This window comes from Curtobacterium sp. ME26, from assembly GCF_903970945.1.
GTDB lineage: Bacteria > Actinomycetota > Actinomycetes > Actinomycetales > Microbacteriaceae > Curtobacterium > Curtobacterium citri.
On sequence record NZ_CAJCKG010000007.1, the window covers coordinates 1 to 113383 of the forward strand.

Annotated in this window: 109 protein-coding genes, 6 tRNA genes and 1 other RNA gene; 81 read left to right on the top strand and 35 right to left on the bottom strand. The window is 72.4% G+C overall.

Going from position 1 to position 113383, the window contains the following annotated elements; translation table 11 throughout:
• Positions 1 to 14: 14 nt before the first annotated feature.
• From H7A69_RS04210 to H7A69_RS04225, 4 genes are all read left to right on the top strand, one after another.
• A complete protein-coding gene (locus tag H7A69_RS04210) occupies positions 15 to 1106 on the top strand; it encodes a LacI family DNA-binding transcriptional regulator (protein ID WP_259346084.1) in 1092 nt (363 codons plus the stop codon).
• Between the two features lie 202 nt (positions 1107 to 1308).
• A complete protein-coding gene (locus H7A69_RS04215; RefSeq protein ID WP_182045940.1) occupies positions 1309 to 2832 on the top strand; it encodes an MFS transporter in 1524 nt (507 codons plus the stop codon).
• 222 nt (positions 2833 to 3054) lie between these two features.
• Positions 3055 to 3564: a flavin reductase family protein gene (locus H7A69_RS04220; protein WP_182045941.1), complete on the top strand. Its 510-nt coding sequence runs from the start codon at positions 3055 to 3057 to the stop codon at positions 3562 to 3564.
• A gap of 47 nt (positions 3565 to 3611) precedes the next feature.
• The gene (locus H7A69_RS04225; RefSeq protein ID WP_182045942.1) at positions 3612 to 4226 is read left to right on the top strand and encodes a superoxide dismutase; all 615 of its coding nucleotides are present in this window, start codon (positions 3612 to 3614) and stop codon (positions 4224 to 4226) included.
• Between the two features lie 93 nt (positions 4227 to 4319).
• Here the strand turns inward: H7A69_RS04225 and H7A69_RS04230 are convergent, their stop codons facing one another.
• Entirely contained in the window at positions 4320 to 4892 is a 573-nt protein-coding gene (locus H7A69_RS04230) for a hypothetical protein (protein ID WP_182045943.1), read from the bottom strand.
• A 121-nt stretch (positions 4893 to 5013) separates the two neighbouring features.
• On the opposite strand from H7A69_RS04230, the gene H7A69_RS04235 reads away from it, so the two are divergent.
• Positions 5014 to 5985, top strand: coding sequence for a carbohydrate kinase family protein (locus H7A69_RS04235; protein ID WP_182045944.1), 972 nt, complete (start codon positions 5014 to 5016; stop codon positions 5983 to 5985).
• Between the two features lie 57 nt (positions 5986 to 6042).
• On the opposite strand, the gene H7A69_RS04240 is transcribed toward H7A69_RS04235, so the two are convergent.
• From H7A69_RS04240 to upp, 5 genes are all read right to left on the bottom strand, one after another.
• Entirely contained in the window at positions 6043 to 7524 is a 1482-nt protein-coding gene (locus H7A69_RS04240; RefSeq protein WP_182045945.1) for a serine hydrolase domain-containing protein, read from the bottom strand.
• Positions 7521 to 8870 carry a cryptochrome/photolyase family protein gene (locus tag H7A69_RS04245; RefSeq protein ID WP_182045946.1) on the bottom strand — a complete coding sequence of 450 codons (1350 nt, stop codon included), beginning with the start codon at positions 8868 to 8870 and terminating at the stop codon, positions 7521 to 7523. The genes H7A69_RS04240 and H7A69_RS04245 overlap by 4 nt, the downstream gene beginning before the upstream one ends.
• Complete coding sequence (locus H7A69_RS04250; RefSeq protein ID WP_182045947.1) at positions 8867 to 9367, bottom strand: MarR family winged helix-turn-helix transcriptional regulator; 501 nt, start codon at positions 9365 to 9367, stop codon at positions 8867 to 8869. The genes H7A69_RS04245 and H7A69_RS04250 overlap by 4 nt, the downstream gene beginning before the upstream one ends.
• A 295-nt stretch (positions 9368 to 9662) precedes the next feature.
• Positions 9663 to 10433 (bottom strand): winged helix-turn-helix domain-containing protein, encoded by a 771-nt coding sequence (locus H7A69_RS04255; RefSeq protein ID WP_069712104.1) that lies wholly within the window; start codon positions 10431 to 10433, stop codon positions 9663 to 9665.
• 486 nt (positions 10434 to 10919) lie between these two features.
• Positions 10920 to 11555 (bottom strand): uracil phosphoribosyltransferase, encoded by a 636-nt coding sequence (upp, locus tag H7A69_RS04260; RefSeq protein WP_069712105.1) that lies wholly within the window; start codon positions 11553 to 11555, stop codon positions 10920 to 10922.
• Between the two features lie 75 nt (positions 11556 to 11630).
• On the opposite strand from upp, the gene H7A69_RS04265 reads away from it, so the two are divergent.
• Positions 11631 to 12062 (top strand): nucleoside deaminase, encoded by a 432-nt coding sequence (locus H7A69_RS04265; RefSeq protein WP_069712106.1) that lies wholly within the window; start codon positions 11631 to 11633, stop codon positions 12060 to 12062.
• A gap of 48 nt (positions 12063 to 12110) precedes the next feature.
• On the opposite strand, the gene H7A69_RS04270 is transcribed toward H7A69_RS04265, so the two are convergent.
• Positions 12111 to 13067 (bottom strand): cation diffusion facilitator family transporter, encoded by a 957-nt coding sequence (locus H7A69_RS04270; protein ID WP_182045948.1) that lies wholly within the window; start codon positions 13065 to 13067, stop codon positions 12111 to 12113.
• Positions 13068 to 13108: 41 nt separating this feature from the next.
• Here H7A69_RS04270 and proC point away from each other — a divergent pair, with 41 nt between their 5' ends.
• On the top strand, positions 13109 to 13939 hold the full coding sequence (gene proC, locus H7A69_RS04275; protein ID WP_182045949.1) for a pyrroline-5-carboxylate reductase: 831 nt from the start codon (positions 13109 to 13111) through the stop codon (positions 13937 to 13939).
• An 82-nt stretch (positions 13940 to 14021) separates the two neighbouring features.
• Here proC and H7A69_RS04280 read toward each other — a convergent pair whose 3' ends face one another.
• Together H7A69_RS04280 and H7A69_RS04285 are read right to left on the bottom strand one after the other, a co-directional pair.
• On the bottom strand, positions 14022 to 14678 hold the full coding sequence (locus tag H7A69_RS04280; RefSeq protein WP_141718877.1) for a potassium channel family protein: 657 nt from the start codon (positions 14676 to 14678) through the stop codon (positions 14022 to 14024).
• Positions 14679 to 14718: 40 nt separating this feature from the next.
• Entirely contained in the window at positions 14719 to 16152 is a 1434-nt protein-coding gene (locus H7A69_RS04285) for a TrkH family potassium uptake protein (protein ID WP_182045950.1), read from the bottom strand.
• Positions 16153 to 16225: 73 nt separating this feature from the next.
• Here H7A69_RS04285 and H7A69_RS04290 point away from each other — a divergent pair, with 73 nt between their 5' ends.
• The 5 genes from H7A69_RS04290 to H7A69_RS04310 all read left to right on the top strand — a co-directional run bounded on the left by H7A69_RS04290 (position 16226) and on the right by H7A69_RS04310 (position 17904).
• Positions 16226 to 16741 carry an ArsR/SmtB family transcription factor gene (locus tag H7A69_RS04290; protein WP_069712110.1) on the top strand — a complete coding sequence of 172 codons (516 nt, stop codon included), beginning with the start codon at positions 16226 to 16228 and terminating at the stop codon, positions 16739 to 16741.
• 134 nt (positions 16742 to 16875) lie between these two features.
• Positions 16876 to 17070, top strand: coding sequence for a helix-turn-helix domain-containing protein (locus tag H7A69_RS04295; RefSeq protein WP_058729786.1), 195 nt, complete (start codon positions 16876 to 16878; stop codon positions 17068 to 17070).
• 112 nt (positions 17071 to 17182) lie between these two features.
• Positions 17183 to 17281 (top strand): 30S ribosomal protein bS22, encoded by a 99-nt coding sequence (locus tag H7A69_RS04300; protein WP_003792170.1) that lies wholly within the window; start codon positions 17183 to 17185, stop codon positions 17279 to 17281.
• Positions 17282 to 17359: 78 nt separating this feature from the next.
• Positions 17360 to 17614, top strand: a complete 255-nt coding sequence (locus H7A69_RS04305) for a glutaredoxin family protein (RefSeq protein ID WP_069712111.1) — start codon at positions 17360 to 17362, stop codon at positions 17612 to 17614.
• The gene (locus H7A69_RS04310) at positions 17611 to 17904 is read left to right on the top strand and encodes a Dabb family protein (protein ID WP_182045951.1); all 294 of its coding nucleotides are present in this window, start codon (positions 17611 to 17613) and stop codon (positions 17902 to 17904) included. The genes H7A69_RS04305 and H7A69_RS04310 overlap by 4 nt, the downstream gene beginning before the upstream one ends.
• A 156-nt stretch (positions 17905 to 18060) precedes the next feature.
• Here the strand turns inward: H7A69_RS04310 and aspS are convergent, their stop codons facing one another.
• Positions 18061 to 19401: an aspartate--tRNA(Asn) ligase gene (gene aspS, locus H7A69_RS04315; protein WP_182045952.1), complete on the bottom strand. Its 1341-nt coding sequence runs from the start codon at positions 19399 to 19401 to the stop codon at positions 18061 to 18063.
• Positions 19402 to 19864: 463 nt separating this feature from the next.
• On the opposite strand from aspS, the gene H7A69_RS04320 reads away from it, so the two are divergent.
• Both H7A69_RS04320 and H7A69_RS04325 read left to right on the top strand, forming a co-directional pair.
• Positions 19865 to 20152 carry a hypothetical protein gene (locus tag H7A69_RS04320; RefSeq protein WP_182045953.1) on the top strand — a complete coding sequence of 96 codons (288 nt, stop codon included), beginning with the start codon at positions 19865 to 19867 and terminating at the stop codon, positions 20150 to 20152.
• Entirely contained in the window at positions 20142 to 20360 is a 219-nt protein-coding gene (locus H7A69_RS04325; RefSeq protein ID WP_182045954.1) for a hypothetical protein, read from the top strand. The genes H7A69_RS04320 and H7A69_RS04325 overlap by 11 nt, the downstream gene beginning before the upstream one ends.
• Here H7A69_RS04325 and H7A69_RS04330 read toward each other — a convergent pair.
• The gene (locus tag H7A69_RS04330) at positions 20357 to 20785 is read right to left on the bottom strand and encodes a MerR family transcriptional regulator (protein ID WP_182045955.1); all 429 of its coding nucleotides are present in this window, start codon (positions 20783 to 20785) and stop codon (positions 20357 to 20359) included. The two genes, H7A69_RS04325 and H7A69_RS04330, sit on opposite strands and share 4 nt — an antisense overlap.
• A gap of 77 nt (positions 20786 to 20862) precedes the next feature.
• Between H7A69_RS04330 and H7A69_RS04335 the strand changes: the two genes are divergently transcribed.
• The 6 genes from H7A69_RS04335 (at position 20863) to ccsB (ending at position 27175) form a co-directional block, all read left to right on the top strand.
• On the top strand, positions 20863 to 22353 hold the full coding sequence (locus H7A69_RS04335) for a SulP family inorganic anion transporter (RefSeq protein WP_182045956.1): 1491 nt from the start codon (positions 20863 to 20865) through the stop codon (positions 22351 to 22353).
• A gap of 80 nt (positions 22354 to 22433) precedes the next feature.
• Positions 22434 to 23090: a histidine phosphatase family protein gene (locus H7A69_RS04340; protein WP_182045957.1), complete on the top strand. Its 657-nt coding sequence runs from the start codon at positions 22434 to 22436 to the stop codon at positions 23088 to 23090.
• Positions 23090 to 23701 carry a TlpA family protein disulfide reductase gene (locus H7A69_RS04345; protein ID WP_182045958.1) on the top strand — a complete coding sequence of 204 codons (612 nt, stop codon included), beginning with the start codon at positions 23090 to 23092 and terminating at the stop codon, positions 23699 to 23701. The genes H7A69_RS04340 and H7A69_RS04345 overlap by 1 nt, the downstream gene beginning before the upstream one ends.
• A 45-nt stretch (positions 23702 to 23746) precedes the next feature.
• Entirely contained in the window at positions 23747 to 24445 is a 699-nt protein-coding gene (locus H7A69_RS04350; protein WP_182046021.1) for a cytochrome c biogenesis CcdA family protein, read from the top strand.
• A gap of 73 nt (positions 24446 to 24518) precedes the next feature.
• Complete coding sequence (locus H7A69_RS04355; RefSeq protein ID WP_182046022.1) at positions 24519 to 26192, top strand: cytochrome c biogenesis protein ResB; 1674 nt, start codon at positions 24519 to 24521, stop codon at positions 26190 to 26192.
• A 5-nt stretch (positions 26193 to 26197) separates the two neighbouring features.
• A complete protein-coding gene (gene ccsB / locus H7A69_RS04360) occupies positions 26198 to 27175 on the top strand; it encodes a c-type cytochrome biogenesis protein CcsB (protein ID WP_182046023.1) in 978 nt (325 codons plus the stop codon).
• Positions 27176 to 27241: 66 nt separating this feature from the next.
• Here the strand turns inward: ccsB and H7A69_RS04365 are convergent, their stop codons facing one another.
• Positions 27242 to 28222: an o-succinylbenzoate synthase gene (locus H7A69_RS04365; protein WP_182045959.1), complete on the bottom strand. Its 981-nt coding sequence runs from the start codon at positions 28220 to 28222 to the stop codon at positions 27242 to 27244.
• Between the two features lie 485 nt (positions 28223 to 28707).
• Between H7A69_RS04365 and H7A69_RS04370 the strand changes: the two genes are divergently transcribed.
• Genes H7A69_RS04370 through H7A69_RS04385 form a run of 4 tightly spaced genes read left to right on the top strand, consistent with a single transcriptional unit; the run spans position 28708 to position 32208 of the window.
• Positions 28708 to 29034, top strand: a complete 327-nt coding sequence (locus tag H7A69_RS04370) for a hypothetical protein (protein ID WP_182045960.1) — start codon at positions 28708 to 28710, stop codon at positions 29032 to 29034.
• A gap of 56 nt (positions 29035 to 29090) precedes the next feature.
• Positions 29091 to 30020 (top strand): 1,4-dihydroxy-2-naphthoyl-CoA synthase, encoded by a 930-nt coding sequence (locus tag H7A69_RS04375; protein WP_182045961.1) that lies wholly within the window; start codon positions 29091 to 29093, stop codon positions 30018 to 30020.
• A 16-nt stretch (positions 30021 to 30036) separates the two neighbouring features.
• The gene (locus H7A69_RS04380) at positions 30037 to 31188 is read left to right on the top strand and encodes an AMP-binding protein (RefSeq protein ID WP_182045962.1); all 1152 of its coding nucleotides are present in this window, start codon (positions 30037 to 30039) and stop codon (positions 31186 to 31188) included.
• A 24-nt stretch (positions 31189 to 31212) separates the two neighbouring features.
• Positions 31213 to 32208, top strand: a complete 996-nt coding sequence (locus tag H7A69_RS04385; protein WP_259346078.1) for a 1,4-dihydroxy-2-naphthoate polyprenyltransferase — start codon at positions 31213 to 31215, stop codon at positions 32206 to 32208.
• Between the two features lie 28 nt (positions 32209 to 32236).
• Here H7A69_RS04385 and H7A69_RS04390 read toward each other — a convergent pair whose 3' ends face one another.
• A complete protein-coding gene (locus H7A69_RS04390) occupies positions 32237 to 32590 on the bottom strand; it encodes a DUF4229 domain-containing protein (RefSeq protein WP_182045963.1) in 354 nt (117 codons plus the stop codon).
• A 79-nt stretch (positions 32591 to 32669) separates the two neighbouring features.
• On the opposite strand from H7A69_RS04390, the gene H7A69_RS04395 reads away from it, so the two are divergent.
• The gene (locus H7A69_RS04395) at positions 32670 to 33035 is read left to right on the top strand and encodes a PLD nuclease N-terminal domain-containing protein (RefSeq protein WP_182045964.1); all 366 of its coding nucleotides are present in this window, start codon (positions 32670 to 32672) and stop codon (positions 33033 to 33035) included.
• Positions 33028 to 34767: a 2-succinyl-5-enolpyruvyl-6-hydroxy-3-cyclohexene-1-carboxylic-acid synthase gene (gene menD / locus H7A69_RS04400; RefSeq protein ID WP_182046025.1), complete on the top strand. Its 1740-nt coding sequence runs from the start codon at positions 33028 to 33030 to the stop codon at positions 34765 to 34767. Before H7A69_RS04395 ends, menD begins: the two co-directional genes overlap by 8 nt.
• A gap of 65 nt (positions 34768 to 34832) precedes the next feature.
• On the opposite strand, the gene H7A69_RS04405 is transcribed toward menD, so the two are convergent.
• The gene (locus H7A69_RS04405) at positions 34833 to 36092 is read right to left on the bottom strand and encodes an isochorismate synthase MenF (RefSeq protein WP_182045965.1); all 1260 of its coding nucleotides are present in this window, start codon (positions 36090 to 36092) and stop codon (positions 34833 to 34835) included.
• Between the two features lie 84 nt (positions 36093 to 36176).
• On the opposite strand from H7A69_RS04405, the gene H7A69_RS04410 reads away from it, so the two are divergent.
• From H7A69_RS04410 to H7A69_RS04425, 4 genes are read left to right on the top strand one after another with little or no spacing between them, the layout of a single operon-like run.
• Positions 36177 to 36968 carry a demethylmenaquinone methyltransferase gene (locus H7A69_RS04410; RefSeq protein ID WP_069712126.1) on the top strand — a complete coding sequence of 264 codons (792 nt, stop codon included), beginning with the start codon at positions 36177 to 36179 and terminating at the stop codon, positions 36966 to 36968.
• Positions 36969 to 36999: 31 nt separating this feature from the next.
• A complete protein-coding gene (locus H7A69_RS04415) occupies positions 37000 to 38076 on the top strand; it encodes a polyprenyl synthetase family protein (RefSeq protein ID WP_069712326.1) in 1077 nt (358 codons plus the stop codon).
• A 40-nt stretch (positions 38077 to 38116) separates the two neighbouring features.
• On the top strand, positions 38117 to 39487 hold the full coding sequence (locus tag H7A69_RS04420) for an FAD-dependent oxidoreductase (protein WP_182045966.1): 1371 nt from the start codon (positions 38117 to 38119) through the stop codon (positions 39485 to 39487).
• A gap of 10 nt (positions 39488 to 39497) precedes the next feature.
• The gene (locus H7A69_RS04425; RefSeq protein ID WP_182045967.1) at positions 39498 to 40616 is read left to right on the top strand and encodes a heparan-alpha-glucosaminide N-acetyltransferase domain-containing protein; all 1119 of its coding nucleotides are present in this window, start codon (positions 39498 to 39500) and stop codon (positions 40614 to 40616) included.
• A 115-nt stretch (positions 40617 to 40731) separates the two neighbouring features.
• On the opposite strand, the gene cls is transcribed toward H7A69_RS04425, so the two are convergent.
• Complete coding sequence (gene cls, locus H7A69_RS04430) at positions 40732 to 42192, bottom strand: cardiolipin synthase (RefSeq protein ID WP_069712129.1); 1461 nt, start codon at positions 42190 to 42192, stop codon at positions 40732 to 40734.
• A gap of 7 nt (positions 42193 to 42199) precedes the next feature.
• Positions 42200 to 42688 carry a YajQ family cyclic di-GMP-binding protein gene (locus H7A69_RS04435; RefSeq protein ID WP_069712130.1) on the bottom strand — a complete coding sequence of 163 codons (489 nt, stop codon included), beginning with the start codon at positions 42686 to 42688 and terminating at the stop codon, positions 42200 to 42202.
• A gap of 162 nt (positions 42689 to 42850) precedes the next feature.
• Between H7A69_RS04435 and H7A69_RS04440 the strand changes: the two genes are divergently transcribed.
• From H7A69_RS04440 to H7A69_RS04460, 5 genes are all read left to right on the top strand, one after another.
• Positions 42851 to 42932: transfer RNA gene (locus H7A69_RS04440), tRNA-Tyr, on the top strand.
• Positions 42933 to 43046: 114 nt separating this feature from the next.
• A complete protein-coding gene (locus H7A69_RS04445) occupies positions 43047 to 43859 on the top strand; it encodes an inositol monophosphatase family protein (RefSeq protein WP_411469348.1) in 813 nt (270 codons plus the stop codon).
• 144 nt (positions 43860 to 44003) lie between these two features.
• Positions 44004 to 45179: a M23 family metallopeptidase gene (locus H7A69_RS17600; protein ID WP_182045969.1), complete on the top strand. Its 1176-nt coding sequence runs from the start codon at positions 44004 to 44006 to the stop codon at positions 45177 to 45179.
• A 92-nt stretch (positions 45180 to 45271) separates the two neighbouring features.
• Positions 45272 to 45343 (top strand) — tRNA-Thr (locus H7A69_RS04455).
• Between the two features lie 32 nt (positions 45344 to 45375).
• A tRNA-Met gene (locus H7A69_RS04460) sits at positions 45376 to 45452 on the top strand.
• Positions 45453 to 45856: 404 nt separating this feature from the next.
• Here the strand turns inward: H7A69_RS04460 and H7A69_RS04465 are convergent.
• The gene (locus tag H7A69_RS04465; protein ID WP_182045970.1) at positions 45857 to 46234 is read right to left on the bottom strand and encodes a hypothetical protein; all 378 of its coding nucleotides are present in this window, start codon (positions 46232 to 46234) and stop codon (positions 45857 to 45859) included.
• Positions 46235 to 46352: 118 nt separating this feature from the next.
• Here H7A69_RS04465 and H7A69_RS04470 point away from each other — a divergent pair, with 118 nt between their 5' ends.
• From H7A69_RS04470 to H7A69_RS04480, 3 genes are read left to right on the top strand one after another with little or no spacing between them, the layout of a single operon-like run.
• Positions 46353 to 46802, top strand: coding sequence for a MaoC family dehydratase N-terminal domain-containing protein (locus H7A69_RS04470; RefSeq protein WP_083263847.1), 450 nt, complete (start codon positions 46353 to 46355; stop codon positions 46800 to 46802).
• Entirely contained in the window at positions 46799 to 47224 is a 426-nt protein-coding gene (locus H7A69_RS04475) for a MaoC/PaaZ C-terminal domain-containing protein (protein ID WP_182045971.1), read from the top strand. The genes H7A69_RS04470 and H7A69_RS04475 overlap by 4 nt, the downstream gene beginning before the upstream one ends.
• A 14-nt stretch (positions 47225 to 47238) precedes the next feature.
• A complete protein-coding gene (locus H7A69_RS04480) occupies positions 47239 to 48258 on the top strand; it encodes a UDP-N-acetylmuramate dehydrogenase (protein WP_259346079.1) in 1020 nt (339 codons plus the stop codon).
• Between the two features lie 85 nt (positions 48259 to 48343).
• Here the strand turns inward: H7A69_RS04480 and H7A69_RS04485 are convergent, their stop codons facing one another.
• A complete protein-coding gene (locus H7A69_RS04485) occupies positions 48344 to 49594 on the bottom strand; it encodes a pyridoxal phosphate-dependent aminotransferase (protein WP_182045972.1) in 1251 nt (416 codons plus the stop codon).
• A gap of 129 nt (positions 49595 to 49723) precedes the next feature.
• Between H7A69_RS04485 and H7A69_RS04490 the strand changes: the two genes are divergently transcribed.
• The 6 genes from H7A69_RS04490 to H7A69_RS04515 all read left to right on the top strand — a co-directional run bounded on the left by H7A69_RS04490 (position 49724) and on the right by H7A69_RS04515 (position 53361).
• Positions 49724 to 49796: transfer RNA gene (locus H7A69_RS04490), tRNA-Trp, on the top strand.
• 36 nt (positions 49797 to 49832) lie between these two features.
• Entirely contained in the window at positions 49833 to 50096 is a 264-nt protein-coding gene (gene secE / locus H7A69_RS04495) for a preprotein translocase subunit SecE (RefSeq protein ID WP_411266605.1), read from the top strand.
• 149 nt (positions 50097 to 50245) lie between these two features.
• Positions 50246 to 51298, top strand: coding sequence for a transcription termination/antitermination protein NusG (nusG, locus tag H7A69_RS04500; RefSeq protein ID WP_182045973.1), 1053 nt, complete (start codon positions 50246 to 50248; stop codon positions 51296 to 51298).
• A gap of 158 nt (positions 51299 to 51456) precedes the next feature.
• The gene (gene rplK, locus H7A69_RS04505) at positions 51457 to 51888 is read left to right on the top strand and encodes a 50S ribosomal protein L11 (RefSeq protein ID WP_017888638.1); all 432 of its coding nucleotides are present in this window, start codon (positions 51457 to 51459) and stop codon (positions 51886 to 51888) included.
• An 89-nt stretch (positions 51889 to 51977) separates the two neighbouring features.
• Entirely contained in the window at positions 51978 to 52667 is a 690-nt protein-coding gene (rplA, locus tag H7A69_RS04510) for a 50S ribosomal protein L1 (RefSeq protein WP_069712137.1), read from the top strand.
• An 85-nt stretch (positions 52668 to 52752) separates the two neighbouring features.
• Positions 52753 to 53361 (top strand): Pr6Pr family membrane protein, encoded by a 609-nt coding sequence (locus tag H7A69_RS04515; protein ID WP_182045974.1) that lies wholly within the window; start codon positions 52753 to 52755, stop codon positions 53359 to 53361.
• On the opposite strand, the gene H7A69_RS04520 is transcribed toward H7A69_RS04515, so the two are convergent.
• Positions 53358 to 54059, bottom strand: coding sequence for a YqaJ viral recombinase family protein (locus tag H7A69_RS04520; RefSeq protein WP_182045975.1), 702 nt, complete (start codon positions 54057 to 54059; stop codon positions 53358 to 53360). The genes H7A69_RS04515 and H7A69_RS04520 overlap by 4 nt on opposite strands.
• 59 nt (positions 54060 to 54118) lie before the next feature.
• Positions 54119 to 55330, bottom strand: a complete 1212-nt coding sequence (locus tag H7A69_RS04525; RefSeq protein WP_182045976.1) for an ROK family transcriptional regulator — start codon at positions 55328 to 55330, stop codon at positions 54119 to 54121.
• A gap of 143 nt (positions 55331 to 55473) precedes the next feature.
• Here H7A69_RS04525 and H7A69_RS04530 point away from each other — a divergent pair, with 143 nt between their 5' ends.
• From H7A69_RS04530 to H7A69_RS04555, 6 genes are all read left to right on the top strand, one after another.
• Positions 55474 to 56220 (top strand): sugar phosphate isomerase/epimerase family protein, encoded by a 747-nt coding sequence (locus H7A69_RS04530; protein WP_182045977.1) that lies wholly within the window; start codon positions 55474 to 55476, stop codon positions 56218 to 56220.
• Positions 56217 to 57365 carry a Gfo/Idh/MocA family protein gene (locus tag H7A69_RS04535; protein ID WP_182045978.1) on the top strand — a complete coding sequence of 383 codons (1149 nt, stop codon included), beginning with the start codon at positions 56217 to 56219 and terminating at the stop codon, positions 57363 to 57365. Before H7A69_RS04530 ends, H7A69_RS04535 begins: the two co-directional genes overlap by 4 nt.
• Positions 57366 to 57476: 111 nt before the next feature.
• A complete protein-coding gene (locus H7A69_RS04540) occupies positions 57477 to 58778 on the top strand; it encodes an extracellular solute-binding protein (protein ID WP_182045979.1) in 1302 nt (433 codons plus the stop codon).
• Between the two features lie 173 nt (positions 58779 to 58951).
• Complete coding sequence (locus H7A69_RS04545; RefSeq protein ID WP_182045980.1) at positions 58952 to 59947, top strand: carbohydrate ABC transporter permease; 996 nt, start codon at positions 58952 to 58954, stop codon at positions 59945 to 59947.
• The gene (locus H7A69_RS04550) at positions 59940 to 60779 is read left to right on the top strand and encodes a carbohydrate ABC transporter permease (protein WP_182045981.1); all 840 of its coding nucleotides are present in this window, start codon (positions 59940 to 59942) and stop codon (positions 60777 to 60779) included. The genes H7A69_RS04545 and H7A69_RS04550 overlap by 8 nt, the downstream gene beginning before the upstream one ends.
• Before the next feature lie 112 nt (positions 60780 to 60891).
• On the top strand, positions 60892 to 61842 hold the full coding sequence (locus H7A69_RS04555; protein ID WP_182045982.1) for a TolB family protein: 951 nt from the start codon (positions 60892 to 60894) through the stop codon (positions 61840 to 61842).
• Positions 61843 to 61888: 46 nt separating this feature from the next.
• Here H7A69_RS04555 and H7A69_RS04560 read toward each other — a convergent pair whose 3' ends face one another.
• The 3 genes from H7A69_RS04560 to H7A69_RS04570 are packed head-to-tail and all read right to left on the bottom strand — an operon-like array spanning position 61889 to position 65018.
• Positions 61889 to 62620 carry a glycosyltransferase gene (locus H7A69_RS04560; protein WP_259346080.1) on the bottom strand — a complete coding sequence of 244 codons (732 nt, stop codon included), beginning with the start codon at positions 62618 to 62620 and terminating at the stop codon, positions 61889 to 61891.
• Positions 62617 to 63966: a bifunctional PIG-L family deacetylase/class I SAM-dependent methyltransferase gene (locus tag H7A69_RS04565; RefSeq protein ID WP_259346081.1), complete on the bottom strand. Its 1350-nt coding sequence runs from the start codon at positions 63964 to 63966 to the stop codon at positions 62617 to 62619. Before H7A69_RS04565 ends, H7A69_RS04560 begins: the two co-directional genes overlap by 4 nt.
• A complete protein-coding gene (locus H7A69_RS04570) occupies positions 63963 to 65018 on the bottom strand; it encodes an acyl-CoA dehydrogenase (RefSeq protein ID WP_182045985.1) in 1056 nt (351 codons plus the stop codon). The genes H7A69_RS04565 and H7A69_RS04570 overlap by 4 nt, the downstream gene beginning before the upstream one ends.
• Before the next feature lie 126 nt (positions 65019 to 65144).
• Between H7A69_RS04570 and H7A69_RS04575 the strand changes: the two genes are divergently transcribed.
• The 4 genes from H7A69_RS04575 to rplL all read left to right on the top strand — a co-directional run bounded on the left by H7A69_RS04575 (position 65145) and on the right by rplL (position 68599).
• On the top strand, positions 65145 to 65885 hold the full coding sequence (locus H7A69_RS04575) for a response regulator transcription factor (protein ID WP_182045986.1): 741 nt from the start codon (positions 65145 to 65147) through the stop codon (positions 65883 to 65885).
• Between the two features lie 11 nt (positions 65886 to 65896).
• Entirely contained in the window at positions 65897 to 67357 is a 1461-nt protein-coding gene (locus H7A69_RS04580) for a sensor histidine kinase (protein ID WP_182045987.1), read from the top strand.
• A 291-nt stretch (positions 67358 to 67648) separates the two neighbouring features.
• Entirely contained in the window at positions 67649 to 68164 is a 516-nt protein-coding gene (gene rplJ / locus H7A69_RS04585) for a 50S ribosomal protein L10 (RefSeq protein WP_069712148.1), read from the top strand.
• Positions 68165 to 68215: 51 nt separating this feature from the next.
• Positions 68216 to 68599, top strand: coding sequence for a 50S ribosomal protein L7/L12 (gene rplL, locus H7A69_RS04590; RefSeq protein WP_069712149.1), 384 nt, complete (start codon positions 68216 to 68218; stop codon positions 68597 to 68599).
• A 147-nt stretch (positions 68600 to 68746) separates the two neighbouring features.
• On the opposite strand, the gene H7A69_RS04595 is transcribed toward rplL, so the two are convergent.
• Entirely contained in the window at positions 68747 to 69556 is an 810-nt protein-coding gene (locus H7A69_RS04595) for a hypothetical protein (RefSeq protein WP_182045988.1), read from the bottom strand.
• Positions 69557 to 69855: 299 nt separating this feature from the next.
• Positions 69856 to 71280: an APC family permease gene (locus H7A69_RS04600; RefSeq protein WP_182045989.1), complete on the bottom strand. Its 1425-nt coding sequence runs from the start codon at positions 71278 to 71280 to the stop codon at positions 69856 to 69858.
• Positions 71281 to 71396: 116 nt separating this feature from the next.
• On the opposite strand from H7A69_RS04600, the gene H7A69_RS04605 reads away from it, so the two are divergent.
• From H7A69_RS04605 to H7A69_RS04625, 5 genes are all read left to right on the top strand, one after another.
• Positions 71397 to 73292 (top strand): ABC transporter ATP-binding protein, encoded by a 1896-nt coding sequence (locus tag H7A69_RS04605; RefSeq protein WP_182046027.1) that lies wholly within the window; start codon positions 71397 to 71399, stop codon positions 73290 to 73292.
• An 86-nt stretch (positions 73293 to 73378) separates the two neighbouring features.
• Positions 73379 to 74743: a cystathionine beta-synthase gene (locus H7A69_RS04610; protein ID WP_182045990.1), complete on the top strand. Its 1365-nt coding sequence runs from the start codon at positions 73379 to 73381 to the stop codon at positions 74741 to 74743.
• A gap of 63 nt (positions 74744 to 74806) precedes the next feature.
• On the top strand, positions 74807 to 75952 hold the full coding sequence (locus H7A69_RS04615; RefSeq protein WP_182045991.1) for a cystathionine gamma-synthase: 1146 nt from the start codon (positions 74807 to 74809) through the stop codon (positions 75950 to 75952).
• A 122-nt stretch (positions 75953 to 76074) separates the two neighbouring features.
• On the top strand, positions 76075 to 77463 hold the full coding sequence (locus H7A69_RS04620; RefSeq protein WP_182045992.1) for an MFS transporter: 1389 nt from the start codon (positions 76075 to 76077) through the stop codon (positions 77461 to 77463).
• 44 nt (positions 77464 to 77507) lie between these two features.
• Positions 77508 to 78041, top strand: coding sequence for a substrate-binding domain-containing protein (locus H7A69_RS04625; protein ID WP_182045993.1), 534 nt, complete (start codon positions 77508 to 77510; stop codon positions 78039 to 78041).
• Between the two features lie 60 nt (positions 78042 to 78101).
• On the opposite strand, the gene H7A69_RS04630 is transcribed toward H7A69_RS04625, so the two are convergent.
• The gene (locus tag H7A69_RS04630) at positions 78102 to 78683 is read right to left on the bottom strand and encodes a TetR/AcrR family transcriptional regulator (RefSeq protein WP_069712156.1); all 582 of its coding nucleotides are present in this window, start codon (positions 78681 to 78683) and stop codon (positions 78102 to 78104) included.
• Between the two features lie 266 nt (positions 78684 to 78949).
• Between H7A69_RS04630 and H7A69_RS04635 the strand changes: the two genes are divergently transcribed.
• Positions 78950 to 80206, top strand: a complete 1257-nt coding sequence (locus H7A69_RS04635; protein ID WP_182045994.1) for a multidrug effflux MFS transporter — start codon at positions 78950 to 78952, stop codon at positions 80204 to 80206.
• Between the two features lie 74 nt (positions 80207 to 80280).
• Entirely contained in the window at positions 80281 to 82257 is a 1977-nt protein-coding gene (locus tag H7A69_RS04640) for a helicase HerA-like domain-containing protein (protein ID WP_182045995.1), read from the top strand.
• Positions 82258 to 82266: 9 nt separating this feature from the next.
• Here the strand turns inward: H7A69_RS04640 and H7A69_RS04645 are convergent, their stop codons facing one another.
• Together H7A69_RS04645 and H7A69_RS04650 are read right to left on the bottom strand one after the other, a co-directional pair.
• Positions 82267 to 82911, bottom strand: coding sequence for a hypothetical protein (locus H7A69_RS04645; protein WP_182045996.1), 645 nt, complete (start codon positions 82909 to 82911; stop codon positions 82267 to 82269).
• Between the two features lie 276 nt (positions 82912 to 83187).
• Positions 83188 to 83272 (bottom strand) — tRNA-Ser (locus tag H7A69_RS04650).
• Between the two features lie 117 nt (positions 83273 to 83389).
• Here H7A69_RS04650 and pta point away from each other — a divergent pair.
• Positions 83390 to 85498 (top strand): phosphate acetyltransferase, encoded by a 2109-nt coding sequence (pta, locus tag H7A69_RS04655; protein ID WP_182045997.1) that lies wholly within the window; start codon positions 83390 to 83392, stop codon positions 85496 to 85498.
• Positions 85499 to 85550: 52 nt separating this feature from the next.
• Positions 85551 to 86747, top strand: a complete 1197-nt coding sequence (locus tag H7A69_RS04660; protein WP_182046028.1) for an acetate/propionate family kinase — start codon at positions 85551 to 85553, stop codon at positions 86745 to 86747.
• Between the two features lie 126 nt (positions 86748 to 86873).
• On the opposite strand, the gene H7A69_RS04665 is transcribed toward H7A69_RS04660, so the two are convergent.
• Entirely contained in the window at positions 86874 to 87548 is a 675-nt protein-coding gene (locus H7A69_RS04665; RefSeq protein ID WP_182045998.1) for an SDR family oxidoreductase, read from the bottom strand.
• A 36-nt stretch (positions 87549 to 87584) separates the two neighbouring features.
• Between H7A69_RS04665 and ffs the strand changes: the two genes are divergently transcribed.
• The 12 genes from ffs to H7A69_RS04725 all read left to right on the top strand — a co-directional run bounded on the left by ffs (position 87585) and on the right by H7A69_RS04725 (position 101590).
• Positions 87585 to 87681: signal recognition particle sRNA small type (gene ffs / locus H7A69_RS04670), an RNA gene on the top strand.
• Positions 87682 to 87787: 106 nt separating this feature from the next.
• Positions 87788 to 90610: a DNA polymerase III subunit gamma and tau gene (locus H7A69_RS04675; RefSeq protein WP_182045999.1), complete on the top strand. Its 2823-nt coding sequence runs from the start codon at positions 87788 to 87790 to the stop codon at positions 90608 to 90610.
• Complete coding sequence (gene recR, locus H7A69_RS04680) at positions 90610 to 91209, top strand: recombination mediator RecR (RefSeq protein WP_069712162.1); 600 nt, start codon at positions 90610 to 90612, stop codon at positions 91207 to 91209. The genes H7A69_RS04675 and recR overlap by 1 nt, the downstream gene beginning before the upstream one ends.
• A gap of 121 nt (positions 91210 to 91330) precedes the next feature.
• Positions 91331 to 92596 (top strand): aspartate kinase, encoded by a 1266-nt coding sequence (locus H7A69_RS04685; protein WP_069712163.1) that lies wholly within the window; start codon positions 91331 to 91333, stop codon positions 92594 to 92596.
• Between the two features lie 70 nt (positions 92597 to 92666).
• Positions 92667 to 93716: an aspartate-semialdehyde dehydrogenase gene (locus H7A69_RS04690; protein ID WP_182046000.1), complete on the top strand. Its 1050-nt coding sequence runs from the start codon at positions 92667 to 92669 to the stop codon at positions 93714 to 93716.
• 117 nt (positions 93717 to 93833) lie between these two features.
• Entirely contained in the window at positions 93834 to 95321 is a 1488-nt protein-coding gene (locus tag H7A69_RS04695) for a malate:quinone oxidoreductase (protein WP_182046001.1), read from the top strand.
• A gap of 45 nt (positions 95322 to 95366) precedes the next feature.
• Positions 95367 to 96563, top strand: coding sequence for an Rv2578c family radical SAM protein (locus H7A69_RS04700; protein ID WP_182046002.1), 1197 nt, complete (start codon positions 95367 to 95369; stop codon positions 96561 to 96563).
• Between the two features lie 158 nt (positions 96564 to 96721).
• On the top strand, positions 96722 to 97960 hold the full coding sequence (locus tag H7A69_RS04705; protein WP_182046003.1) for a sensor histidine kinase: 1239 nt from the start codon (positions 96722 to 96724) through the stop codon (positions 97958 to 97960).
• Positions 97957 to 99135, top strand: a complete 1179-nt coding sequence (locus tag H7A69_RS04710; protein ID WP_182046004.1) for a hypothetical protein — start codon at positions 97957 to 97959, stop codon at positions 99133 to 99135. The genes H7A69_RS04705 and H7A69_RS04710 overlap by 4 nt, the downstream gene beginning before the upstream one ends.
• Positions 99122 to 99823 (top strand): response regulator transcription factor, encoded by a 702-nt coding sequence (locus H7A69_RS04715; protein WP_259346082.1) that lies wholly within the window; start codon positions 99122 to 99124, stop codon positions 99821 to 99823. Before H7A69_RS04710 ends, H7A69_RS04715 begins: the two co-directional genes overlap by 14 nt.
• Positions 99823 to 100458, top strand: coding sequence for a thymidine kinase (locus H7A69_RS04720; RefSeq protein WP_182046005.1), 636 nt, complete (start codon positions 99823 to 99825; stop codon positions 100456 to 100458). Before H7A69_RS04715 ends, H7A69_RS04720 begins: the two co-directional genes overlap by 1 nt.
• Positions 100459 to 100552: 94 nt before the next feature.
• Complete coding sequence (locus tag H7A69_RS04725; protein ID WP_069712169.1) at positions 100553 to 101590, top strand: LLM class flavin-dependent oxidoreductase; 1038 nt, start codon at positions 100553 to 100555, stop codon at positions 101588 to 101590.
• 21 nt (positions 101591 to 101611) lie between these two features.
• On the opposite strand, the gene H7A69_RS04730 is transcribed toward H7A69_RS04725, so the two are convergent.
• From H7A69_RS04730 to H7A69_RS04750, 5 genes are all read right to left on the bottom strand, one after another.
• The gene (locus tag H7A69_RS04730) at positions 101612 to 102232 is read right to left on the bottom strand and encodes a response regulator transcription factor (protein WP_182046006.1); all 621 of its coding nucleotides are present in this window, start codon (positions 102230 to 102232) and stop codon (positions 101612 to 101614) included.
• Entirely contained in the window at positions 102229 to 103257 is a 1029-nt protein-coding gene (locus H7A69_RS04735) for a sensor histidine kinase (RefSeq protein WP_182046007.1), read from the bottom strand. Before H7A69_RS04735 ends, H7A69_RS04730 begins: the two co-directional genes overlap by 4 nt.
• Positions 103258 to 103421: 164 nt before the next feature.
• Positions 103422 to 103495, bottom strand: a tRNA-Pro gene (locus tag H7A69_RS04740).
• 109 nt (positions 103496 to 103604) lie between these two features.
• Complete coding sequence (locus H7A69_RS04745) at positions 103605 to 104561, bottom strand: metallophosphoesterase (protein WP_182046008.1); 957 nt, start codon at positions 104559 to 104561, stop codon at positions 103605 to 103607.
• Positions 104558 to 107119 carry a transglycosylase domain-containing protein gene (locus tag H7A69_RS04750; protein ID WP_182046009.1) on the bottom strand — a complete coding sequence of 854 codons (2562 nt, stop codon included), beginning with the start codon at positions 107117 to 107119 and terminating at the stop codon, positions 104558 to 104560. Before H7A69_RS04750 ends, H7A69_RS04745 begins: the two co-directional genes overlap by 4 nt.
• Before the next feature lie 50 nt (positions 107120 to 107169).
• On the opposite strand from H7A69_RS04750, the gene H7A69_RS04755 reads away from it, so the two are divergent.
• Together H7A69_RS04755 and H7A69_RS04760 are read left to right on the top strand one after the other, a co-directional pair.
• Positions 107170 to 107328, top strand: a complete 159-nt coding sequence (locus H7A69_RS04755) for a hypothetical protein (RefSeq protein ID WP_182046010.1) — start codon at positions 107170 to 107172, stop codon at positions 107326 to 107328.
• Positions 107325 to 107786, top strand: coding sequence for a RidA family protein (locus tag H7A69_RS04760; RefSeq protein WP_182046011.1), 462 nt, complete (start codon positions 107325 to 107327; stop codon positions 107784 to 107786). Before H7A69_RS04755 ends, H7A69_RS04760 begins: the two co-directional genes overlap by 4 nt.
• A gap of 79 nt (positions 107787 to 107865) precedes the next feature.
• Here H7A69_RS04760 and acs read toward each other — a convergent pair whose 3' ends face one another.
• A complete protein-coding gene (gene acs / locus H7A69_RS04765) occupies positions 107866 to 109818 on the bottom strand; it encodes an acetate--CoA ligase (protein ID WP_182046012.1) in 1953 nt (650 codons plus the stop codon).
• A 553-nt stretch (positions 109819 to 110371) separates the two neighbouring features.
• On the opposite strand from acs, the gene H7A69_RS04770 reads away from it, so the two are divergent.
• The 4 genes from H7A69_RS04770 to H7A69_RS04785 all read left to right on the top strand — a co-directional run bounded on the left by H7A69_RS04770 (position 110372) and on the right by H7A69_RS04785 (position 113060).
• Positions 110372 to 111505 carry a CpaF family protein gene (locus tag H7A69_RS04770; protein WP_182046013.1) on the top strand — a complete coding sequence of 378 codons (1134 nt, stop codon included), beginning with the start codon at positions 110372 to 110374 and terminating at the stop codon, positions 111503 to 111505.
• Complete coding sequence (locus H7A69_RS04775; RefSeq protein WP_182046014.1) at positions 111502 to 112365, top strand: type II secretion system F family protein; 864 nt, start codon at positions 111502 to 111504, stop codon at positions 112363 to 112365. Before H7A69_RS04770 ends, H7A69_RS04775 begins: the two co-directional genes overlap by 4 nt.
• Before the next feature lie 84 nt (positions 112366 to 112449).
• Positions 112450 to 112719 (top strand): DUF4244 domain-containing protein, encoded by a 270-nt coding sequence (locus H7A69_RS17390; protein WP_259346083.1) that lies wholly within the window; start codon positions 112450 to 112452, stop codon positions 112717 to 112719.
• Positions 112716 to 113060 carry a TadE family type IV pilus minor pilin gene (locus tag H7A69_RS04785; protein WP_182046015.1) on the top strand — a complete coding sequence of 115 codons (345 nt, stop codon included), beginning with the start codon at positions 112716 to 112718 and terminating at the stop codon, positions 113058 to 113060. Before H7A69_RS17390 ends, H7A69_RS04785 begins: the two co-directional genes overlap by 4 nt.
• Positions 113061 to 113383: the final 323 nt, after the last annotated feature.

The window sequence follows — 113383 nt, forward strand, 5'->3', positions numbered from 1 at the left end:
CCGGAGCAGGTCGCGTGGCCGGACCTGCGCGGCTGAGCGGGAGCGCCGACGTCGGCGACGCGGGCGGGGCCGTCACGGCCGCGCCCGCGTCGCTCCGGCGTGCGCCGGACACCGTCGGGCCGCCGGCCGTCCGTGCCACGATCCACGACGTCGCCGCGGCGGCCGGGGTGTCCCGGCAGACGGTGACGCGCGCGATGAACGGCCTGTACGGCATCAGCGCGGCGACGAAGGAACGGGTGCTCGCGGCGGCCGCTGCCCTGGACTACCGCCCCTCGCGCTTCGGCCGCGGGCTCGTGACGGGCGGTGACCGGCAGCTCGGGCTCGTCGTGAACGACCTCCGCAACCCCTACTCGCCGGAACTCGCCGCCGCCGTGCTCGGCCTCGCGGCGGGGCGGGGGTGGAACGTCATGCTCGCGGACGTCGGGCTCGCCGGCGACTCGGACCGGGCGGTGCAGGCGCTCGGCGTGCAGACGGACGTGGTGGTCGGCTACCTCGGCGCGAGCGCTCCGGAGTGGATCGAGCGACTCGGCTCGGTGCCCGTCGTGGAGCTCGACCCCGCCGGCGAGGTCCTCCGTGCCGCGGTCCGCATCGACCCCACCGCGGCGATCGAGGAGCTCGCCGACCACCTGGTGCGCACCGGTGTCCGGCACCCCGTGATCGTCGACGCGTCGGAGAGCGGCCGCCCGAGCAGCCGTGGGCGCCTCATGCTCGACGCGCTCCGCCGCCGCGGGTACCTGCCCGAGGTGGCGATCGCGGACGCCCCGACCGCGGAGCTCGGTGCCGCCATGACCGCCCGCGCGCTCGACCGATTCCGTCGACTCGACGCCGTCATCGCCTTCAACGACGTGATGGCGCTCGGTGTGCTCGCGGCCTGCCGACGCGCCGGTGTCGACGTCCCGGGGACGGTCCGGGTCGTCGGGGTGGACGGGCTCGCGACGGGCACGCTCGTTTCGCCGACCCTGACGACGCTGGGCGTCGACCTCGACGTGGTCGCCGGTGAGGCGCTCGACCTCGCCCTCGGCATGCTCGCCGGTGAGCTGCCGCGCTCCGGTGCGGCGGTGCAGCGCACGGTCCGGCACCGGCTGCTCCTGCGCGAGTCCGCCTGACGGCTCCCGGGTGGGCGGACGGCGGACGGGAGGCGCGTGACGGGCCCGCCACGGGCCTCCCGACCGGCGGTGGTTGCACTTGCAACCATGACCGTCCAGACGGTACACTGACGGAGTCCTGACGGGGCGCGTGTCGACTTCCGCGTCCCGTCTCGTCTGCTCCGCCGTCGACCTGGTCCGGCTCGTTCCCCAGGGAGTCACCGTGTCCGCTCTGCTCACCAGCCCCGTCGCCACCGCCGTCACCGGCAGCCGCGCCCGACGGTTCGCGGCCCTCGCCGTGCTCATGCTGCCGGTGCTGCTCATCTCCGTGGACAACACGGTGCTGAGCTTCGCGCTGCCGACCATCGCGCGCGCCCTCGACCCGAGCGCGACGACCCAGCTCTGGATCGTCGACGCCTACCCGCTCGTGCTCGCCGGCCTGCTCGTGGTGATGGGCAGCATCGGCGACCGCATCGGGCGCCGCCGGATCCTCGTCGTCGGTGCCACCGGGTTCGCGCTGCTCTCGGTCGCCGCGGCCTTCGCGACCGAGGCCTGGATGCTCGTCGCCGCGCGCGCCGTGATGGGCGTCTTCGGCGCCATGCTCATGCCGGCGACGCTCTCGATCATCCGGAACGTCTTCGTCGACGCGGGGGAGCGGCGCATGGCGCTCGCCGTCTGGTCGACGATGTTCGCCGCCGGCAACGCCCTCGGCCCGCTCGTCGGCGGTACCCTGCTCGCGCACTTCCACTGGGGTGCGGTGTTCCTCGTCGCCGTCCCGATCCTCGTGCTCATGCTCGTCGGTGTGCCCTTCTTCGTGCCGGAGTCCCGCGACCCCGCGCCCGGCCCGGTGGACGTGCCGAGCATGCTCCTGTCGCTCGGTGCCCTCGCGCCGACGGCGTGGGCGATCAAGTCCGTCGTGCACCCCGACGAGCGCGGGCTCGCGATCGCGATGCTCGCGGTCGGCGTCCTCTGCGGCACCGCGTTCGTCCGCCGGCAGCTGCGCTCGCGCACGCCGATGCTCGACCTCCGGCTGTTCCGGAGCACCGCGTTCACCGGCAGCGTGCTCATGAACATGGCGGCGATGTTCTCGCTCACCGGCTTCCTGTTCTTCGTCGCCCAGCACCTGCAGCTCGTCGCCGGGCTCGACCCGTTCACCTCCGGCCTGGTGCTCGTGCCGGGCTCCGTCCTGACCGTCGTCGCCGGCCTGGTGGTCGTGCCGATCGTGGCCCGGGTCGCTCCGCGCTGGGTGGTCGCGGTCTCCCTGACGTTCTCGGCCGCCGCGTACGCGATGGTGTCCCTGCTCGGACACGACGCGACGATCGTCGCGTTGGCCGTCGCGTTCGTGCTGCTCGGCATCGGCATCGGTGCGTCCGAGACGGTGACGAACGACCTGATCATCTCGACGGCCCCAGCGGACAAGGCGGGAGCGGCGTCGGCGGTGTCCGAGACGGCCTACGAGATCGGCGCGGTGCTCGGCACGGCCGTGCTCGGGACGATCCTCGCGACGGCGTACCGGACGCACGTGGTGGTCCCGGACGGTCTCAGCGGCTCGGCGCGGACCGCCGCCCAGGAGACCCTCGGCGGTGCAGTCTCCGCGGCGACCGACCTCGGCGGTGCAGCGGGGCAGGCGCTCCTGGAGAGCGCCCGGGCGGCGTTCGACTCCGGCGTCACGATCACGGCCGGTGTCGCAGCGGTGCTCATGCTCGTCGCCGCGGCGGCCTCGGTGGTCATGCTGCGGCGGGACTGACGGGACCGGTCCGACCGAGGCAGGCTCGGTCCGACCGAGGCGGCGCGGTCGGGTCTCGCGGCGCGCCAGGCCCGGTCGCGCGGCGCGGTCGGCCCGGTCGCGCGGCGCGCCCGGGATCGGACGAACCTGGGAATCGCTGACGCGGACCCCCGTCGAGGTCCTACGTTGGGAGGTGGCCGCGCAGCCGCGGCCGACCCCACCCGGAGGATCCCCACGACTGCCATGCCCGACGAAGCACCCGCGACGACCGCCGACGCCTACAAGGCCGCCTTCCGCGGCCACCCCGCCGGCGTCGCCGTCATCACCGCCGAAGGGCCCGACGGACCCACCGGCCTGACCGCCTCCAGCGTCGCGAGCGTCGCGGTGGACCCGCCCGTCCTCGTGTTCTCGCTGTCGACGAAGTCCGGGTCCGCCGGGGTCGTCCTGGGCGCCGACGTCTTCGTCGTGCACCTCGTCGACTCGCTGAGCGTCGGGCTCGCGAAGCGCTTCGCCGCCACGGGCAGCCCGGCAGCCGACGACCCGATGTGGGGCACCCTGCCGTCCGGCGAGCGGTACCTCCTCGGCGCCGCGACGGCCCTGCGCTGCCGCCCCCGGTCGACGACCGAGATCGGCTCGTCCACCGTCGTCGTCGCCGAGGTCCTCGACATCGTCGTCGGCCAGGCCCACGGCGAGCCGCTCGTCTACCACAACCGGGAGTTCCACTCCCTCTCCGAACGTTCCCGGCTCTCCTGAGCGCCGCGGGACCACGTCAGACCACCACCGATCGAAAGGACCTCGCCATGGCCGAGTACACCCTGCCCGAGCTGCCGTACGACTACGCCGCGCTCGAGCCGCACATCAGCGGCAAGATCATGCAGCTGCACCACGACAAGCACCACCAGGCCTACGTGACCGGCGCGAACACCGCGCTCGAGCAGCTCGGCGAGGCGCGCGAGTCCGGCAACTTCGGTGCGGTCAACAAGCTCGAGAAGGACCTGGCGTTCCACCTCGGTGGCCACGTCAACCACTCGATCTTCTGGACCAACCTCGGCCCGGACACCAAGGTCCCCGAGGGCGAGCTCGCCGCGGCGATCGACGAGTTCTTCGGCTCGTTCTCGACGTTCCAGGCACAGTTCGCCGCCGTCGCCAACGGCATCCAGGGCTCCGGTTGGTCCGTCCTCGCATGGGACCAGGTCGGTCAGAAGCTCGTCACCTTCCAGCTCTTCGACCAGCAGGCGAACGTGCCGCTCGGCGTCGTCCCGATCTTCATGCTCGACATGTGGGAGCACGCCTTCTACCTCGACTACCTCAACGTCAAGGCGGACTACGTCAAGGCCGTGTGGAACATCGTCGACTGGGAGAACGTCGCGGCCCGCTTCGCGAACGCCAAGTCGCAGTCGTTCGTCACCCTGTGACGCGACGTCGGTCACCGCGGTGACCGACCGACGGACGGGAGGCGCGGTGCCGGTCGGTACCGCGCCTCCCGTCCGTCGTCCGTGCCGTCCCGGTCAGGCGGCCGCCAGTCGGACGTCGGCGGCGAGCCCCCGGGCGACGGCGAGCAGGGCGGTGTCGACGTCCGCGTGCTCGGGGTCGACCAGCGCCGACCACTGCGCGCCGCGTGCGGCGTCGACCGCAGCCCGCGCGGCGCGGTCCGCCTCGGCGTCGCAGTACCCGTGGGTACGACACCACGCGGTCAGTTCGGCGACCCGGTGGCGGTGGAGCCGACGCTGGCGGTCACGGCCGTCGAGCCCCTCGACGCAGCCGAGCTCGAAGGTCAGCCGGACCGCGAGCAGGCGTTCCGGGGTGCCGAGCCGGCCGTAGACGGCGAGGAGGTGCTCGGCGAGCGCGTCGGGGTCGGCGTCCGGTGCCAGCAGCCGGTCCTCGTCGGCACACAGGTGGTCCACGACGGCGTCGACCAGGGCGTCGCGCGAGCCGAAGTGGTAGACGATCGGGTAGGCGCTCGTGCCCAGGACACGGCCGAGGCTCCGCACCGAGGCGTCCTCGACCTTGGTGTCCTGCAGGTGACGCGCGACCTTCGCGATGATCGCGGGCTTGAGCGTGGGGTCGGGCCTCCTGGGCATGGTCCCTCCGGGCGGTCTCGAGTGGCGGCGGCGTGTCCGCCGAGGTGATCTCCTGAAATGTTAGCGGATCAGTGTGGTGCGTGTTTCGGAGCTTTGCTCATGTTCGTGTACCGTGTCGGACGTGTCACCGTCTCCCGAGCGCGTCCCGGTGCCGTCACGGCCCGCGGTGGGCGCCGACGGACGACGGGTGGCGGGACGGCGTCGCGGCCGCGGCAAGCGCTTCCTGGTGGTCGGCGACGTGCTCGACGGGGTCCTCGTCGAGACCACCGTCACCACGGTGGGTGCTCACGACCCGGCCGCGCTGATCCGGCACCAGCCGGCCGGTGCCGGTGGGGGCGCCGCGAGCTGGCTGGGGTGGCTCGGCGCGGAGGTCGACCTCGTCGCCCGGGTCGGGGTCGACGACGTGGTGCGGCACGGGCGGGCCCTGACCGACGCCGGCGTCCGGCCGCACCTGCGGTACGACGCCTGCGTCCCCACCGGAGCGCTCGTGTCGGTCCGGAGCACCGCGGGACGGACCAGCATGTCGGACCCGGCGGCGAGCGGCGACCTCCGGGCCGACGACGTCGGCGACGACCTGGTGTCCCGCGCGGACATCGTCCACCTCACCGGCGCGGCCCTGCTCGGTGGCGGTCCGGCGCGCATCGCCGGACTCGTCGCACGCGCGCGATCGGGAGGGGCACGCGTCTCGCTGGACCCGTCCTCGACGGCCGTCGTGCGCGCGGTCGGCGCCGAGGACGTGCTGTCCGCGCTGACGGGTGTGGACGTCCTGTTCCCGAATGCCGCCGAGGCGCGCGCCCTGGGCGGGGCCGAGGACCTGCCGGAGGCCCTGCGCCGGCTCACCGAGGCGGTGCCGCTCGTGGTCGTGACGACCGGGGCCGACGGCGCACTGGTCGGCCGACGGGGTCGGGCTCCGCTGCGCGTCACCGCGCCGGCCACGACGGTCGTCGACACCACGGGGGCGGGGGACGCCTTCGCCGCGGGGTTCCTCCGCGCCTGGGCGACGGACCGCGTCCGCGTGGCGTCCGCCGCCCGCGAGGGCGTCCGCGTCGCGTCCCTCGCGCTCGGGGTGGTCGGGGCGCGCCCGCCGGTCTAGCGGCGCTCGCCGTCCGGTGTCACCGCTCGTCGTCGGGTGTCACTGCTCGTCCTGCGGCTACCGTTCGGTGGGTTCGGCCGTCACCAGCAGGGTCTGCACGCGCCCGGCGGCGAGCGGGGCGAGGCGGATGTCGACCCGGAGTCGTCCCGCGGTGCCGGGGAGCCACCACCGGAGCTGCGACGGGACCGTCGAGCGCTCCTCGAGCGGCGCGGCGTCGAGGTCGGCCCCGACGGTCCGCACGGCCTCGAGCAGCGCACGACGGCGAGCCGCCCACGGGCGGTCCATCGGGACGTTCGGGGTGCAGACCGCGGCACCGAGGGCGGCGACCGTCGCGTCGTCCACGTCGTCGGCGGCCCACCCGCGCAGCAGCGCCGAGACCGCCTCGCGAGCCGCCCGCACGGCGTCGACCGTGCGGCGCACCCCCGGGACCGCTGCCGCCCGCTGCACCCTCGCGGTGTCGACGTCGACGTCCATCGGCAGGTCCGCGAGGAGCTCGTCGAGCGCCTGCTCCGCGGGTGCGGACACCTTCGCCTGCGTCGCGTTCTCGAACGCCACGACGCCGAGACCGTGCTCGACCGACCACCGCATGTGCGCGGAGAAGCCGGGGTAGCCGCCGGAGTGCGACACGATCTCGCCGTACCGCGGGTCCTGCTCGACGAACAGCCCGAAGCCGTACGCGGTCGCTCGGCGCGCGGCGGGGACGACCGACGGCGGGACGACCCGCAGGGCCTGCTGCGCCGCGCGGCGGTCCGCCGGTGTCACCGGGCCGGGTTCGGGGTCGGCACCGGACGCGGACGCCAGGTGCCGGGCCCAGCGGGCGAGGTCTCGGACCGTCGAGAACAGGCCGCCGATCGCCGAGAACGCGCCCGGGCCGGTCATCGGCTGCGGGGTCCAGGAACCGTCATCGTCCCGCTGGCCCGTCACGACGTACCCGTGTGCCTCGGCGGCGCTGAACACGGTGGCGTCGAGCCCGAGCGGCGTCAGCACCCGCTCGGTCACCGCCCGCGCGTACGGGACGCCGACGGCGTGGGCGATCGCTCGCCCGATCAGCGCGTAGCCCGTGTTCGAGTAGGCGAAGCGCGTGCCCGGGACGGAGTCGAAGAGCAACCCGCCGCGGAGCACCGCGTCGAGGTCGTCGTCCGTGATCGACTCCTGCCGGTCCGCCCAGGGGTCGTCCGTCGGCAGGCCGCCGGACATCGTCAGCAGCATCCGCAGGGTCGGGACGGGCGCGTCGGGGGAGGGCAGCGTGACGGCCGCGAACGCCGGGACCGCGTCGGTCACGGGGCTGTCGAGGTCGACCCGTCCCTCGGCGACGAGCGTCAGCAGGGTGGCCGCGGTGAAGCTCTTCGTGCACGAGGCGATGCGGTAGACCGTGTCCGCGTCCGGCGCCCGACCGTCGCCGCGGTCGCCGTGGCCTCCGGACGCGATCAGGCCGCTCCGGTCGAGGACACCCCACACGCTGCTCGGCGTGGTGCCGTCCTCGACCCGGGAACGGAACCGCGCGTCGATGACCGCGAGGACCGCGGGGGAGACCGTCACGTCCGGCGCATCTCGGCGTAGGCGTCGAGGGCGCGCTGCCGGGTGGCCTTCAGGTCGACCATGGGCTCCGGTCGGTCCTCGTCCGCCGGCACCCATCGCCGCACGTACTCGCGGTGCGGGTCGAAGCGCTCGAGCTGGCGGTCGGGGTTGAACACGCGGAAGTACGGTGCGGCGTCGAAGCCCGATCCGGCCACCCACTGCCAGTTGCCGGCGTTGTTCGCGGGGTCCGCGTCCACCAGGGTGTCCCAGAACCACTGCTCGCCGATGCGCCAGTCCACGAGCAGGTTCTTGACGAGGAAGCTCGCCGCGGCCAGCCGGACGCGGTTGTGCATCGCGCCGGAGGACCACAGCTCGCGCATGCCCGCGTCCACCAGGTCGAAGCCGGTGCGGCCGTGCCGCCAGCGGTCGAGCTCGTCCTCGTCCACGTCGCGCCAGGGGAAGGCGTCGAACTCGCGGCGCACGTTGACCGTCGCGATGTCGTCACAGTGGAAGTACTCGTTCCAGTTGAACTCGCGCCACGCGAGCTGCCGGAGGAACGCCGGGGCCTGCCGCCGCTGGGCGGGCTCGAGCTCGCCGTGCAGGCGGTGCCACACCTGGTACGGACTGACCTCGCCCCACCGGAGGTGCGGGGAGAGGTCGCTCGTCGCCGCCATGGCGGGTTCGTCGCGCTGGTCGTAGTCCTCGAGCGCGTCGTGGACGAACTGCTCGAGCTTCCGGTGCGCGCCGGCCTCGCCGGGCTCCCAGGCGTCGCGCAGCCCGCCGGCCCAGTCCGGCTTCGTCGGCAGGAGCGCCCAGTCGTCGAGGTCGTCGGACGCGACATCGGCCGGGGCGGGCAGGTCGCGCGGCTTCGGCAGCGGGTGCCGCGGTTCGGGCATCGCCTGCGCGGCCCGCCAGAACGGCGAGAAGACCTTGAAGGGTTCGCCCTGGCCCGTCATGACCGTCCACGGCTCCCAGAGCAGGTTCGCCGCGAAGCTGTGGGCCTCGGTGCCGTCGTCGGTCAGGGCGCTCTTGATGCCCGCGTCGAGGTCGCGCTCGACCTTGCCGTAGCGCCGGTTCCAGTACACGGCGTCGGCGCCGGCCTGGGCGACGAGCTCGGGGATGACCCGCGCGGCCGGACCTCGGCGCAGTACGAGCCGGGAGTGTCGGTCGCGCAGCTCCGCGTCCAGCGCGGCGAGGGAGTGGTGCAGCCACCACCGGCTGGCGCCACCGACCGGCCGGATGCCCGGAGACTCCTCGTCGAGCACGACGACGACGGTCACGGGGCCGCCGTGGTCGATCGCGGCTCGGAGTGCCGGGTTGTCGGCGAGACGGAGGTCCTCGCGGAGCCAGACGATCGCGCCGGTCATGCCGACACTGCCTCGACGGCGCGCGGACGGCGGTCGCGGTCGGGACCCCCGGCCGCCACGCGGAGCTTGGTGCAGAGCTCGGTGAGCGTGCGGAGCTCGTCGTCGTCGAGTCCGGCACCGACCTGGTCCGCGATGGTCCGGGCGTGCTGCACCGCTACCGAGCGGTAGACGTCGAAGCCGTGGGCCGTGAGGGCGACCACGACGCCGCGTGCGTCGTTCGGGTCGGGCTGCTTCTCGACGATCCCGCGCGAGGCGAGTCGCTCGACCAGACGGCTCACGCTCGGCTGGGTGAGCAGCAGGTGACCGGTGAGGTCGCGCATCCGGCAGCGTCGGCCGGGCTGCGTCGACAGGTTGAAGCACACGTCGTACTCGTTGAAGGAGATCTCACCGCCCGGGAAGTCGGCGTTGAGTGCGCGCATCACGGTCACCTGCGCGCGGAAGAGTGCCTCCCAGGCCGCGACGGCGGTCGCCTTGTCGCTGCGGCGTGCGTCGTCCACGGTCGTCGTCCCTCTCGGTCGTGCGGTCCAGCCACACTACCGACGGGCGGGGACACCGCGCGGAGCGTGGACCGCCCGTGGGGGACACGAGGGCGCGGTCGGGAACGACAGAGGCCGGTCGCCTTCTGGGCGACCGGCCTCTTCCCTTGCACCAAGAGTGTCCTGCAATCACATTCCGCAGGCGGTGCCACAGCAAACACTGCCTGCAGGGACGACTGTATAACGACGCGGTAACGGTGCGCCAGCGTGTCCTCGATCCGGTCGCTGCGAGTTCGCTGACCGTCTGCTCAGCGGGTCAGAAGAGGTCGGGCGACGGGGTGGACGCGTACCGCACGGCGACGTCCGCGTGGCGGTCGAAGCGGTACCCGACGCCCCGGACCGTGCGCACGATCTCCTCGAACGCACCGAGCTTCGACCGCAGCCGTCGCACGTGCACGTCGATGGTGCGCTCGTTCGGGGTCTCGTCCTCGTCGTCGGACCACAGGCCGTCGATGATGGCGGCACGGTCGACCGTCTGCCCCTCGCGCAGCACGAGGAACTGCAGCAGCTCGAACTCCTTGTACGTCAGGGGAGCGGCCTCACCGTCGAGGGTCACGCGCTTGCGCGAGATGTCGATCACGACACCGGTCTCCTCGGGCTCGGGCTTCTCCGCCTGCTTCCGAGCGGCGACCGCGGACCGGTCCTGCAGGGCGAGGCGGACGACGTCGACGTCACGGCCCCCGGAGCCCTCGGCGGCGACCGCGACGGCCGCGTACGTCTCCGACGAGGGGACGAGCTGTGCCGTCAGTGCCTTGAGCTGCTCGACCACGGCCGCGAGGGTCGTGCCGGCGGCCGCGGCCGCTGCCTCGTCGATGCCCACGTAGAGCGCGAAGCCGCGGGCCTCGGTGCCCTCGGGCAGCGCGCGGTTCCGCTGCGGCGCGACGACCGGGCTGGTCGGGACCCCGGTCGGCACCGGCGGGGCCACCGGCTGCCGTCGTGCCCGGATCGGCGTCACCGTGCCGAGGTCGGTCGGCGCAGCGGGGGCGGTGCGGAGCGTGGTGCGGGGCTGGGCGATGGTGAGCGACATGGTGGTTCTCCGGGCGGGTGGTCGCGGTGCGGTGCAACGCGGCGGTGTCGAATGCGTCGGTCCGGGTACGGCTGATCGCCGTGTCGCCCTGCGGTCCTGCGGTGGACCGGGGCCTCCGGGAGGGTGACCGGCACGTCGGACGCGATGCCTGCGCGTCGACGAGGTGGCGTCACCCGGGGATCACACGCTCGCGACCGGGGTGGTGTCGCGGGGGATCCGGCTGGAACGGGTACCGATCAGGCACACATTCGACAACGCATGACCGCCGTCGCCGGCATCATCGTGCCGGCGGTCCCCAGGGCCTCGCAGAGGACTCGGGTGGGCACGGTTGCAGTCATGCGACGAGTATCGGCGGTATACCAACGCGGTGTCAACCGTCCGACCGGACGGTGGCGGCGGAGTGGACAGGCCGCGCGCGACGACGCCGTCGTCTCGGCGCGGGCGAGCGCGGGACCACGGCGTCGAGGGGAGCGATGGGGAGCGTTGCTACTCGGCCAGGCCGTAGAGGCGGTCGCCGGCGTCGCCGAGACCGGGGACGATGTAGCCGTTCTCGTCGAGCTTCTCGTCGAGCGCGCCGAGGACGATCGACACGTTGCGGTCGCCGACGGCCTGCTCCACCATCGCGAGGCCCTCGGGGGCGCCCAGGATGCACACGCACGTGACCTCCTCGGCACCGCGGTCGAACAGGAAGTCGATCGCCGCGGCGAGCGTGCCGCCGGTCGCGAGCATCGGGTCGAGGACGAAGCACTGGCGGCCGGACAGGTCGTCGGGCAGCCGCTCCGCGTACGTCTGCGGCTCGAGCGTCTCCTCGTTGCGCGCCATGCCGAGGAACCCGACCTCGGCGGTCGGGACGAGCTTGACCATGCCCTCGAGCATGCCGAGGCCGGCGCGGAGGATCGGGACGACGAGCGGGCGGGGCTTCGCGATCGAGACGCCCATCGTGTGCGCGACCGGGGTGTCGATCGGCGTGGCCGTCACCCGGACGTTCCGCGTCGCCTCGTACGCGAGGAGCGTGACGAGCTCCTCGGTGAGGGCCCGGAAGGTCGGGGAGGGTGTGGTCCGGTCGCGGAGCACCGAGAGCTTGTGGGTGATGAGCGGGTGGTCGGCGACGTGGACTCGCATGGAGTCGAGCGTACCGTGCCGATGGGGCAGGATCGACGCGTGGAACACCCAGCCGCCCGCCCCTGGACCGCCGCGATGGACCGCGCGCTCGACGAGGCCCGCGCGTGCCTGGTGACCGGTGACGTGCCGGTCGGTGCCGTCGTCGTCGACGCCTCGGGTGCGGTCGTCGCCGTGGGGCGGAACGAGCGCGAAGCTCGCCAGGATCCAACCGCGCACGCCGAGGTGCTCGCGCTCCGCGCCGCTGCGGCGGTCACGGGGGACCGGCACCTGGCGGAGCACACCCTGGTCGTCACGCTCGAGCCGTGCCTGATGTGCGCGGGCGCCGCCCTGGCCGCACGGGTCCCGCGGATCGTCTTCGGTGCCTGGGACCCGAAGGCGGGCGCCAGCGGCAGCCTGTACGACATCGCGCGGGACCGCCGCCTGCCCCACCGCGCCGAGGTCGTGGCGGGGGTCCGGGAGCAGGCGTGCGCCGACCTGCTCGACGCGTTCTTCCGCGAGCGCCGCTGACGCGAGCGGCGCCGGCGCGAGCGGCGCCGACAGACCGGCGCCGAGCCCTCAGTCGGCCGCGCGGATGACGATCGCCTCGGTCGGTGGCCGGGGCCCGGTCCGGAGCACGTCGGGCTCGATGTAGATGACGCGGGCGATCGGCACCGCCTCCCGGACCCGCTGCTCCACGGTGTCGATCCCGGCCGCCACGTCGCCGAGCCGCCGGTCGCCGTCGACGGCCACCTTCATGCCCACCATCAGCTCGTCGGGTCCGAGGTACAGGGTCTTCAGGTGCACGATCGAGTCGACCTCGGGCCCGTCGAGCACGGCGGCCTTGATCCGCTCGACGTCGGCCGCGGTCGCACCCTCGCCGACGAGCAGGCTCTTCGTCTCGATGCCGAGCACGACGGCCACGGCGATGAGCAGCAGGGCGATGAGGATCGTGCCGATCGCGTCGAACACGCCGTCGCCGGTGACGACGGTCAGGCCGACGCCGAGCAGCGCGAACACCAGGCCGGTCAGCGCAGCGGTGTCCTCGAGCATGACGACGGGGAGCTCGGGAGCCTTCGCGCGACGCACGAACTGCACCCACGACTGGGAGCCCTTCTGCGGTCGCGCCTCGCGCAGGGCGGTGCGGAGCGAGAAGCCCTCGAGCCCGATCGCGATCACGAGCACGGCGACCGGGAGCCACCAGTTCGTCAGCGGGTGCGGCTCGCGGAGCTTCTCGATGCCCTCGTACAGCGAGAAGACCCCACCGATGCTGAACAGGATGATCGAGACGACGAAGGCGTACACGTAGCGCTCGCGACCGTGGCCGAACGGGTGCTCCTCGTCCGCGGCACGGCGCGCACGGCGCCCGCCGAGCAGGAGCAGGAGCTGGTTCACCGAGTCGGCGAGGGAGTGCACGCCCTCGGCCAGCATCGCCGCCGACCCGCTGATCGCCGCCGCGACGAACTTCACGATCGCGATGCCGATGTTCGCGGCCAGTGCGGCGAAGATCGCCCGCGTGCCTCCTGATGCGCTCACGGCACCGATCCTAGGCGCGGGCGGTGGATAGGGTCGGGAGCATGACGATCGAACTGCCCCGCACCGCCATGCTCGGCGTCGGGTCGATGTCCGGCAGTGTCCTCGACGGTCTCCTCGCGGCCGGCCTCGACCCCGCGACCGTGACGCTCACCACCCGGTCCGAGGGCTCCGCGGCGGCCTGGCGCGGTCGTGGGCTGGACGCCGCGGCCACGGAGACCGACCCCGATGCGAACCGGGCGGCGGTCCGCGACGCCGGACTCGTCGTGCTCGGCGTCAAGCCGTACCTGGTCGGCGAGGTCCTCGACGAGGTCGCCGCGTCCCTGCACCCGGGCGCCGTGGTGGTCAGCGTCGCGGTCGGCACCACCACCGCGTCGATGGAGGCCCGCCTGCCCGCCGGCGTGCGCGTGGTCCGGGCCCTGCCGAACACCCCGATCGGCGTCGGGCACGGCGTCACCGGCATCAGCGCGGGCTCGACCGCCGACGCCGGAGCGGTCGCCCTCGCCTCGTCCGTCTTCACCGCCTCAGGACGGGTCATCGAGGTGCCCGAGGCGCGACTGGACGCCCTCTCCGCCGTGTCGGGTTCCGGCCCGGCCTACGTCTTCCTGCTCGTCGAGCAGTGGCAGCAGGCCGCCGAGGGCCTCGGCTTCACGCCGGAGCAGGCGGCGGTCATGGTCCAGGGCACGCTGCGGGGCGCGGTCGAGCTCCTCGCCGCGTCGGGACGCGAGCCCGCCGACCTCCGACGCGCGGTGACCAGCCCGAAGGGCACCACCGAGCGGGCGATCGCCGTCCTGCAGGACGCCGACCTGGCCGGCACCTTCACGCGCGCGTCGCACGCGGCGATCGCGCGTGCCGAGGAGATCGCCGCGTCCTGACGGCCGCGGTGACCGACCGACGGGAGGCGCGGTGCGGGCCCGCACCGCGCCTCCCGTCCGTCCGCCCGTGCGTTCGCGGTCGCTACTCGAGCGCCGCGAACCGCTCGAGGTCCGTCTCGGTCCCCGAGACGATGATGACGTCGTCCTCGCCGATGACGCTCTCCGGCGTCGCCGGCACGAAGGCGCGACCCGGTGACTTGATGCCGAGCACGGTGAGCCCGTGCCGCGTGCGGATGACGGTCGTGGCGAGGTCCTTCCCGCGCACGGCGCGCGGCGGGAACATCTTCACCACGGCGAAGTCGTCGTCGAACTCGATGAAGTCGAGCATCCGACCGGACACGAGGTGCGCGGTCCGCTCGCCGGCCTCGCGCTCGGGGTAGACGACGTGGTTCGCCCCGATCCGCGACAGGATCGTGCCGTGCGAGCGGCTGACGGCCTTCGCCCAGATCTGCGGGATGCCGAGGTCGACGAGGTTCGACGTGATGAGAACGCTCGACTCGAGGTGCGAGCCGACCGCGACGACGGCGATGGCGAAGTCCTGCGCGCCGATCTGCCGGAGGGCGTCGATGTCGGTCGCGTCCGCCTGCACCGCGTGGGTGACCCGGTCCGACCACTTCTGCACGAGCCCCGCGTCGGTGTCGACGACGAGCACCTCGCGGTGCTGGCGCTCGAGCTGCCCGGCGGTCGCGGCGCCGAACCGGCCGAGGCCGAGGACGAGCACGGGCGCGTCGTGGCTCACGGCTCCGGTGGCGGGGTGGGGTGCACTGCGGGGACGGCGGTCAGCCAACGATCGGCCTCTCCTCGGGACGACGGAACAACTGCCGGCTCTGACTGGCGGCGAGCGCGGCGGCGATCGTCACTGTACCGACCCGGCCCAGGAACATCGTGGCCGCGAGCACGTACTTGCCGGCCTCCGGCAGCTCGGCGGAGATGCCGGAGCTCAGTCCGCAGGTGGCGAAGGCCGAGATGACCTCGAAGAGCACCTGGTCGAGCGAGTCGCCCGTGATCTGCAGCAGCACGATCGTCATGACGGCGACGATGGTCGCGCCCCAGAGCACGACGGCCACGGCCACGCGGAGCACGTCGCTCGGGATCCGGCGCCCGAACGCCTCCATGCTCCGGCGTCCGCGGGCCTCGGCGACGGCGGCGAGGAACAGCACGGCGAGGGTCGTCACCTTGATGCCGCCCGCCGTCGACGCCGATCCGCCGCCGATGAACATGAGCATGTCGGTCACGAGCAGGCTCGCGCCGTGCATCTGCTCGACGTCGATCGTCGCGAAGCCGCCCGACCGGGTCATCATCGAGAAGAAGAGCGCCTGGAACGCCGTGTGCCCCGCTCCCGCGTCGCCGAGGGTCCGGGGGTTCGACGCCTCGAGCGCGGTGTAGACCACGGCGCCGAGGGCGAGCAGCACGGCGCTCGTGGTGAGCGTCAGCTTGACGTGGATGGGCCAGCGTCGCGGGGTGCGGAACTGCTTGGTCAGCGCCCGGATCACCGGGAACCCGATGGACCCGGCGAAGACCGCCACCATGAGCAGGGTGAGGAACCAGTAGTCGTTCGCGAACGGGGCCAGCCCCTCGGCGTTCGGCGAGAAGCCCGTGTTCGTGAACGCCATCGCGGCGTAGTAGAAGGAGTCGCCGACCGCCGTCCAGAATGGGTAGCCCGCGACGAGCACCGACGGCAGGAGGAGCAGGCCGACGGCGGCCTCGATGGTCAGGGTGCTCACGGCGACGGTCAGGAGCAGGGTGCCGACCTCGCCGAGGCGGACGGCCTGTCCCTCGGGCACCGCGCCGCTGTGCGTGCGGAGCGGGTTCGAGTCGCCCGCGGCGATGAGCTTCGCGCGCAGGCCGAGCCGCCGCGTGACGACGAGCCCGAGGATGGACGCGAAGGTCAGCACGCCGACCGCGCCGATCTGCGTCCCGACCACGATGAGGACCTTGCCGAACACGGACCAGTGCGTGGCCATGTCGACCGTCGCGAGTCCGGTGACGCACACGACCGACGCCGCGGTGAAGAGGGCGTCCGCGAAGTGCGTCGTGGTGCCGTCCGCCGAGGCCAGCGGGGTCATGAACAGCACGGTGAAGACGAGGATCAGCGCGACGAAGACCAGGATCGCGAGCCGCGACGGCGACGACCGGAGGACGGCGGCGATCCGGCCTGCCTGCCGCCGGGAGTCGCTCACCTGCGGCGGGAGCGCCTCGGTGCGGTCGAGCATCGTATGCCTCCGGGGACATGGGCGTCGGACAGCGGTCATGGTACATCCGTGACGGCGCGGCTAGCCTTGCCGCATGGCCGACATCTTCACCGTCGTGGCGGACCCGACCCGGCGGGAGCTGCTCGGCGCCCTGCTCACGGCGTACGGGTCGGACGCGACGGGCGGGGAGCTCAGCGTCGGCCAGCTCGTGGCGAAGATCGGCGTCAGCCAGCCGACCGTGTCCAAGCACCTCCGGGTCCTGCGCGACCACGGGTTGGTGTCGAGTCGCGAGGAGGGGCAGCACCGCTTCTACCGCCTCGACCCGGAACCGCTCGTGCGGCTCGAGGAGTGGGTCGTGCCGTTCACCGGCGCCGTCGACGCCGACGGCACCCCGGCGACGACGTCCTGGACGCTCGACGGCCAGCCGGTGTCGTTCCGCCGGACGGGCACGCCGAGCCGGTCCGGGGTCGAGGTCGGGACCGAGCTCGGACGGGTGATGGCCGAGGCGTCGCACCGCGCGACCGCGGCGTTCACGGGCGCGCAGCAGGGCTGGGAGCGTGTCGTCGACCGGAGCCGCAAGCGCTTCACGCGCAAGGGCGAGGACGACTGACGCACCCGGTCGTGCGTCCGCTCGGAGTCTCCTGGACACGCGGTCCCACGCGCCCCTACAGTTACCCCTGACCACACAGGTCACACCGATCCGTGCGCCCACCCCGTGCGCGCACGGCCACCCGAAGGCGGACCATGACCGGCAGTTTCGACGACGTGCGCTTCCTCACCGTCGCTGAGGTCGCCGAGATGATGCGCGTCTCGAAGATGACGGTCTACCGCATGGTCCACGCCGGCGAGCTCCCCGCGATCCGGTTCGGCCGCTCGTTCCGCGTGCCCGAGTCGGCGGTCGCCGAGCTCCTGCGCGGCGGCATTGCCGACGTCGGCTGAGCGGCTCGTTCGACAGGACCGCTGCGCTCCGCTAGACTCGGCCGGGTTGATTTTCCGCGGTCTCTTCGGGCCCGGTGTCCACACATCAGCATCGTTCCGAGCGAGGTCCACTATGGGTTCTGTCATCAAGAAGCGTCGCAAGCGCATGGCGAAGAAGAAGCACCGCAAGCTCCTTCGCAAGACGCGTCACCAGCGTCGCAACAAGAAGTAAGCGCCAAGTCCAGTACTTGCACCCGAAGCCCCGGTCCGCCGGGGCTTTCGTGTTCCCCGGAGTGGTCATAATGGAGCCATGCCCGCCGTGACGTTCCTGACGAAGCCCGGCTGCCACCTCTGCGACGACGCCCGACCGGTCGTCGAGCAGGTCGTGGCGGCGCACCCCGGCGCGACCCTCGAGGAGCGGTCGATCCTCGACGACGACGCGCTGCGCGAGGAGTACGCCGAGGACATCCCGGTCGTGCTCGTCGACGGCCGGGTCCACAGCAACTGGCACGTCGACGCCGACCGGCTCCGTCGTGCCCTCGAGCAGGCGGAGGCCCGCGCATGATCCACCACGTCGTCTCCTGGACCGTCCGCGAGGACCTCGACCGCGTGGAGGTCACCACGCGCATCCGCGAGCTGCTGACCGGCCTCGTCGGCACGATCGGGTCGATCCGCTCGCTCGAGGTGGTCGAGAACGTCGCCTTCCCGGGGAAGAACCAGGACGTCGCGGTGGTCGCGACGTTCGACGACCTCGCCGGGCTCGACGAGTACCAGTTCCACCCGGAGCACCAGGCTGCGGCCGCGCAGATCCGCGAACTCGTCACGGGGCGGGCCGCCATCGACTGGGAGGGGTGAGGCGCGCCTCCCGGCCGGCGGCCTCGGGCTGCGACGGCCGCGCTGCGCCGCTGCGCCGCTGCGCGCTCCGCACAACGGAAAGCGGCTCGAACCACGGGATTCCCCGGTTCGAGCCGCTTCCTGTTGTGCGACGGCAGGTCGCGCCGCGCCCGCTGTCTACGGGGTCAGGCGCGTCGGGCCGCGGAACAGGTACGTGACCTCGCGGATCGACGGCTCGTGCAGCGCGAGCATGAGCACGCGCGCCAGGCCCATGCCGAACCCGCCGTGCGGCGGGACGCCGTACCGGAAGAAGTCGAGGTACCAGCCGAGCTCCTCCGGGTCGAGACCCTTCTCGACGGCCTGCGCCTCGAGGGTCTCCACACGGTGCTCGCGCTGGGCGCCCGTCGAGATCTCCGCGCCGTTGAACAGCAGGTCGTAGCTGTTCGTCAGCGTCGGGTCGTCGGCGTGCCGCATGTGGTAGTACGGCCGGATCGTGGCGTCGTAGTCGGTCACGAACACGAACTCGGAGCCGTGCGTCTCCTTCGCCCACGCGCTCACGCGGCGCTCGCCCTCGGGGTCGAGGTCGCCGTCCGCCCGCACGACGTCGTGTCCGCTGTCGGCGACGATCTTCCGGGCCTCGGCGAGCGTCACGCGGGGGAACGGGGCGGTCGGCACGACGAACTCGAAGCCGAAGACCTCCTCGATCTCCTCGCCGTACTTCTCCTTGACGGCGGTGAAGCCCGCGACGAGGAGCTCCTCGTGCATCGCCATCACGTCGTGGTGCGACTCGACCCACGAGATCTCGGCGTCGACGCTCGTGAACTCGGTGGCGTGGCGGCTGGTGAACGACGGGTCCGCGCGGAAGGCGTCCGCGATCTCGAACACCGCGCCGAAGCCGGCGGGCTGCGCCATCTGCTTGAAGTTCTGCGGCGACTGCGCCAGGTAGGCGGTCGTCTCGAAGTACTCGAGCTGGAAGAGCTCGGCGCGCGACTCGGACGCCGACGCCATGAGCTTCGGGGTGTGGATCTCGATGTAGTCGCGCTCGACCCAGTAGGTGCGGAACGCGTGCTCCATCGTGGTCTGGATGCGGAAGATCAGGTTCTGCTTGCGGTTGCGCAGGTCGAGGAAGCGCCAGTCGAGGCGCTTGTCGAGCGACGAGTCGTCCGCGATGGGCGTCTCCGGCTTCGCGGCGCTGACGACCTCGAGCGAGCCGACCTTCACCTCGAGCCCGCCGAGCTTCACGCGCTCGTCGTGCTTCAGCGTCCCGCGGACGTGCACGAAGGTGCCGTGGGCGAGCCCGGAGATGTCGTTCGTGATGGTGAGCCGTGCCTGGGCGTCGTCGTCACCGTCCTCGGCCTCGCGCGTCGCCGGGTTGACGAGCTGGGCGGCGCCGGTCTCGTCGCGGAGCACGACGAACTGGACCTTCTTCTGGTCGCGGACGGTCTCCACCCAGCCGGCGACGGCAACGGGGCCGTCGGGGAGGGCGGCGAGGTCGGCGATGCGGGTGCGTTCGATCACGGTCGTCGAGTCTACGGCCTCCTCCACAGGGGCCGCTTTCGTGGGTCGTCTCCACAGACACGGCCGGGAGGCCCGGGTCGGGTTCGGCGGATCCGTACCGTCGTCTGCGTGGTCGGGTCGCGAGTCGAGAGGGGGTCCCGGATGACGGCGACGGGAGTGGGACTCGCGGCCTGGCCACCCGCCGCGGTGGCGGCGGTGGGGGCCGCGGCGGGCGGGGCGGCGCCGGCGCGGGTCGGGGGGGTGGGCGGCGGGTGGTGGGGCCGGCTGGCGGGGGCGCGGGGCGGGGGCGGGGGGGGGGCGGGCCGGGGTGCGGGGAGGGGGCGGGTCGGGGGCTCGTGGGCGGGGGGTGGGGCGGCTCCGGCCGGCGGTCGGGGTGGTGGGGCCGCGGGCCGGGGGGGGGCCCGGGATGACGGCGACGGGAGTGGGACTCGCGGCCTGGCCACCCGCCGCGGTGGCGGCGGTGGTGGCCGCGGCGGTCGGGTCGGCGCTGACGCTGGTCGGCGGACTGGTCGGCGGGCTGTGGGCCGTGCTGCGGTGGCGGCGGGACGTGGCGCGGGAGGAACGCGACCGGGCCTGGGCGCGGTTCGTGTGGACGGTCGACCAGGTCTGCGACGGCGATGTCGGCCGCGCCGAGGTCGGCAGTGTCGGTCCCAACGCGATGTACGACATGCAGAGTCTTCGCGGTGACGACTCGGTGTTCGGCACGCTGGTGCTGGGACTCATCACGGGAAGGGATGACGATGACGGCTGACGACCCGGTACTGGCCCTGATCGAGCGACGGCAGGAAGAGTGGCGGCAACGCGTCCGCCGGCGCTACCGGTTCCGCCCGTGGAAGGCCCGGCGGCTCATCTGGGAGCACGACGAACTGCTGCGTCGTCAGGAGGAGTGGCGGGTGGCGCGGCAGGAGCGCGCGAGGTTGGTCCGGAACGGCGAGCTCCAGGTCGGTCGACGCCGCTAGGGGAGCGAGGCGCGCAGGGTGCCGAGTGTGCCGATGAACTCCTCGGCCATGCCCGCGCGTTCCACGAGCTTCGCATGCCGGGCGCGGGCGTCGTCGAGGTACCCGTCGAGACGGGCGGCGAGGGCCGGGCGGCCCTCCGGGTCGGCCGTGGCGAGCGCGTCGACCACGCGCAGGAGTTCCGCCATCTCGTCGAGCGTGAAGCCGAGTGGCTTCATGCGTCGGATCACGAGCAGTCGTTCGAGGTCCCCGACCGTGTAGACGCGGAACCCGCCGGTGGTCCGTCCACTGGGCACGAGCAGGCCGACCTCGTCGTAGTGACGGATGGTGCGGAGGGACATGCCGGCGCGCTCGGCGAGCTCGCCGATGTGCATGGTGTCGGCGCTCTCGGTCGCGTCGCCTGGCTCGATGGTGCTCACGGACGTCATGCTCGCAGACCTTCCTCCGGGCTGTCCCCGGGTCCCTGCGGCAACCCTACCCTCACGTCAGGGTAGGGTTACGGACGATGTCCATCGCACCCCACGCCCCCGCGGCACCCAGCGTCCTCAGTGCACTCCGGTCACCCCGCCTGCTCACGCGCGAGGTCCTCGCCGGTGTCGTCACCGCGCTCGCCCTCATCCCCGAAGCGATCTCGTTCTCGGTCGTGGCCGGCGTCGATCCGGCCGTCGGGCTGTTCTCGAGCGTGGTGATCGCGGTCGTGATCTCGATCGTGGGCGGCCGCCCGGCGATGATCTCCGCGGCGGCGGGCTCCGTCGCACTCGTCATCGCACCGCTCGTCCGCGACCACGGCGTCGCCTACCTCGTCCCCGCCGTGGTGCTCGGCGGCGTGTTCCAGGTCGTGCTCGGGTTCCTCGGCGTGGCCCGGCTCATGCGGTTCATCCCGCGCAGCGTCAACGTCGCCTTCGTCAACGCCCTGGCCATCCTCATCTTCACCGCGCAGCTGCCGAACCTGCTCGGACCCGACGTCCCGTTCGTGGTGTGGCCGCTCACCGCGCTCGGCGTGGGCATCATCATCGGCTTCCCGTTCCTGACCAGGGCCGTCCCCGCGCCGCTGATCGCGGTCGTCGTGGTCACCACGATCACGATCGTCTTCGGGGTCGCGGTCCCGACCGTCGGCGACGAGGGGTCCCTGCCCACCGCGCTGCCCGGCTTCGGCGGCATCACCGTGCCCCTGTCCCTCGAGACCCTGCAGATCGTCGCACCGTACGCGTTCGGCGTCGCAATCGTCGGGCTCATCGAGACGCTCCTCACCGCGCAGCTCGTGGACTCGCTCACCGAGACCCGGTCGAGCGCGTGGCGCGAGTCGTGGGGCCAGGGGATCGCGAACGTCGCCTCGGCCTTCTTCGGGGGGACCGGCGGGTGCGCGATGATCGGGCAGACCGTCATCAACGTGAAGACCGCGGGGGCGCGGACACGGGTGTCGACCTTCGCGGCGGGTGCCTCGGTGCTGGTGCTGACGATCGTGCTCCACGACCTGGTCGCCCAGATCCCGATGGCCGCCCTGACCGCCGTCATGCTGATGGTGTGCGTCGCGACCTTCGACTGGCACAGCGTCCGACCGCGCACCCTCGGCCGGATGCCGCTCGGCGAGACCGCGGTCATGGTGATCACCGTCGTGGTCGTCGTCGCGACCGACAACCTCGCCACCGGGGTGATCGTGGGCGTCGTGGTGGCCGCGCTCGTCTTCGCCCGGCGGGCAGCCCACGTCGTCTCGGTCGTGCGCGAGCCGGTCGACGAGCACACGGTGCGCTACCGGGTCCGCGGTGCGCTGTTCTTCGCCTCGTCCAACGACCTCGTCACCCGCTTCTCCTACGCCGAGGACCCGCAGCACGTCGTCGTCGACATGTCCGACGCCCACGTCTTCGACGCGAGCACGGTCGCGGCGCTCGATGGCGTCGAGCAGCGGTACGCGCGGCACGGCTCGACCGTCGAGGTGGTGAACCTGAACACCGGCTCCGTCGCCCTGCACGGCAGGCTGACCGGTCGTCTCGACTGACGGCGGGGCTGAACGGTCGCACATGCCGTGGATCCGCTGTGGGGCGGGTGAGGTCGGTGGAGCGACCTACACTGGAACCCATGCCCGCGACACGGATCCACCTCGTCCGGCACGGCGAGGTCCACAACCCGGGGCGAGTGCTCTACGGCCGACTGCCCGGCTTCGGCCTGAGCGAGCTCGGCACCCGGATGGCCGCCGCCTCGGCGACCGCGTGGCACGACGCCGGGGTCGACGTCCGCCGGATCGTCGCCTCGCCGCTCCAGCGCACGCAGGAGTCCGCCGCACCGTGGGCTGCCGCGTACGGGCTCGACGTCACGCTCGACGAACGACTCATCGAGCCGACCAACCGCTACGAGGGGCAGCGGCCCGGCTTCACCAAGCGCTCGGTGGGCCGCCCGACCGAGTGGCCGTGGATCGCGAACCCGTTCCGCCCGAGCTGGGGCGAGGCGTACGAGTCCATCGCGTCCCGGATGCTCGCCGCGGTCACGTCGGCGTGGGAGAGCACGGACGGCGGCGACGTCGTCCTCGTCAGCCACCAGCTGCCCATCTGGACCGTGCACCGCAAGCTCGCGGGGGAGCCGCTCTGGCACGACCCGCGCAAGCGACGGTGCGACCTCTCCAGCATCACGACCCTCGAGCGTGTGCCCGCCACCTCGTCCGGTCGCTTCACCGAGGTCGGGTACGCGGACCCGGCGCAGTCCCTGCGCGTGTCCGCCGTCGACGAAGGAGCAGTCTGATGCCCACCCGGACCCGGTTCGCCACCCTCGCGGCGACGGCGGTGATCGCAGCCCTGGCGCTCGCCGGGTGCTCGTCGTCGAACGACAAGCTGTCCGAGCAGTACGGCAGCGGGACGACCCAGAACTACATCTCCGGCACCGGCGCGGTGACGGAGGTCGCGGTGGACAAGCGGGCGGACCCGGTGGACTTCACGACGAAGGACACCGACGGCGACACCGTCTCGGCGAAGGCCCTGCGCGGCAAGGTCGTCGTCCTCAACTTCTGGTACGCCGGCTGCCCGCCGTGCCGTGCCGAGGCGAAGTACCTCAACCAGGTGCACGACGAGCACGCGGACGACGACGTGGCCTTCGTCGGCGTCAACGTCCGTGACGAGGAAGGGACGGCGGCGGCGTTCGAGCGCACCTTCGGCGTCGACTACCCGACCGTGCTCGACGCCCGTGACGGCACGGTGCAGCTGGCGCTGTCCGGCCAGATCGCCCCGAACGCGGTGCCGGCGACGATCGTCCTCGACAAGCAGGGCCGGGTCGCCGCACGCGTCCTCGGCGCGATCGACGGGAAGAGCATCCTCGACACCCTGGTCAGCGACGAGCTCTCCGGCAAGGCGTCCTGACCCGTGCCCGGCAATCCCTTCGCCGACGCGATCCTGAGCGGCCAGATGCTGGTGGCGCTCCCCGTCGCCGCACTCGCCGGGCTCGTCTCGTTCCTGTCCCCGTGCGTGCTGCCCCTGGTTCCCGGCTACCTCGGGTACGTCGGCGGCATCGCCGAGGGCGGGCAGCGTCGCGGCCGGGTCGTGCTCGGGGTGCTCCTGTTCGTGCTCGGCTTCACCGCCGTGTTCGTGGCGTACACCACGGTGTTCGGCGCGCTCGGGTTCTGGCTGGTCCGCTGGCGTGACCTCATCACGCAGGTGCTCGGCGTCGTCGTGATCGCGATGGGCCTCGTGTTCGTCGGTCGGTTCACGTTCCTGCAGCGCACGATCAAGCCGTCGTGGACGCCCGCGACCGGGCTCGTCGGTGCCCCGCTGCTCGGCATCGTGTTCGGGCTCGGCTGGACCCCGTGCCTCGGCCCGACCCTCGCCGCGATCAACCTGCTCAGCGTCCAGTCGGGCAGCGCGTGGCAGGGCATGTGGCTCGGCGTCGCGTACTGCCTCGGCCTCGGGATCCCGTTCGTCCTCGTCGCCCTCGGTGCGGGCTGGGCGACCGGTGCGATCCGCGCCGTGAAGCGCCACATGCGCACCGTCAACATCATCGGAGGAGCGATCCTGATCGTCATCGGTCTGCTCATGGTCACCGGCATCTGGTCGGCCGTCATGTCGAGCGTCGGGGCGGTGATCCAGAGCTTTGTCCCCGCGGTCTGAGCACGACACCACGCCCGCCGGCACGGACTCCGGTCCGGCGCCCGTCGACGACACGACCTCCGGCGGCGACCCGATGCGTCCGTCCGACCACGTCGACAGCGCAGCCCCGGCGGCCTCCGGCGACGACGGGGGCGTGACCCAGCCGAAGCTCGGCTTCGTCGGGTCGCTGCGCTTCGCATGGCGGCAGCTGACGAGCATGCGCACGGCGCTGTTCCTGCTCATGCTGCTCGCTCTCGCGGCGATCCCGGGCTCGCTCGTCCCGCAGCGCACGGCAGACCCGAACGGAGTGGTCCAGTACAAGTCGGACCACCCGCAGCTCTTCCCGGTGCTCGACGCGCTCCAGGTCTTCGACACCTACACCTCGGTGTGGTTCTCGGCGATCTACCTGCTGCTCTTCGTCTCGCTCATCGGATGCATCGTCCCGCGGACGAAGCACCACTGGCAGGCGCTCCGGACGCGCCCGCCGCGGACCCCGGTGCGACTCGGCCGCCTGGCGGGCTACCGGTCCGTGCCGGTGGACGCCGACGCCCTGACCGCACCCGCCACCCGCGCGAGCGGTGCGACGGACGCGGCCACGAGCCTCCCGTCCGTCGACCACGCCGTGACGCGTGCCATGGCGCTCCTGAAGCGCTCCGGCTACCGCGTCGAGCGGTTCGGCGACTCGGTGAGCGCGGAGCGCGGCTACCTGCGCGAGACCGGCAACCTCGTCTTCCACGCGGCGCTGGTCGGCGTGCTCGTCGCGGTGGGTCTCGGCGGTGGCTTCAGCTACACCGGGCAGCGACTGCTCGTCGAGGGGCAGACGTTCTCGAACGTCCTCGGATCGTACGACTCGTTCAACCCGGGTCGGTGGTTCCGGCAGACGGACCTCAAGGGCTACAACCTGACGCTCGACAAGTTCACGACCACGTACGAGGAGAAGAACCTCGACGCCCTCGGGCAGGCGCTCGACTACTCGGCGACCGTCACGAGCCAGGAGAAGGGGCAAGCTGCGAAGACCAGCCGCATCGGGGTGAACGACCCGCTCGCCGTGGGCGGCACGAACGTCTACCTGCTCGGCAACGGCTACGCCATGCAGGTCACCGTCCGCGACGGGCAGGGGAACGTCGCGTTCCAGGACGTCGTGCCCTTCCTGCCGGAGGATGCGAACTACACGTCGACGGGTGTGCTCAAGGTGCCCGACGCGAAGCCGTCGCAGCTCGGCATGGTCGGCTTCTTCTACCCGACGGCGTCGAAGCTCTCGACCGGGGCGTTCGCGAGCGCCTACCCGGACGCGCAGAACCCGCTCCTGACGCTGCAGGTCTACCGCGGCGACCTCGGGCTCGACAGCGGGGTCCCGCAGAGCGTGTACTCGCTCGACACCAGCGGCCTCGAGCAGATCGCCGGACGGCAGTCGTCGACGGCGAGCATCGAGCTCAAGCCCGGACAGACGAAGACCCTGCCCGACGGCACCGGCTCGATCACGTTCGACGGCGTGAAGCGCTACGTCTCGCTCGACGTGCACCACGACCCGTCGCAGGCGTACGTCGCGGGATTCGCGCTGCTCTCCACCCTCGGCCTGCTCGTGTCGCTGTTCGTCCCGCGCCGCCGCGTGTGGGTGAAGGCCGTCCCGCGCCGCGGCGCGGAGCACGGCGAGTACGACCTGGAGTACGCCGGCCTGGCGCGAGGCGAGGACCCCAACCTCGAGCGCGCCGTCGACGACATCGCCCGCCGGCACCTGTCGGACCTCGGAGTTAGGATTCCTGCGTGAACGACATGACGACGAACCTGGCGACCTACTCGGTCGTGCTGACGTACTCGGCCATGGCGGTCTACGTCATCGCGTTCATCTCGTTCGCGCTCGACATGGCCAAGCGTGCGGGTCAGGTGACGGCGGCTACCGGTGCCGGTGCCGCAGCGCCCGAGGAACGGACCGTCGCGACCGTGCAGGGCGGGACCGTCGTGCTCGAGAAGGTCGGCACCACCTCCGGTCGGTCGGGCGGCGGCACGAAGTTCGAGCGGGTCGGCATGGCGATGACGATCCTCGCGCTGGTGCTGCACGTCGCGGCCACCGTGCTGCGGGGCATCGCCGCCGACCGTGTGCCGTGGGGCAACATGTTCGAGTTCTCGCTGACCGGCACGGCGCTCATCACGCTGATCTTCCTGCTGGTGCAGCTCTGGCAGAACCTGAAGTTCCTCGGCGTCTTCATCACGGGCCTGACGATCATCCTGCTCGGCATCGCGACCGTGAACTACTGGGTCCCGGTCGTCCCGCTGCAGCCCGCGCTCCAGTCCTACTGGCTCGTCATCCACGTCTTCGTGGCGATCGCCGGTACCGGGTTCTTCGCGCTCGGCGCCGGGCTCGCGGTGGCACAGCTCGTGCAGACCTACCGGCAGGGCCGCCCGGTGTCGAAGCAGCTCCGCTTCATGGAGACGCTGCCGGACGCCGACCGGCTCGAGGTCCTGACCTACCGCGTCGTCCTGGTCGGCTTCGTGCTGTGGACCTTCACGCTCATCGCCGGCGCCGTCTGGGCCGAGCGTGCGTGGGGCCGCTACTGGGGCTGGGACACGAAGGAGGTCTGGACCTTCATCATCTGGGTCGTCTACGCCGGGTACATCCACGCTCGCGCGACGCGCGGCTGGCGCGGCGCCCGCTCGTCGTGGCTGGCGCTCATCGGCTTCGCCGCGGTGATGTTCAACTTCTCCGTCGTCAACGTCTTCTTCAAGGGCCTGCACAGCTACTCGGGCCTGTGAGTCGCTGAACACGACACAACGGACGGGAGGCGCGGTGCCGGCTGGCACCGCGCCTCCCGTCCGTCGTCAGGCCGCGGCGAGCAGCGCGTGCACGCGCGCGAGCCGCGCCAGCCACCACGCCGTCCGCTCCGGCGACGCCGCGTTCCGCTCCAGCAGGTCCCGCGAGACCTCGACGCGCCGGACCGGCACCCGCCCGGCGACGGGCAGCAGCGGTGACGCGGTCACGTCGGACGCGAACATCGCCGCCGTCCCGAGCCCGGCCGCGTAGCCGGGGGTCATCGCGGCCGCCGCGAGGAACGCCCCGATGCCGAGTCCGACCGACGTGTCCAGCGCGCTGGACACCACGCACGGCAGGCCCGCGTCCGCGACCACGGCCTGCGCCGCGGTCACGCCACCGAGCGGCTGCGCCTTCACGACGAGCACGTCGGCGGCTCCCGCGCGCGCGACGGCGAGGGGGTCGGCGGCCTTCCGCACGCTCTCGTCCGCGGCGATCGGCACGCCGAGCCCGGCGGTGCGCGAGCGCAGGGCCGCGAGCTCCGGCACGGTCCGACAGGGCTGCTCGGCGTACTGCAGGCCGTAGGGCGCGAGTCGCTCGAGGGCCCGGGTGGCCTCGTCGACGCTCCAGAGTCCGTTCGCGTCCACCCGGACGTCCGCGTCGACACCCATCACCCGGCGGACCTCCGCCACCCGGGCGACGTCGTCGTCGACGGTCGTGCCGGGTTCGGCGACCTTGACCTTCGCGGTCGTGCAGCCGGGGTAGCGGGCGAGGAGCCCGGCGACCTCGTCGGGGGCGACCGCGGGCACGGTGGCGTTGACGGGCACCGAGTCCGCGGCCGGCTCGTGGTCGGTCCACCCGAAGTCGACCGTGGCGCGGAGCCATGCGGCGGCCTCGGCGTCGTCGTACTCGACGAACGGCGAGAACTCCGTCCAGCCGGCGGGACCGCGGAGGACGAGGGCCTCGCGGACGGTGATGCCACGGAACCGCACGCGCATCGGCAGCGCCACGACGTGGGCGTCGGCGGTCAGGTCGTCGAGGTCGGGGAGCACACCCCATCATCACCCGCGCGGTCGGGGTCGGTGCCACCGCGACGGCACCCAGCGCTCGCGCCGACACCTCGGAGCCGACCGCCAGGGCCGGGCACTAGCATGCACCGGTCGGCCCAGCGTCGGCGGTGCCGCGGGAGCTCGCGGCACGGGCGTGTGGCGACCGAGGAGAGGGAGGGCCGGTGGCGTCGGATCCGCAGCAGCGTGGCCAGCGAACCGGCCGCCCGACGTCGGACGATCCCGCGACAGCCCAGCAGCGAGCGGCTGCCCAGCGAGCAGCCGCCCAGCGCGCCGCAGCACAGCGTGCCGCCGCGCAGCGCACCGCGACCCAGCGAGCAGCAGCGCCGCAGCGTGCCGCCGCTCCGCGTGGTCCGGCCCAACGCACCCCGCAGCGGGCCGAGGGGGTTGCGGCGTCGCCCCGCGGACGAGGAACCTCGGGCACGACCGCTGCGAACGGCGACTTCGAGCGGATGCTGCAGCGGGGCTCGGTGGACACCCGGACCCTCGCGCAGAGCCGTCGGCGCCGCAACCCGGTCATCGGCAAGATCGCGCTCGGTCTCGCGGTGGTGTCCGCCGCGGTCGACGCCAGCGCCTTCGCGGTGTTCATGGGCGGCGACACCACCTTCGCGTTCGGCATCTGCTTCGTGGTCGTGTTCCTCACGCTCATCGCCGCGGTGCTCGGGTTCATCGCCGCGGTCGGCTCCTTCGGCCGGTGGTACGGCGCGGTCGGGGTGGTGCTGGCGTTCTTCGCGAACCCGGTGATCCTCATCGTGCTGCTCGTCGTCGTCGCGCCGGAGGCTCTCACCGGCATGTAGCCCGGTGGCGCCGGTGGCACCGGTGGCACGTGATCCGCCGGCGGTACGGTGGAGGCATGGCTGCTCCCGTCTCCGACCTCTTCGACCCCGACGTCTGGACCGAGGCCCCGGTCGCGGCGCAGTTCACCGACATCACGTACCACAAGCACGTCTCGCAGGGCATCGTCCGGGTCGCGTTCGACCGCCCGGAGGTTCGCAACGCCTTCCGTCCCCGCACGGTCGACGAGCTGTACCGCGCCCTCGACGACGCCCGGCAGGACCCGCGCGTCGGCGTCGTCCTGCTCACCGGCAACGGTCCGAGCCCGAAGGACGGCGGCTGGGCGTTCTGCTCCGGCGGCGACCAGCGCATCCGCGGCCGGAGCGGCTACCAGTACGTCGGCGACGAGGGCGCTCCGCCCGAGGGGGTCGACCCGGCCGCCGCGCAGGCCTCGATGGGCCGCCTGCACATCCTCGAGGTCCAGCGCCTCATCCGGATGATGCCGAAGGTCGTCGTCGCGGTCGTGCCCGGCTGGGCCGCCGGCGGCGGGCACTCCCTGCACGCGATCTGCGACCTGACCATCGCGAGCGCCGAGCACGGGCGCTTCAAGCAGACCGACGCCGACGTCGGGTCCTTCGACGGCGGCTACGGCAGCGCGTACTACGCCCGGCAGATCGGGCAGAAGCTCGCGCGCGAGGTCTTCTTCCTGGCGGAGGAGTACTCCGCGCATCGGGCGTACGAGATGGGTGCGGTGAACAAGGTCGTGCCGCACGCCGACCTCGAGCGCGAGGCGCTCCGCTGGGGCGAGACGATCCTCGGCAAGTCGCCGACGGCGATCCGGATGCTGAAGTACGCCTTCAACGCGGTCGACGACGGCATGGTCGGTCAGCAGGTCTTCGCGGGCGAGGCGACGCGGCTCGCCTACGGCACGGACGAGGCGGTCGAGGGGCGCGACTCCTTCCTCCAGAAGCGCGAGCCCGACTGGACCGCCTTCCCGTGGCACTACTGAGGGCCGGGGACCTGCGGTGACCCGTCCGCTGGTCGCGCTGGGCGCGTCGGACCCGACGGCCGTGCTGCGCGGACTGGAGGCCGCCCTCGCCGGCGGCCCCGCACTCCTGCCGGTCGCGGTGGACACGCCGGCGCTGCCGACGCCGCCACCGTCCCACGTCGCGCAGCGGGTCGCCCTGGTCGTCGAGACGAGCGGGTCGACCGGCACCGGCAAGCGTGTGGCGCTGTCCGCCGATGCGCTCCTCGCCGGAGCCGCCTCGGCCGACGCCGCACTCGGCGGCCCGGGGCGCTGGGTGCTCGCGCTGCCGACGCACTACATCGCGGGCCTCAACGTCCTGACGCGGTCGATCGCCTCGGGCACCTCGCCCGTCGTGGTGCCACCCGGTCACTTCGAGGCCGCCGCGTTCGCCGACGCGGTCGACCGGCTCGACGTCGGGCCGGACGCCCCGCGGCGCTACACCTCGCTCGTCCCGGTGCAGCTCGCCCGCGTGCTCGACGACCCACGGGCCCGGGCCGCGGCGACCCGCTTCGACGCCGTCCTCGTGGGCGGTCAGGCGACCCCGGCACCGCTCCGCCGGCGCGCGCTCGAGGCGGGCGTCCGGGTGGTCACCACCTACGGGGCGAGCGAGACGAGCGGCGGCTGCGTCTACGACGGCACCCCCTTCGGCACCGTCCGCGTCGGACTCGTCGACGGGGCGCTCGAGCTCGCCGGCCCGATGCTCGCCGAGGGGTACCTCGACGACCCGGACCGCACCGCGCGCACCTTCACCGAGCGGGACGGGCTCCGCTGGTACCGCACCGGCGACGCCGCGGCGCTCGACGACGACGGCCGGCTCCGGGTGCTCGGCCGACTCGACGACGTCATCGTGTCGGGCGGCGAGAAGGTGCCGCTCGGCGCGGTCGAACGGCGGGTCCGCGAGCTCCCCGGGCAGGACGCCGCGGTCGTGACGCGTCGGACGTCGGGGGAGTGGGGCGAGGTGCCGGTCGTCGTCACGGAGCAGCCGCTCGACCTCGACACCGTCCGCGCGCACGTCGGGGACCTCCTCGGGCGGGCTGCCCGACCGGCGGACGTCCTCGTCGTCGACGCGGTGCCGATGCTCGGCACGGGGAAGCCCGACCGACGGGCCGTCCGCGTGCTCGCCGACCCCGACGGTGCACCGCCGGCGTAGCGAGCGCGGATACGATGGTCGGCCGTGGCACGTACGAAGAACACGAACCGGACCAAGGGCCGCAGCGGCAACCCCGCGAAGGCCGCCCGACCGCAGCGCGGCAAGCAGCGGGCGACCGCCCGTGACTGGATCGGCGGTGCCCGGCTCCGCACGCTGACGCTCGGTGTCGTCCCGGTCGTGCTCGGCACCGGTGTCGCGTTCGTCGACTCCGGCGAGCCGGGCGACTTCGGGTCCTACCTCGGGCACGACCACCGCCTGGCGGTCGCGCTCCTCGCCCTCGGTGTCGCACTCTTCCTGCAGATCGGTGTGAACTACAGCAACGACTACTCCGACGGTGTCCGGGGGACCGACGAGTTCCGCGTCGGACCGGCGCGTCTGACCGGCGCCGGGCTCGCGAAGCCCCGCACGGTGCTCACCGTCGCGCTGACGTTCTTCGGGCTCGCGGCGGTCGCCGGCCTGCTCATCGTCGCGCTCACCGGCCTCTGGTGGCTGCTGGTCGTCGGTGCGGCCGCGATCGTCGCCGCGTGGTTCTACACCGGCGGGAAGAAGCCGTACGGGTACAACGCGCTCGGCGAGGTCTTCGTCTTCGTCTTCTTCGGCCTGGTCGCGGTGCTCGGGACGCAGTACGTGCAGATCCGCGAGGTCACCACGAGCGGCTGGGCAGCGGCGGTCGCGGCCGGCTTCTTCGCCTGCGCCGTGCTCATGGTGAACAACATCCGCGACATCGACGAGGACCGACTGGCCGGCAAGCGGACGCTCGCCGTCGTGGTCGGACGTCCGGTCGCCCGGGTGCTGTACGGCCTGTTCCTCATGCTGCCGTACGTCGTGCTGCTCTGGTTCGTCCTGCTCTACTTCCGCACCGGGTTCGCCTACTTCTCACTGCTGCTGGCGTTGCCGGCGCTCGTCATCGGCGCCTCCACGCGGAAGCCCCGCGAGCTCGTCACCGCGCTGCAGCTGTCGTCGTTCGCGTCGCTGGCGTTCGGTGTCGTGCTCGGACTGACGCTCGTGCTCCTGCCGTAGCCGCTCGGTCCTGCCGACGCGGGCCGGGTCAGTCCTCGTCGCGCTCGGGACGGACGCGGTGGCGCTCCGCGTCGGAGACCGGACGCGTGGCCGGCGCGGCGGTGCCGGCGTCGGCGGTGTCGGCGGCCTCGGAGTCCGCTGCGTCGACGAAGTCGTCCTCGAAGTCGGAGTCCGCGTCGTGCTCCGGTCGGGCGCGACGCGACGCGATGCTCGACGTCACCCGGCCGCGCAGCCCCGGCAGGGCGATGTAGGACACGAGCAGACCGATCAGGGCCGCACCGATCGCCGCCCAGTACCACCGCAGGCCGATGACGAGCAGTACGGCCAGCGCCGCGGCGAAGATGCCGAGTCGGGCAAGGGTGTAGACGAGCCACGCTTTCACCCGACGAGTCTACGGAACCCGCGGTGGGGGAACGGCTGACCGGCAGGTACGTCCCAGGCGCGGTCCGTAGGCTCCTGGGATGGTCCGTCTCTGGTTGGTCCTCGCCGTCGCCGCCGTGGCGTTCACGGTGTACGCGGCCATCGACTGCGCGACCATGCCCCGCGAACGCATCCGATCACTGCGTCGCGGCTGGTGGATCCTGCTCGTGATCGTCCTGCCGGTCCTCGGCGGACTGCTCTGGTTCGTGCTCGGCCGTGCCCCGGCGACGCCCGGACCGACGCCCCGGTACCGTGGTCCCGAAGACGACCCCGACTTCCTCGGTGGCCCCCGTGCCCCCGGGTCACCCCGCACCGGAACGGACCAGGACGACGCAACCCTCCGAGACCTCGAAGACCGACTCCGCGAGCGGGACGAACGCGACGACGGCAGCACCGCCGATCGCTGACGGGTCCGCCGGATCGGGCAGCCCGGCGACCGACTTCGCCCTGGCGCTGCTGCAGGAGCTCGCGCGCGCGGGCGTCACCGACGTCGTGGTCAGTCCGGGCTCCCGCTCGCAGGCGCTCGCCCTGGCCGCGGTCGCGCTCGAGCGCGCGGGCGGCGTGACCGTGCACGTCCGGCTCGACGAACGGACCGCGGGGTTCTTCGCGCTCGGGCTCGCCGTCGAGTCCGGTCGGCCCGCCGCCGTCGTCACCACCTCCGGCACCGCGGTGGCGAACCTGCACCCGGCCGTGCTCGAGGCGCACCACTCCGGCGTGCCGATGATCGTGCTGAGCGCCGACCGGCCGACCGAGCTCCGGGGCATCGGCAGCAACCAGACGACCGTGCAGCCCGGACTCTTCGGACCGGCCGTCTCCTTCGTGCGCGACGTCCAGGCGCCCACGGCCGGCAGCGTCGACGTCGACGCGGTGCGCTCGCTGGCGCGCGAGGCGGTCGCGGTCGCCGCGGGGCACACCGGCCAGCCCGGGCCCGTGCAGCTCGACGTCGCCTTCCGTGAACCGCTCTCCGCCGGCCTCCGCGCCGAGGACGTCACCGGCGTGCCGGACGACGAGGTCGACCTCGAGCACGCGCAGCGCCGGGTGCACGCCGGACTCCCGGTCGTCGAGCTGACGCCGGACGACGAGCCCGCGACCGTCGTGATCGCGGGGCACGACGCCGGGCCGGACGCCGAGCGCATCGCGTGGGAGCTCGGTGCGCCGCTGCTGGCGGAGGTCTCGAGCGGTGCGCGCTTCGGCCGGAACCTGGTCGTTGCCTACCGCGACCTGCTCCGCGACGCGGAGCTCGGCGGTGCGGTCCGCCGCGCCGTCGTGCTCGGCCACCCCACGCTCAGCCGGGAGGTCCCCGCGCTCCTGCAGCGACCCGACGTCGAGACGATCGTGGTCCGCGGGGCGGGAGCCGACCCGTACGACCCGGCACGCGCCTCCCGTCCGGACGCGACGACCACGTTCGTCTCCGACGTCCGCGTGACCGGCCGGACCACCCCGGCACACCGCGCGTGGGTCGGCCGGTGGGTGACGACGAGCCGGGCGGTGCTCGGCGACGGCGACGCCGGCCCCGACCTCGACGCGAAGCGATCGGGCGACCGCGCGGAGCGGAACCGCTTCCTGCGCGACGAGGTCGCACTGCGTCGCCGGTCCGTCGACCGCACGATGCTGGTCGAGGCCGTGTGGGGGGTGACGTGGCCGCACGACCGGCTCGTGCTCGGGGCGTCGCAGCTCATCCGCGTCGCGGACGCGCACGTCGCGGGCAAGAAGCTCCGCGTGCACGCCAACCGCGGCCTCGCGGGGATCGACGGCACGGTGTCGACGGCGCTCGGCATCGCCGCGGCCCTGAAGCGGACGGCGGACTCGGTCGGCACCACGCGGGTGCTCGTCGGGGACCTGACGTTCCTGCACGACCTCGGTGCGTTCGTCACCGGGACCGAGGAGCGGACGCACCGCGTGCAGGTCGTCGTCGGCAACGACTCGGGCGGCGCGATCTTCCACGGGCTCGAGGTCGCACGCACCACGCCGGACGAGGACATGCGCCGGATGATGACCACGCCGCAGCACGTCGACGTCGAGCGGGTCGTCACCGGGCTCGGCTGGGAGTACCGGCGCGCGGCCACGTGGGGCGACCTGGAGGCCGTGCTCACCGACCCGGCGCAGCGGCTCGTGGTCGAGGTGCCGCTGACCGACTGACGGGCGGCCGGCGCCGGCTGCGTCGGGTCAGGCCGGTGCGGTGCGGTGCGTCGCGTCGCGTCGCGTCAGGCCAGGGCGTCGCGCACCGGACGGAACTTGAGGGCGGTCTCGGCGACCTCGCGCGCCGGGTCCGACCCGGCGACGATCCCCGCACCGGCCCATGCCCGGACCGTCCCGTCGGCGTCGATCCGGGCGCTGCGGAGCGCGAGCATCCACTCGCCGTCGCCGTTCGCCCCGAGCCACCCGACCGGTCCCGCGTAGCGGCCGCGGTCGACGCCCTCGAGCTCCGCGACGAGCCGCACCGCGACGTCGGTCGGGGTGCCCGCCACGGCTGCCGTCGGGTGGAGCGCGTCCGCGACGTCGAGTGACGTGGTCCCGACCGGCAGGGTCGCGCGCACGTCGGTGGCGAGGTGCCAGAGGTTCGGCAGCTGCAGGCGGAAGGGCTCCGGGTCGGCGCGGAGGTCGGTCGCGATCGGCCGGAGCGCCTGCAGCAGGCTCGCGATCGCGAAGCCGTGCTCCTCGACGTCCTTCGCGCTCGACGCCAGCGCCTCGGCGGCCGCACGGTCCGACGCCGGGTCGGTCCCGCGGGCCGCGCTCCCGGCGAGCACCCGTGCGGACAGCTCGGTGCCGTCGGTGCGCGCCAGGGTCTCCGGCGTCGCCCCCACCAGTCCGTCGACGGCGAACGTCACGCACTGCGGGTACGCCGCCGCCAGGTCCAGCAGGACCGCGCGCCGGTCGGCACCGGGCGGCAGCGTGCCCACGAGGTCGCGGGCGAGGACGACCTTGTCGGCCTCGCCGGCGGCGATCCGGCGGACGGCGTCGGCGACCGCGGCGGCGTAGGCGTCCTCGTCGATGCTGCCCGGTCGGAGGGCGACCGACACGTGGCCGCCGACGCTCGGCACCGGGGCCGAGGTGCGGGAGAACGCCAGGGGCTCGGGGGCCGGGGTCGTGTCGACCGCGGTGAGCCACGCCTTCCCGCGCCGCTTGCCGATGACGACCCGCGGGACGACGAGCACGCTCTCCTCGGCGGAGTCGTCGGCGAACGTGAACGACCCGAACGCGACGAGACCGGTCCCGCGCAGCTGCACCGGGTCGTCCACCCGCGCGCTGCCGACGAGGTCGCGCCAGACGGCGGACGCCCGGCGCATGCGGTCCGGACCCGAGAACGTGAAGCGGAGTGCCTCGCCGATCCCGACGATGCCGTCGCCGCCCCGGACGAACGCCAACGGGGTGTCCCGCAGGGTGTGGCGGAGGACGTCACCCGGGTCGTCGAGGATCCGGGTCGAGACCGTGAGCGAGGGGGCCGCCGTGGTGGTTCGGGTCACGGACCGATCGTACGCGCGCGGCCGGTGGCCGGACCCCGGCCGGGCGTCCGGCCACCGTCGGGCCGGGACCTCTAGGATGGTGCGGTGAGCAGAGCGGACCTGAGCAAGCGGCCGGACGAGGTGGCGGCAATGTTCGACGACGTCGCCGCGAAGTACGACCTCACGAACGACATCCTGTCGGCGGGCAACGCCCCGCTGTGGCGCGTCGCGACGGTGCGTGCGGTCGACCCGCAGCCGGGGGAGCGTGTCCTCGACATCGCCGCCGGGACGGGCACGAGCGCCGCGGCCCTGGCGAAGAAGGGCGCGGAGGTCACCGCGCTCGACCTGTCGGCCGGCATGATCGCCGTCGGACGCGAGCGGCACCCCGAGATCACCTTCGTCGAGGGCGACGCCGAGCAGCTGCCCTTCGACGACGACACGTTCGACGCCGTCACCATCTCCTTCGGGCTGCGGAACGTCAACGACCCGATGCAGGCGATCACCGAGATGCTCCGGGTGCTCAAGCCCGGTGGCCGCGTCGTGATCTGCGAGTTCTCCACGCCGCCGATGACGCTCCTGCGCTTCGGCTACGGCACGTACCTCAAGCGCGTGCTCCCCGGCATCGCGCGGCTGTCGAGCAGCAACCCGGCCGCCTACCGCTACCTCGCCGAGTCCATCGAGGCATGGCCCGACCAGCACGTGCTCAGCCAGTGGCTGCGCGGCGTCGGCTTCACGATGGTCGCGCACCGCAACCTGACGGCCGGGATCGTGGCCCTGCACCGCGGGCGCAAGCCGGTCGAGGGCACCGTCCGCGAGTCCGTCGCCCGACGGGCCCGGGCACGCCGTGAGCACCAGCACACCGGTGAGCAGCCGAGCGTCGACCCGACCGACGCCTGACCGGTCCTCGACCCCGAACACGGAGCAGCACTTGAACCCGAGCGTCCCGGTCGCACGCCGCGCACCGAGCCTCCGCGCCTCGCTGGGCATCGGCGAGCGACTGTTCGCCACGCCGTCCGAGCGACGCTTCATCGCCGCGGTCGACGACGGGCTCGAGCTCGTCGAGCGGGGCCTCGAGGAGGCGATGCGGTCGACCGACACGCTGGCCGACACCACGAGCCGCTACCTGCTCTCCGCCGGTGGCAAGCGGATCCGTCCGACCCTCACGCTGCTCATCGCGCAGCTCGGCGAGGGCGTGACCGACGCGGTGGTCAAGGCCGCCGTGAGCATCGAGACCACGCACCTGGCCTCGTTGTACCACGACGACGTCATGGACGAGGCGCCGGTGCGCCGCGGCGTCCCCGCCGCGCACGTGACCTACGGCAACAACGTGGCCATCCTCACGGGGGACCTCCTCTTCGCCCGGGCCAGCCTCATCACGGCCGACCTCGGCACCGAGGGCATCCGCATGCAGGCCGAGACCTTCCAGCGCCTCTGCATGGGGCAGCTGCACGAGACCACCGGCCCGCAGCCCGACGACGACCCGGTCGAGCACTACATCCAGGTGCTCAGCGACAAGACCGGGTCGCTCATCGCGACCGCGGCCCGCGCCGGCGTGATGTTCTCGGGTGCGGACCGGGCCTGGCTCGACGCGGTCGGGACGTTCGGCGAGAAGGTCGGCGTGGCCTTCCAGCTCGTCGACGACGTCATCGACCTCGCTCCGGCCGGGGCCCGCACCGGCAAGATCGCCGGCAACGACCTGCGCGCCGGCGTGGACACGCTGCCGCTGCTGCAGCTCCGCCGGCTCGCCACGCGCGACGACGGTGCCGCGGCGCTGGTCGCCCGGATCGAGCACGACGTCAAGGACGCGCCCGACGATGCCGTCGATTCGTCGCCGTACCAGTCCGCCGTCGCCGCCCTGCGCGAGCACGAGGCGACCACGGCCACCCGGGCCGTCGCCGTGCGCTGGGCGGAGGAGGCCGTCGCGGCCCTGGAACCGCTGCCCGGCGGCACCGTGAAGCGGGCGCTGACCCGGTTCGCCGAGTCCGTCGTCGAACGCAGCCGCTGACCCACCGGGAGCATCCCGCCCGAACGAACTGGAGCCATCCGTGCCAACCCTCCGACTCGCCATCGTCGGCGCCGGTCCCGCCGGGATCTACGCCGCCGACATCCTGCTGCGCGAGGCCCACGGCACCGACGTGTCGATCGACCTCTTCGAGCAGCTGCCGGCGCCGTACGGCCTGGTCCGCTACGGCGTGGCACCCGACCACCCGCGGATCAAGGGCATCGTCAACGCGCTGCGCGACGTGCTCGACCGCGGTGTCGTCCGGCTCTTCGGCAACGTGCGCTTCGGCGAGGACATCACGCTCGACGACCTCAAGCAGCACTACCACGCCGTGCTGTTCTCCACGGGGGCGATCAAGGACGCCGAGCTCGACGTCCCGGGCGTCGAGCTCGAGGGCTCGTACGGTGCGGCCGACTTCGTGAGCTGGTTCGACGGCCACCCCGACGTCCCGCGCACCTGGCCGCTGACGGCGTCGAGCGTCGCGGTGATCGGCAACGGCAACGTCGCCCTCGACGTCTCGCGCATCCTCGCGAAGCACGCCGACGACCTGCTCCCCACCGAGATCCCCGCGAACGTGTACGAGGGGCTCAAGGCGTCGCCCGTCACCGACGTGCACGTCTTCGGCCGCCGCGGTCCGGCGCAGGTGAAGTTCACGCCGCTCGAGCTCCGCGAACTCGGCGAGCTCCGCGACGTCGACATGGTCGTGTACGACGAGGACTTCGACCACGACGAGGCATCGCTGACGGCGATCCAGACGAACAAGCAGGTCATGGTGATGAACCGGGTCCTGGAGCAGTGGCGCACGCGCGAGGTCGGCCGGGCGAGCCGCCGGCTCCACCTGCACTTCTGGGCGAAGCCGCTCGAACTCGTCGGCGAGGACGGCCACGTCAGCGCGATCCGGTACGAGCGGACCCGGCCGGACGGGGAGGGCGGCGTCGAGGGTACCGGCGAGGTGCGCGAGCTCGCCGTGCAGGCCGTCTACCGCGCCGTCGGCTACTTCGGGTCGCCGCTGCCCGGTGTCCCGTTCGACGCACGCACCGGCGTCATCCCGAACCGCGGGGGACAGGTGCTCGACGAGCACGGCTCCCAGGTCCCCGGCGTGTACGCCACGGGGTGGATCAAGCGAGGACCGGTCGGGCTGATCGGCCACACGAAGTCCGACGCGATGGAGACCGTGCAGCACATCGTGAACGACCAGGCGTCCTGGTGGACCCCGGCGGACCCCTCGCCCGAGGCCGTCCCCGCGCTGCTCCGGGACCGCGGTGTCGACTTCACCGACCTCGCCGGCTGGCACGCCCTCGACGAGCACGAGCAGGCACTCGGTGCCCCCGAGGGCCGGGAGCGCATCAAGGTCGTGCCGCGCGACGAGATGGTCGACGTCTCGCTGCGTCGGGTCGGCTCGGCGACGAGCTGAGCGCCGCACGATGACCACCGCACGCCCCGCACCGTCCACCGCGATGCGGGGCGTGCTCGTCGCTCCCGGACGCCTGCAGGGGGTCGACGTCGCGCGCGCGCTCGCGCTGCTCGGCATGATGGCCGCGCACATCGGCGGGATCGCCGACGAGGTCGACTGGTCCGACCCGGGCACGTGGTCCGCCGTCGCCCACGGGCGGCCCTCGACGCTGTTCGCGGTGCTCGCAGGAGTCTCGGTCGGCCTCACCAGCGGTCGGACCAGTCCGCCCGGGCCGCCGGCGATCGGACTGGTCCGCGCCCGGCTCGCGGTCCGTGCGATCGTCGTGGTGGCGATCGGGTTGGCCCTGATGGCGCTCGAGACGCCGATCTACGTCATCCTGCCCACCTACGGGGCGCTCTTCCTGCTCGTGCTGCCGGTCCTGCGGGTGCGCCCGGTCTGGCTCGTCCTGCTCGCGGTCGTCTGCGCGGTGGTCTCACCGCTCGTGGCGATCGCCGTCGCGCCCCTCTACGCGGGCGCCGGCACGTGGGAGGTCCAGTTGGGTCTCGTCTACCCCGTGGTCACCTTCCTGGCGTACGTGCTGGTCGGACTCGCGGTCGCCCGGGTCGGTCTGGAGGCACGGCGTGCGCAGGTCGCGCTCCTCGCGTCCGGCACGGTGGTCGCCGCCGCCGCGTACGCCGTCGGGAACGCGCTCGCCCCGGTGCCCGCGAGCACCGGGCTGGCCTTCCCCGGCGTGCCGTACGCGCCCGACGGCAGCTCGCCGTCGGCGGCGCTGGCGCAGCTGTTCCTGTCGCCGCGGGACCACTCGTCGTCGATCGTCGACGTCGTCGGGACGGCGGGGATCGCCGTCGCGGTGGTCGCCCTCTGCACGCTGCTCGTCGACGGCCGGGGGCGGACGGTCGCGCGCATCGCGTACCCCCTCGCTGCGGTCGGGTCGATGCCGCTGACGGTCTACGCGGGCCACATCGTCGTCATCGCCTGCCTGCCCGGGTACCCGGACTCCGGTGCCGCGTGGGCCTGGTTCGCGATCGGGTCGGTCCTGTTCGCGATGACGTGGCGGGCGTTCCTCGGACGGGGCCCGCTCGAACGCCTCGTCGCCTGGGTCGCGGACGTCGTCACGGCGCCGCTCTGACGACCCGCGTCGTCCGTGGGCACGTCGTCCCGCCCCGTTCGTGCGCACGTCGTCCGTGGGCATGTCGTCACGCGACCCGCGTGACGGACGCGCGCAGGTGCCTCCCGGCCGGACGCTACTGCAGGGCGGCGGTCAGGCGCGCGATGTTGTCGAGCACCTGGGACCGGCGCGGTCGTTCGAGCCACGAGTCGAGCGTGAGCTCGAAGGACGCCTCCTTGTAGGCGTCCTGGACCTCGCGGAGGGCGTCGACGAACCGGCGGCCGCGCACCATCACCGACACCTCGAGGTTGAGGCTGAAGGACCGCATGTCCATGTTGCTCGACCCGATCACGGACACGTCGTCGTCGATCGTGAAGTGCTTCGCGTGCAGGATCGTCGGTGCGCGGTACAGCCAGATCCGGACCCCGGCGCGCATGAGTTCCTCGTAGTACGACCGCTGGGCGTGCCACGTCATGGCGTGGTCGCCCATCTCGCCGACGAACAGCTCGACCTCGACCCCGCGCTGCGCCGTCGTCGTGATGGCGTAGAGCATCGAGTCGTCCGGCACGAAGTACGGCGAGGTGATCGACACCTTCTCCTGCGCGGCGTAGAGCAGGGCGTTGAAGAGGCGCAGGTTGTTCTCGCCGTCGAAGCCGGGGCCCGACGGGACCACCTGGCAGTCGAGGGCGTCCCCGCGGTCCGCGCGCTGCACGGGATCGCTCTCGCGGAGCAGGAGCTCGTCGGTCTCGCTGTACCAGTCGGTGACGAACAGGGCGTTGAGGCCGGCGACGACCGGGCCCTCGAACCGGGCGAACAGGTCCTTGTAGACCATGCCCCGCTCGATGTGGGACTTCAGGTCGTACGACGGGTCGATCAGGTTCTGGGACCCGGTGAAGGCCACCGACCCGTCGATCACCATGATCTTCCGGTGGTTGCGGAGGTCCGGGCGCTGGAACTTCCCCTGGAGCGGCTGCAGCGGGAGCATGAGGTGCCACTCGATGCCCGCGCGGTCGAGGAACGCGAGGGTGTCCTTGAAGCCCGGGTACCCGCGGCTCGCCCAGTGGTCGAGGAGGAACCGGACCGTGACCCCGCGGGCCTGCGCCCGGGCCAGTGCCTCGAAGTACGGCCGGGTCGTGTCGTCGAGCGTCGCGATGTAGAACTCGACGTGCACGAAGCGCCGCGCCCGGTCGATCTCCCGCGTCATCTCCTGCACCGACTCGTACGAGTCCGGGTAGAGCTCGGCCGAGTTGCCGCCCACGAGGGGCATCGCGCCGAGCCCGCGGTTGAGCTTCGTGATGCTCTCCAGCCACGGCGGCCACGGGTGGTCGCGACGCACGCGCTCGATGCCCTCGGTCTGCTCGAGGATGTACGCGTTGATCTCGGTCTGCTTCTCGCGTCGTGCCCGGGGGAGCTTCGTCGACCCGATGATCAGGAAGACGATGAACCCGATGTACGGGATGAGGAAGATCGCGAGCAGCCAGGCCGTCGCGGTCTGCGGCTTCCGGTTGTACGGGACGTAGATGATCGAGAAGACACGGATCGCCAGGTCCAGCAGGACCAGGAGAACGGTGATCGCGACGCCGAGCCAGTGCTCCACGGGGGCGCTAGCGGAAGTTGATGAACTGCAGCGGCACGTCGAACTCTTCACCCTTGAGGAGCTGGATCGTGTTCTGCAGGTCGTCGCGGCTCTTGGAGGAGACGCGCAGCTCGTCGCCCTGGATCTGGTTCTTGACGGTCTTCGGCGCGTTCGCCCGGAGGAACGCCCCGATCTTCTTCGCGACGTCCTGCTCGATGCCGTTCTTGAACTTCACCTCGATGCGGTACTCCTTGCCCGAGGGGTACGGGTCGCCGGCGTCGAGGCTCTTGAGCGAGATGTTCCGCTTGATCGCCTTGCTCTGCAGCACGTCGAGGACGGCCTTGGCACGCTCCTCGGAGTTCGCCTTGATGAGCACGTCCTCACCGCTGAACGCGATGGACGCGTCGGCGCCCTTGAAGTCGTACCGCTGCTCGATCTCCTTGGCGGCCTGGTTGAGGGCGTTCTCCGCCTCCATCTTGTCGACCTTGCTGACCACGTCGAAGGAACTGTCTGCCATGCCGGACAGCCTAACGGCGCACGCCGGGCCCGGTTCGGTCACTCCCGGCGGCTGTGGACGAGCGCCTCGTCACGTCCCCCTGTGGTCACGAGCACCCTCCGGGATCGGCTATGCTCTTCACCGCGCCTTCGGTTGGTGATCACACCGGCTGGGTGCGCACACGGCAAGTTACCCAAGCGGCCAAAGGGATCTGACTGTAAATCAGCCGGCGTAGCCTTCGGGGGTTCGAATCCCTCACTTGCCACGGTCCGCAACGGATCGAACAGCCCCGTCCGGATCGGACGGGGCTGTTCTCGTTCCACCGGTTGCGATCCCGGCGAGCACGACGTCGTTCGGGCAGGCTGGTCGCATGTCCGACATGCTGACGCCCACGCAGTTCGCCGACCTCGCCGAGTCGATCGCCCGGGAGGCCGCGGCCCTCGCCGCCCGCCGCCGGGCCGAGGGCGTCGAGGTCGCGGACCGGAAGTCGAGCATCGTCGACGTGGTCACGGCCGCCGACCGTGAGGTCGAGGCACTCGTCCGGTCCCGCATCGCCGAGGCGCGACCCGACGACGGCTTCCACGGCGAGGAGTCCGGGTCGGGCGCGGGGACCACGGGCATCACGTGGGTGGTCGACCCGATCGACGGCACGGTCAACTACCTGTACGGCAGCGAGCAGTACGGCGTCAGCATCGGCGTCGTGCGGGGGAGTGCCGACCCGACGACCTGGGAGGCACTCGCCGGGGTGGTCGTGGTCCCCGCGACCGGCACCGTCTTCCGGGCGGCCCGCGGCGAGGGTGCGACGCGCGACGGCGCACCGCTCCGGGTCGCCGCTCCGGCGTCGCTGGCGGAGACGCTCGTCGCGACCGGGTTCGGCTACACGGCCGACCGGCGGCGCGAGCAGGTCGCGGTCCTGGCGGGGCTCATCGGAGAGGTCCGCGACGTCCGGCGTGCCGGAGCGGCCTCGCTCGACTGCTGCGCGGTCGGGGCCGGGACGGTCGACGCGTACTACGAGCGCGGCATCAACCCGTGGGACATGGCGGCCGGTGCGGTCGTGGCGGCCGAGGCCGGTGCGGTCGTCCGCGTGTGGGAGGCCGGCGGCACCCGCTCCTTCCTGTTCGCCGCCCCCGCGGTGGCCGACGAGCTCGAGGCCCTGGTCCGGCGGCTCGAGGCCGACGTCCTCGGGGGCTGACCGCCGACGGCTCTCCCTCTGGGCACTGCACCGACGTGCACCCGACTGGCGGCGCGCGGCGGCCCCTGCTAGCGTGCTGCAGTCCCGTTACCTGCTCGTTACCAACGAGCGCCTCGCGCCCCGATCAGGATCACCACCGAACACATGCCCCACGCTCCCCGAACGCTCACCTCGCCCGACGTCACGACCGGTCCCCAGCCGGTGGTGCACCTCACCCGACGTGCACGCATCGAAGCGGAGCGACGGGCTGCTGCGGCCGCGGTACAGCCGTCCATCGACGGTCCCGCCGCGCCGGTGACGCCTGCCGCCCCGGTCTCGCCGATCGATCTCGCGCCGGCCTCGCCCGTCCGCCCCGCCCCCTCGGCGGGCGCCGTGACGCCGCCGGCCCCGGTCTCGCCGGACGTGGCGCCGGTGCTCGACGCGGTCCCGGCGGCCGATGCGACGCACACGCCGACGTCCGTCGCCCCGGCGCCCGAGCGGGCGCGTCGCGGGACCGGACGCGCGCCCTCAGCCGACCGACCGCCGCGTGCGTCCCGGGCCGCCGCCGCCGTGCACGTCGACCGGGCCACCCGGCACATCCCGGCCACGCCGAAGGCACCCGCGGCAGCTCCGCACGTCGACCAGGGCGTGTCCTTCCGGCGGACCGCCTCGCGCGTGACGGCCGTCGGCGCACTCCTCTTCGCCGCCGGGCTCGTCGTCTCGACGTCACTGCCGGCGCAGGCGCTCTGGGTCCCGCCGGCGGACACGACCGCCCTCCGCACGACCGCGGGCGACGCTCAGTCGCTCAGCGTCGGACAGGCCGCCGGCGACGCGGAGACCGCGCGCGACCAGTACTCCGTGACCGCGGCCACGCAGTACGCCAACGTCGACTCGTCCTCGTTCTCCAACGACCCGAACGGCACGATCCAGTGGCCGTTCCTCACGGGGGTCCCGATCACGTCGGGCTTCGGCGGTCGGCAGGTCGAGGGCTGCTCGTTCTGCTCGACGAACCACATGGGCGTCGACTTCGCCCCGGGCGAGGGCACGCCCATCCGGTCCGTCGCTGCCGGCACGGTCATCAAGGTGCAGGCGCACGACGGTGGCTTCGGCAACGACGTCTGGGTGCAGCACGACGTCGACGGCAAGCAGTTCGTCAGCGTCTACGGGCACATGAAGGACGGCACGTTCAAGGTCGTCACCGGCCAGCAGGTCGCCGTGGGTGACGAGCTCGGCGAGGTCGGCTCGACGGGCAACTCGACGGGCCCGCACCTGCACCTGGAGATCCACGTCGACGGTGTCCCGGTGGACCCGCTGACCTGGCTCCGCGCCAACGCGAACTAGCGGGGGAGCGGCGGCACGCCCGGGCGTCACGCCCGGTTCCTGACCACCGCCGCGCGTCTGCTACTCTCGTGTGGTGCCGCCGAGCGGCACTCGCCCCGATAGCTCAGTGGTAGAGCACTTCCATGGTAAGGAAGGGGTCGTCAGTTCAATCCTGACTCGGGGCTCCGACCCGGAGCGGCAGTCGCTCCGGATCTCTGGCGGGGTAGCTCAGTTGGTTAGAGCACACGACTCATAATCGTGGGGTCACGGGTTCAAGTCCCGTCCTCGCTACCACGGGCCCGGCGATCACTTCGCCGGGCTTTCGTCGTTCCCGGGCGCGTCCGCCCTCCCGCTGCGCCCGGCGCTCCCGCTGCCCGTTCCTTCCCATCGCATGCGCGGTACCGAGCGGAACCGGGCACACCTGGTGGTCCGTGCCGACCAGGTACGCCCGAATCCGCCGAGTACGCCCGATCTCGCCAGGGGTGCCAAGGCGTTCGGGGACCGTCCGCGCTGCCGTGACGACAGCACGGCCGGGCCCGCTCCCGCTGCCCGTTCCTTCCCATGACAGGCGCGGTACCGAGCGGAACCGGGCATGCCTGGTCGTCCGTTGCGACCAGGTACGCCCGATCCCGCCAGGCACGCCCGAACTCGCCAGGGGCGCCGGAGCCGCACAGCGCCGCACCGCCCCCCGTCGCCCCTCAGCGCGTGGGAGTGGTCAGCAGCCCGGCGGCGCGGAGCGCCCGCTCCAGCGTCGTCGAGACCTGCCGCCACGCGGTGCGCCGCCGTCCCGCGCCGATGCTGCCGCCGGACACCGCCGTGGCGTGCTGCGCGTGGCGGAGCGTGATCGTGGTCGAGGTCCCCGTGACGGTCGTCGACAGCTCGTACCGCCGGAACTCCCGCGACGGGTGCACCATCGCCCCGAGCAGGATGGTCAGCAGGCGGTTCCCCGTCGTCGCCGTGATCGTGCCCCCGGTCGACTCGACCCGGTGGCCGCTCTGCCGGAGCGCCGCACCGGCGACCTCCATGGCGGTGCAGCGGTCTCCCGTGTGGACGGCGTACTGCGTCGTGTGCTCCATGTGTTCCTCCCCGAACCCGGAGTCCTCCCCGACCTCCCCCCGGAAGCCGTGCGACGAGCATAGCCGATGCAACCTCACGACCGGGGGCGTGTCGCGGGCGCTCGGTAGACTGCCGTCCGTGTCAGTGAACCCCGAGCTCGTCGGCAGGACGTTCCCGCCGGCCCAGCCCTACCTGGTCGGTCGCGAGAAGGTGCGCGAGTTCTCGCGCGCCGTGTTCGCGACGAACCCGATCCACCACGAGCCCGAGGCCGCCCGTGCCGCCGGGTACGCCGACGTCGTCGCGCCGCCGACCTTCGCCGTCGTCGTGCAGGAGGCCACCCTCGCGCAACTCCTCGCCGAGCCCGACGCCGGCATCGACTTCTCGCGCGTCGTGCACGGCGAGCAGTCCTTCACGTACGACCGACCGATCGTGGCGGGCGACGAGCTCACCGCGACCCTCACGGTGACGAGCGTCAAGACCCTCGGCGGCAACGCCATGGTGACGGCCGAGAGCACGATGGACGACGCCACGGGGGAGCACGTCGTCACGGCGACCTCCACCCTCGTGGTCCGAGGAGACGACGCATGACCGCCGCACCCGCCACCGCGCTCGAGGTCGGCACCGTCGTCGCCGAGCGCGAGGTCCACCTGACCCGCGACGCCCTCGTCCGCTACGCCGGCGCCTCGGGCGACTTCAACCCGATCCACTACCGCGACGACGTCGCCGCGTCGGTCGGGCTCCCCGGCGTCCTCGCGCACGGCATGCTCACCATGGGCCTCGCCGTGCAGCCGGTCGCCGAGTGGCTCGGCGACACCGGGTGGGTCGCGCGCTACGGCGTCCGGTTCACCCGCCCCGTCGTGGTCGACCCGGAGCAGGGCGCCACCGTCGGCGTCGTCGCCAAGGTCGGCACGGTCGACGACCAGGGTCGTCCGCAGCGCATCGACCTGACCGTGACCGCCGCCGGGCAGACCGTGCTCGGCAAGGCGCAGGTCACGGTGGTGTTCCGCTGACCGTGTCGACGCGGTTGGCCGACCTGACCACGTTCCGCGTGGGCGGACCCGCCGCGACGCTCCTGACCGCCGACACGACCGAGGAACTCGTCGCCCACGCGCACACCGCGTGGCAGGACGACGAGTGGCTGGTCGTGGGCGGCGGCAGCAACCTGCTCGTCGCCGACGACGGCTTCGCCGGCACGGTCGTGCTCGTCCGCACGCACGGGCTCGAGGCTGATCCCGACGACGACGGCGTCACCGTCCGCGTCGCGGCCGGTGAGCCGTGGGACCGGTTCGTCGCCACGACCGTCGAGAACGGCTGGACCGGCCTGGAGGCACTGAGCGGCATCCCGGGCACGGTCGGTGCCGCCCCCGTGCAGAACATCGGCGCCTACGGGGTCGAGCTCTCCGACGTGCTCACCCGGGTCGAGTTCCTCGACGCGTCGACGGGGGACCGCGCGTGGGTGGACGCGGCCGAGCTGGCGCTCGGCTACCGCACCTCGACCCTGAAGCACGGGCGGCGCGGGGTCGTGCTGACCGTGGAGTTCCGGCTCGGGGCCGCGGCGGACGCCGGTGTCCCGGTCCGTTACGCCCAGCTCGCCGGGTCGCTCGGCGTCGAGCTCGGCACGCCCGTCGACCCGCTCACGATCCGGCGGACGGTGCTGCGCCTGCGGTCCTCGAAGGGGATGGTGCTCGACGACGCCGACCCGGACACGTGGAGCGCGGGGTCGTTCTTCACGAACCCGATCGTGTCCGCGGCCTTCGCCGAGACGCTGCCGACCGAGGCACCCCGGTGGCCGGCCGGCGACGACGTCAAGCTCAGCGCCGCCTGGCTCATCGAGCACGCCGGGGTGCACCGCGGGTACGCGGTGCCCGGGTCGCGCGCCGCGATCTCCTCGAAGCACACCCTCGCGCTGACGAACCGCGGCGACGCGACGGCTGCGCAGGTCGCGGAGCTGGCCCGCTACGTGCAGGTGACGGTGCTCAACCGCTTCGGGGTCTCCCTGGTGCCGGAGCCCGTCGTGGTCGGCGACCTGCTCGCCGCGAGCTGACCACCGGGCCGGTCACGCGCCTCCCGGCAGGACGACGGCGCAGACCGACGGCCCGCCTCCTGCCGGAGGCGGGCCGTCGTCCGTGTCACGCGGAGAAGAACGCCGCCAGGCGACGCACGCCCTCGGCGATGTCGTCGTCGCCCAGCGCGTACGACAGGCGGAGGTAGCCCGACGGGCCGAACGCCTCGCCCGGGACCACCGCGACCTCGGCGTGTTCGAGGATCAGGTCGGCCAGCTCGAGGGTCGTGGCCGGGGTCGTGCCGGCCCACTCGCGGCCGAGCAGCGCGGTGACGTCCGGGTAGACGTAGAAGGCGCCCTTCGGCGTCGGCGTGACGAAGCCCGGGATCGCGTTGAGCCCCTCGACGATCGCGCGGCGACGGCGGTCGAACGCCTCGCGCATGGCCGCGACCGGCTCCTGCGGACCGGTGAGCGCGGCGATCGCCGCACGCTGCGACACGTTCGCGACGTTCGACGACAGGTGCGACTGCAGGTTCGACGCGGCCTTCACAGCGTCGGCCGGGCCGATGAACCAGCCGACGCGCCAGCCGGTCATCGCGTAGGTCTTCGCGACGCCGTTCACCAGGATGGTGGTGTCGGCGAGGGCGGGGACCGCCTCGAGGATGCCGGTGAACCGGACGTCGTCGTAGACCAGGTCCTGGTAGATCTCGTCGCTGATCACCCAGATGCCGTGCTCGAGCGCCCACTCGCCGATCGCCCGGGTCTGCTCGGCGGAGTACACCGACCCGGTGGGGTTCGACGGCGAGCAGAACAGCAGCGCCTTGGTGCGGGGCGTCCGGGCGGCCTCGAGCTGCTCGACGGTGACCAGGTACTCCTGGTCGCTGCCGGCGAAGACCTCGACCGGGGTGCCGCCCGCGAGCCGGATCGCCTCCGGGTACGTGGTCCAGTACGGCGCGGGGAGCAGGACCTCGTCCCCGGTGTCGACGACGGTCTGGAACGCCTGGTAGACGGCCTGCTTGCCGCCGTTCGTCACGATGACCTGCGCGGGGTCGACCGTCACGCCGGACTCGCGCGCGGTCTTCTCGGCGACGGCGCGCTTGAGCTCCGGCAGACCCGTGGCCGGCGTGTACCGGTGGTTGGCCGGGTCCTGCACGGCGAGGACGGCCGCCTCGACGACGTGCTGCGGGGTCGCGAAGTCGGGCTCGCCCGCGGCGAACGAGACGACCGGGCGGCCGGCGGCCTTGAGCGCCTTGGCCTTGGCATCGACCTTGAGGGTCGCCGACTCCGCGATCGCGGCGATGCGCGAGGCGATGCGCGGGTGGTCGGTGGTCGCGGACTCGGGGGCGGTGGACTCAGGGCCGGGGGCTGCGGTGCTCACGGTCCCCAGCCTACCGACGCGGCACGCCGTGGCGGGGGCCGAGTGGACAGCGTGTGACGGACTCCCGTACACTCGACCACCGGCGCACGGAACGGTCTCGCTCCGTGCCCCGAGGGGTTCGTCCCCTCTAGGGCGGTGGCTCAATTGGTAGAGCAGCGGTCTCCAAAACCGCAGGTTGCAGGTTCGAGTCCTGTCCGCCCTGCAAGTTCCGGAAGGTGTGAAGTTGGCGAGCAAGGACATGGAGACGACGACGGACGACGTCGTCGCGAAGGCGAAGGCCGACCGCGCCGCGCGCGGAGGGCCGTTCGCCGCCATCGCGCTCTTCATCCGCCAGGTCATCGGCGAGCTCCGCAAGGTCGTCACGCCGACGCGCAAGGAGCTCTTCAGCTACACCGGCGTCGTGCTCGTCTTCGTCGTCGTCATGATGATCCTCGTCTCGATCCTCGACTTCGTCTTCGGTCTCGGCGTCGGTTACGTCTTCGGCAACGGTCCCACGGTCTGACCCGACGGCGGCCGGCCCGATGGTGGTCGGTCCGACGGCGGCTGGCCTGACCGGATCCCGACAGGAGTACGGTCGCCACCGAGACGTCGACCGATGCGCACCGCTCCGGCCGACCACCCGATCCGCACCACCGAACGGAAAGAACCGCAGTGTCTGACTACTCCCGCGACGACATCGACCTCGCCACGGCTGCCGAGCAGTCCTCCGAGGTCGAGGAGAACCAGGAAGGCGACGTCGAGACCGCAGAGGCCCGTTCGGTCGAGTCCGCCGAGGAGCGTGCGATCTCCGTCGAGGACGAGGACGACGACTCCCTCGGCCTGAGCGACGAGCCCGACGACGGCACGGTCGACACCTCGATCGACGAGGCCCTGACGGCCCTGGCCGAGTCCCGCGACCCCGAGGCCGACGCCGTCGTGGACGACGCGCTCGAGATCGACTCCGCCGACGAGGCCGAGGCCGCCGTCGAGGCGGTCGAGGACGAGGAGGAGTCCGAGCTCGAGGACGCCGCCGCCGCCGAGGCGAACGAGACGCTCGCCGCCGACGAGGCCCTCGATGCCGACGACGCCGACGAGGAGCCCGCCGAGGTCGACCCGTACGAGGCCTTCAAGGCCGAGCTGCGGATGAAGCCGGGCAAGTGGTACGTCATCCACTCCTACGCGGGCTTCGAGCGCCGCGTGAAGTCGAACATCGAGAACCGCATGGTCTCGATGTCGATGGAGGACTACATCTACCAGGTCGAGGTCCCGATGGAGGACGTCGTCGAGATCAAGAACGGGCAGCGCAAGCTGGTCACCCGCGTCCGGATCCCCTCGTACGTGCTCGTCCGCATGGACCTCGACGAGGACTCGTGGTCCGTCGTGCGACACACCCCGGGTGTCACCGGCTTCGTCGGCAACGCGCACAACCCCACCCCGCTCCGCTTCGACGAGGCGTTCGGCATGCTGAAGTCGCTGGTCCAGGTCGCCGAGGCGGCCCCGACCAAGGGCGGCGGCAAGTCCGGCGGTGCCGTGCAGGCGCAGCCGCAGGCCGAGGTCGACTTCGAGATCGGCGAGACCATCACCATCAAGGAGGGCTCGTTCGCGGGCCTGCCGGGTTCGATCTCCGAGATCAAGCCGGAGAGCGGCAAGCTCACCGTCCTCGTCTCGCTGTTCGAGCGCGAGACCCCCGTCGAGCTCAGCTTCGACCAGGTCACGAAGCTCTAGGTCGTCCCCACCCGTCGACCCGGTCTGGAGGATCGGGTAGACTACTGAGGTTTGGCCCCGCGCGCCCAGCGTGCGGGGCTTCACCGCGGTCCGGATCCGCCGGACCAGCGGGAGAGTGCACGGGACCCCGTGCGTTCGATTCCAGGAGGAAGCACACCATGGCACCGAAGAAGAAGGTCACGGGCCTGATCAAGCTGCAGATCAACGCGGGCGCCGCCAACCCGGCCCCGCCGATCGGTCCTGCGCTCGGTCAGCACGGCGTGAACATCATGGAGTTCTGCAAGGCGTACAACGCCGCGACCGAGTCGCAGCGTGGCAACGTCGTGCCGGTCGAGATCACCGTCTACGAGGACCGTTCGTTCACGTTCGTCCTCAAGACCCCGCCGGCTGCCGAGCTCATCAAGAAGGCTGCGGGCGTGCAGAAGGGGTCGTCGACCCCGCACACGGTCAAGGTCGCGAAGATCTCGATGGACCAGGTCCGTCAGATCGCCGAGACCAAGCAGGCCGACCTGAACGCCAACGACATCGAGCAGGCCGCGAAGATCATCGCCGGCACCGCGCGCTCGATGGGCATCACGGTCGAGGCGTAAGTCTCCGCCTGACCAGGCACACCCCCTCACCCCTTCCGTGGGAGAGCCTCGCCGGCTCGTCAACCACGTAGCTCTGCAAGGAGAACACCATGGCGAAGAAGTCCAAGGCCTACCAGGCCGCGGCCGCGAAGATCGAGGCCGACAAGTTCTACACCCCGAGCGAGGCAGTCGCCCTCGCGAAGGAGACCGGTTCGGCGAAGACCGACTCCACCGTCGAGGTCGCGCTGAAGCTCGGCGTCGACCCGCGCAAGGCTGACCAGATGGTCCGCGGCACGGTCATCCTGCCGCACGGTACGGGCAAGACCGCCCGCGTCATCGTCTTCGCCGTGGGCGCTGCGGCCGAAGCCGCCATCGCCGCCGGCGCCGACGAGGTCGGTGGCGACGAGCTCATCGCGAAGGTCGCCGAGGGCTACACCGCCTTCGACTCCGCCGTCGCGACGCCGGACCTCATGGGCAAGGTCGGTCGTCTGGGCAAGGTGCTCGGCCCGCGTGGCCTCATGCCGAACCCGAAGACCGGCACCGTGACGCCGAACGTGGCGCAGGCCGTCGGCGACATCAAGGGCGGCAAGATCGAGTTCCGCGTCGACAAGCACGCCAACGTGCACTTCGTCGTCGGCAAGGCCTCGTTCACCCCGGAGCAGCTCGACGAGAACATCTCGACCGCGCTCGAGGAGATCGTCCGCCTCAAGCCGAGCGCCTCGAAGGGCCGCTACATCACGAAGGGCGCCGTCTCGACGACCTTCGGACCGGGCATCCCGCTCGACGTCAACGCCATCTGATCCACTGATCAGTCCCAGGAGGCCCGCACCGACCACGGTGCGGGCCTTCCTGCGTTCCCGGGCCCGGGCCGGATAGCGTGGGTGCGTGCGGACCCTCGTGAACTCCTTGCGCCTCATCGTGGTCATCCTCGTCGTCGTCGCGATCGTGGCGCAGTGGCTCGTGAGCATGCGCACGCCGCAGTACTCGCCGTTCAACTTCTTCGGGTACTTCACCATCCAGTCGAACGTGTTCGTGGCGGTCGCCTTCGCCGTCGCCCTCGTGTCCGCCGCCCGTCGGAAGCGCGCCGACCTCGTCGTGAGCCTGCTGCGCGCGGCGGCGACGGTGTACATCGCCACGACGGGCCTCGTGTACAACACCCTGCTCACGAACGTCGACGTCTCGACGTCGGTGTCGTGGTCGAACGACGTGCTGCACCGGGTCGTGCCGGTCTGGGTCGTGCTCGACTGGCTGCTCTTCTCCGACCGTGCCCGGCTCCGGCTCCGGCACGTCTGGTGGTTCCTGGTCTACCCGGCCGTGTGGCTCGTCGTCGTGCTGGTCCGCGGCGCGACCGACGGCTGGGTGCCGTACCCGTTCCTGTCGCCGTCCCTCGGCTACGGCGTGGTCGCGCTGTACTGCCTCGGGATCGCGGTGTTCATCGCGCTCACGGGCATCCTCGTGATCGGGGTCAGCCGCCTGCGGACCCTGCGGGTCTAGACGCGGAACGCCCGCAGCTTGTCGAGCACCAGGTCGGCGAGCTGGACGAGTCCGCGGATCTGGTCGTCGTCGCGGTCGACCCACCGGCACTCGGGTTCGTCGGCGACCGGGACGAACTCGTCGTGACGCTCCCAGACGAACAGGGTGCGGTCGGCGCCGAGCACGTACTGCTGCCACCACACCTGGCGCAGGTAGTGCCGCGGGATGCTGCGCCAGCCCTTGCCGGTGGTCTTGATCTCGGCGAGGACGAGCCGCTGCGAGGCGTCGTACCCGACCCCGTCCGGCGTGGCGAGGTGGGCGCGGTTCGTGCTCGCGTGGAACAGGTGGGCCGAGGGCTCGATGCCGTGCGTCGCCGCGACCCAGGCGGCGATCACCGGTTCGCGGTCCTTCCCGTGCTCGGTGAACGCGTTGCCGGAGAACCGGGAGCCGTAGCGCTTGTCGGCGACGACGGCCTCGACGGCGCGGAGCGAGGCGAGCCGGGCGACGTCGGTCGCGGTGATCCCCATCGCCCGGGCACGGAGCCAGGCGACGCGGTCCGACGAGTGCGCGACGATGCGGTCGGTGTGCCCGCGGAGCGCGGTGAACGCACCGGAGGCCGCGGCGGACCGCGTACCGGACGTGACCGGCGAGGCGGGCACGGGGCGCTCCTCCAGGCCGGGGTCCAGGTCGCCCCACAGGGTGGGCTGCACGATCGTCACCCGACGATTCTCACCCCGCGCGCCGACACGGTGGTAACCGACGCGCGCTCCTTCCGCCGTCAGGAGACGAGCGCGCGTCCCTCGGCGTAGGCCACGAGCTCGTCGACCCCGGCGGGGGAGAGCGCGTAGCCGATCGCCAGTGCTGCCGCGCCCTGCAGTGCGGCGACGGAGCCGGCACGCGACTGCGCGATCACGAGGTGCTCGGTGGCGAGGGGCGTGGAGCGGGCGTAGACGACCTCGCGGACGCCGGCGAGCAGGTGTTCCCCGGCGCGCGTGATGGACCCGCCGAGCGTGATGACCGACGGGTTGACCAGGGACACGCACGTCGCGAGGACCTCGCCGATGTCGCGGCCCGCCTGCCGCACGGCACCGATGGCGTCGAGCTCGGCCCGGTTCACCAGGTCGATGACGTCGCCGCTCGTGTGCACGTCGTGGCCCTTCGCCCGCAGGGCACGGGCGATGGCGGGACCGGACGCCACGGCCTCCAGGCAGCCGGTGTTGCCGCAGTGGCACGGTACGTCCCCGGCGCGCGAGACCCGGACGTGCCCGATGTCGCCGGCCGTACCCTGCGCGCCGCGTCGGAGCTGGCCGTCCGAGACGATCCCGGAGCCGATGCCCGTGGCGACCTTCACGAAGAGCAGGTGGTCGACGTCCGGCCAGCCGTGCTGGCGCTCCCCGAGGGCCGCGATGTTGACGTCGTTGTCGAGCAGGACGTGGGCCGCGACGTGTCCGCGGAGCCACCCGGGGACGTCGAAGCCGTCCCACCCGGGCATGATCGGCGGGTTCGCCGGGCGTCCGGTGGAGAACTCGACCGGACCGGGGACGCCGATGCCGATCGCGATGACGTCGTCGCGCGACCGACCGACCTCGTCGAGCAGCACGTCCACCGTCTCGACGAGCCAGGTGAGCGTCGGGACGGGGCCGGCGGCGATGTCGATGCGCGCCTCGCGCACGGCGAGGGTGGTGGCGGTGAGGTCCGTCACCGCGACGCGTCCGTGCGAGGCCCCGAGGTCGGCGGCGACCACCAGCCGGGCACCGGGCACCAGCGCGACCCGCGCGGGCGGGCGACCACCGGTGGACGCTGCCGTCTCGACCGGTCCGACGAGTCCGACGTCGATGAGGGCGTCGAGGCGCACGGCGATCGTCGAGCGCGCGAGTCCTGTCAGGGCGGCCAGCTCCGCCCGGGTCCGCGGCACGCCGTCGCGGAGGATCTGGAAGAGCTCGCTCGTCCCGACCGGAGGCGACGCTGCCGTCCGGGTGAAGTCGACCATGCCGGGAGTGAAGCACACATCGATCGCGCCACGCAACGAAGGTTGTCGAGGAGCTCGCAACTTCTGCTTGACCGCCGACAGAAGCGGCCATAGTGTTCCCCTCGATCAGTGACGATCCACCATCTCGACGAGGAGAACCCCTGGTGACCCAACCCCTCTCGGTCCAGCTCTACACGGTGCGCGACGCCCTCTCGGCGGACCTGCCCGGCACGCTCCGCCGCATCGCCTCCATCGGCTACACGAACGTCGAGGCCTTCGGCTACGTCGAGCACGCCGAGGAACTGCGCGACGCACTGGCCGACGCCGGCCTGCAGGCACCGAGCGGGCACGCCCGGCTGCTGGACGCCGGCGAGCAGGACCTCGAGCGCATCATGCACGCCAGCACGACGATCGGGATGCAGACGCTCATCGACCCGCACATCGACGAGGCCCGCTGGACGACCCGCGAGGACGTCGAGGCGATCGCCCGCGAGCTCAGTGCCCTCGCCCCCCGTGCCGCCGACCACGGGCTCGTGCTCGGCTACCACAACCACGCGTTCGAGTTCTCGAACCGCATCGACGGGGTCAGCGCCTACCAGGTGTTCGCGGACGCCCTGTCCGACGACGTCGTGCTCGAACTCGACACCTACTGGGTCACGGTCGGCGGCGACGACCCGGTCGCGGTCATCGGCCGGTACGGCGACAAGGTGCGGTTCCTGCACGTCAAGGACGGCGACGGCTCGCACGACGACAAGCGGCAGGTCGCCGTGGGCAACGGCGTCATGCCGATCCGGGACATCGTCGCCGCGGCACCGGACGCGCAGCACGTCGTCGAGCTCGACGACCACGAGGGCGACGTCTTCCAGGCCGTCACCGACTCGTACACGTTCCTCGAGGGCGTCCGCGCATGACCGACACCACCACGGCGGCAGCCGAGCAGGGGACGACCACGCAGCGCACCGGTCCGGTCGGGGTCGGCGTCATCGGCGCCGGCGTCATCTCCGACCAGTACCTGTCGAACCTCACCGTGTTCGCCGACGTCGAGGTCCGGTTCATCGCCGACATCGACCTCGACCGCGCGGCCGCCCAGGCCGAGAAGTGGGGCGTCCCCTCGTCGGGCACCGTCGAGCAGCTCCTGGCCGACGACGACATCGAGATCGTCGTCAACCTGACCATCCCCGCCGCCCACGTCGAGGTCGCGCTGCAGGTGCTGGCCGCCGGCAAGCACGTGTGGGGGGAGAAGCCCTACGCGCTCGACCGCACGAGCGCCGCGCAGCTCCGCGACGCCGCGGCCGCTGCAGGCAAGACCGTCAGCGTCGCACCGGACACCTTCCTCGGTGCCGGCCTGCAGACCGCGCTCCGCACGATCCGCGACGGCCGGATCGGCGCCCCGCTCAACGGTCTGACGCTCTTCCAGAGCCCCGGCCCGGAGTCGTGGCACCCGAGCCCCGAGTTCCTGTTCGCGTACGGCGCGGGTCCGCTGTTCGACATCGGCCCGTACTACATCACCACGCTCGTGCAGGTCTTCGGTCCGGTCGAGAAGGTCACGGCCACCGCGTCGAAGTCCCGTGCCACGCGCACGATCGGCTCCGGCCCGAAGGCGGGCACCGAGTTCCCCGTCGACGTGCCGACGAACCACTCCGCGCTCATCCAGTTCGCCAGCGGCGCGAGCGCGCAGAGCGTGTTCTCGTTCGAGTCCGACCGGGGCCGGGCCGGCTTCGTCGAGATCGCGGGGGAGCAGGGCACCGTCGTGTTCCCGGACCCGAACAACTTCGACGGCGACACCGAGCTCTACGCGCACGGTGCCGACGGCCCCGAGACGATCCCGGCCGTCGGTTCGACGTACACCCGCGGGACGGGCGTGGTCGACCTCGCCCGCTCGATCCGTGCCGGGCGGGAGAACCGGGTCCCCGGTGCCCTCGCCTTCCACGTCCTCGACGTGATGGTCTCCATCGCCGAGGCCGCCGAACGTGGTGAGACCGTGCTCGTCGAGAGCACGGTCGAGCCCTCCCCGACCCTCCCCGAGGGTTGGGACCCCGCGGAGCAGACCCTCTGACCCGCCCGCGGACCGCACCGTCGCGGTCCGCACGCGGGACCGGCTGCACCCCGCACCCGACACAGCAGCACCACCCTCAGCACCATCTCAACGACGAGAAAGTAGAGAGTCATGCGCACTGCCATCCGCGCACTGGCCATCACCGCGGCCGCGGCACTCACCGTGACCGGTCTGGCGGCCTGCTCCTCCGGGTCGTCCGGATCCTCCGGCGACTCGAAGACGCTCACGTACTGGGCGTCGAACCAGGGCACGTCCCTGCAGAACGACAAGGAGGTGCTCACCCCCGTCCTCGAGAAGTTCACCAAGGAGACCGGGATCAAGGTGAACCTCCAGGTCATCGGCTGGAACGACCTGCAGACGAAGATCACCACCGCCGTCACCTCGGGCCAGGGCCCCGACGTGGTCAACATCGGCAACACCTGGGCGACCTCGCTCCAGGCCACCGGCGCCTTCCAGGACTTCGGCGACTCGGAGATGCAGGCGATCGGCGGCGCCGACAAGTTCGGCAAGGTCGCGCTGTCCACCGGTGGCGCTCCGGGCAAGACCGTCACGAGCGTCCCGCTCTACGGCCTCGCGTACGGGCTCTACTACAACAAGCAGATGTTCAAGGACGCCGGTCTCGAGGCACCGACCTCGTGGGAGGACCTGACGGCGGACGCGAAGAAGCTGACCTCGGGTGACACCTACGGCTTCACCATCGCCGGTGGCTCGTACACCGAGAACGCGCACTTCGCGTTCATCAACTCGGCGCAGAACGGCGGCGAGTGGTTCGACAAGGACGGCAAGCCGACGTTCACCCAGAAGGCGAACGTCGACGGCATCAAGCGCTACCTCGACCTGATGCAGTCGGACAAGGTCGTCAACACCTCGAACGCCCAGTACGACAACGGCACGCAGGCGGTCTCGGACTTCGCGAACAAGAAGGCCGCGATGATGCTGACGCAGAACAACGCCAACGCGACGATCACGTCGAACGGCATGTCCGCCGACGACTTCGGTGTGGTGCCCTTCCCGGCGCCGCAGGGTGCGGAGGACATCGCGTCCTTCCCGGCCGGCATCAACCTGTCGATCTTCAAGAACACGAAGAACAAGGACGGTGCGCTGAAGTTCGTCAAGTTCATGACGAGCGAGGAGACCCAGACCACGCTCGACAAGCCGTACTCGGCACTGCCGGTGCTCGCCTCCGCTGCCGACTCGGTCACCGACGAGCAGACGAAGACGTTCCTCGACATCTACAACAACAAGGCGAAGCCGCTCCCGCTGGTGCCCGCCGAGGACCAGTTCGAGTCGACGGTCGGCAAGGCGATGAACGACATGTTCGCCAAGATCGCGACCGGCGGCACGGTGTCGGACAGCGACATCAAGACCGCGCTGCAGACCGCGCAGGACCAGGTCTCGCAGTCGGTCGGCTAGTCGGCCTGGAGGCCCGGGTCGCGTCCGCCAGGACGCGTCCGGGCCTCCTCCTCCCGCACCCGGCCCCGTGCCGGGGGTGAGCGCATCGGCTCACGCACGCCGCGCCTCCCGACCGCTGCCACGGTCCCGGGTCGCGAAGCACCGATCCCCCTCCTGCCGGAAGGCCCCCACCCATGACCACCTCGGTCCTGCCCGAATCCGAGCGCATCGACCTGACCCGCACGAAGGCCCCGACGCTCTCGGGGCCGCAGCCGGGGCGCAAGCCCAAGCGCCACTGGTTGCCGTACGCGCTGGTCGCGCCCGCGATCCTCTTCGAACTGCTCATCCACATCGTGCCGATGCTCACCGGCATCTGGATCTCGTTCGTCCAGCTCACCAAGTACTTCATCGCGAACTGGGGCGCAGCGCCGTTCGCGGGCCTCCGCAACTACTCGGTCGCGGTCGACTTCGACCAGGCGATCGGCCAGGGCGTCCTCAACTCGTTCCTGATCACCTGCGGCTACACGATCATCGTCGTGGCGCTCTCGTGGACCTTCGGCATGGCCGCCGCCGTCGCGCTGCAGAAGCCGTTCAAGGGACAGGGGCTGTTCCGCACGCTGTTCCTCGTGCCCTACGCACTGCCGATGTACGCCGGCATCATCACCTGGAAGTTCATGCTCCAGCGCGACTCCGGCGCGGTGAACCACGTCCTCGTCGACCAGCTCGGGCTGTTCGGCGGACAGGGCCCCTTCTGGCTCATCGGCAGCAACGCGTTCGTCTCGGTCGTCGTCGTGGCGATCTGGAAGACGTGGCCGTTCGCGTTCCTGATGCTCATGGCGGGTCTGCAGTCCGTGCCGAACGACGTCTACGAGGCCGCCTCGGTCGACGGGGCGAAGGCGTTCCGGCAGTGGCGCTCCATCACGCTCCCGATGGTCCGTCCGGTCAACGTGACGCTCGTGCTCGTGATGTTCCTGTGGACGTTCAACGACTTCAACACGCCGTTCGTGCTGTTCGGTTCGACCGCGCAGCCGCCGGCCGCCGACCTCCTCAGCTTCCACATCTACAACGCGTCGTTCATCACCTGGAACTTCGGCTCCGGGGCCGCGATGAGCGTCCTGCTCCTGCTCTTCCTGCTCATCGTCACCGGCATCTACCTGGCCGTGACCAACCGGAGGTCCGTCCGTGCGTGAGACACTCGGCGCCAAGTCGTTCAAGATCGTCACGATCGTCCTGCTGACGCTCTTCACGGTCGTCCCGCTCTACGTCATGGTCACCACGGCCATGAAGCCGCTCGGCGACGTGCAGAACAACTTCACGTGGATCCCGACGAACATCACCTTCCAGCCGTTCATCGACATGTGGTCGACCGTCCCGCTGGCGAAGTACTTCGTCAACTCGCTCGTCGTCTGCACCGTGGCGACCGTCTTCTCGCTCATCATCGCGACGTTCGCCGCCTACGGCGTCTCGCGGTGGAACTTCAAGGGCAAGAGCACGTTCACCACGGCGGTGCTCTCGACGCAGATGTTCCCGGGCGTCCTGTTCCTGCTGCCGCTGTTCCTCATCTTCACGAACCTCGGCAACGCGCTCGGGATCCAGCTCGTCGGCTCGTGGCTCGGCCTGATCATCACCTACCTGACGTTCACGCTGCCGTTCTCGATCTGGATGCTCTCCGGGTACTTCGAGACGATCCCGCGCGAGCTCGACGAGGCCGCGATGGTCGACGGCTCCGGCCCGATGGGTGCGCTGTTCCGCGTCATCCTGCCCTCGGCCCGCCCGGGCCTGGTGGCCGTCGGGATCTACTCGTTCATGACGGCGTGGGGCGAGGTGCTCTTCGCGTCGGTCATGACGAACGGCGACGGGCAGCTGCTCGCGAACGGCCTGCAGCAGTACTCCACGCAGACGAACGTGTACTGGAACCAGATCATGGCGGCGTCGCTCGTGGTGTCGATCCCGGTCGTGGTCGCGTTCCTCATCGTGCAGCGCCAGTTCGTGGCCGGCCTGACCGCGGGTGCGGTGAAGTAGGCGGAGGCTGCGTGCCCGAGGCTCGGCTCGGCGGACATCTTCGCGGCGACATGCCCGCGAAGATGTCCGCCTGTCCGAGCCTCGCCCGATCGACGACCGACAGGATGGACGCATGACAGGGGACCGCGGGCGCCAGCTGCTGCCCGGACAGACCAGCCGTGTGCACGTGTACGACGTCGCGTCGCGCACGAGCCGGCTCGTGTTCGAGTCGCGCTCGGTGCTCGTGGAGGCGCCGAACGTGCGCGCGGACGGCACGCTCGTGCTGAACGGGGACGGAGACCTCTGGCTCCTGACGCCACCGGCGCCGGGCAGCGGTACCGTGCTCGACGAGACCGCACTCGTGCGGGTGCCGATGCCCGGGGTCGACGAGATCAACAACGACCACGTGCTCGACCCCTCGGGGGAGTCCGTCGTGGTGAGCGCCCGCGACGGCGAGCTGTACCGGGTGCCCCTGCCCGACGGCGGGGCGGCGGACCGCATCACCGACACCGCCGCCGTGCTGCCCGTGGTCCGGAAGTACTACCTGCACGGCGTGGCCCCGGACGGCTCGGCGCTCGCCGCGATCGTGGGGGAGCGCACGCCGGAGGGCGTCTGGACGACCGACGTCGCCCTGGTCGACCCGGCCTCGGGGGCGACGACGTTCCTGACGCGCGACGAGCACCCCGACGACGGCTGCACCGTCGTGGGGGACGTCGTCGTGTTCAACACCGAGCGCTTCACCCCGGGGACGGCGCAGCTCGCGTGGCTGCGACCGGGGGCCGGCGACGCCGTCGTGGACACCCTCGTCCAGATCACCGGGGACGACCGGGTGAACTGGTTCCCGCACGTCTCCCCGGACGGGGCGCACCTGCTCTACCTGTCGTACGAGCCGGGCGTGCAGGGTCACCCGGCCGACCACCGTGTGGAGCTGCGCCTGCTCCCGGGGTCGCTCGTCCGCGGCGCACGGATCGCCGTCGTGCCGGAGACGCTCGTCGCGCTCGACGGCGGACAGGGCACCGTCAACGTGCCGCCGTGGTCGCCGGACTCGCGCTGGTTCGCGTACTGCGACTACCCGGTCGCCTGACGCCGACCTCGTCCCCGGCCCCGTCCCGTCTTACAGAGGGGGAGGGTCAGACGGCGTCGCCGTAGGTGCGGCGGAGGTGCTCGGCGTAGCCGCCGGGGGTGCGGCCGGCGAAGCGCCCGCTCGTGACCACCGGCAGCTCGGTCGTCGCACGGACGTCGAGCCCGAGTGCCCGGGCGCGCTCGACCAGCCGGACGTCCTCGTGCTCCGGGACGGGGTCGAACCCGCCGAGGGCGGCGTCCGCGTCCGCCCGGATGCCGAGGTTGGCGCCGTGCACGTGCCCGAGGGTGGCCCCCGGCGGGTGCGCCCGACGCCAGCGTTCGAGGACGACCGGGTCGAGGTCGTCCGGGTCGGGGACGACCGCGCCGACGAGCACGTGCGCCCCGGCGAGCATCGCGTCGACCTGCTGCACGAGCCAGTCGCGGTGCACACGGGAGTCGGCGTCGGTGTGCGCGAACCAGTGACGGCCGGGGACGACCCCGTCGGCGAGGAGCCGCGCGTGCGCGGTCCCGAGGGCACGGGCACGGCCGACGCCCACGTGCGCGGAGGTCCGGACGTGCAGCGCATCGCCGGACCACGTCGGGTCGGTCCGGCGCGCACGGTCGACGACCGCCGCGGTGCCGTCGGTGCAGCCGTCGAGCACGAGCGTCACGCCGACGGCGACGCCGGGGCGGTCGCGTGCGAGCGACGCGACCGCCGCCGACAGTGCGTCGAGCGACCGGCCGACCGTGTCCTCCTCGTCGTGCACCGGGACCACGACGTCGATGCGGGCGGTGCTCACCGGACGAGTCCCTGCGCCCGGGCGACCGACACGACCGACGGTCCGGGGAACACGCTGAGCACGAAGTCGTCCTCGACGTGGTGGACGATCGCCGGGCGTGGCCACCGGGCTGCGATGCGCGCGTCGACGGTGTCACCGTCGGTCACCGCCTCGTCGTCGGGGTGTCGCCAGTGGCAGGCGACGAGGACGCCGTCGTCGTCGAGCGAGTCGAGCACGCGGTCGACGGTCCGGTCGAGGTCGTCGGGCGACAGGTAGTAGCCGACCTCGGAGAGGACCACGAGGTCCCACCGACCCGACGGCCACTCGGCGGGGAATGCCGCCTGCTCGAACCGGGCGCCGGGAGCGCGTCGGCGTGCCTGCTCGATCGCTGCGGCGGCGACGTCGGTGCCGGTCACGCGGTCGGCCCGCTCGGTGAGCGCCGCCGTGAGGACACCGGTCGCGCAGCCGAGCTCCAGGGCTGAGCGGAACCGCGGACGGGGCAGCGCTGCGAGGGTGACGGCGCGCTTCCGCTGCTCGTACCAGGAGCCGTCGAAGTCCCACCCCTCGGGCTTCCGGGCGTAGTGCGCGGCGAACGACTCCGCCGACCGGGACCGCAGCGGTGCGAAGAACCACTCCTCGGCGCGCAGGTGGTGTGCGGCGTGCCGGTCGTCGACGATCGGCTCGTCCCCGGGGGCGTCCGACAGGGGCTCGGTCTGCGACGGGTACGCCGCGAGCGCCCGGGCCTTCCGGTCGCGCACGTCGGCGTCGAGCGGCAGCGCGCGTGCCCGGTCCCACGGCGCCACCGGGGCCGCGGGGTCGTCCCAGTGCCAGGCCCAGACCGGGTAGGCGAGCAGGTCGGTGCCGGGGGTCGCGGCGACGACCTGCTCGGCGACCTCGCCGGCGATGCGGTGGTCACGGTGCCCGTCGCCCCGCCAGGGGGCCACCACGAGCGTCGGGCGTGGTGCCCCGGCGAGCCGGTGCTCCAGGGCCGTCCGGAGCACGTCGACGTGCTCGCGGAGGCCGCCGTCCGGCACGTCCAGCTCGGTGGCGCTCGCCGCGGGGTGCAGGGTGCGCAGCGCCGCGCGGAACTCGTGGGACCGTCGCGGCGCGAGCTCCTCGGGTGTGGTCGTGGGGGAGTCCGGGTGGGAGCGCTCCCCGCGGGTGACGAGCAGGACGTGCACCGGGATCCCGGCGTCCGCGGCCACCGCGACGAGCCCACCGGCGCCGAGCGTCTCGTCGTCGGGGTGCGGCGCGACGACCACGACCGCGCCGACACCGCGCAGGTCGACGGGCGTCGGGGGGACGGCCGCCAGGAACGCCGTCCATGCCGCGGGGTCCGTGCCGGGCTCCCGGTGGTCGAAGCTCACCACGCGACACCGCCGCGCTCGAGGACGATCCGGCCGACCCGGGCGGTGTCCCGGGCCCCGTGGTCCTGCAGCACGTAGAGCCCGAGGTCGGCGACGCGGGCGGCGACCTCGACGTCCCGGGTCAGCGGTGCCGGTCCGACGGTGGACACGACACGCTGCAGCACGGCGTCGACCGCGCGGCGCACCCGGGAGCGGGTGACCTGCGCCAGGAGCGACCAGTCGGGGTCGGTGTCAGCACCGGGGTCGGTGTCCGCACCGTGCGCGCTGCCGTCGATGCGGGCCGCCGCCGTCGCGAGGGCGTCCTCCGCGTCGGCGAGGTCGAGGACGGTGGCGCCGAGGGCCTCCTGCAGCAGCTCGGACGACGGACGGGCCGCGGCGGTCGCGCGCAGCAGCCGGGCCAGGCCCACCGCACCGCCCCACCAGCAGGCAGCGACGCCGATCCCGCCCCAGGCGAAGCCCGGTCGGGTGAGGTACCACCCCGGGTCGCCGACCGGCTCCGCGGCGACACCGTCGAGCTCGACCGGCCCGCTCGGCACGTCGGGCATCCCGCGCGCGACCCACGACTCGTCGTGCACCGTGACGCCCGGCTGCCGCAGGTCGACCGCGAACAGCTGCCGCTCGTCGCCGACGTGCGCGGTGACGAGGGCGTGGGACAGCGACGAGGCGAGCGAGCACCACGGCTTGACCCCGTGCAGCCGCACGCCGCCCGAGGAGTCCCTCGTCGCCTCGAGTCGGAGGCCGGGGGCCTCCGCGGCGAACACTCCCCACGTCGAGTCGTCGGGCACGGGGACCCCGGCCTGGGCGAGGATGCCGAGCGCGTCGAGGTGCGGCTCGACGGTGCGGGCCGTCGCGACGTCCGCTGCGGCGACCGCCGCCAGCGTGGCGAGGACGGCACCGGCGGTGCCGGAGGTCAGGAGCGGGGTGGTGGACGCGAGGGTCCGCGCGACGGTGAGCCGCTCGGACGGGGTCGTACCGGGCCTCCCGGCAGACGCCTCGACGTCCGCGGTCCGGACCGCCGCAGCGGACGGTGGCCAGGCGGGGGAACGCAGCATGACCCCGACGCTACGGGGTGCGTGCCGAGGGCGTACCCGGACTCCTCCGGCTCCTGTCGTGCGATCCACAGAACGCAGAGGGGCGCTCCACAGACGCCTCATAGGAATCCCTCGATACTCGAAGACGTGACCATCTCCCAGCCCGCCGCAGCCCCACGTCTCACCCGCCTCGACGGCACCCCGTTGCGCATCCTCGTCGTCGACGACGAGGCCAGCCTGACGGACCTGCTCTCGATGGCGCTCCGGTACGAGGGGTGGGACGTGAAGAGCGCGAACGGTGGGCAGGACGCCCTCGCCACCGCGCGCGAGTGGAAGCCCGACGCGATGGTGCTCGACGTGATGATGCCAGACCTCGACGGCCTCCAGGTCCTCAGCAGGCTCCGACAGGCCGACGACGACACCCCGGTGCTCTTCCTCACCGCGAAGGACTCCGTCGAGGACCGCGTCACGGGCCTGACGGCGGGCGGCGACGACTACGTCACGAAGCCGTTCTCGCTCGAGGAGGTCGTGGCCCGGCTCCGTGGGCTCATCCGCCGCTCGCAGATCTCGGTGTCCGAGGCCGGCGACTCCCGCATCGTGGTCGGTGACCTCGTGCTCGACGAGGAGTCGTACGAGGTCTCCCGCGCCGGGCGGCCCGTCGAGCTGACCGCGACCGAGTTCGAGCTCCTGCGCTTCCTCATGCGGAACCCGCGGCGGGTGCTGAGCAAGGCGCAGATCCTCGACCGCGTCTGGTCCTACGACTTCGGCGGCAAGTCCAGCGTCGTGGAGATCTACATCTCCTACCTGCGCAAGAAGATCGACGCCGGCGAGACCCCGATGATCCACACGGTGCGGGGCGTCGGGTACGTCATCAAGCCGACGTCCTGAGGGGCGGCGACGTGACCCTCCGTCGACGGCTCGTCCTGAGCACGGTGGCGCTGGTCGTCGCCGTGAGCGCGGTGATCGGTGCCGGCAGCATCATCGCGCTGTTCTCCATCCAGCGGTCGGCGATCGACCAGCAGCTGCAGTACGCCACGAGCCGGGCGCAGAAGTCCCTGCAGAACCAGGGCCCGAACGGCCCGAGTCTCGAGATCGGGCGGCCCTCCGGACAGGCCGCGGGCACCCTGACCGTCTACTTCCTGAACGGCAACGCGGCGGTCGGCAGCGTGCTCGACAACGCCGGCGACGTGGACCGGATCTCGAGCGCCGCCGCCCGGCCGCTCGGCGAGGTGACGGTCGACGGTGCGGCGCACACGGTCGACCTCGGCAGCGAGCTCGGCCGCTACCGCGTCACGGCCGCCCCGGTCGGACCCGCCGTGCTCGTCGTCGGCCTGCCGATGGCACCCGTCTACGAGAGCGTCTGGAAGCTCCTCGGCGTCGTGCTCGTCGTCACCGCCGTCGCCCTGCTCGCCGCGTCGGCGGTGGCCGCGGCCGCGGTCCGTCGTTCCCTCCGGCCGCTCGACCGCGTCGCCGAGACCGCGTCGGCCGTCGCGCGGATGCCGCTGGAGCGCAGCGAGACCCTCGACGGCGTGCGCGTCCCCGACACCGATCCCCGGACCGAGGTCGGCCGCGTCGGCACCGCGTTCAACCGGATGCTCGGGCACATCGCCGGGGCGATGCAGGCGCGTGAGCGCTCCGAACAAAAGGTCCGGCAGTTCGTCGCGGACGCCTCGCACGAGCTGCGCACCCCGCTCGCGTCGGTCCGCGGGTACGCCGAGCTCACCCGCCGGATGGGGGCCGACCTGCCGCCGGACGTCGTGTACGCCATGAGCCGGATCGAGTCCGAGTCGGTCCGGATGACGAGCATGGTCGAGGACCTGCTGCTCCTCGCGCGGCTCGACGAGGGCCGCGAGGTCCAGTTCGCCGACGTCGACCTGACCGGTCTGGTCCTCGACGCCGTGAACGACGCGCACGCTGCATCGCCCGACCACGTCATCGCGCTCGACGTGCCGTCCGAGCCCGTCGTCGTGCCCGGGGACGCCGCGCGGTTGCACCAGGTGGTCGTGAACCTCGTGACGAACGCCCGGACGCACACCCCGGAGGGCACCCGGATCACCGTGGGCATCCACCGGGTCGCGGACGGGGTCGACCTGACCGTGCGCGACGACGGGCAGGGGATCGACCCGGAGTTCCTGCCGAAGCTCTTCGAGCGGTTCGCCCGGGCGGACAGCTCGCGGTCGCGGAGCGCGGGGTCGACGGGGCTCGGCCTGGCCATCGTGGACGCGGTCGTGCAGGCGCACGGCGGTCGGGTCGCGGTGGCGAGCGTGCCGGGGGACACCGTGTTCACGGTGCACCTGCCGACCATACGGCCGGCGGTGGCGACCGCCGACGGCTCGGCGACGGCGGTCCCGACCGCGTGACGGACGGGAGGCGCGGGGCGGGCCCGCACCGTGCCTCCCGTCCGACGGTTGGTCGCGGTCCGGATCCTGTGGTACCTTCTTCGAAGCCAAAGACCGCCGGTCGTCTGTGCGCTTGCGCGCAGACCGAAGGTCCTCACTCGTGGGGAGTCCAGCGCAGGTGTTCAGAACAACTCCTCCCGTTCGCGGGGGAGCAGCTCCGAGCCTCTGCGCCGGAGCTTTTTTCGTGTGTGGACTGTGCTCGTCACAGTCATCGACCTGGGGCTAGCCGGCAAGAAACCCCCAAGGAGAACCATGGCGAACAAGGAAGCTGCGGTCGCCGAGCTCACGGATGCATTCCAGAGCTCGAACGCCGTCCTGCTCACCGAGTACCGCGGTCTCACGGTCGCGCAGCTCAAGGAGCTCCGCAACTCGATCCGTGAGCACGCCACGTACGCCGTGGTGAAGAACACGCTGACCAAGATCGCGGCGAACAACGCCGGCATCTCGTCGTTCGACGACGAGCTCGCCGGTCCGTCCGCTCTCGCCTTCGTCCACGGTGACACCGTCGCCGTCGCGAAGTCGCTGCGTGCATTCGCCAAGGCGAACCCCCAGCTCGTGGTGAAGGGCGGTTACTTCGACGGTAACCCGCTCACCGCGACCGAGGTGGACAAGCTCGCCGACCTCGAGTCCCGTGAAGTCCTGCTCGGCAAGCTCGCCGGCGCCTTCAAGGCCTCGCTGTTCGGTGCTGCGTACCTGTTCCAGGCACCCCTCTCGCAGGCCGTCCGCACCGTGGACGCCCTCCGCGAGAAGCAGGAGTCCGCGGCCTGACCAGGCACGCGTTCATCAACCACACGTTCTAGCTAGTAGTAGGAGAAAATCATGGCGAAGCTTTCGCAGGACGAGCTCATCGAGGCCTTCAAGGAGCTCACGCTCATCGAGCTCTCGGACTTCGTGAAGAAGTTCGAGGAGGTCTTCGAGGTCACCGCTGCTGCCCCCGTCGCGGTCGCCGCGGCCGGTGGCGCTGCTGCCCCCGCCGAGGAGGTCGAGGAGAAGACCGAGTTCGACGTCGTGCTCAAGTCGGCCGGTGACAAGAAGATCCAGGTCATCAAGGAGGTCCGTGGCCTCACGTCGCTCGGCCTCGGCGAGGCCAAGGCGCTCGTGGAGACCCCCGACGCCAAGGTGCTCGAGGGTGTCAACAAGGAGACCGCTGACAAGGCCAAGGAGTCCCTCGAGGCTGCTGGCGCCACGGTCGAGCTCGCGTAGTTCGTTCCTTCTGGTCACGAAGGCCGCTGCCCCTCGGGGCGGCGGCCTTCGTCGTGTGCGGGGCGGGGGCGTGGGCGCGAGACTCGACTCTGCGGACACTTTCGTGCTTCGAGGACCGCGAAAGTGTCCGTGCAGGCGAGTCTCGTCTCAGCCGAACACGTCGTGCGAGCGGAGCAGGGCCTGGAAACGGTCGAGCCGCTCCAGGTGCCACCAGGTCACCCGGACGACGGCACGCACCTCCCGTCGTCGACGGATCCGGTCCTCGCGCAGCTTCTCCTGCCAGACCACCTCTGCCGGATCACGGCCGGCGAGCATGGCACGGTCCACGTACTTCTGCTTGCCGTCGAACTCGACGACGACGCCGGTCTCCGGGAGCCAGAAGTCCACGCGATCGACACCACGACCGTGGCGGAACTCGTGTTGCGGCACGACCGCGGTGAACCCGCTCTCGACCAGTCGGACCGCGGTGTACGACTCGCCGACGGACTCGTGTCGGGCGTCGAGCGCTGCGAGCACCACGCGGGCTCGCCTCGAGCCTCGGTGTGAGCCGGGCGGCAGCGCGGCTTCGACGGCGGCGACGTCGAGTGCGCCCGTCCGCACGGCGCCGTCCACGGCCACGGCGGCGACGTGGACGGGCGCTGAACGCGCGACGGCCGAGGCGGTGGTCGTCGGAGCGGTGACCGCGACCCCGTCGAACCGGGCGCGAGCGAGGTCGAACGGTCCGATCCCGGGCGCGTGCAGCACGAGGCCCGCGCGGTGGACGGTCGTGTCCAGGGCGGGGACGGTCACGTGGACGCGTTCGGGGACGGGACCGATGACCGGCCAACCGTGGATCAGCGCCGCGGTGAGGTGCGAGAAGACGCCGCCGGACGGCACCGCCGGGGCCACGGCCCAGGCCCGGACGAGGTGCCGGTCGCTCGCGTCGAGCTGCTCCCATGACGATCGGGCGATGTACACGCCCGCGCGTAGTCGCACGACTGAACCCGCACGGTGCTGCCGCCGCAGCGTCCGGGCCGATGCGTCGTCCTCGGCGCGGAGGAGCGCTGGACGTTCGCGGTGGTGTCGCATCCCGCCACGGTCGTGCAGAGCAGGCCCGCCCGTGTACGCGTCGGCCGACTTGTGGACGGCGACGCTGCGACTCGCGCGTGGGGAGGGATCGCGAGGCTCGTGTCAGCGGACACTTTCGCGGCTTCGGGACTGCGAAAGTGTCCGCTGAGACGAGGCTCGGCCGCCGGCCGCCCGCCGCCGGCCGCGCGTCAGCGCAGCGTGCTGTGGCGGCGGCCGTAGGCCAGGTAGAGCGCGGCGCCGACGAGCATCCACACGCCGAACGCGATCCACGTCCCGGCGCCGAGGAACACCGCGAGCAGGACGCAGCAGAGCGTGCCGAGGACCGGGACGACCGGGAACAGCGGCACGCGGTACGAGCGCTCGAGGTCCGGGCGGCTGCGGCGCAGGACGAGCACCGAGACGTTCACGAGCGCGAAGGCGACGAGCGTGCCGATGCTCGTGGCGTCGGCGAGTTCGCCGAGCGGCACCAGGGCCGCGACCACGGTGACGACGACGCCGACCACCAGGGTGCCGGCGACGGGCGTGCCGGTCCGGTGCGAGACCCGGCCGAACAGCTTCGGCACCAGGCCGTCCCGGGCCATGGTGAGCAGGATGCGGGTCTGCCCGTAGAGCACGGTGAGCACGACGCTCGCGATCGCGACGACCGCACCGACGGAGAAGACCAGGGCGACCCACGGCTGGCCGGTGACGTCGACCACGATGCGGACGAGCGAGGCCTCGTCGGACGAGAACGACGTCCACGCGCGGGCCCCGATCGCGGCGATCGCGACGAGGATGTACAGCGCGGTGATGAGCGCGATCGAGCCGATGATGGCGCGGGGGAGGTCGCGGCGGGGGTCCTTCGCCTCCTCGCCGGCGGTCGACGCGGCGTCGAACCCGATGTACGAGAAGAACAGCCGGGAGGCCGCGGCCGTCACCCCGGCGGCACCCATCGGCGCGAGCGGTTCGAAGTTCTGCGCCCGGAACGCCGTGAACGCCACGACGACGAAGAAGACGAGCAGGGCGATCTTCACGACGACCATCAGCGTGTTCACCCAGGCGCTCTCCCGCGCGCCGGGCAGCAGGACCGCCGTGGCGAGGAGCACCAGGACCGCCGCCGGCAGGTTGACCACGCCGCCGTCCCCGGGTGGTGCGGCGAGGGCCGTCGGCAGGTGCAGCCCGAAGACGCGCAGGGTCTCGTCGACGTACTCGCTCGCGCCGACGGCGACCGCGGCGACCGAGACGGCGTACTCGAGGACGAGGCACCACCCGCAGACCCACGCGATGCCCTCGCCCATGGTCGCGTAGGTGTAGGAGTAGCTCGAGCCCGAGGTCGGCACGGCACCGGCCATCTCGGCGTAGGAGAGCGCCGAGAGCAGGGCCGCGACGCCCGCGAGCACGAACGAGATCCAGACCGCCGGGCCGGCCAGCGGGACCGCGGTGCCGAGCACCACGAGGATGCCGGTGCCGAGGGTCGCGCCGACGCTGATCATCGTGAGGTGCCACACGCCGAGCGACCGGCGGAGCGGTGCGCCGTCCACCCCGCGCGCGGCCTCGGCCTGCAGTTGCTCGATCGGCTTGCGCCGCGCGAGCTGCTGACGGAGGGACGTGGGGCGGGTGGGCGCGGACGTCATGGGACCTCTGTGGAGCGGGGGAAGGGGACTGCTGATGGTGGCACGGCCCCTGAACGGGGTCAAATACGTCGCACACCGCCGGTGTCCGGAGCCGGGTCTAGGTTGGGCGCATGAGCATGGGGCACGGCGCGCGGGTCGGTGGCGGCGGTCCGCGCGGCGGCGGGCGCATCTCGAGCGGGGACGTCCAGGCGCAGCGAGCCGCGAACGCCGAGGCGCCGCGCATCCCGCACCTGGTCCGCCGCATCGCCGGCCTGTTCGTGCCGCACCGCCGCTCGATCGTCCTCACGGTGGCCCTCGTCCTGGTCGGCGCTGCCCTGTCGGTCATCCCGCCGCTGCTCACCCAGCAGGCGTTCGACCGCGGGCTGTTCCCGCCCTCGGGACGGCCGGACGTCCCCGTGCTGCTCGAACTCGTCGGCGGCATGGTGGCCCTCTGGATCGCGAGCGCCGGGGTCGGCATCTGGCAGACGTACCTGACCGCGACGGTGGGCAACAAGGTCATGGGCGCGATGCGCATGCGGTTGTTCGCCCACCTGCAGCGCATGGAACTGGCGTTCTTCACGCGCACGAAGACCGGTGTGATCCAGTCGCGTCTGCAGAACGACGTCGGCGGGGTCGCGAGCGTGCTGAACAACACGATCTCGTCCGTGCTCGGCAACACCGTCACGGTCATCGCCGCCGTGGTCGCGATGCTCCTGCTCAGCTGGCAGATGACGATCGTCGCGGTGGTCCTGCTGCCGCTCCTGGTCATCGCGCAGCGTCGGGTCGGTCAGGTCCGCGCGCGCATCGCGGGACAGACGCAGGAGTCGTTGTCGGACATGACCGCGATCACCCAGGAGGCCCTCAGCGTCTCCGGCATCCTGCTCGCCAAGTCCTTCAACCAGCAGCGCAGCGAGACGCAGCGCTACGGGGACGAGAACCGGAACCAGATCCAGCTGCAGGTGCGTCAGCAGATGTCCGGACAGTGGTTCTTCGCCATCGTCCAGGTCTTCCTGTCGATCATCCCCGCGGTCATCTACGTCGTCGCCGCGTACCTCATCATCGGCGACGTCCCCATCACCGCCGGCACGATCGTGGCCTTCACCACCGTGCAGTCGCGGCTGCTGTTCCCGACGGTCGGCCTGCTCCGCGTGGTGCTCGACCTGCAGACCTCGGGCGCACTGTTCGCCCGCATCTTCGAGTACCTCGACCTGCGGCCGGCGATCACCGACGCACCGACCGCGCGGAAGGTCGACGAGCGCCGCGTCGGGCACGTGGCGTTCGAGGACGTCACCTTCGCCTACCCCGACGGCGAGCCGGACAAGCCGACGCTCCGCGGGGTCTCCTTCGACCTCGAGCCCGGCCAGTTCGCCGCCTTCGTCGGTCCCTCGGGCGCCGGCAAGACGACGATCTCGTACCTGGTGCCGCGGCTGTACGAGGCGTCGGCGGGCTCGGTGCGCTTCGCCGGGCAGGACGTGCGCGACCTCGAGCACGAGGACCTGATGCGGCACGTCGGCATCGTCAGCCAGGAGACCTACCTGTTCCACGCGACGATCGGCGACAACCTCCGGTACGCCAAGCCGGACGCGACCGCCGCCGAGCTGGAGCGGGCCGCGCGGGCCGCGAACATCCACGAGACGATCGCCTCGTTCCCGGACGGCTACGACACCGTCGTGGGGGAGCGCGGCTACCGGCTCTCCGGCGGCGAGAAGCAGCGCATCGCGATCGCGCGGGTGCTGCTCAAGGACCCGCCGGTGCTCGTGCTCGACGAGGCGACGAGCGCGCTCGACTCGATCTCCGAGCACGTCGTGCAGACCGCGCTCGACACCGCTGCCGCCGGACGGACCACGATCTCGATCGCGCACCGGCTGTCGACGGTCCGCGACGCCGACGTCATCTTCGTACTCGACCACGGGCAGATCGTCGAGCGGGGGTCGCACGACGAGCTGCTCGCGCGCGACGGCGTCTACGCGTCCCTCTTCCACCAGCAGGACGCCTTCCACCAGCAGGACGCGCCCGTCGACGCCGGGCGCTGAGCTGCGCGCCGACGACCGAGGGACCGCCGCGCAATCCGGCGTCGCATCCCGGCGCACCGCCGGGGGTGCCGCCTAGACTCTGCGGCGTGCGTTACGCGAACTCCGTCGTCGACCTCGTCGGCGACACCCCGCTCGTCCGCCTGAACCGTGTCACCGAGGGGATCCGGGCCACCGTCCTCGTGAAGGTGGAGTACCTGAACCCCGGTGGCTCCGCGAAGGACCGGATCGCTACGAGGATCATCGACGCCGCCGAGGCATCCGGTGAGCTGCGTCCGGGCGGCACCATCGTCGAGCCGACGTCCGGCAACACCGGGGTCGGGCTCGCGCTCGTCGCCCAGCAGCGCGGCTACCGCTGCGTGTTCGTCCTGCCCGACAAGGTCGGCGAGGACAAGCGGAACGTCCTGACCGCCTACGGTGCCGAGATCGTCGTCACCCCGACCGCCGTGGCACCCGATGACCCGGAGTCCTACTACTCGGTGTCGGACCGCCTGGCGGAGGAGATCCCGGGCGCCTGGAAGCCGAACCAGTACGCGAACCCGAACGGCCCGCGCAGCCACTACGAGACGACCGGTCCGGAGATCTGGCGCGACACCGAGGGGCGTCTCACGCACTTCGTCGCCGGCGTCGGCACCGGCGGCACCATCACCGGTGCCGGCCGGTTCCTCAAGGAGGTGTCGGACGGCGGCGTCCGGATCGTCGGCGCCGACCCCGAGGGTTCCGTCTACTCCGGCGGCTCCGGCCGGCCGTACCTGGTCGAGGGCGTCGGCGAGGACATCTGGCCGCCCGCCTACGACCCCGAGGTGCCGGACGAGATCATCGCGGTGAACGACGCGGAGTCGTTCGCCATGACCCGTCGCCTGGCGCGCGAGGAAGGGCTGCTGGTCGGTGGTTCGAGCGGCATGGCCGTCGTCGCCGCACTGCGCGCCGCCCGCGACCTGACCGAGGACGACGTCGTCGTGGTGCTCCTGCCCGACGGCGGACGTGGCTACCTCGGCAAGATCTTCAACGACCGCTGGATGCGCTCGTACGGCTTCGCCGAGACCGACGACGCCCGGACCGTCGGGTCGGTCGTCGCCGGCAAGGACGGCCGCCTGCCGGACCTCGTGCACGCGCACCCGTCGGACACCGTCCGCGACGTGGTCGAGATCATGTCGACGTACGGCGTCTCGCAGATGCCCGTCCTCAGCGCCGAACCGCCCGTCGTCATCGGCGAGGTCGTCGGTGCCGTCGCCGAGAAGGACCTGCTCGAGCAGGTCTTCACCGGCGCGGCCGCGATGACCGACGCCGTGAGCGGCTTCGTGGGCGACCCCCTACCGCTCATCGGTGCGGGGGAGTCGCTGTCGGCTGCCCGTCGTGCCCTCGAGACGGTCGACGCGCTCCTGGTCGTCGACGACGGCAAGCCCGTGACGGTCCTGACCCGTCACGACCTCCTGACCTCCCTCTCCGAGTGACCCCGCTCTCCGAGTGACCCCGCTCTCCGAGTGACCCCCGATCCCCGAGGAACCGAAGCACGCATGACCGAGTTCGCCACCCGCGCCGTCCACGCCGGCCAGGACCCCGACGCCAGCACCGGCGCCGTCATCCCGCCCATCCACGTCACCAGCACCTACGTGCAGGACGGCGTCGGCAACATGCGGAACGGCTACGAGTACTCCCGCGGGGGCAACCCCACGCGGGACGCCCTGCAGACCCTGCTCGCCGACCTCGACGGGGGCGTCGCGGCGTACTCGTTCGCGTCCGGCCTCGCTGCCGAGGACGCCCTGCTCCGCGCGTACCTGGAGCCCGGCTCCCGGGTCGTGATGGGCAACGACGTCTACGGCGGCACGCACCGCCTGGTGAACCGGCTGCACGTGCCGTGGGGCGTCGAGCTCGTCGTGGTCGACATGAGCGACGTCGACCGGGTCCGCGCCGCCCTCGAGGGCGCCCCGGCGAAGACGGTCCTGTGGGTCGAGACGCCCACGAACCCGCTCATGAAGATCGCCGACATCACGCTCCTGTCCGAGGTCGGGCACGAGGCCGGCGCGCTCGTCGTCGTCGACAACACCTTCGCCTCGCCGTACCTGCAGCGGCCGCTGTCGCTCGGCGCCGACGCGGTGTCCTACTCGACGACGAAGTACCTGGGCGGCCACTCCGACGTGGTCGGCGGTGCCGTCGTGCTGCGTGACCAGGAGTTCGCCGAGCAGGTCGGCTTCCTGCAGTTCGGTGCGGGCGCGATCGGCTCGCCCTTCGACGCGTTCCTGACCACCCGCGGCATCAAGACGCTCCCGGTCCGCATGGAGCGCCACTCGACGAACGCGCAGGCCGTGGCCGAGGCCCTGGTGTCCGCTCCGGGTGTCGAGCGCGTGTACTACCCGGGCCTCGCCGACCACCCCGGGCACGAGGTCGCGGCGAAGCAGATGAGCGGCTTCGGCGGCATGCTGTCCGTCGCCCTCACGGGCGGGCCCGAGGCCGCCAAGCGGTTCGTCGAGTCGACCGAGGTCTTCACGCTCGCCGAGTCCCTGGGCGGCGTCGAGTCGCTCATCGGGTACCCGAGCGAGATGACGCACGCGTCGGTGAAGGGGACCGAGCTCGCGGTGCCGGAGAACGTGGTCCGGCTGTCGGTGGGCATCGAGGACCGCGGCGACCTCGTCGCCGACGTGCTGCAGGCGCTGTCCCGCTGACGCGGCCACGGGCCGTGCACCGACAGGGCGACGGACGGGAGGCGCTCCACCGGACCGGTGGGGCGCCTCCCGTCCGTCGTGGTGCCCGTCGGACCGTCGGTGCCGGCCCCTAGGCTGGCCCGGTGAGCAGCGTGGCGACGAGGTCGGGGATCCTCGGTGGGCGGTACGCCCTGGCGACGCTCGGCATGGTCGCCATCGTCGGGGTCGCCGCGTTCCAGAACCTGGCGATGACCACGGTGATGCCGGAGATCAGTCGCGACCTCGACGGGCAGACCCTCTACGCGCTCGCGTTCGCCGCGCCGCTCGCCGCCGGGGTGCCCGGCATGGTGCTGGCCGGCAACTGGTCGGACCGCTCGGGCGGCCGGATCGTCGCCTGGGTGTCCGCGGCGTTCTTCGCGATCGGCACGGCCGTGGTGATGCTCGCACCGACGATGGAGGTCTTCCTCGTCGGGCGCCTGGTCGAGGGGTTCGGCGCCGGGGCCGTCGACGTCGTGCTCTACGTGCTCGTCGCCCGGATCTTCCCGGCGGAGCTGCACGGCCCCGTGTTCGCCGGGTTCGCGGCCGCGTGGGTGGTGCCCGCGCTGGTCGGACCCGCGCTCGCCGGCGTCGTGACCGAGGTGTGGGGGTGGCACTGGGTCTTCGCCGGGGCGCTCGTCATCGCACTCGTAGCGTTCGCGCTGCTCGTGCCGACGCTGTCCCGCCTGCACGCCCCGCCCGTCGAGCGTCGCCCGGCCTGGCAGCGCGGCCGGATCGCCTGGTCGGTGGGGGCGGCGGTGGCGATCCTGCTGCTCAACGTGGCACCGGACCTCGGGGTCGGGGCGCGGATCGCCGCGGTCGTGATCGGCGTTGTCGGGGCCTGGGCGGCGCTGCGACCCCTGCTGCCGACGGGGACCTTCCGCGCCGCGCCCGGCCTGCCGTCGGTGGTGCTGCTCCGCGGGCTCGTCGCGGCGGCGTTCTTCGGCAGCGAGGCGTACGTGCCGTTCCTGCTGCAGGAACGCCACGGGCTGTCGGCGTCGGCCGCGGGGCTGGCGCTCACCGTCGCGGCACTGAGCTGGGCCGGTGCAAGCTGGTTGCACGGGCGGCTCGGGGAGGACCGCCTGACCGCGGCCCGGACCTTCCGCGCCGGGCTCGCACTCGTCCTGGTGAGCCTGCTGACGGCGCTCGCCGTCGCGCTCTGGGACCTGCCGTGGGCGGTGCTCGTCGCCGGGTGGTTCGTCGGCGGCGCGGGCATGGGGGCGATGTACCCGCGGCTCTCGATGCTCACGCTGCGCTTCTCCCGCGAGGGCGACGACGGGTTCGCGAGTTCCGCGCTGACGATCGCCGACGCGTCCGGCAGCGTGGTCGGGCTCGCGGTCACGGGCCTGCTGTTCGTGGGGAGCGGGGGAGCGGACGGCGACTGGTCGTTCCCGCTCGTGTTCGTCGCGATGACGGGCATCGCGCTCGTGGCGGCCGTCGCCGTCCACCGGCTCGGTCCGGTGCCGGCACCGGCGGCGGGGCCCGCACGGAGCTGACGTCTCGGCGGTAGCGTGGCACACCGACCGAGTGGAGGACCGGAGTGCGCATCACCGTCGTCGCCGTCCTGGTGGGCGCCGCCCTCGCCCTCACCGGGTGTCAGGGTGCGACGACCGCGGCACCCACACCCGTGCGCAGCACGGACCTGACGAGCTCCGACGGTGGCTTCGACCGGAACGCCGTGGTCGGTGTGGTGCTCGCGCCGGGCGACGACGCGCTCGCGGCAGACCTCGAGGACGGGCTCGGTGACGCGGGCTTCCGGCCGGACGTCCGTGTGGCGCCCCGGCCGGACGCCGCGACGGCGCAGCGGCAGGCCGTCGACGGGCTCGTCCGCGACGGGGCGAAGGCGCTGCTGGTCCGCGCCGTCGACGCGGGGTCGCTCGCGGGTGCGGTGCAGACGGCGCACGACGCCGGCGTGGTCGTCGTCTCGCTCGGCGATGCGGTGCCGGCGAGCGGGACCGGGGGCGACGGCGTCTCGGCCGACCACCGGGTGCCGACGTCCGACGACACTGCCGCGACCGCGGTCGACGTGGTCCGGTCACTGCAGCGCGGCGAGCAGCCGGACGCGGACGACTGACCACGGGCGTGCCCGTGCCCGTGCCCGGGGACGGTGCCGCTCAGGCGGGACGGCGGTCGGTCAGTGCCACCACGCCGGGAACGACAGCGTGATCGTCTCGACGAGGGCCTTGCGGGAGCGCCGTGGTCCGGCGAGCCAGGCGCCGATCGCGCCGACGAAGCCCTGTGCGACGAACCCTGCGGCGACGTCGTCGAGCATCGCCGGGCGGGCCGCGGCGTCGAGCTCGCGGATGTGCTGCGCGCTCGACACCGTGAAGTGCTCGACGAGCAGCCGGTGCAGCGAGGCGTCCTCGGTGTCCGGGAGCCCCCGCGCGTAGATGTCGCGGTGCGCGACGACGTGTTCGACGACGGCGTCGATGCCCCGTCGGGTGATCGCGGCGAGCTCGTCCGTGTCGGCTCCGCGTGCGGCGGCGGTGCGGCGGGCCTCGACGTCCTCCTCGCGGATCCGGTCGAGCTCCGGCGTGAGCACGTCGGCGAGCAGGGACCCGGGGGAGACGGCGTGCGAGTAGAAGGTGGCGCGGTTGATCCCCGCGGCGCGGGTGACGTCGGCGACGGTGATCCGGGACACGGGGCGATCGGCGGCGAGTCGGAGGATCGCCTCGCGCAGCGCTGCCGTCGTGTGCAGGATGCGGGCGTCGACCACGACACCACCCCCTTCTGTTGCGTCGGCCCGGTCACCGACGCGTGCCCGAGCAGTCCGACGCTACCGCACGCCGACCGCGCGGACGGGTCGGAGAGCGCAGTGTGACGGGCCCCTCCGTCGGTGGGCGTTCCGCGAGCGGGCGTGCAGGCCCTACGATGGTTCCGGGGCCGAATCGATTCGACCCGCGTCGACGCAGCCGTTGCCGTGTCACGTGACGAGCCCCGCACCCGTCTCTCCTGCACCCCTCCTCCCGTGAAGGACCGCTCGTGACCGCGCCCGCCACCACCGGATCGCTCCGCGTCGTGCTGCACCCCGGTGACGCCCTCACCCGGCGTCAGCGACTCGTCTACGTCTTCGTGCTCGGCGCGCTCACCGCGCTCGGGCCGTTCACCATCGACCTCTACCTGCCGGCGTTCCCGTCGCTCGAGCGCGAGTTCGGCATCAGCGAGGGCGCGGTGCAGCTCACGCTGACGGCCACCACCCTGGGCTTCGCCGTCGGGCAGCTGCTCGTCGGTCCGTGGAGCGACAAGGTCGGTCGACGGCTCCCGCTCATCGTGGCGACCACGGTGCACGTCGCCGCGTCCGTCGGTGCCGCGCTGGCGCCGGACGTCGAGGTCCTCGCGCTCTTCCGCGTGCTGCAGGGCATGGGGGCGGCCGCGGGCGGCGTCGTCGCGATGGCGACCGTGCGCGACCTGTTCGGCGGCAAGCCGCTCGTGCGCATGCTGTCGCGCCTGGCGATGGTGAACGGCCTCGCGCCGATCCTCGCGCCGCTCATCGGCTCGCAGATGCTGCAGTTCGTCAGCTGGCGCGGGGTCTTCGTCTTCCTCGCCTGCTACGGCGCCGCGGTCGTGATCGCCTCGTCCCTGCTCATCGTCGAGACGCTGCCGAAGGCCCGCCGGCACGAGGCCGGGCACTCCACGATCGGGCAGCGCTACCGCGCGCTGCTCTCGGACCGGATCTTCGTGGGGGTCGCGCTGATCGGCGCGATGGTCTTCAGCGGCCTGTTCTCGTACCTCAGCGCGTCGCCGTTCCTCTTCCAGACCGTCTACGGGCTCGACGCCCAGCAGTACGGGCTGCTCTTCGCGGTGAACTCCATCGGTGTCGTGGTCGGGGTGCAGGTGTCCTCACGGCTGGCGCAGCGGGTCGGCCCGCAGTGGATCCTGGCGTGCTCGACCGCGACGCTCTTCGTGTCGGCGGCGGCGATCGTCGTCCTCGACCAGCTCGGTGCCGGACTCGTCGGCGTCCTCGTGCCGCTGTGGTTCTTCATCGCCGCCTGCGGCTTCACCTTCCCGCTCGTGCAGGTGATCGGGCTCGCCGCGCACGGCAAGGAGGCCGGCACCGCCGCGTCGCTCCTCGGTGCCCTGAACTTCGGCGTCGCCGGCCTCGTGTCGCCGATCGTGGGCATCATCGGCATCGACGCCGCGACTCCGATGGCCGCAGTGATGGGCTGCACCGCGGCGGTCGCGGTCCTCGTGCTGTGGGTCGTCGTGCGGCCGAGGACGGTCCCGGCGCTCTCGCACTGACCGACCGCAGCACTGACGCGCTGGCCGACCGCCGAGACCGGACCGGGTCGTCGCTGCGTCCGTAGGCTGCGGGCATGAGCGACGCGGTGGAGCAGGCACGGGCGGCGGCAGCGGCGGCGCAGGCCGCGGCGGAGGAGGCGCGTCGGCTCGCCGACGAGGCAGCTCGTCGAGCCGAGGAACTCGCCGCCGCGCTGCAGCAGGCGGCCGACACCGCGGAGCCGGCCGCGCCGAGCGCCGACCCGGCCGAGCGCGAGCCGGAGCCGACGTCGGGGACGGGCACCGAGCCTCCCGGCAGCACCGCAACACCGGACACCGCTCCGGCCGACACCCCGCCGTCCGCGCCCGCGCCGTCCGCGCCCGCGCCGTCCGGTCCCCTCGGCCCCGAGGCGGTCGCCGCCGTCCGTGCCGGCTACGCCCTGGAGGGGACCGCCCTCGAGCTCGGCGCCCTCGTCAACGGCGCACCCCTGCCCGACGTGCCGGTGCGGATCCCGCTCGCGATGCTCAACCGCCACGGACTCGTCGCCGGAGCGACCGGCACCGGCAAGACCCGCACACTGCAGGTGCTCGCCGAGCAGATCGCGGCTGCCGGCGTCCCCGTCTTCGCCGCCGACGTGAAGGGGGACCTGTCCGGGCTCGCCGAGGCGGGACAGCCGGACGACAAGCTGCTCGCACGGACGGCCGGCATCGGCCAGCGGTGGGAGGGCCTGGCGAGCCAGGCGGAGTTCTGGTCCCTCGGCGGACAGGGCGTCGGCGTGCCGATCCGTGCCACGGTCTCGGGGTTCGGTCCGCTGCTGCTGTCGAAGGTCCTCGGGCTCAACGAGACGCAGGAGTCGTCGCTCGGTCTCGTGTTCCACCACGCCGAGCGCGCCGGACTGCCCCTGGTCGACCTGGCCGACCTCCGTGCCGTGCTGACCTTCCTCGTCAGCGACGCTGGCAAGGCCGAGCTGGCCGAGCTCGGTGGCCTGTCGAAGCAGACGGCCGGCGTGATCCTCCGCGAACTCGTGACCTTCGCGGACAAGGGGGCCGACCGGTTCTTCGGGGCGCCCGAGGTCGACACGCAGGTGTTCCTCCGCACCGCCGCCGACGGACGCGGGACCGTGAACCTGCTCGAGGTCCCCGGCGTGCAGGACCAGCCGGAGGTCTTCTCGACCTTCCTCATGTGGCTGCTCGCGGACCTGTTCAACGAGCTCCCGGAGGTCGGCGACACCGACAAGCCGAAGCTCGTGTTCTTCTTCGACGAGGCGCACCTGCTCTTCAGTGGCGCGTCGCACGACTTCACCGAGCAGGTCGTGCGGACGGTCCGGCTCATCCGGTCGAAGGGCGTCGGCATCGTCTTCGTGACGCAGACACCGAAGGACCTGCCGGACGACGTGCTCGCGCAGCTCGGGTCGCGCGTGCAGCACCAGCTCCGGGCGCACACGCCGGACGACGCGAAGGCGCTCAGGGCGACGGTGTCGACCTTCCCGACGAGCGACTACGACCTGGCGGAGGTGCTGACGTCGCTCGCCACGGGCGAGGCGATCGTCACGGTGATGGACGAGCGCGGTGCGCCGACACCGGTCGCGTGGACGCGACTGCGCGCTCCGCAGGGATCGATGGCCCCCCTGCCGTCGTCCGTCCTGGAGGCACGGGTCGCCTCCTCCCCGCTGCTCGCCACCTACGGCACCGCGGTCGACCCCGAGTCGGCCCGCGAGATCCTCGCGGCCCGGATGGAGGCAGCCGCAGCGGAGGCCGCTGCAGCCCAGGCGCAGGCCGAGGCGGAGCAGGAGGCGGCACGTGCCGCCGCCGCGGCGGCGAAGGAGGCGGCCGCGCAGGCGCGGCGCGACGAGCGGGAGCGTGCGGCGGCCCAGGCCGAGGTCGAGCGGACGCAGCGGGAGTTCGAGCGGGCCGAGCGGGCTGCGACCGCGCGGCGGTCGCGCTCGTCCACGCGGACGCGTACCAGGCGGGTGACCGACGACCCGTTGGCCGACCTGCTCGGTCCGGGGATCGGCGGCGCGATCGCGAAGGAGGTCGTGCGCGGGATCTTCTCGACGCTCCGGCGGCGTCGCTGAGGACCCGTGTCAGCGGGCCAGGAGCTCCACGGTCTCGACGGCCAGGAGGGCGACACCGATCCCGACGGTGAGCAGGGCCACCACGAGCACACCGGCACGACGCTCGTACCAGGTGCGGCTCGCCGGCCAGCGGCGTGCGAGCTCGCGCGTGTGGACGGGACGACGGTCGTGCTCGACGGGGAGGTCGAGGGCCTCGAGCACCCGGTCGAGGGCGGACTCGCCCCAGACGTCGCCGCGCATCCGGAACAGGTGGCCGCCCTCGGCGTCGAACGCCAGGAGCTCCCGCGTGGTGCGGTCGGCGGAGGCGCCGTAGGTCGTCGCGACCACGAGCCGGTGGAGCCGGTCGCGGGCGACGTGCCGGTTCGGCGTGAGGACCGCGCGGAGGACGACCGACTGCGCGTCGATGCCGAGGTACGCCTGCCCGAGCCGGACGAACAGCGCGCAGACGAGCACGGCGAGGACCAGGACGACCGGGACGACGAGGGTCCACCACCGCACCGGCAGCGACACCCACGCCAGGGCCACCGCCAGCGGGACGGCGGAGCACACGACGCTCAGCACCGTCGAGCGGACCAGCGACCGCCGCGGACGGAGCAGGACGTCGAAGACGGGCGTCCGCAGTCGTCCTGCGGTCGGCATCGTCGCTTCCCCCACGTGGGTCTCCTCACCCCTCGGGCGCGGGCAGGCGAGAGTCCTGCCGCGGACGACGCCCCTGCCGTCCGCTGCACCGCGACCGCCCCGTCCCGGGGGCGACCGTCTGCTCAGGATAGGGGCGAACGGGGGTGGAGGACAGCGCGTTCCACCCCCGATGAGCGTTTCCCGGCCAGGACCGGTGCGACGGGGGGCGTCGTGGTCGGGCAGGTGGGGGACCGGGAAGCAGGACAGGCGCGCCCGGGACCCGGACGCGCCTGTCGGTGCTTGCTCGTTCTGCGGAGAATGGGGGATTCGAACCCCCGAGGGCTTGCACCCAACACGCTTTCCAAGCGTGCGCCATAGGCCACTAGGCGAATTCTCCAGTGCCGTCTCGCGACGACACCCCATGGTACAGGTTCCGGAGCGTGCGGATGACCACACCCTCCACAGATCGTCGGGCTCCCAGAGCGCCCGACACCCGCCCGACTAGCCTGGAGGGGTGTCGACCCGCATCTACATCACGTCAGCAGAAGGACACACGGGCAAGAGCACCGTCGCCCTCGGTGTCCTCGAGACCCTCGCACGCTCGGTGGGACGGGTCGGGGTGTTCCGCCCGGTCGCCCGGTCGGTCGTCGAGCCGGACTACGTGCTCGAGCTCCTGCTGCAGCACAGCGCGGTCGGGCTGTCCTACGACGAGGCCGTGGGCGTCACCTACGACGACGTGCACGCGGACCCGGACGCCGCCCTCGGCACGATCCTGTCCCGGTTCGCCGAGGTCGAGCGGCAGTGTGACGCGGTCGTCGTGCTCGGGTCGGACTACACGGACGTCGGCAGCCCCACGGAGCTGTCGTTCAACGCGAAGGTCGCCGCGAACCTCGGTGCACCCGTCCTGCTCGTGCTCGGGGGTCGCGACGCGGCGGAGCGCGGGGTCCGGACGCCCGACGCGATGGCGCAGGTCGCCGACGTCACGACGAGCGAGCTCCGGGCGGCGCACGCGCAGCTGCTCGGCGTCGTGGTGAACCGGGCCGACCCGGACGCCCTCCAGGCCATCGTGCAGAGCGTCGAGACCGCCGTGCGCGACGACCACCCGGACACGCCGGTGTGGGCCATCCCCGAGGACCGCGTGCTCGTGGCGCCGACGGTGCGGGCACTCCTCGAGGCGACCGGCGCCACGCTCGTGCGCGGGGACGAGGCCCTGCTCGACCGCGAGGCACTGGGCACGGTCGTCGCCGGCATGAGCATGGAGAACGTCCTCCCGCGGTTGATCGAGGGCGGCATCGTCGTCGTCCCCGGGGACCGCAGCGACGTGCTCCTGGCGACCGTCCTCGCGAACCAGTCCGAGACGTTCCCGAGCCTGGCGGGCGTGATCCTCAACGGCGGGTTCGAGACCTCGCCGCAGATCACGCGCCTGCTCGAGGGCCTGTCGAGTTCGCTGCCGATCGCGCGGAACGACCTCGGCACCTACGACACCGCGCTGCGCATCACCCACACCCGCGGTCGGCTCGCGGCCGACTCGCCGCGGAAGGCCGACCTCGCGCTGGCGCTCTTCGAGCAGCACGTCGACGCGGACGCCCTGCGGGACCGTCTGCAGCTGACGCCGTCCGGGGTCGTCACACCGCTCATGTTCGAGCACGGCCTGCTCGACCGGGCCCGTGGGTACGGCAAGCACATCGTGCTGCCGGAGGGCGACGACGACCGCATCCTCCGTGCCGCGTCCACGCTGCTCGCACGGCAGGTCTGCGCGCTCACGGTCCTCGGCGAGCCGGCGGCGGTGCGGGCCCGGGCGACGGAGCTCGGCCTCGACCTCGAGGGCGCCCGGATCGTCAGTCCCTTCGACCCCGAGCTGCGGGAGCGGTTCGCGGCGGAGTACACGCGGCTGCGGGCGCACAAGGGCATGTCGATCGAGCTCGCACGCGACACCGTCACCGACGTGTCCTACTTCGGCACGCTCATGGTGCAGCTCGGGCTCGCCGACGGCATGGTCTCGGGTGCGAAGCACACCACGGCGCACACGATCCGCCCGTCCTTCGAGATCATCAAGACCCGTCCGGACACGTCCATCGTGTCGAGCGTCTTCCTCATGGCCCTCGCGGACCGCGTGCTCGTCTACGGCGACTGCGCGGTGATCCCGGACCCGACGAGCGAGCAGCTCGCGGACATCGCGATCTCGTCGGCCGAGACCGCGTCGCAGTTCGGCATCGACCCCCGCGTGGCGATGCTCAGCTACTCGACGGGCGACAGCGGCACCGGGGCGGACGTCGACAAGGTGCGCGCCGGCACCGCCTTCGTGCGCGAGCGCCGACCGGACCTGCTCGTCGAGGGACCGATCCAGTACGACGCCGCCGCCGACCCGACCGTCGCCCGCACCAAGATGCCGGACTCGCCGGTCGCGGGCCGCGCGACGGTGTTCGTGTTCCCGGACCTCAACACCGGCAACAACACGTACAAGGCCGTGCAGCGCTCGGCCGGCGCCGTCGCCATCGGTCCGGTGCTGCAGGGCCTGCGGAAGCCCATCAACGACCTCTCCCGCGGTGCGCTCGTCAGCGACATCGTCAACACCGTCGCCATCACGGCCATCCAGGCCGGCACCGCGTCCGACGCAGCCTGACCCCGGGGACCCGCACCGTGCCTCCCGTCCGATCCAGAAAGTGACCACCCACGTGACCGCAGCCCTCGTCGTGAACTCCGGTTCGAGTTCGTTCAAGTACCAGCTCATCGAGCTCGAGGGCGAGCGCACACTCGCCTCGGGCCTGGTCGAGCGCATCGGGGAGTCGTCGGGCGCCTGGAAGCACACGAACGCGGTGACGGGGGAGACCTCGTCGAACGACGCGGCCGACGTGCCCGACCACGCCGCCGGCTTCCAGGCGATGATCGACGCCTTCGCGAAGGTCGGACCCTCGTTCGACGAGCACCCGCCGGCCGTGGTCGGGCACCGCGTCGTGCACGGCGGGACCACCTTCGACCGCGCGACCGTCGTGACGGAGGAGGTCGAGCGGCAGATCGACGAGCTGAGCAGCCTGGCGCCGCTGCACAACCCCGCGAACCTCGAGGGCATCCGGGCCGCGCAGCGGGTCTTCTCGGACGTGCCGCACGTCGCCGTGTTCGACACCGCCTTCCACCAGACGATGCCGCCGCACGCGTACACGTACGCGATCCCCGCGGACCTGGCCGAGCGGTACCGCATCCGCCGCTACGGCATGCACGGGACGAGCCACAAGTACGTCTCCGAGCAGGCCGCGGTGTTCCTCGACCGGCCGCTGGCGGAGCTGAAGACCATCGTGCTGCACCTCGGCAACGGTGCCTCGGCGGCGGCCGTCGACGGTGGGCGGTCCATCGAGACGTCCATGGGCCTCACGCCGCTCGAGGGGCTCGTGATGGGCACCCGTTCCGGCGACCTCGACCCCGCCGTGCTGATCCACCTGCACCGCGAGGCCGGGCTCGGCTTCGACGAGCTGGACACCATGCTCAACAAGGAGTCCGGGCTGCTCGGGCTCACGGGCAACGGCGACATGCGGGACGTGCAGGACGCGGCGCTCGCCGGCGACGAGGACGCGGAGGCGGCGCTCGCCGTGTACCGGCACCGGATCCGTCGCTACGTCGGCGCCTACACGGCACAGCTCGGCGGGCTCGACGCGGTCGTCTTCACCGCGGGCGTGGGGGAGAACAACGCCCTGCTGCGTCGGCGCGTGCTCGCCGGCCTCGAGCACCTCGGGATCGAGGTCGACGCCGACCGGAACGAGCTGCACTCGAAGGAGGCACGGCGCATCTCCACGGACGGCTCGCGGGTCGCGGTGCTCGTCATCCCGACGAACGAGGAGCTCGAGATCGCTCGGCAGTCGGCGGCGGTCGCGCTGTAGGGCGCTGCCGGGTGCGGGACGCCGTCCGGTGGGCGAGACGCCGCCGAGTGCGCGAGACGCCCCCGGATCCGGCGGTGTCTCGGCGCTCGGACGGCGTGTCCCGCCGGGGCGCGCGGGCCGCCCGGGTCAGCTCATGGCCTGCAGGGCCGCCGGGATCGGGGTGTCCCCGCTCGTGACCTCGAACTGCACGCCGACCGCGGCGTCGTCGAGCAGTGCGTGCAGCACGAGTGCGGCGACGTCCGCGCGGGGGATCGATCCCCGCGGCACCGTCCGGCCGACGGCGACCGTGCCCTGCGGCGGGGTGTCGAGCAGCCCGCCCGGGCGGATGATCGTCCACCGCAGGTTCCGCATGCGGATGTTCGCGTCGGCTTCGGACTTCGCGCGCAGGTACACCTGGAACACGTCCGCCTCGGTCTGCGCCGGGACGACGGCCCGCTCGCGGTCGTAGGCGTCGGCACCCATCGCCGAGATCATCACGTAGCGCCGGATGCCGATCCGCTCGGCCGCGTCGGCGAGGGTGATCGCGGCGTCCCGGTCGACGGTCTCCTTGCGCTCCGCGCCGCTGTTCGGGCCGGCACCGGCGGCGAAGACCACGGCGTCGACACCGCGGAGGCGCAGCGCGAGCTCGTCGTCGTCCACCTGCTCGAGGTCGACGACCATCGCGGTGGCGCCCTGCTGCTCGACGTCGGTCACGTGCGCGGGGTTCCGGATGATCGAGACGGCGTCGTGTCCGGCATCGGTGACGAGTCGGGCGAGGAGCAGGGCGATCTGACCGTGTCCTCCGGCGATGGCGATCTTCATGTGTCCGATACTGCCCGTCGCGTCCGGTATGCTTCCGGAGGCTCCTCACGTGACGCCATCCAGGCCAACTCCCCCAGGGCGGAAACGCAGCAAGGGTAACCGGGCTCTGGCGGGTGCGTGAGGAGTCTTTGCATTCCCGGGACCTCATTGCCGTACCGCGGCGAGACCACGTCGTGCACGGCCTCCACAGGTCGTCGCGCAGGCGTCGCGCTGTCGGCTGTCCCGGCTACCCTTGTCGCGTGGTCACCGCCCTGTATCGCCGTTACCGGCCCGAGAACTTCGCCGAGCTGATCGGGCAGTCGCAGGTCACCGACCCGCTGCGGACCGCGCTCCGGACGAACCGCGTCAACCACGCCTACCTGTTCAGCGGACCGCGCGGGTGCGGCAAGACGACGTCCGCACGCATCCTCGCGCGGTGCCTGAACTGTGCCGAGGGCCCCACGGACACGCCGTGTGGTGTGTGCCCGAGCTGCGTGGAACTCGCGCGCGGTGGCGGTGGGTCGCTCGACGTGATCGAGATCGACGCCGCGAGCCACAACGGTGTCGACGACGCCCGTGACCTGCGCGACCGCGCCGTCTTCGCACCGGCTCGCGACCGCTACAAGATCTTCATCCTCGACGAGGCGCACATGGTGACGCCGCAGGGCTTCAACGCGCTGCTCAAGCTCGTCGAGGAACCGCCGGAGCACGTCAAGTTCATCTTCGCGACCACCGAGCCGGAGAAGGTGATCGGGACCATCCGGTCCCGCACCCACCACTACCCGTTCCGACTCGTCCCGCCGGCGACGATGCTCGAGTACATCGAGCAGCTCTGCGCGCAGGAGTCCGTCTCGGTCGCGCCCGGCGTGCTGCCGCTCGTCGTGCGGGCCGGCGGCGGGTCGGTCCGCGACACCCTGTCGCTGCTCGATCAGCTCATGGCGGGCAGCGAGGACGGCGCGATCGCGTACGAGCGCGCGGTCGCCCTGCTCGGCTACACCGATGCCGCGCTCCTCGACGACGTGGTCGACGCGCTCGCCGTCGCCGACCCGGCGTCCGCCTTCGCCGCGATCGACCGCGTCGTGCAGACCGGCCAGGACCCGCGACGCTTCGTCGAGGACCTGCTGGAGCGCCTCCGCGACCTGATCGTCGTCGCGGCGACGAACGAGAGCGCCGCCGCCGTGCTGCGCGGCATCTCGCCCGAGGAACTCGACACCATGACGCGGCAGGCGGGCGTGTTCGGCGCGACCGCTCTCTCGCGGTCCGCCGACATCGCCAACAAGGCCCTGACGGACATGACCGGCGCCACCTCGCCGCGCCTCCACCTCGAGCTGATGACGGCGCGGATGCTGGTGCCCGAGGCGGACGACACGCAGCGCGGCGCGCTCGCGCGGGTCGAGCGGCTCGAGCGCCGGGTGGGTGTCGGCGAGGTCGGCGGGCACGAGGGGACGTCGACGGACGCCGGTGCCGGAGCTGCTGCCGCGCGCGCCGCTGTGCCGTCCGCACGTCCGGGTGCCCCGGAGTCCGGGCCGACGACCGCGCCACGGACCGCTCCCGCTGTGCGGACGGCTCCCGCGCAGCAGCAGACCACCGCTCCGGCTGCCGCGGCGCCTGCATCGTCCGGGTCGGACGATCCGGGGACGGCCGTGCGCGACGCCGCCGCCTCGTGGGCAGCGGTGGCGCCGGGTGCGGAGGCACCGAGCGCGCCCGCAGCACCGGCCGCCGCCCGGCAGCCCGCGGAGGAACCGGAAGCGTCGGCACCCGAACGGCACGAGCCCTCCGGGACGGCGAACGCCTCGTCCACCGGGCAGGGGACCGCCGTCGGGGACGAACCCGTCGTGAGTCCGGTCACCCCGGTGGGCTTCCAGCAGCTCAAGGACGCCTGGCCCGAGGTCGTCGAGCACGTCCAGCGCTCCCGACGGTCGGCCTGGTCCGTCGTGGTCACCGCGCAGGTGACCGCGCTCCGTGAGGACGTGCTCACGCTGACCTTCCCGAGCCAGCAGGACGTGGCGTCCTTCAAGGAGATGTCCGACCCGTCGACGAGCGTGAGCGAGCTCCTGCGCTCGGCGATCATCGAGGTGCTCGGCCTGCGCGTGAAGTTCGTGGCGCGCGGCCCGGGGCAGCAGCAGCAGGCGGGCCGACCGCAGGCGGCACCGCAGTCGGCACCGCAGCCGGCGGCCCCGCAGCAGGCCGCACCCCGGCAGGAGGCGCCGCAGCAGCGACCGGCTCCACGACAGGACGCGCCGTCGGCGACCTCGGACCGTACGGCACCGCAGCAGGCGGCGCCGCAGCAGGCCCCGACGCAGCAGGCACCGACGCAGCAGGCACCCCAGCAGCAGCGACCGACGCAGTCCGAGCCGCAGCACACCGCCCCGACGACGGCACCCGCGTCGACGGGGCCCGTCACCGACTGGGCGGTCGCGACCATCCCCGCGACCGACCCGACCGCGGGCGCGGTCCCGGAGCACCTCGAGCCGGGCTGGTCCGCACCGTTCGGCACCACCGACACGGGGGAGCCCGTCGCACCGGTCACACCGGTGTCGGACCCGGCTGCCGACGCGGCCCTCGCGGCACAGCTGCGACCGGCCTCGGCACTCGGCGGAGCAGCAGCGCGCCCGCGGACCGGAGCACCGAGCGAGCAGCCCGCGACCGGGACGACCGGCGCGGCGGCGGGCACGGCACCGGACACCGCCGAGGCAGCTCCCGCGACGTCGGCTCCTGTGGTGTCCGGCCAGGGAGCAGCATCGAGCCCTGCAGCAGGAACGAGCACCGAGGTCCCGGTCGACGACTACCCGCTGGACGACGAGCCGTACGACGACGGCGCCCCGTTCCCCGACCCGGGTGCCGGATCCGCAGCACCGTCGACCCCCGCGCCGTCGACCCGCGCCCCGGGCCAGGGCAGCCCGACGCACGACCGCCCCCAGGCGGCCACCGCACCGCAGCGGACCGCCCCGGCCCGGCAGCGGACGGCCCCGCCACAGGTCCGGCGCGCCCCGGTCGCGGGCCGCTACGGCGAGGCCGTCGTCCGTGAGATCCTCGGTGCGCAGTTCATCGAGGAGACCGCCCTGCACGAGGAAGGCGCCTGATGTACGACGGCATCGTCCAGGACCTCATCGACGAGTTCGGCCGGCTCCCCGGCATCGGGCCGAAGTCGGCGCAGCGGATCGCGTTCCACATCCTGCAGACCGAGTCGTTCGACCCCGCACGGCTGTCCGAGCTCCTGGCCGAGGTCAAGGAGAAGGTCCGCTTCTGCGAGATCTGTGGCAACGTCACCGAGAACGTTCAGTGCAGCATCTGCCGCGATCCCCGACGCTCGCCGGCCGTCATCTGCGTCGTGGAGGAGGCGAAGGACGTCGCCGCGATCGAGCGCACCCGCGAGTTCCGCGGGCTCTACCACGTGCTCGGCGGCGCGATCAGCCCGATCGACGGCGTCGGTCCGGACGACCTGCGCATCCAGCAGCTCATGACGCGGCTGGCGGACGGCACCGTGGACGAGGTGATCATCGCGACCGACCCGAACCTCGAGGGTGAGGCGACGGCGACCTACCTCAGCCGTCTGCTCGTCCCGATGGGCATCCGCACCACCCGTCTCGCCTCCGGCCTGCCGGTCGGCGGCGACCTGGAGTACGCCGACGAGGTGACCCTCGGACGCGCCTTCGAGGGCCGTCGCGTGGTCGGGAACTGACCCCGGGCCACGCAGGATCGTTGCGTCGGTGCCCGCTCGCACGCAACATCCGCGGAACACCCTCTAGCATTGTCAGACCGCGTGACCGTCGCGGAACCGTCGTCCCCGGGAGTACCAGCCAGTGGCCCTGATCGTGCAGAAGTTCGGTGGATCGTCCGTCGCGGACGCCGAGAGCATCAAGCGCGTGGCGAAGCGGATCGTCCAGACGAAGAAGGCCGGCAACGACGTGGTCGTGGCGGTCTCGGCGATGGGCGACACCACCGACGAGCTCGTCGACCTCGCGCACTCCGTGACCCCGATCCCGGCCGGTCGTGAGCTCGACATGCTGCTCACGGCGGGGGAGCGCATCTCGATGGCGCTGCTCGCGATGGCGATCAAGAGCCTGGGGGTCGAGGCGTCCTCGTACACGGGCAGCCAGGCCGGCATGCTCACCGACGCCCAGCACGGCAAGGCCCGCATCGTCGACGTCACCCCGAAGCGCGTGCGCGAGGCGCTCGACGCCGGACACGTCGCGATCGTCGCCGGGTTCCAGGGCTTCAACCGCACCACGGGCGAGATCACGACGCTCGGACGCGGCGGGTCGGACACGACCGCCGTCGCCCTCGCCGCCGCGCTCGACGCCGACGTGTGCGAGATCTACACCGACGTCGACGGCATCTTCACCGCGGACCCCCGCGTCGTGCCGAAGGCGCAGAAGGTCGACCGGATCACGAGCGAGGAGATGCTCGAGCTCGCCGCGTCCGGCGCCAAGGTCCTCTACATCCGCGCCGTCGAGTACGCCCGTCGGCACGGCGTCACCCTGCACGTCCGCTCCTCGTTCAGCAACGCCGAGGGCACCATCGTCTACAACCCTGCCGAGGGGGAAACCGTGGAAGAACCGATCATCACCGGGATCGCCGGAGACCTCTCCGAGGGCAAGATCACCGTCGTCGGCGTGCCCGACACCCCCGGCAAGGCCGCCGAGATCTTCACGATCGTGGCCCGCGCCGGTGCGAACATCGACATGATCGTGCAGAACGTGTCCGAGGCCGTCACCGGCCGCACGGACATCTCCTTCACACTGCCGAAGGACCAGGGCCAGGGCGTCCTGACGGCGCTCGAGGTCGCGAAGGCCGACATCGGGTACGAGGGCATCCAGTACGACGACCAGATCGGCAAGCTCGCCCTGGTCGGCGCGGGCATGCGCACGAACGCGGGGGTCTCCGCGGCGCTCTTCCGCGCCCTGCACGAGGCCTCGATCAACATCGAGATGATCTCCACGTCGGAGATCCGCATCTCGGTCGTCACCCGCGCCGACACCCTGAACGAGGCCATGCGGGTCGTGCACCAGGCGTTCGGCCTCGACGCCGACCAGGAAGCCGTCGTCTACGCCGGCACCGGCCGCTGAGCAGCGCCCCCAGCACGCACCGACGCGGCCCACGAGCACGCACGGCACGACCCACGAGCAGGAGCACCACATGAGCACCACCGTCGCCGTCGTCGGCGCCACCGGCCAGGTCGGCGCCGTCATGCGTCGTCTCCTCGAGGAGCGCGCGTTCCCGGCCGACCGGGTCCGGTTCTTCGCGAGCGCCCGGTCCGCCGGCACGACCCTGCCGTTCCGCGGCGAGGAGGTCGTCGTCGAGGACTCCGAGACCGCCGACCCGTCGGGCATCGACATCGCACTGTTCTCGGCCGGTGCGACGGCATCGCGCGCGCTGGCGCCCCGCTTCGCGGCGGCCGGGGCCCTCGTGGTCGACAACTCGAGCGCGTGGCGGATGGATCCCGACGTGCCGCTGGTCGTCAGTGAGGTCAACCCGCACGCGATCGACGAGGCCCCGAAGGGCATCATCGCGAACCCGAACTGCACGACCATGGCGATCATGCCCGTGCTGAAGGTGCTCGACACCGAGGCCGGACTCCGTCGGCTGGTGGCCACCACGTACCAGGCGGTCTCGGGCTCCGGGCTCGCCGGGGTCGAGGAACTGCTGGGCCAGGCCCGTGCGGCGCTCGAGCAGGACACCGCTGCGCTGACGCACGACGGGTCCGCCGTGACCTTCCCCGAGCCGGTCAAGTACGTCCGCCCGATCGCGTTCGACGTCGTCCCGCTCGCCGGCTCGATCGTCGAGGACGGTCTGGGCGAGACCGACGAGGAGAAGAAGCTCCGCAACGAGAGCCGCAAGATCCTCGAGCTGCCGGACCTGCTCGTCGCCGGGACGTGCGTCCGCGTGCCGGTCTTCACCGGGCACTCGATCTCGGTGCACGCCGAGTTCGCGGAGCCGCTGTCGCCCGAGCGCGCCACCGAGATCCTCGCGTCGGCCCCCGGGGTCGAGCTGTCCGACGTGCCGACGCCGCTGCAGGCCGCCGGCCAGGACCCGTCCTTCGTCGGCCGCATCCGCGCCGACCAGTCCGCGCCCGAGGGGCACGGCCTGGCGCTGTTCGTCAGCAACGACAACCTCCGCAAGGGCGCCGCGCTCAACGCGGTGCAGATCGCGGAGACCATCCTCGCGCGGCGCACCGTCGCCGCGTAGGCGGGTCCGGGTCGCGATCGCGACCACCCGACGGACGGGAGGCGCGGTGCCGGTCGGTACCGCGCCTCCCGTCCGTCGTGCGCCCACCTGTCAGCGGTGCGCCGGTAGGATCGACGGGTGGCAGTGAAGCAGGTGGACCCGATCGACGTCGTCCTGGTCGGGGGAGGGATCATGAGCGCCACGCTCGGCGCCATCATCCACCGCCTCGAACCGACCTGGAAGATCCGCGTCTACGAGCGGCTCGGGTCCGTCGCGCAGGAGTCCTCGAACCCGTGGAACAACGCCGGGACGGGGCACTCGGCACTCTGCGAGCTGAACTACACGCCGGAGATGCCCGACGGCCACGTCGACATCGCCAAGGCGGTCACGGTCAACGAGCAGTTCCAGGTCTCGCGGCAGTTCTGGGCGCACCTGGTCGAGACCGGCGCGCTGCCGCAGCCGTCGAACTTCATCAACCCGACCCCGCACATCTCCTTCGTGTGGGGCGCGGACAACGTCGAGTACATGCGGAAGCGGTACGAGGCGCTCAAGGACCACCCGCTCTTCGCGGGCATCGAGTACTCGGACGACCCAGCGCAGATCCGGAAGTGGGCGCCCGCGCTCATCCCGGGTCGCAAGAAGGACCAGCCGATCGCGGCGACCTACTCGGCGGCCGGGTCGGACGTCGACTTCGGGTCCCTCACGCAGCAGCTCTTCGACGAGCTCGAGATCGCCGGCGTCGAGTTCGAGCCGTCGCACCAGGTGCGGAAGATCACACGGTCGAAGGTGACCGAGGGATGGGTCCTCGACGTCCGGAACGAGATCGGCCGCTCGACCCAGCGCATCGCGGCGAAGTTCGTCTTCGTCGGCGCCGGTGGCGGTGCCCTGCACCTGCTCCAGCAGTCGGGCATCCCGGAGATCCGCGGCTACGGCGGCTTCCCGGTGTCCGGCGAGTTCCTCCGCACCGACGAGCCCGAGGTCGTGCAGAAGCACGCCGCGAAGGTCTACGGCAAGGCCAGTGTCGGCGCACCGCCGATGTCGGTCCCGCACCTCGACACCCGCATCGTGGACGGCTCTGCCTCGCTGATGTTCGGCCCGTACGCCGGGTTCAGCCCGAAGTTCCTCAAGCAGGGGTCGGTCCTCGACCTGTTCCGGTCGATCCGGCCGCACAACCTGCGGCCGATGCTCAGCGTCGCGTTCTCGAACTTCGACCTCGTGCGCTACCTGGTGGGGCAGCTGATGGCCTCGAAGCAGACCAAGTTCGAGGCGCTCCGCGACTTCATGCCGACCGCGGAGCCGGACAACTGGCACCGCATCACGGCCGGGCAGCGGGTGCAGGTCATCAAGCCGGATCGTGAGAAGGGCGGCGTGCTGCAGTTCGGGACCGAGGTCATCACCTCGGCCGACGGCTCCATCGCAGGTCTGCTCGGTGCGAGCCCGGGTGCGTCCACGGCGGTGCCGATCATGCTCGCGATGCTGCAGCGGTGCTTCCCGGACCGCTGGGACGGGTGGGCGCCGACGGTGCGCACGATGGTCCCGACGTACGGCACGGATCTCGGATCGGACGCGCAGCTGGCAGACGAGACGCTCGCGCGCACGGCGAAGGTCCTCGGGCTGCACCACTGAGGGACCCGGCTTGCCCTCCGTTCGAACGTGTGTTCGAATGGGGTGATGCGGTGGAGCGGACAGGCGATCGGAGCGGAGCGCGGTGACGCGCTGCCGGGTCTCGAGTCGAACAGCGGACTCGTCCGGAGCGTCACGACCCCGGAGTTCGCGGGTGTCACGTTCCACGAGGTCCTCGCGAAGAGCGCGCTGAACCGTGTGCCGGCGGCCGACGGCAGCGGCACCTACGGGTGGACGATCAACCCGTACCGCGGCTGCAGCCACGCGTGCGTGTACTGCTTCGCGCGGCCGACGCACACCTACCTCGAGTTCGATGGCGGCGCCGACTTCGACCAGCAGATCGTGGTGAAGACGAACGTCGCCGACGTCCTGCGCCGGGAGGTCCGCCGCCCGAGCTGGGACCGGCACCCGGTTGCGCTCGGCACGAACACCGATCCCTACCAGCGGGCCGAGGGGCGGTACCGGTTGATGCCGGGCGTCATCCGCGCCCTCGCCGAGTCGGGTACGCCGTTCAGCATCCTCACCAAGGGCACCCTGCTGCGTCGGGACCTGCCGGTCCTGGTCGAGGCGGCCCGCTCGGTGCCGGTCGACCTGGCGATGTCGATCGCGGTCTACGACGACGAACTGCAGCAGCAGGTCGAGCCCGGGACGCCGACGACGGCCGCGCGGTTGGCCACGGTCCGGGCGATCCGTGACGCCGGGCTCGAGTGCTCGGTGTTCCTCATGCCGGTCCTGCCGTTCATCACGGACACGCGGGCGCACCTCGACGACGCGATCGGGCGCGCGGCCGACGCCGGCGCGTCGAGCGTGATGTACTCCGCGCTCCACCTGCGTCCGGGTGTGAAGCCGTGGTGGTTCTCCTGGCTCGACCGGACCCGTCCCGACCTGGTCGCGCGCTACCGGTCGATGTACCTCGACAACACCTACGCGCCGACCGACTACCGGCGCTGGCTCGCCGAGCGGGTACGGCCGATCCTCCGCGACCACGGGCTCGGCCTCGGCCGGGTCGACCCGGCGACGGTTTCGATGGGGTTCAGTGACCGCCAGGCGCACCTGGTCCCCACGCCGGAGCCGGCGCACGCCGGGACGGCTCCGGCCATCACGAACGGGTACCGCGTGCCCGTGTCCCTCGACGAGCAGTCCCGACCGACGTCCTCACCGCTCAAGCGTGCCGACCCGGACTGGGACCGTCGCGCCGGTGCGCCCCGGACCGCTGCGGGGCAGGCGGTGCCGACGCTCTTCTGAGCAGCATCCGCGATCCGCGTCCGGGGGACACCTCGTGTCGGTGATCGGCGGTAGCATCGGACAGGTCGCCGGACCGAGCTCGATTCGGGGTACACGATCGCCCCGCGGGTGCTCGTGCAGACCGGCGGCCGGACGACTCCCGGAAGGACCACGGACCCGTGCTCGGCATCCCCACGCACCTCGCACCGCGAGTGAACGCGTGGTCGACCGTGCGGGCGTTCCACGCCGCTGCCGTGGGGTCCGTCGTCGCCGCCGCCGTCACCCTGCTGCTCTACCGGCTGGCCGAGCCGGACGTCCGCGTCGCGGGGGCGGTGCTCGCGCTGCTGCCGATGCTCGCGATGATCGGTGTGCACGTGCAGTTCGGCACCTGGCGCTCCGCCGTGGCGTTCCTCGCCGTCGGCGGCGTGTGCACCTGGTGGTTCACGACCGTCGTGCAGCGCGAGGTCCCGACGGCCTGGGTGTCGAGCTACCTCCTCTCGCTGGCGGTGATCCCGCTCGTGCTCGTCGGCGGCGCGGGGGCCGTGGCCGGACGGGTCGTGCTCTGGTCGTTCGGCGGGTTCCTGGTCGGTCGGCTCGCGACCTCGCTCGCCGTGCTCCAGGCCGACGCGCCCCCGCGGCCGCTCGTCCTCGCGTGGATCACGCTCGGGTTCGTGGTCGCACTCGTGCTGTTCACGAGCCGCAACACCGCCCGGTCGGAGCGCGTGCAGCCCGAGCTCCTCCGTTCCGCGCGCGAGGAGCACGTCTCGGCCTACCGCGCGGGGGTCGAGGCCGAGGCCGCCGCCATCCTGCACGACACCGTCCTCAACCACCTCGGTGCCATCGCCCTCGCCCCGGACGGCCCGATGGACGCCCAGCTCGCCCGGACCGTCGAGACCGACGTCGCGATGCTCACCGGGCGGCAGTGGCTCGCCGCGCCGGACACCGGTGCCGACGCGGACCCGGACGCCACGACGACGGCGTTCGACGCGATGGTCGACGAGCACCGGACCGAGGGCCTGCGGGTCGCGGTCACCGGGGACACGAGTGCCCTGGGCCGGTTGGAGGCCGCCGGGTCGACGGCGATGCTCCGCGCGGTCGGCCAGTGCCTGTCGAACGTGCGGAAGCACGCGGGCACCGATGCCGCGGAGGTCAGCGTGTTCGACGACGGCGCCTCGTGCACCGTGATGGTGGTCGACGACGGCCGCGGGTTCGACGAGCAGGAGACCGGGGCCGACCGGATGGGCCTGCGCGGATCGGTCCGCGAGCGCATCGGCCGGGTCGGCGGTGACGTGCAGGTGTGGTCCTCGCCCGGGTCAGGCACGAGCGTGATGATGTCCGTGCCGTACCCGGCCGCTGGAGCGGACACGGTGGACGCCTTTGCCGTGACCGGCGAGTCCGACCGGGGGAACACCCGGTGAGCCGCGTCGACGTCGTGCGCGCCGCCGCGCGGGGCTCCCGGACCGCCCAGCAGTACGACCCCCTCGGCGCCATGGGGTCGCGGCCCCTCGCGGTCGTGCTCGGCGCCGGTGGGGTCCTGTGGGCGCTGCTCGTGTCGCTGCTCGACCGTGACGTCCCCGGCAGCCCGACGCTCAGTGCGCTCACCGTGCTGGTCCTCGCCTCCTCGGGAGCGGTGGTCGTCACCGCGTCCTCACCCTTCCGGGCGCCGTTCCCGCGGTGGGCGTACGTCGTCCACGTTGCCCTGCTCGCCGTCGCGACCGTGTCGAGCGTCGCCGCCCAGTGGGGTCCTGACCGGAACGCCCTGAACGACTTCATGTGCCTGCTGACCGCGACCGGGATCGTCGTCGTCGCGCCCTACCGCCCGTGGCGTGACCTCGCCGTCGGCGGGCTCGTGCTCGCCGCCGTCGACGCGGCGGCCTGGGGCGTCTCCGCCTCGGTGTTCCCGCACCAGGTGCCCGTGGCGGTGGCCGCATTCCTCGCGGCGGCACCGACGCTCGTGCTCACCGCGGCGGCCGTGGTGTTCGCGTGGACCTTCGGCGGGCTGGCCGAGCGGGTGCAGATCCGCGCCGGCTCGTACTCGGTGGCCCGCGCGGAGCGCGACGGCATCGCCGCGAGCGTGCAGCAGGACCGCTCGGTCATCCTCGCGCGCGACGTCGCGCCGTTCTTCGCCGAGCTCCGCACCCGCGAGGTCATCACCGACGCCGACCGCGCCCGTGCCCGTGCGATCGCCGACGGCATCCGCCGGGCGATGGTCGCGGACGCCGACCGGACGTGGTTCGAGTACGCGGTCGTGGTCGACGGCGGTCCGGCGGAGGCCGTCGAGGACCCGGACGGGCTCATCGCGACGCTCGACGCCGACCAGCGCACGGTCGTCCGCACCTTCCTGCGCGCAGCGCTCGGGGCGGCGACGGTCGACCCCGCCCGCTTCCGCGCGACGGTCCGCCGCGCCGACGAGCCCGGTGCTCCCGCCGGCCGCGTCGCCGTCCGCATGGAGCTCGCCGTCGACGACTCCGACGTGGGCATCCACCGCACCTTCGACCCCTACTTCGCGGTGCTCCGCGTGACCTTCCACGACCTCGACGTCGCGGTCCGACCATCGTCCCTCGCACTAAGGTTCTCCTATGACCAGCACTGATCCGACCCGGACCACGGAGGGCGGGTCCCCGCTCCCGCAGCCCGGCACCCGACGCGTGCGGCTGGCGATCCTCGACGACCACGAGGTGCTGCTCGACAGTCTGTCGAGCTGGATCGCCGTGAACGCCTTCGACTTCGACCTCGCCCTGACGGCCCACACGTGGCTCGAGATGGTGCACAGCGAGAACTTCCCGACGGACCTGGTGTTCCTCGACTTCCAGCTCAAGGAGCCGGTGTCGATCGAGGCGCGGGTGCGCACCTGCCGGGCCGCGGGCGCGAAGGTCATCGTCCTGTCGAGCGTCGACAGCCGTGAGTCCCGCGACCGCGCGCTGGCCGCCGGCGCCGCGGCGTTCCTGTCGAAGTCACTGCCCATGCGCGAGGTCATGGACGTGGCGCGCGAGGTCATGGGCGTGTCCCGCGAGACCCCGGTCCAGCGCGACTGGCGTCCGCTGCCGACCGGCGCGAACGCGCACCAGCGGCCGAAGCTCAGCGCCGGTGAGGAAGAAGCGCTGCGCCTGTACGTGTCGGGCTACTCGACGAACGAGGTCGCCGCGCAGATGAACGTGCAGTACGAGACCGCGAAGACGTACCTGCGTCGGGTCCGCGAGAAGTACAGCAAGGTCGGTCGGCCCGCGTCGAAGAAGTCCGACCTCATCCGCCGTGCGGCCGAGGACGGGTTCCTCGCGTAGTGGCGAAGCTCTACTTCCGGTACGGCGCCATGAACAGCGGCAAGAGCACCGGGCTCCTGCAGGCTGCCTACAACTACGAGGAGCGCGGGCAGCGGGTCCTGCTCGCGAAGCCGTCGGTGGACACCAAGGGTGACCGCGAGATCGTGTCGCGCCTCGGGGTGACGCGGGCGGTGGACGTCGTGTTCGCGCCGGACGACGACGTGCGTGCGGCCGTCGCGGACGCCGGTGCGACCGACCCGGAGTCGGCTCGTCTCGACGGCATGGTCCGGCCGGTCAGCTGCGTCCTCGTCGACGAGGCACAGTTCCTCACACCGCGACAGGTCGACGACCTGCTCCGGATCGCCGTGCTGGACGACGTCCCGGTGCTCGCGTACGGCATCCGCACCGACTTCCGCACCGAGGCGTTCCCGGGGAGCGCCCGGCTGCTGGAGATCGCGCACTCCCTCGAGGAGCTCAAGACGATCTGCCGGTGCGGACGCAAGGCGGTGTTCAACCCGCGGAAGGTCGACGGGCGGTTCGTCTTCGACGGCTCGCAGGTCGCGATCGACGGAGCGGGTGTCACCTACGAGTCGCTCTGCGCGAACTGCTACCTGACGGAGTCGGGTGGGCGGCTGGACGGTGCGCTCGCGCACTGAGCGCGACCGTGTGACCGGACGGGAGGCGCGTGGCGGGCCCGCCACGCGCCTCCCGTTGCGGAATGTGCGCGGCCCGGCGTCGGTTGTGCCCCGCATGAGCGACGCAACCCTGCACCTGTCCGTCCTCGACCTGGCCACGCGTGAGTACGGCCAGACGAACACCGAGGCCCTGCAGGGCACGATCGACACCGCGGTCCACGCGGAGCGGCTCGGCTACGAGCGCATCTGGGTCGCGGAGCACCACGGCATGCCCGGCATCACGTCCTCGGCACCGGCGGTGCTGCTGAGCGCCGTGGGTGCGGCGACCTCGCGGATCCGCATCGGCTCCGGCGGGGTCATGCTGCCGAACCACGCGCCGCTCGTCGTCGCGGAGCAGTTCGGCACGCTGCGGGCGCTCTACGGCGACCGGGTCGACCTCGGCATCGGCCGCGCACCCGGGACCGACGGCGCGACCGCGATGGCCCTGCGCCGGACGGACCGCCTCGACGTCGACGACTTCCCCCAGCAGCTCGCCGACCTGATCGGCTTCTTCACCGGCATGGACGAGGCGAACCCGCTCTCGCGCATCCGGGCCGTGCCGGGCTACGGCGACGTGCCGGAGTTCTGGCTGCTCGGGTCCTCCGGCTACAGCGCGCAGGTCGCCGGTGCCCTCGGCGTCTCGTTCGCCTTCGCCCACCACTTCGCCTCCGACAACACCGAGGCGGCCCTCGCGCTGTACCGCGACTCGTTCCGCCCGTCGCGCTTCCGGCAGACGCCGAACGCGCTCATCGGCGTGCAGGTCGTGACCGACGAGGACCCCGCGATCGTCGACGAGCAGAGCGCTCCCGGCATGATCTCGTTCATCCGGATGCGGCAGGGCGCGAAGCCCGAGCCAGTGTCGATGGACGAGGCGCGCGCGTACGAGTTCTCCGACCTCGAGCGTCGGTTCATCGCCGCGCGGACCGAGCGCCAGGCGTACGGGACGCGGGAGCAGGTCGCGGCGAAGATCAACGAGCTCGTCGCGTCCACCGGTGCCGACGGCGTGATCGTGGCACCGGGTGCCGCGCAGGCCCGGTACCGGCACCAGGCGCTCGACGTCGTCGCGTCGCTACAGGCCGAGGGGCGGCTGGTCCCGGCGGGCGCAACCGTCTGACGGCGCGCTCGCGCGGTGCCGTCAGGCGAGCAGGCCGAGGCGGGTCGCAGCGGTGATCGCGGCGACCCGCGTGCCCACGTCGAGCTTGCGGAACACGTTGTAGACGTGCCGCTTGACGGTGCCGACCGCGAGACCGAGCTCGGCGGCGATCTCGGCGTTGGACCGGGCTGCGGCCACGAGACGGAGCACCTCGAGCTCGCGGTCGCTCAGCGGTGAGCCGGCCCGGGCGTCGGTCACCAGGTCGACCGGGAAGGTCACCGGTGCGGCGTCGGTGCGGGTCGCTCGGACGATGCGGTCGACGAGCTCGCGGCTCGGGGCGTCCTTCGTCAGGAAGTCGACGGCGCCCGCGTCGAGCAACGCGCGGCGGAGCACGGCGTCCCGGTGCATCGTGAGCACCACCACGGCGATCCGCGGGTGGTTCCGCCGGACGGTCGCGATGGTGGTGCGTGCGGGCGGGCCGTCGAGCTCGACGTCCAGCAGGAGGACGTCGATCGCGTTCGCCTCGGGGGAGTCGAGCACGTCGGACGGTCGCTCGCCGTGCGCGACCACGCGGATGGTCGGGACGGACGACAGGATCGTCGCGAGCCCCTCCCGGAACAGCCGGTGGTCGTCGACCAGTGCGACGTGGGTGACGCCGGTCACATCGACCCCCGCGGGACGGTCAGGCGGACGGTGGTGCCCGCTCCGGGCGCGCTCTCGACGTCGAGTCGTGCGCCGAGCACCCCGGCGCGCTCGCGCATGGTCTGCTGGCCGAGCCGGCCGTCCGCGCCCGAGCCGGGCGTGAAGCCGGGTCCGTCGTCGCGGACGGTCACGACCACGGCCGTCTCGGACCACGCGAAGGTCACGGAGGCGGTGGATCCCGGCGCGTGCTTCCGGCGGTTGGTGAGCGCCTCGAGCAGGATCGTGAGGGCCTCTTCGGCCTTCCAGTTCGGCAGCGCGCCACCGACGCCCGTCGTGGTGACGGTCAGGCGGTCGTCGCCCGGGAAGAGGTCGTCGACGTGCCGTCGCAGGGCATCGTCGAGCCGGTCGTCGCCGACGCGCGCGTGCAGGGTCACCGCGAGGTCCTGGACGTCCGTCAACGCGGTACGCAGCAGGCGTGCGGCGCCCTCGAGCTGCTCGGAGCGTTCCGGTGCCGGTGGGTCGGTGAGCAGCACGAGGTCGAGCCGTTGCAGGCCGGCGAGGACCCCGTGGGCGACGCGGTCGTGCAGGTCCCGCGCGATCTGCGTCCGCGAGTCGAGGTTCGCCGTCGTCACCCGTTGCCGGAGTGCCTCGGTGTAGGCGATGGCGCCGGCCGGGAAGCGGCTCCACACCCCGGCGTGCAACGCCCGTGTCGCGCGCAGGACCTCGGCGGTGGTGCTGGCGCCGACCTCGTCCACGAAGACCGGCAGGTACGCGTCGAACAGCATCTCGGCGGCGAGCATCGCCCCGGCGGGGTGCTGGGCGTGCTCGGCGTGCAGCGCCCCCGTGGCCAGGTGGTCCGGGTCGAGGTAGCGGTCGCTGACGATGCTCCCGACGCCATCACCGGAGGCGTAGCGCTCGTGCGCCTCGGCCACCATCGACGTGACGTTCTCGAGCAGGCTCCGGGCCATCACCGGGTCGTCGGCGAGGTCGGGGAAGCGGGCACCGATCTCCGAGAGGACGGCGGCGAGCGGGGCGGGGATCGTCATGACGCTTGCGAGCGTAGCGGGGGAGTGCAGCTCAGCAGCGGTCGGGACAGCGGTGTGTGTCGACGGACACAGGAGGGACCGCGGATCCGAGGCGAGACAGGAGCCCGGGAAGAACAGAAGCCCGGGTCCGAGGACCCGGGCTTCATCACTGTCTCAACACAGTGTCGGGGTGACAGGATTTGAACCTGCGACCTCCTCGTCCCGAACGAGGCGCGCTACCAAGCTGCGCCACACCCCGCGGTGTGATCGCCCCGAACCGGAGCGACCAGGAAAGTCTACCGGACGTTCGAGGGTGCTCACGACCATCGGGCGAACACCCGGGCGCGTCGCACCGGTCGGTGCCGGGCTCAGGCGGTCTTCGCGGTCAGGGTCACGACGACGGCCTCCGGGCGGCACGAGAACCGCACCGGGGCGTAGATCGACGTGCCGATCCCCGCGGAGACCTCGAGCCACGACCAGTGCCCGCGGTGCTGCCACTTGTGCAGACCGCTCACGTAACGGCGGGGGAGGTCCGAGTTCGTGACGAGCGCCCCCACGCCCGGTACCTGCACCTGTCCGCCGTGGGTGTGCCCGGCGAAGACGATGTCCGCACCCTGGTCGACGAAGGCGTCGAGGACCCTGCGGTACGGCGCGTGGGTGATCCCGATCGCGACCGGGGCGGGGCCGTCCTCGTCCTCGGTCCACGGCACGGTGCTGCGCATCTCGTCGACGTTCGTCGGCAGGAGGTCGAGCCGGTCCCAGTCGCGGTGCGCGTCCGAGGTGCCGAAGAGCTCGAACCGCGATCCCCGGAGTTCGATCGCGTGCGCCTGGTCGTTGACGTCGAGCCAGCCGAGCGACTCGAAGAACGCCGTCTGCCGGTCGATGTCGAGGCCGACCGGGCGCCGGTCGGAGTGCGTGCTGCTCGGCCCGGTGAAGTACTTGAAGGGGTTCCGGGGCGAGGGGCCGTAGAAGTCGTTCGACCCGTGCGCGAAGGCACCCGGGATGCCGCGGAAGGGCTCGAGCGCGTACTCGACCGCCGCGTTCGCCGTCTCGTGACCGAGGTTGTCGCCGGTGTTCACCACGAAGTCCGGCTCGACCAGGCTGAGGTCGCGCAGCCACTGCTGCTTGTCGGCCTGCCACGGCGCCATGTGGATGTCGGAGAGGTGCAGGACGGTGACGTCACGCGAACCCGCGGGAAGCACGGGCACGGTCTCCCAGCGGATGCCGAAGCGGCGACGCTCGACGAGGGAACCCCACGTCGCCGTCGCCGCTCCGACGGCCGCGCCCGCTGCGATGACCCCCAGCGCGGCGCGGCCCCGACTCACCGGCACTCCTTCGGCGCCTTGCCGTCCTGGTCACCGAACAGCTGCAGCGACACGGTGGTGTCCTTGCTCGCGGCCGCGCCGACCTGGGGCCGGACGTTCGCCACGGTGCACTTCTTGCCGTCGTCGCCCTTGGCGTAGCGGTTCGTCGTCGACACGTTCGCGAAGCCGGCCTGCTGCAGGAGCCCGCGCGCCTCGTCGAAGGACTTACCGGCGACGTCGGGCACGGTCGTCTGCGTGCCGTCCGTCGTGTAGACGGTGACGCTCGAACCCTGCGACAGGAGCGTCCCCGCTCCCGGCGAGGTCGACGAGACGGTGCCGGCGGTGCCGCCACCGGCCTGCGTGCCGCCGTCGACGTAGGTGAAGCCGGCGCCGGCGAGCGTCGACCGTGCCTCGTCCGCGGTCTTGCCCGTCACGTCGGGGACGTTGAGCGAGTTGCCGCGCAGGGCGGTCTGCGACGGAGCGGGGAACGCATCACCCGGGTAGATCTGGTTGATCGGGGTCATCGCCTGCCGCCACACGTCGGCACGGGCGCTCGCGTACGAGCCACCGGCACCGCTGTAGTAGTGCCGCAGGTTGGCCTTGCCGCCGTCCGTGTTGCCCTGCCAGTAGGCGGTGGCGACCTTCGAGCTGCCGCCCACGAGCCAGATCTGGTCCGCGTCGTCGGTCGTACCGGTCTTCGCGAACATCGGGGTGCCGTCCGCGGTCTGGGCACCGACCGCGGTGCCGTACTGGATCGTGCCCTTGAGTGCGAACGCGGCCGTCGCAGCCACGCTCGGGTCGAGGACCTGCTTGCACTGCTTGGTCTGCCCGCCGAGCTTCTTGCCGGTCGCGTCGGTGACCTGGTCGATCGCGATCGGCTCGCAGTACGTGCCGCCGTTCGAGATCGTCGCGTAGGCGGAGGCCATCGTCATCGGAGCGATCTCGTTGATGCCGAGGACCGAAGTCGGGTTCGACTTCAGGTCGCCGCCGTCGGCGCGGTGCACGCCGAGCGACTTCGCGGTGTCGCGGATGTCGCACAGGTCGAGCTTCTGCGCCATGTTGAGGAAGGCGACGTTGACGGAGAGGGCGGTCGCCCGGGCGACGGTGAAGTTGCCGTTCTCACCGGGGCTGTCGTTCTTCGGCGTGTAGCCGCCGGCGTAGTAGGGCTGTCCGCACTCGGTCCAGCCGCTCTGCATGAGCCGCGGGGTGCCGCTGACGGTCTCGTTCAGACCGTGGCCGGTCTTGAGCCAGTCGAGCAACGTGAAGACCTTGTAGGTCGAGCCGGTCTGGAACCCCTTCGAACCGCCGAACCCCTCGTCGACCGAGTAGTTGAGCGAGGTCGCGGTGGGCGGCGACTTGATGGACTGGTCGTAGTCCTTGTTCTGCGCCATCGTCAGAATGCGGCCGGTCGACGCCTCGATCGAGTTCATCGTGGATCCGAGCGCGAAGCGTGCCTCGGTGTTCGGGTCGTGCGCGTTCAGCAGGTCCTTCTGCTGGCCGTTCAGGTTGATGTCGAGGCTCGTCTGGATGGTGTACCCACCGTTCCGCCAGGCCTGGTCACGTTCCTTCTGGGTGCCGCCGAGCTGCGACATCTTCTTGACGACCTTGACGGCGTAGTCGCAGAAGAACTGCGCGCCGTTGCCCGCGGCCGACTGGCAGCCCTGCTGCGGCTCGGTGAGGTGGACGTAGTCCTTCGGGTTCGACGCGATCGCCTGGTCGAAATCGGCCTTGGACAGGTGCTTCTGCGCGTACATCGACTTGAGGATGACGTCGCGGCGGGCCTTGTTGGCCTCGTAGTTCTTCTCCGACGCCAGGTTGCGCGTGTTCGGGGACTGCACGATCGCGAGGATCGACGCGGCCTCGGCCGGCGTGAGGTCGGTCGCCGACTTGTTGAAGTAGTGCTGCGCAGCGGCCTGCACGCCGTACGTCTGGTCGCCGAAGTAGGCGATGTTGAGGTACCCGGTGAGGATCTCCTCGTGCGAGTACTTCTTCGCCAGGCCGATCGCGAGCTTCATCTCCTCGAGCTTGCGGGGGATGGTCTGCTCGACGGCGTCGTTGTACGCCTTCTCGCGCTCCTCCTGCGTGGGGAGCTCGAGGGCCTGCTGCATCTTGATGTTGCGCACGAGCTGCATCGTGAGCGTCGAGCCACCGCCCGACTCGCCGAGCCCGCCGGCGATGCTGCCCACACCGGCGCGCACGAGGGAGGTCATGTCCACGCCGCCGTGGTCCCAGAAGCGCTTGTCCTCGCCGTCGATGGCGGCGTTCTTCAGCTGGTCGCTGATCTGGTCGTACTTGAGCTCCTCGCGGTTCTGGTCGTAGACCGTCGCGAGCTTGACCGGCTTGCCGTTGGCGTACGCGTAGATCTCGTTGCGCTGCGGGAGGTCACCGATCTCGATGTACTCCGGCAGCGACTCGAACACGCCGATCGTCGAGGTGGTCGTGACACCGGCGACGGCGATGGCCGGGGTGACCCCGATCGTGACCAGCAGACCAGCGAGCGCACTGAAACCGACGAAACCGACGAAGGCGCCGATTGCGGAGACGGGCTTGGTCCGCGAGGCAGACTTCTGGGCAGACATAGGATGCAGCCTAAACGACGCCCACGACTGAAAGGCTGGCAAGGAACCGCATGACTCAGTGGGAGTACTTCACCGCTCCGTTGTTCATCCACAACACGGCCGCGATCCTGAACAACTTCGGTTCCGAGGGGTGGGAGCTGGTCCAGGTCGTCAGCGGCCCCGAGGGCGGGCTCGTCGCTTACCTGAAGCGCCCGAAGGCCGACGCGTGAGCGTCGCCGACCGGCTCGCCGAGCTCGGCATCGAGCTCCCCGGCGTCGCGGCGCCGGTCGCCGCCTACGTGCCCGCCGTCGTCACCGGGAAGTACGTGTACACGGCCGGCCAGCTGCCCTTCGTCGACGGTGCGCTGCCCGTCACCGGCAAGGTCGGGGCCGGGGTCGACGCGGACACCGCGACCGCCCAGGCCCGGGTCGCCGCCCTGAACGCGCTGGCGGCCGTCGCGTCCGTGGCCGGGTCGCTCGACCGCGTCGCGCGCGTCGTCAAGGTCACGGTCTTCGTCGCGTCCGACCCGTCGTTCACCGGGCAGCCCGGCGTCGCGAACGGGGCCTCCACACTCGTCGGCGAGGTCCTCGGGGACGCCGGCCTCCACGCGCGCAGCGCGGTGGGCGTCGCGGTGCTGCCGCTGGACGCGCCGGTCGAGGTCGAGCTGGTCGTGGAGCTGACCGACTGACGGACCGTCAGCGACCCAGGTCACGTGGGCAGGGCCTCTCAGTTCGGACGGACTGGAGGCCCTGCCCACGTTCCGCGCGTCACATGAGTTCCGCGATGGTCGCCATGATCGTCGGGTCGGCGAGCGTGGTCGTGTCGCCGATGCGGCGGCCCTCGGCCGCGTCGCGGAGCAGGCGCCGCATGATCTTGCCGGAGCGCGTCTTCGGCAGCTCCGGGACCACGACCACCTGCCGCGGCTTCGCGATCGCACCGATCCGCTTGCCGACCCAGTCGCGCAGCTCCTTCGCGACCGCGTCACGGTCGACCCCCTCCGCCGCCTCGGCGGTCAGGATGACGAACGCGACGACGGCCTGACCGGTGGTCTCGTCGGCCGCGCCGACGACGGCCGCCTCGGCCACGCCCTCGTGGCCGACGAGTGCCGACTCGATCTCCGCGGTCGAGAGGCGGTGGCCCGACACGTTCATGACGTCGTCGACGCGTCCCTGCACCCAGATGTCGCCCTGCCCGTCGAGGCGTGCGCCGTCGCCCGCGAAGTAGCGACCGGGGAAGCGGTCCCAGTAGGTCTCGACGAAGCGGTCCGGATCGCCCCAGATGCCACGGGCCATCGACGGCCACGGCTCGGTGACGGTGAGGTAGCCGCTCTCGCCCGGGTCGACGCGGTGGCCCTCCTCGTCGACGATCTCGGCGACGATCCCCGGCAGCGGGGTCTGCGCGGCGCCGGGCTTGAGCTTGGTGACACCGGGGAGTGCCGAGATCATGATCGCGCCGGTCTCGGTCTGCCACCAGGTGTCGACGATCGGGGTGCGGTCGTGCCCGATGACCTGGCGGTACCACTGCCAGGCCTCGGGGTTGATCGGCTCGCCGACGCTGCCGAGCAGGCGGAGCGACTCGAGGCTGCGGGCCTCGGGGATCTGCCGGCCGGCCTTCATGGCGGCGCGGACGGCGGTCGGCGCGGTGTAGAGGACCGTGACGCCGTAGGAGTCGACGATGTCCCACCAGCGACCGGGCTGCGGCTCGTCCGGGGTGCCCTCGTAGAGCACCTGCGTGACGCCGTTCGCGAGCGGGCCGTAGACGACGTAGGAGTGCCCGGTGATCCACCCGATGTCGGCGGTGCACCAGTAGACGTCCTTCTCCGGGTGCATGTCGAACACGTTCCGGTGCGTGTACGCGGCCTGGGTCAGGTAGCCGCCGGAGGTGTGCACGATGCCCTTCGGCTTCCCGGTCGTGCCCGAGGTGTAGAGGATGAACAGGGGCGTCTCGGCGGGGAACGCCTGCGCCTCGTGCTCGGGAGCGGCCTTCGCCAGTTCGTCGTGCCACCACAGGTCGCGGTCGTTCCAGGCGATGTCGTTGCCGCCGCGCTTCACGACGAGGACGTGCTCGACGGTGTCCGTGCCCGCGCCGGTCAGGGCTTCGTCGACCGCGGGCTTGAGCGGCGAGACGGCCCCGCGACGCCACCCGCCGTCGGCGGTGACGACGAGCTTCGCGCCGGCGTCCTCGATGCGGGCGCGGAGGCTCTCCGCGCTGAACCCGCCGAAGACGACGGAGTGCACCGCGCCGATGCGGGCGACGGCGAGCATCGTGACGACGGCCTCGGGCACGAGCGGCATGTAGACGACCACGCGGTCGCCCTGCTCGACGCCGAGGTCGGTCAGCATGTTCGCGGCGCGGTGCACCTCGGCGGTGAGCTCCGCGTAGGTGATGCGGCGGGTGTCGCCGGGGGCGCCCTCGAAGTGGATCGCGACCCGGTCCCCGTTGCCGGCGCGGACGTGGCGGTCGAGGCAGTTCTCGGCGACGTTGAGCTCGCCGTCGTCGAACCACCTGGCGAACGGGGCGTCTGACCAGTCGAGCGTCCGGGTGAACGGTGTCCGCCAGTCCAGCAGGCTGCGTGCCTGGTCGGCCCAGAAGGCCTCGCGGTCGGCGGCGGCGGCCGTGTGCAGGTCCTCGCCGGCGACGGCGTCGGCGACGAAGGCCGCGGTGGGGGCGAAGGTGGGGCCGTCGTCGTGGCGTTCGTCGGCCCGGATCGGTGTGGACATCGGTGTCCTCTCGCGTCGGTGCGGCAGGGGTGCAGTCGGAGACTACCCCCCGGTCGGCGCGCCGCAGCGACCCGGGCGGGCGCCGCTCGGACATCCGGTCGCGGGGGTTGCCGAGCACGGGTGTTCATGGGGTACAGTGGTTCCTGCCGGACTCGTTTCCGGCGGCACCGGGTCGGATTCCCCCCAATCCACCGATGTCAAGGCGGCACCAGTTCCCCCCAACCGGTGCCGCCTCTTCTTTTTGTCCGACGGGTGTCGCGGAGTGCTCCGGGCAGGGTCGCAGCGATCCGCGTGCTGGTGCCGAACCGTGGACAGACCTGTCCACGCGCTCGTTGCAGACGTCGCCCCGAGCGGTCGTGCTCGGGACGGTGCGGCGTTCAGCGGACCGGGCCGGGAGGCGGTCGCGCGACGTGCTGACGGGGCCGGAGCCGAACGGGGTACGGGATTCCGTCGCGGGGTACAAAACCCGCCGTTGGTGTGGATCGTCGCCTTCGCCAACAAGGGGACGCAGACGGCGGGCACTCGGGCACGCCGCCGCCCTACCGTCGTCGCCATGCACCGTCACCGAGCCGAGCTCCCCAGGTCCCGTCGGTCCCCGGACGGCGGGCTCCCGCTCGACCGGGCCGCGGCCGGGTCGTCCCCGACGGCCGTGCCCGGCCGCCGTCCGCCCGCCGCGCACCTGGCGTCCGTGGTCGACGAGCCGTTCCTGCCGGGCGCACACCGGCTCCCCACCCGGGGCCGCAGGGCGGTGGACGCCGCGGCGTTCGAGGAACTCGCCGCGCTCGTCACGGACGCCGCCACCACGGACGTCCTCGTCGTCGGCGGTCGCGGAACGTGGGTGGACCGGGGGCGCGGCCTCGAGCGCGTCCCACCGGACCTGCCCGAGCGGCGTGTCCGGGCGCTCGCCGCGGAACTCGTGGCCCTCGGCGGACGACACGTCGACGAGACGACACCGTGCGCCGACGTCCGGCACGGCGACGGCGTCCGGGTGCACGTCGTGCTCGCGCCGGTCTCGGTGGGCGGCACCGCACTGTCGGTGCGGCTCCCGTCGCCGGACCGACCGACGCTCGCGTCCCTCGAACGCCGCGGTGCGTTCCGGGCCGTCCCGCGGGCGGTGCTCGAGCGCGCGGTGGCCGAGCGGCGGAACGTGCTCGTCACGGGCGCCACCGGCAGCGGCAAGACGACCGTGCTCGCGGCGATGCTGGCGGCGGTCCCGCACGACGAGCGCATCGTCACCGTCGAGGACGTCGCGGAGCTCCGCGTCGACCACCCGCACGTCGTCGCGCTCGAGGCGCGGCAGGCGAACGCGGAGGGCGTGGGCGCGATCGGGCTCGACCGGCTGGTGCGGGAGGCGCTGCGCATGCGGCCGGACCGGCTCGTGGTGGGCGAGTGCCGGGGCGCGGAGGTGCGGGAACTGCTGTCCGCCCTCAACACCGGCCACGACGGCGGTGCGGGCACGCTGCACGCCAACGGCCTGCAGGACGTCGCGGCCCGGCTCGAGGCCCTCGGTGCACTCGCCGGGCTCGGGCCGGAGGCGCTCGCCCGTCAGGTGGTGAGCGCGGTGGACCTCGTCGTGCACCTCGAATGCACGGGGTCGAGGCGGGGTCTGGCCGCGGTGGGCTCCTGCATGGTCGACGGCGACGGTCGGCTCGCCGTGCGTCCGGTCCGGGCGGTCGGCCGGGTGTGACCGACCGGCAGGATCCGCGGGCCCGCGACCGGGAGGGCCCGTCGGCGGCCGCGCGGGTCCTCGACCGTGTCGCCGTGCTGGTCGCCGCCGGGGTGCCGGCGCCCCGCGCCTGGGCACTCGTCGGGGGCCGTCCGGCGTCGGGCAGCCCGGCGTGGCGGGACGTGCGGGTCGTCCTCGACGTCGCGGCCCGGAGCGGGGCGCCGTCCGCCGAGGCCCTCCGCGCGCTCTCGGCCGCGATGCGCAGGAGCGCCGCGGCGGACCGGGCGGTGCGCGTCGCGCTCGCCGGGCCCCGGACGAGTGCGCGCGTCGTGCTCGCGCTGCCGCTGCTGGGCCTCGGGCTCGGTTGGGCGTGGGACGCCGGCGCGGCCGAGGTCCTGCTGACGCGGCCGGTCGGCTGGGCGTGCTCCGCCCTCGCCGCCGGCCTCGTCGCGGTCGGTCGACGCTGGTCACGGCTCCTCGTGCTCCGCGCCGTCCCCGACGGACGGATCCCTGGGATCGAGCTGGACGCGTGGGCGGTGGCGCTGACCGGGGGCGGGTCGTGGCAGACGGCCGAGGAGACCGTGCGTGCGGCGCTCGCCGACGCCGGCCTGCCGACCGAGCCCGGGCCGGAGGTCGCCGCACGGCTGCGGGAGGCGCTCGACCTGGGGCGACGGGCGGGGGTACCGGCGGCGGGACTGCTGCGTGCAGCGGCGGAGGACGTCCGCGACGACGCGGCCGCGGCGGGACTGGCCGGGGCGGAGCGGCTGGCGGTGCGGCTCGTGCTGCCGCTCGGCACCTGCGTGCTGCCGGCGTTCGTCCTGATCGGGGTCGTGCCCGTCGTGGTCGGGGTCCTGTCCTCCACCGTCGGCGGACTCGGGTGAGGCGTCCACAGACCGACGCATCGACGGGGTGCGGGCCGCCGCGGTGCACGACCGTTGGAGCACGACAAGAGAGAGGGGAACGGGATGACCGACACCAGGGCAGCACGACGGACCGCGACAGGCCGAGGGCGGGAGCGGGAGCGGGAGCGGCGGCGCGTCCGCGTCCGCGCCGGGCGGCGCTGGGAGCGGGCGGTCCGCAGCCGGCTCGCCGGCGACCGCGGATCGGCGACGGCGGAGTACGCCGTGGTCATCCTCGCCGCGGTCGCCTTCGCGGGCGTCCTCGTCGCGGTGATGCGCTCGGGCGAGGTCCAGCAGGTCCTGACCGACCTGGTCCGCGGGGCGCTGGTCCCGTGATCGCCTCCGACCGCGGGCAGGGCGACCGGGGGAGCGTGACCGTCGAGTTCGCGGTCGCGCTGCCCGTCGTCACCCTGGTCCTGGTGTCGCTCGTCGCGGGCGTCGTGCTCGCCGACCGAGCCGGGCGACTCCAGGACACCGCCGGTGCCGCAGCGCGGGCCCTCGGGCGCGGGGACGACGGGGCGGCCGCGACCGCGGTGTCGTCCGGCGCGCCCGGGGCGTCGTCGTCGATCCGCCGCTCGGACGGCCTCGTGTGCGTCGATCTCCGGGCGGCCGCTCCCGGGCCGTTCGCCCTCCTGCCGCTCCGGGCGACCGGCTGTGCCGCGGAGGGCGGGCGGTGACCGCCGGTGCACGAGCACGGCACGACCACGGGACGGCGACCGTCCTGCTCGTCGCCGCCGTGGCCGTCGTCCTCGTCGTGGCCACGGCGGCCCTGGGAGCGGCGCGGATGCGCGTCGGCGACGTCCGGGCACGCACCGCGGCCGACGCCGCTGCGCTCGCCGCGGCGGCGGTGCTGGTCGGTCGGGTCGCGGGGACGCCCTGCGCCACGGCCGGCCGGGTGGCGGCCGCGAACGGCGCGGCGCTCGGCTCCTGCGCCACACGGTCGGCGACCGCCCGCGTGCGGGTCGTCGTCGCCCCGGGACCGTTCGCCGTGAGCGCGGTC

Coding starts and splice junctions, on each gene's coding strand:
- H7A69_RS04310 (WP_182045951.1), top strand. CDS start 17,611: ATGATCCACCACGTCGTCTCCTGGACCGTCCGCGAGGACCTCGACCGC.
- H7A69_RS04640 (WP_182045995.1), top strand. CDS start 80,281: ATGAGCGACGCGGTGGAGCAGGCACGGGCGGCGGCAGCGGCGGCGCAG.
- H7A69_RS04435 (WP_069712130.1), bottom strand. CDS start 42,688: ATGGCAGACAGTTCCTTCGACGTGGTCAGCAAGGTCGACAAGATGGAG.
- H7A69_RS04540 (WP_182045979.1), top strand. CDS start 57,477: ATGCGCACTGCCATCCGCGCACTGGCCATCACCGCGGCCGCGGCACTC.
- H7A69_RS04605 (WP_182046027.1), top strand. CDS start 71,397: ATGGGGCACGGCGCGCGGGTCGGTGGCGGCGGTCCGCGCGGCGGCGGG.
- H7A69_RS04525 (WP_182045976.1), bottom strand. CDS start 55,330: ATGGTCGACTTCACCCGGACGGCAGCGTCGCCTCCGGTCGGGACGAGC.
- H7A69_RS04535 (WP_182045978.1), top strand. CDS start 56,217: ATGACCGACACCACCACGGCGGCAGCCGAGCAGGGGACGACCACGCAG.
- H7A69_RS17390 (WP_259346083.1), top strand. CDS start 112,450: ATGACCGACACCAGGGCAGCACGACGGACCGCGACAGGCCGAGGGCGG.
- H7A69_RS04615 (WP_182045991.1), top strand. CDS start 74,807: ATGACCGAGTTCGCCACCCGCGCCGTCCACGCCGGCCAGGACCCCGAC.
- H7A69_RS04375 (WP_182045961.1), top strand. CDS start 29,091: ATGGCTGCTCCCGTCTCCGACCTCTTCGACCCCGACGTCTGGACCGAG.
- H7A69_RS04700 (WP_182046002.1), top strand. CDS start 95,367: ATGCGGTGGAGCGGACAGGCGATCGGAGCGGAGCGCGGTGACGCGCTG.
- recR (WP_069712162.1), top strand. CDS start 90,610: ATGTACGACGGCATCGTCCAGGACCTCATCGACGAGTTCGGCCGGCTC.
- H7A69_RS04285 (WP_182045950.1), bottom strand. CDS start 16,152: ATGCTCGACCGCACCGAGGCGCTCCCGCCGCAGGTGAGCGACTCCCGG.
- H7A69_RS04350 (WP_182046021.1), top strand. CDS start 23,747: ATGCTGGTGGCGCTCCCCGTCGCCGCACTCGCCGGGCTCGTCTCGTTC.
- rplL (WP_069712149.1), top strand. CDS start 68,216: ATGGCGAAGCTTTCGCAGGACGAGCTCATCGAGGCCTTCAAGGAGCTC.
- H7A69_RS04735 (WP_182046007.1), bottom strand. CDS start 103,257: ATGACGATCCCCGCCCCGCTCGCCGCCGTCCTCTCGGAGATCGGTGCC.
- secE (WP_411266605.1), top strand. CDS start 49,833: ATGGAGACGACGACGGACGACGTCGTCGCGAAGGCGAAGGCCGACCGC.
- H7A69_RS04445 (WP_411469348.1), top strand. CDS start 43,047: ATGCTGACGCCCACGCAGTTCGCCGACCTCGCCGAGTCGATCGCCCGG.
- H7A69_RS04425 (WP_182045967.1), top strand. CDS start 39,498: ATGACCACCGCACGCCCCGCACCGTCCACCGCGATGCGGGGCGTGCTC.
- H7A69_RS04665 (WP_182045998.1), bottom strand. CDS start 87,548: ATGAAGATCGCCATCGCCGGAGGACACGGTCAGATCGCCCTGCTCCTC.
- H7A69_RS04295 (WP_058729786.1), top strand. CDS start 16,876: ATGACCGGCAGTTTCGACGACGTGCGCTTCCTCACCGTCGCTGAGGTC.
- H7A69_RS04225 (WP_182045942.1), top strand. CDS start 3,612: ATGGCCGAGTACACCCTGCCCGAGCTGCCGTACGACTACGCCGCGCTC.
- H7A69_RS04220 (WP_182045941.1), top strand. CDS start 3,055: ATGCCCGACGAAGCACCCGCGACGACCGCCGACGCCTACAAGGCCGCC.
- H7A69_RS04335 (WP_182045956.1), top strand. CDS start 20,863: ATGTCCATCGCACCCCACGCCCCCGCGGCACCCAGCGTCCTCAGTGCA.
- H7A69_RS04725 (WP_069712169.1), top strand. CDS start 100,553: ATGAGCGACGCAACCCTGCACCTGTCCGTCCTCGACCTGGCCACGCGT.
- H7A69_RS04750 (WP_182046009.1), bottom strand. CDS start 107,119: ATGTCTGCCCAGAAGTCTGCCTCGCGGACCAAGCCCGTCTCCGCAATC.
- H7A69_RS04465 (WP_182045970.1), bottom strand. CDS start 46,234: ATGGAGCACACGACGCAGTACGCCGTCCACACGGGAGACCGCTGCACC.
- H7A69_RS04600 (WP_182045989.1), bottom strand. CDS start 71,280: ATGACGTCCGCGCCCACCCGCCCCACGTCCCTCCGTCAGCAGCTCGCG.
- rplA (WP_069712137.1), top strand. CDS start 51,978: ATGGCGAAGAAGTCCAAGGCCTACCAGGCCGCGGCCGCGAAGATCGAG.
- H7A69_RS04715 (WP_259346082.1), top strand. CDS start 99,122: ATGACCAGCACTGATCCGACCCGGACCACGGAGGGCGGGTCCCCGCTC.
- H7A69_RS04340 (WP_182045957.1), top strand. CDS start 22,434: ATGCCCGCGACACGGATCCACCTCGTCCGGCACGGCGAGGTCCACAAC.
- H7A69_RS04305 (WP_069712111.1), top strand. CDS start 17,360: ATGCCCGCCGTGACGTTCCTGACGAAGCCCGGCTGCCACCTCTGCGAC.
- H7A69_RS04245 (WP_182045946.1), bottom strand. CDS start 8,870: ATGACCGGCGCGATCGTCTGGCTCCGCGAGGACCTCCGTCTCGCCGAC.
- H7A69_RS04475 (WP_182045971.1), top strand. CDS start 46,799: ATGACCGCCGCACCCGCCACCGCGCTCGAGGTCGGCACCGTCGTCGCC.
- H7A69_RS04555 (WP_182045982.1), top strand. CDS start 60,892: ATGACAGGGGACCGCGGGCGCCAGCTGCTGCCCGGACAGACCAGCCGT.
- H7A69_RS04395 (WP_182045964.1), top strand. CDS start 32,670: ATGGTCCGTCTCTGGTTGGTCCTCGCCGTCGCCGCCGTGGCGTTCACG.
- rplJ (WP_069712148.1), top strand. CDS start 67,649: ATGGCGAACAAGGAAGCTGCGGTCGCCGAGCTCACGGATGCATTCCAG.
- ccsB (WP_182046023.1), top strand. CDS start 26,198: ATGACGACGAACCTGGCGACCTACTCGGTCGTGCTGACGTACTCGGCC.
- H7A69_RS04345 (WP_182045958.1), top strand. CDS start 23,090: ATGCCCACCCGGACCCGGTTCGCCACCCTCGCGGCGACGGCGGTGATC.
- H7A69_RS04300 (WP_003792170.1), top strand. CDS start 17,183: ATGGGTTCTGTCATCAAGAAGCGTCGCAAGCGCATGGCGAAGAAGAAG.
- H7A69_RS04570 (WP_182045985.1), bottom strand. CDS start 65,018: ATGCTGCGTTCCCCCGCCTGGCCACCGTCCGCTGCGGCGGTCCGGACC.
- H7A69_RS04545 (WP_182045980.1), top strand. CDS start 58,952: ATGACCACCTCGGTCCTGCCCGAATCCGAGCGCATCGACCTGACCCGC.
- H7A69_RS04230 (WP_182045943.1), bottom strand. CDS start 4,892: ATGCCCAGGAGGCCCGACCCCACGCTCAAGCCCGCGATCATCGCGAAG.
- acs (WP_182046012.1), bottom strand. CDS start 109,818: ATGTCCACACCGATCCGGGCCGACGAACGCCACGACGACGGCCCCACC.
- H7A69_RS17600 (WP_182045969.1), top strand. CDS start 44,004: ATGCCCCACGCTCCCCGAACGCTCACCTCGCCCGACGTCACGACCGGT.
- H7A69_RS04325 (WP_182045954.1), top strand. CDS start 20,142: ATGACGGCTGACGACCCGGTACTGGCCCTGATCGAGCGACGGCAGGAA.
- H7A69_RS04770 (WP_182046013.1), top strand. CDS start 110,372: ATGCACCGTCACCGAGCCGAGCTCCCCAGGTCCCGTCGGTCCCCGGAC.
- H7A69_RS04290 (WP_069712110.1), top strand. CDS start 16,226: ATGGCCGACATCTTCACCGTCGTGGCGGACCCGACCCGGCGGGAGCTG.
- H7A69_RS04255 (WP_069712104.1), bottom strand. CDS start 10,433: ATGTCGCTCACCATCGCCCAGCCCCGCACCACGCTCCGCACCGCCCCC.
- upp (WP_069712105.1), bottom strand. CDS start 11,555: ATGCGAGTCCACGTCGCCGACCACCCGCTCATCACCCACAAGCTCTCG.
- H7A69_RS04755 (WP_182046010.1), top strand. CDS start 107,170: ATGACTCAGTGGGAGTACTTCACCGCTCCGTTGTTCATCCACAACACG.
- H7A69_RS04355 (WP_182046022.1), top strand. CDS start 24,519: ATGCGTCCGTCCGACCACGTCGACAGCGCAGCCCCGGCGGCCTCCGGC.
- H7A69_RS04265 (WP_069712106.1), top strand. CDS start 11,631: ATGGACCGCGCGCTCGACGAGGCCCGCGCGTGCCTGGTGACCGGTGAC.
- H7A69_RS04690 (WP_182046000.1), top strand. CDS start 92,667: ATGAGCACCACCGTCGCCGTCGTCGGCGCCACCGGCCAGGTCGGCGCC.
- rplK (WP_017888638.1), top strand. CDS start 51,457: ATGGCACCGAAGAAGAAGGTCACGGGCCTGATCAAGCTGCAGATCAAC.
- H7A69_RS04330 (WP_182045955.1), bottom strand. CDS start 20,785: ATGACGTCCGTGAGCACCATCGAGCCAGGCGACGCGACCGAGAGCGCC.
- proC (WP_182045949.1), top strand. CDS start 13,109: ATGACGATCGAACTGCCCCGCACCGCCATGCTCGGCGTCGGGTCGATG.